The 83,841-nt window shown below is 65.7% G+C and carries 71 protein-coding genes and 1 tRNA gene; 40 read left to right on the top strand and 32 right to left on the bottom strand.

Annotation, left to right across the window (positions count from 1 at the left end; all coding sequences use genetic code 11):
* Positions 1-104: 104 nt before the first annotated feature.
* The 4 genes from B2P87_RS10610 to B2P87_RS10625 form a co-directional block, all read right to left on the bottom strand.
* Positions 105-518 (bottom strand): very short patch repair endonuclease, encoded by a 414-nt coding sequence (locus B2P87_RS10610; RefSeq protein WP_141889919.1) that lies wholly within the window; start codon positions 516-518, stop codon positions 105-107.
* The gene (locus B2P87_RS10615) at positions 503-1,405 is read right to left on the bottom strand and encodes a NaeI family type II restriction endonuclease (protein WP_141889920.1); all 903 of its coding nucleotides are present in this window, start codon (positions 1,403-1,405) and stop codon (positions 503-505) included. Before B2P87_RS10615 ends, B2P87_RS10610 begins: the two co-directional genes overlap by 16 nt.
* A 92-nt stretch (positions 1,406-1,497) precedes the next feature.
* Positions 1,498-2,457 carry a DNA cytosine methyltransferase gene (locus tag B2P87_RS10620; RefSeq protein WP_141889921.1) on the bottom strand — a complete coding sequence of 320 codons (960 nt, stop codon included), beginning with the start codon at positions 2,455-2,457 and terminating at the stop codon, positions 1,498-1,500.
* A gap of 144 nt (positions 2,458-2,601) precedes the next feature.
* Positions 2,602-2,676, bottom strand: a tRNA-Gly gene (locus B2P87_RS10625).
* Between the two features lie 158 nt (positions 2,677-2,834).
* Between B2P87_RS10625 and B2P87_RS10630 the strand changes: the two genes are divergently transcribed.
* Entirely contained in the window at positions 2,835-3,026 is a 192-nt protein-coding gene (locus B2P87_RS10630; protein ID WP_141889922.1) for a hypothetical protein, read from the top strand.
* A gap of 208 nt (positions 3,027-3,234) precedes the next feature.
* Here the strand turns inward: B2P87_RS10630 and B2P87_RS10635 are convergent, their stop codons facing one another.
* On the bottom strand, positions 3,235-6,678 hold the full coding sequence (locus B2P87_RS10635; protein ID WP_141889923.1) for a pyruvate carboxylase: 3,444 nt from the start codon (positions 6,676-6,678) through the stop codon (positions 3,235-3,237).
* A gap of 408 nt (positions 6,679-7,086) precedes the next feature.
* Here B2P87_RS10635 and B2P87_RS10640 point away from each other — a divergent pair, with 408 nt between their 5' ends.
* Positions 7,087-7,524: a BLUF domain-containing protein gene (locus B2P87_RS10640; RefSeq protein WP_208764525.1), complete on the top strand. Its 438-nt coding sequence runs from the start codon at positions 7,087-7,089 to the stop codon at positions 7,522-7,524.
* A gap of 18 nt (positions 7,525-7,542) precedes the next feature.
* Here the strand turns inward: B2P87_RS10640 and B2P87_RS10645 are convergent, their stop codons facing one another.
* Complete coding sequence (locus tag B2P87_RS10645; RefSeq protein ID WP_141889925.1) at positions 7,543-8,694, bottom strand: alpha-hydroxy acid oxidase; 1,152 nt, start codon at positions 8,692-8,694, stop codon at positions 7,543-7,545.
* Positions 8,695-8,767: 73 nt separating this feature from the next.
* On the bottom strand, positions 8,768-10,570 hold the full coding sequence (locus B2P87_RS10650) for a sensor domain-containing diguanylate cyclase (protein WP_141889926.1): 1,803 nt from the start codon (positions 10,568-10,570) through the stop codon (positions 8,768-8,770).
* 208 nt (positions 10,571-10,778) lie between these two features.
* Between B2P87_RS10650 and B2P87_RS10655 the strand changes: the two genes are divergently transcribed.
* Positions 10,779-13,148 (top strand): ATP-dependent helicase, encoded by a 2,370-nt coding sequence (locus B2P87_RS10655; RefSeq protein WP_141889927.1) that lies wholly within the window; start codon positions 10,779-10,781, stop codon positions 13,146-13,148.
* A 432-nt stretch (positions 13,149-13,580) separates the two neighbouring features.
* On the opposite strand, the gene B2P87_RS10660 is transcribed toward B2P87_RS10655, so the two are convergent.
* On the bottom strand, positions 13,581-13,790 hold the full coding sequence (locus B2P87_RS10660) for a DUF1127 domain-containing protein (protein WP_058284417.1): 210 nt from the start codon (positions 13,788-13,790) through the stop codon (positions 13,581-13,583).
* Positions 13,791-14,154: 364 nt separating this feature from the next.
* Between B2P87_RS10660 and B2P87_RS10665 the strand changes: the two genes are divergently transcribed.
* The 8 genes from B2P87_RS10665 to mraY all read left to right on the top strand — a co-directional run bounded on the left by B2P87_RS10665 (position 14,155) and on the right by mraY (position 23,711).
* Entirely contained in the window at positions 14,155-15,219 is a 1,065-nt protein-coding gene (locus B2P87_RS10665; RefSeq protein ID WP_141889928.1) for an Mrp/NBP35 family ATP-binding protein, read from the top strand.
* 855 nt (positions 15,220-16,074) lie between these two features.
* Positions 16,075-16,578: a division/cell wall cluster transcriptional repressor MraZ gene (gene mraZ, locus B2P87_RS10670; protein ID WP_141889929.1), complete on the top strand. Its 504-nt coding sequence runs from the start codon at positions 16,075-16,077 to the stop codon at positions 16,576-16,578.
* Between the two features lie 3 nt (positions 16,579-16,581).
* Entirely contained in the window at positions 16,582-17,574 is a 993-nt protein-coding gene (gene rsmH / locus B2P87_RS10675) for a 16S rRNA (cytosine(1402)-N(4))-methyltransferase RsmH (protein WP_141889930.1), read from the top strand.
* Positions 17,571-17,921 (top strand): cell division protein FtsL, encoded by a 351-nt coding sequence (gene ftsL / locus B2P87_RS10680; protein WP_058284420.1) that lies wholly within the window; start codon positions 17,571-17,573, stop codon positions 17,919-17,921. Before rsmH ends, ftsL begins: the two co-directional genes overlap by 4 nt.
* Positions 17,918-19,702, top strand: coding sequence for a peptidoglycan D,D-transpeptidase FtsI family protein (locus B2P87_RS10685; RefSeq protein ID WP_141889931.1), 1,785 nt, complete (start codon positions 17,918-17,920; stop codon positions 19,700-19,702). Before ftsL ends, B2P87_RS10685 begins: the two co-directional genes overlap by 4 nt.
* 19 nt (positions 19,703-19,721) lie before the next feature.
* Positions 19,722-21,209 carry a UDP-N-acetylmuramoyl-L-alanyl-D-glutamate--2,6-diaminopimelate ligase gene (locus B2P87_RS10690; protein ID WP_141889932.1) on the top strand — a complete coding sequence of 496 codons (1,488 nt, stop codon included), beginning with the start codon at positions 19,722-19,724 and terminating at the stop codon, positions 21,207-21,209.
* Positions 21,206-22,606, top strand: coding sequence for a UDP-N-acetylmuramoyl-tripeptide--D-alanyl-D-alanine ligase (locus B2P87_RS10695; protein ID WP_141889933.1), 1,401 nt, complete (start codon positions 21,206-21,208; stop codon positions 22,604-22,606). The genes B2P87_RS10690 and B2P87_RS10695 overlap by 4 nt, the downstream gene beginning before the upstream one ends.
* A 22-nt stretch (positions 22,607-22,628) precedes the next feature.
* Positions 22,629-23,711 (top strand): phospho-N-acetylmuramoyl-pentapeptide-transferase, encoded by a 1,083-nt coding sequence (gene mraY, locus B2P87_RS10700; RefSeq protein ID WP_058284424.1) that lies wholly within the window; start codon positions 22,629-22,631, stop codon positions 23,709-23,711.
* Positions 23,712-24,525: 814 nt separating this feature from the next.
* On the opposite strand, the gene B2P87_RS10705 is transcribed toward mraY, so the two are convergent.
* Entirely contained in the window at positions 24,526-25,428 is a 903-nt protein-coding gene (locus B2P87_RS10705) for a glutaminase (protein WP_414671959.1), read from the bottom strand.
* A 154-nt stretch (positions 25,429-25,582) separates the two neighbouring features.
* Between B2P87_RS10705 and murD the strand changes: the two genes are divergently transcribed.
* A complete protein-coding gene (murD, locus tag B2P87_RS10710) occupies positions 25,583-26,980 on the top strand; it encodes a UDP-N-acetylmuramoyl-L-alanine--D-glutamate ligase (protein WP_141889935.1) in 1,398 nt (465 codons plus the stop codon).
* Positions 26,981-27,234: 254 nt separating this feature from the next.
* Here the strand turns inward: murD and B2P87_RS10715 are convergent, their stop codons facing one another.
* The 3 genes from B2P87_RS10715 to B2P87_RS10725 all read right to left on the bottom strand — a co-directional run bounded on the left by B2P87_RS10715 (position 27,235) and on the right by B2P87_RS10725 (position 29,226).
* The gene (locus tag B2P87_RS10715; RefSeq protein WP_141889936.1) at positions 27,235-27,678 is read right to left on the bottom strand and encodes a MarR family winged helix-turn-helix transcriptional regulator; all 444 of its coding nucleotides are present in this window, start codon (positions 27,676-27,678) and stop codon (positions 27,235-27,237) included.
* 6 nt (positions 27,679-27,684) lie between these two features.
* Complete coding sequence (locus B2P87_RS10720; RefSeq protein WP_141889937.1) at positions 27,685-27,978, bottom strand: putative quinol monooxygenase; 294 nt, start codon at positions 27,976-27,978, stop codon at positions 27,685-27,687.
* A 66-nt stretch (positions 27,979-28,044) separates the two neighbouring features.
* Positions 28,045-29,226: an NAD(P)/FAD-dependent oxidoreductase gene (locus tag B2P87_RS10725; RefSeq protein WP_141889938.1), complete on the bottom strand. Its 1,182-nt coding sequence runs from the start codon at positions 29,224-29,226 to the stop codon at positions 28,045-28,047.
* Between the two features lie 236 nt (positions 29,227-29,462).
* On the opposite strand from B2P87_RS10725, the gene ftsW reads away from it, so the two are divergent.
* From ftsW to B2P87_RS10800, 15 genes are all read left to right on the top strand, one after another.
* Complete coding sequence (ftsW, locus tag B2P87_RS10730; protein ID WP_058284428.1) at positions 29,463-30,629, top strand: putative lipid II flippase FtsW; 1,167 nt, start codon at positions 29,463-29,465, stop codon at positions 30,627-30,629.
* Positions 30,630-30,655: 26 nt separating this feature from the next.
* Positions 30,656-31,747, top strand: coding sequence for a UDP-N-acetylglucosamine--N-acetylmuramyl-(pentapeptide) pyrophosphoryl-undecaprenol N-acetylglucosamine transferase (locus B2P87_RS10735; protein WP_141889939.1), 1,092 nt, complete (start codon positions 30,656-30,658; stop codon positions 31,745-31,747).
* Positions 31,748-31,752: 5 nt separating this feature from the next.
* Complete coding sequence (gene murC / locus B2P87_RS10740; protein WP_141889940.1) at positions 31,753-33,150, top strand: UDP-N-acetylmuramate--L-alanine ligase; 1,398 nt, start codon at positions 31,753-31,755, stop codon at positions 33,148-33,150.
* Between the two features lie 100 nt (positions 33,151-33,250).
* The gene (locus B2P87_RS10745) at positions 33,251-33,499 is read left to right on the top strand and encodes a DUF2484 family protein (protein WP_141889941.1); all 249 of its coding nucleotides are present in this window, start codon (positions 33,251-33,253) and stop codon (positions 33,497-33,499) included.
* A 136-nt stretch (positions 33,500-33,635) separates the two neighbouring features.
* Positions 33,636-33,947, top strand: a complete 312-nt coding sequence (locus B2P87_RS10750) for a hypothetical protein (RefSeq protein ID WP_141889942.1) — start codon at positions 33,636-33,638, stop codon at positions 33,945-33,947.
* A complete protein-coding gene (murB, locus tag B2P87_RS10755) occupies positions 33,899-34,840 on the top strand; it encodes a UDP-N-acetylmuramate dehydrogenase (RefSeq protein WP_141889943.1) in 942 nt (313 codons plus the stop codon). The genes B2P87_RS10750 and murB overlap by 49 nt, the downstream gene beginning before the upstream one ends.
* A gap of 359 nt (positions 34,841-35,199) precedes the next feature.
* A complete protein-coding gene (locus tag B2P87_RS10760) occupies positions 35,200-36,078 on the top strand; it encodes a D-alanine--D-alanine ligase (RefSeq protein WP_244940823.1) in 879 nt (292 codons plus the stop codon).
* Complete coding sequence (locus B2P87_RS10765) at positions 36,066-36,959, top strand: cell division protein FtsQ/DivIB (RefSeq protein WP_058284435.1); 894 nt, start codon at positions 36,066-36,068, stop codon at positions 36,957-36,959. The genes B2P87_RS10760 and B2P87_RS10765 overlap by 13 nt, the downstream gene beginning before the upstream one ends.
* A 1-nt stretch (position 36,960) precedes the next feature.
* Entirely contained in the window at positions 36,961-38,295 is a 1,335-nt protein-coding gene (ftsA, locus tag B2P87_RS10770; protein WP_058284496.1) for a cell division protein FtsA, read from the top strand.
* Positions 38,296-38,665: 370 nt separating this feature from the next.
* A complete protein-coding gene (gene ftsZ, locus B2P87_RS10775; protein WP_141889945.1) occupies positions 38,666-40,369 on the top strand; it encodes a cell division protein FtsZ in 1,704 nt (567 codons plus the stop codon).
* Between the two features lie 211 nt (positions 40,370-40,580).
* Positions 40,581-41,516, top strand: a complete 936-nt coding sequence (gene lpxC, locus B2P87_RS10780) for a UDP-3-O-acyl-N-acetylglucosamine deacetylase (RefSeq protein ID WP_058284437.1) — start codon at positions 40,581-40,583, stop codon at positions 41,514-41,516.
* Between the two features lie 239 nt (positions 41,517-41,755).
* On the top strand, positions 41,756-42,604 hold the full coding sequence (locus tag B2P87_RS10785; RefSeq protein ID WP_058284438.1) for an outer membrane protein assembly factor BamD: 849 nt from the start codon (positions 41,756-41,758) through the stop codon (positions 42,602-42,604).
* Between the two features lie 27 nt (positions 42,605-42,631).
* A complete protein-coding gene (gene recN, locus B2P87_RS10790) occupies positions 42,632-44,281 on the top strand; it encodes a DNA repair protein RecN (protein ID WP_141889946.1) in 1,650 nt (549 codons plus the stop codon).
* Between the two features lie 91 nt (positions 44,282-44,372).
* On the top strand, positions 44,373-46,055 hold the full coding sequence (locus B2P87_RS10795; protein WP_141889947.1) for a chloride channel protein: 1,683 nt from the start codon (positions 44,373-44,375) through the stop codon (positions 46,053-46,055).
* A gap of 234 nt (positions 46,056-46,289) precedes the next feature.
* Positions 46,290-46,481: a hypothetical protein gene (locus B2P87_RS10800; RefSeq protein ID WP_141889948.1), complete on the top strand. Its 192-nt coding sequence runs from the start codon at positions 46,290-46,292 to the stop codon at positions 46,479-46,481.
* Between the two features lie 271 nt (positions 46,482-46,752).
* Here the strand turns inward: B2P87_RS10800 and B2P87_RS10805 are convergent, their stop codons facing one another.
* The 7 genes from B2P87_RS10805 to B2P87_RS10835 form a co-directional block, all read right to left on the bottom strand.
* Entirely contained in the window at positions 46,753-47,094 is a 342-nt protein-coding gene (locus B2P87_RS10805) for a DUF427 domain-containing protein (protein ID WP_141889949.1), read from the bottom strand.
* Between the two features lie 73 nt (positions 47,095-47,167).
* Positions 47,168-48,958 (bottom strand): aminopeptidase P family protein, encoded by a 1,791-nt coding sequence (locus B2P87_RS10810; RefSeq protein WP_141889950.1) that lies wholly within the window; start codon positions 48,956-48,958, stop codon positions 47,168-47,170.
* A 353-nt stretch (positions 48,959-49,311) separates the two neighbouring features.
* On the bottom strand, positions 49,312-51,189 hold the full coding sequence (cobT, locus tag B2P87_RS10815; RefSeq protein WP_141889951.1) for a cobaltochelatase subunit CobT: 1,878 nt from the start codon (positions 51,187-51,189) through the stop codon (positions 49,312-49,314).
* The gene (locus tag B2P87_RS10820) at positions 51,186-51,887 is read right to left on the bottom strand and encodes an aspartate/glutamate racemase family protein (RefSeq protein WP_141889952.1); all 702 of its coding nucleotides are present in this window, start codon (positions 51,885-51,887) and stop codon (positions 51,186-51,188) included. Before B2P87_RS10820 ends, cobT begins: the two co-directional genes overlap by 4 nt.
* An 18-nt stretch (positions 51,888-51,905) precedes the next feature.
* Positions 51,906-52,892 (bottom strand): cobaltochelatase subunit CobS, encoded by a 987-nt coding sequence (cobS, locus tag B2P87_RS10825; protein ID WP_058284445.1) that lies wholly within the window; start codon positions 52,890-52,892, stop codon positions 51,906-51,908.
* 379 nt (positions 52,893-53,271) lie between these two features.
* A complete protein-coding gene (locus B2P87_RS10830; RefSeq protein WP_141889953.1) occupies positions 53,272-53,640 on the bottom strand; it encodes a hypothetical protein in 369 nt (122 codons plus the stop codon).
* 320 nt (positions 53,641-53,960) lie between these two features.
* Entirely contained in the window at positions 53,961-54,584 is a 624-nt protein-coding gene (locus B2P87_RS10835) for a J domain-containing protein (RefSeq protein WP_141889954.1), read from the bottom strand.
* 107 nt (positions 54,585-54,691) lie between these two features.
* Here B2P87_RS10835 and B2P87_RS10840 point away from each other — a divergent pair, with 107 nt between their 5' ends.
* A complete protein-coding gene (locus B2P87_RS10840; protein WP_008555905.1) occupies positions 54,692-54,946 on the top strand; it encodes a BolA family protein in 255 nt (84 codons plus the stop codon).
* 16 nt (positions 54,947-54,962) lie between these two features.
* Here B2P87_RS10840 and B2P87_RS10845 read toward each other — a convergent pair whose 3' ends face one another.
* The 3 genes from B2P87_RS10845 to gatB all read right to left on the bottom strand — a co-directional run bounded on the left by B2P87_RS10845 (position 54,963) and on the right by gatB (position 58,671).
* Positions 54,963-55,442 (bottom strand): DUF4177 domain-containing protein, encoded by a 480-nt coding sequence (locus B2P87_RS10845; RefSeq protein WP_141889955.1) that lies wholly within the window; start codon positions 55,440-55,442, stop codon positions 54,963-54,965.
* Between the two features lie 169 nt (positions 55,443-55,611).
* A complete protein-coding gene (gene pepT, locus B2P87_RS10850) occupies positions 55,612-56,853 on the bottom strand; it encodes a peptidase T (protein ID WP_141889956.1) in 1,242 nt (413 codons plus the stop codon).
* 306 nt (positions 56,854-57,159) lie between these two features.
* Positions 57,160-58,671, bottom strand: a complete 1,512-nt coding sequence (gatB, locus tag B2P87_RS10855; protein WP_141889957.1) for an Asp-tRNA(Asn)/Glu-tRNA(Gln) amidotransferase subunit GatB — start codon at positions 58,669-58,671, stop codon at positions 57,160-57,162.
* Between the two features lie 336 nt (positions 58,672-59,007).
* Between gatB and B2P87_RS10860 the strand changes: the two genes are divergently transcribed.
* Positions 59,008-61,374: a Tex family protein gene (locus tag B2P87_RS10860; RefSeq protein WP_141889958.1), complete on the top strand. Its 2,367-nt coding sequence runs from the start codon at positions 59,008-59,010 to the stop codon at positions 61,372-61,374.
* A 173-nt stretch (positions 61,375-61,547) separates the two neighbouring features.
* On the opposite strand, the gene B2P87_RS10865 is transcribed toward B2P87_RS10860, so the two are convergent.
* The 3 genes from B2P87_RS10865 to pepN form a co-directional block, all read right to left on the bottom strand.
* A complete protein-coding gene (locus tag B2P87_RS10865) occupies positions 61,548-62,834 on the bottom strand; it encodes a hypothetical protein (protein WP_167510243.1) in 1,287 nt (428 codons plus the stop codon).
* 161 nt (positions 62,835-62,995) lie between these two features.
* The gene (locus tag B2P87_RS10870; RefSeq protein ID WP_141889959.1) at positions 62,996-63,454 is read right to left on the bottom strand and encodes a hypothetical protein; all 459 of its coding nucleotides are present in this window, start codon (positions 63,452-63,454) and stop codon (positions 62,996-62,998) included.
* Positions 63,447-66,011, bottom strand: coding sequence for an aminopeptidase N (gene pepN, locus B2P87_RS10875; protein ID WP_141889960.1), 2,565 nt, complete (start codon positions 66,009-66,011; stop codon positions 63,447-63,449). The genes B2P87_RS10870 and pepN overlap by 8 nt, the downstream gene beginning before the upstream one ends.
* A gap of 125 nt (positions 66,012-66,136) precedes the next feature.
* Between pepN and B2P87_RS10880 the strand changes: the two genes are divergently transcribed.
* The 3 genes from B2P87_RS10880 to B2P87_RS10890 all read left to right on the top strand — a co-directional run bounded on the left by B2P87_RS10880 (position 66,137) and on the right by B2P87_RS10890 (position 69,262).
* Complete coding sequence (locus B2P87_RS10880) at positions 66,137-66,343, top strand: hypothetical protein (protein WP_058284455.1); 207 nt, start codon at positions 66,137-66,139, stop codon at positions 66,341-66,343.
* Between the two features lie 228 nt (positions 66,344-66,571).
* On the top strand, positions 66,572-68,719 hold the full coding sequence (locus B2P87_RS10885) for a malate synthase G (protein WP_141889961.1): 2,148 nt from the start codon (positions 66,572-66,574) through the stop codon (positions 68,717-68,719).
* Positions 68,720-68,833: 114 nt separating this feature from the next.
* Positions 68,834-69,262, top strand: a complete 429-nt coding sequence (locus tag B2P87_RS10890; RefSeq protein ID WP_141889962.1) for a GlcG/HbpS family heme-binding protein — start codon at positions 68,834-68,836, stop codon at positions 69,260-69,262.
* A gap of 110 nt (positions 69,263-69,372) precedes the next feature.
* On the opposite strand, the gene B2P87_RS10895 is transcribed toward B2P87_RS10890, so the two are convergent.
* The gene (locus tag B2P87_RS10895) at positions 69,373-69,855 is read right to left on the bottom strand and encodes a fasciclin domain-containing protein (RefSeq protein WP_141889963.1); all 483 of its coding nucleotides are present in this window, start codon (positions 69,853-69,855) and stop codon (positions 69,373-69,375) included.
* A 163-nt stretch (positions 69,856-70,018) separates the two neighbouring features.
* Here B2P87_RS10895 and B2P87_RS10900 point away from each other — a divergent pair, with 163 nt between their 5' ends.
* The 3 genes from B2P87_RS10900 to B2P87_RS10910 all read left to right on the top strand — a co-directional run bounded on the left by B2P87_RS10900 (position 70,019) and on the right by B2P87_RS10910 (position 72,091).
* The gene (locus tag B2P87_RS10900; protein WP_244940787.1) at positions 70,019-70,639 is read left to right on the top strand and encodes a helix-turn-helix domain-containing protein; all 621 of its coding nucleotides are present in this window, start codon (positions 70,019-70,021) and stop codon (positions 70,637-70,639) included.
* 131 nt (positions 70,640-70,770) lie between these two features.
* Positions 70,771-71,550, top strand: coding sequence for a gamma-glutamyl-gamma-aminobutyrate hydrolase family protein (locus B2P87_RS10905; RefSeq protein ID WP_141889965.1), 780 nt, complete (start codon positions 70,771-70,773; stop codon positions 71,548-71,550).
* Positions 71,551-71,575: 25 nt separating this feature from the next.
* Positions 71,576-72,091, top strand: a complete 516-nt coding sequence (locus B2P87_RS10910; RefSeq protein ID WP_141889966.1) for a GNAT family N-acetyltransferase — start codon at positions 71,576-71,578, stop codon at positions 72,089-72,091.
* Positions 72,092-72,130: 39 nt separating this feature from the next.
* On the opposite strand, the gene B2P87_RS10915 is transcribed toward B2P87_RS10910, so the two are convergent.
* Together B2P87_RS10915 and B2P87_RS10920 are read right to left on the bottom strand one after the other, a co-directional pair.
* Positions 72,131-74,371: a xanthine dehydrogenase family protein molybdopterin-binding subunit gene (locus B2P87_RS10915; RefSeq protein WP_141889967.1), complete on the bottom strand. Its 2,241-nt coding sequence runs from the start codon at positions 74,369-74,371 to the stop codon at positions 72,131-72,133.
* Positions 74,372-74,374: 3 nt separating this feature from the next.
* Positions 74,375-74,839, bottom strand: coding sequence for a (2Fe-2S)-binding protein (locus B2P87_RS10920; RefSeq protein ID WP_141889968.1), 465 nt, complete (start codon positions 74,837-74,839; stop codon positions 74,375-74,377).
* Positions 74,840-74,933: 94 nt separating this feature from the next.
* Between B2P87_RS10920 and B2P87_RS10925 the strand changes: the two genes are divergently transcribed.
* On the top strand, positions 74,934-75,515 hold the full coding sequence (locus B2P87_RS10925; RefSeq protein ID WP_141889969.1) for a TetR/AcrR family transcriptional regulator: 582 nt from the start codon (positions 74,934-74,936) through the stop codon (positions 75,513-75,515).
* Positions 75,516-75,549: 34 nt separating this feature from the next.
* Here the strand turns inward: B2P87_RS10925 and kynA are convergent, their stop codons facing one another.
* From kynA to B2P87_RS10945, 4 genes are all read right to left on the bottom strand, one after another.
* Entirely contained in the window at positions 75,550-76,383 is an 834-nt protein-coding gene (kynA, locus tag B2P87_RS10930; protein ID WP_141889970.1) for a tryptophan 2,3-dioxygenase, read from the bottom strand.
* A gap of 148 nt (positions 76,384-76,531) precedes the next feature.
* Positions 76,532-77,725 carry a kynureninase gene (gene kynU / locus B2P87_RS10935; RefSeq protein WP_141889971.1) on the bottom strand — a complete coding sequence of 398 codons (1,194 nt, stop codon included), beginning with the start codon at positions 77,723-77,725 and terminating at the stop codon, positions 76,532-76,534.
* 80 nt (positions 77,726-77,805) lie between these two features.
* Positions 77,806-78,183, bottom strand: a complete 378-nt coding sequence (locus tag B2P87_RS10940; protein WP_141889972.1) for an MmcQ/YjbR family DNA-binding protein — start codon at positions 78,181-78,183, stop codon at positions 77,806-77,808.
* On the bottom strand, positions 78,183-78,935 hold the full coding sequence (locus tag B2P87_RS10945) for an SDR family NAD(P)-dependent oxidoreductase (RefSeq protein ID WP_141889973.1): 753 nt from the start codon (positions 78,933-78,935) through the stop codon (positions 78,183-78,185). Before B2P87_RS10945 ends, B2P87_RS10940 begins: the two co-directional genes overlap by 1 nt.
* A 144-nt stretch (positions 78,936-79,079) precedes the next feature.
* On the opposite strand from B2P87_RS10945, the gene B2P87_RS10950 reads away from it, so the two are divergent.
* The 4 genes from B2P87_RS10950 to B2P87_RS10965 form a co-directional block, all read left to right on the top strand.
* Positions 79,080-80,030 (top strand): MBL fold metallo-hydrolase, encoded by a 951-nt coding sequence (locus B2P87_RS10950; RefSeq protein WP_141889974.1) that lies wholly within the window; start codon positions 79,080-79,082, stop codon positions 80,028-80,030.
* Between the two features lie 224 nt (positions 80,031-80,254).
* The gene (locus tag B2P87_RS10955; RefSeq protein ID WP_141889975.1) at positions 80,255-80,704 is read left to right on the top strand and encodes a methyltransferase family protein; all 450 of its coding nucleotides are present in this window, start codon (positions 80,255-80,257) and stop codon (positions 80,702-80,704) included.
* Between the two features lie 138 nt (positions 80,705-80,842).
* Positions 80,843-82,414 (top strand): Re/Si-specific NAD(P)(+) transhydrogenase subunit alpha, encoded by a 1,572-nt coding sequence (locus B2P87_RS10960; RefSeq protein ID WP_141889976.1) that lies wholly within the window; start codon positions 80,843-80,845, stop codon positions 82,412-82,414.
* 15 nt (positions 82,415-82,429) lie between these two features.
* Positions 82,430-83,841 (top strand): NAD(P)(+) transhydrogenase (Re/Si-specific) subunit beta (locus B2P87_RS10965; RefSeq protein ID WP_286852460.1); only part of this gene is annotated, 1,412 nt, incomplete at its 3' end.

The raw sequence follows: 83,841 nt of genomic DNA on the forward strand, positions 1-83,841 counted from the left end.
TGAGCTACGCCCGCGCTGCCATTCGGTGAGGCGGTGTTTAGGGATTTCCAAAACGGGCCGCAAGAGGAAATTTGAAAAACAGCGCAAGTATCTGTGGATAAGCGTTATTCTACGGTTCTGAGGAAATCCGCGAGGCGGTTTTTCAGGGCTTCAAGGTCCTTGGTTTCGCATTCCCAGACTGTCAGCACCTGCCAGCCTACCGCCTGCAAGGCCGCCGCGTGCTCCGCGTCGCGTTCGGCATTGCGCAACAGTTTCGGCTCCCAGTAATCGCGGCGGGAGGCGGGAATGCGCCCGTCGCGGCAGTCATGCAGATGCCAGAAGCAGCCATGCACAAAGATCACCTTGCGGCGCGGCCCGAACACCAGGTCGGGCTTGCCGGGCAAGTCCTTGCGGTGCAGCCGGTAGCGGACCCCCATCCCGTGCACCATCCGCCGCACCAGCAGTTCCGGCTTGGTATGCTTGGCGCGGATCTTCGCCATATTGGCGCTGCGACGTTCGGGTGTCAGCTTGTCGGCCATTTCACGGCATGTCCGGATTGTGCGGCCATGCGGGCATGATACTCGTTTTCGATCCGGCAGGAAATGAACTCGCCGCCGGCGCAGGGCGGCAGCTCCAGCGCCTTGATCAGCTGGCTGTCGTATTGGCCCGACAGCAGCAGGATGCCGTCCCGGGCCAGCAGGTCTCGCGTGCCGCGCCCCTTGTCCGAGCGGATCCGGCGCATGAAGTCCTTCTGCTGCGCCACCGCCTCCACCACATCGCGCGGAACCGGGCGGCGCTGGATCAGCCGGAACAGCTGCGCCATGCGCTCATTGCCGGTGTCGCCTGCAAAGATCTGCTGGACTGCGGCCTCATCCGCGGTGCGCCAGAAATTGGCGGGGTAGGGCTGATCCTTGAACAGCCACAGGATATGGCGGAATCCCTCGGCAGAGATGCTGCGCTTGGCGTCCTTGTTCTGGCCGTGGGTCAGGTAGGCGGGCCGGGCGACGATCAGGCCCAGGTAGCAGCGCGCCCGCACCTCATCTGCGGCGACCAGCAGGCAGGCGCAATCAATCGCCTCGGTCGGGATCATCCAGTTGCCGCCCATGGTGTGCTTGATGTCCACATCCTGGCCCAGGATCTCGGTATCCAGCCGCCCCTTGCGCAAGCGCAAGAGTGCCCGCAGCTCGATCTCGACCCGGGTGCCGATATAGGTCTTTTCAGTTTTCTCCAGCTCTTCATACGCGCGCCGCCCGGTCTTGGGCGTCATGATCACATCGTCAATGCACTGGCGCAGCATCTGCGGCACGTCGTGTTCCAGCGCCAGCGCGCCGCCGGCACGGGTGGTTATCTCCTCCGCCAGCGGGGAGAGGGTGCCGAAATCCGGATGGCCGGGACGCACAAGGCTGTCGGGAAGTTTCAGTTTCATCTTGTGTTCCGCCCGGCGGTACGCCGGGCAGCGCCCGTCCCGCCCCCCACGGGGCGGGCGCTGCCCTCAGGTCAATAATTGCTTTGGTGTCTTTACGCCCGCACGGCGTGAAGCTTCGGCTTGGCAATTGCCGCCCTCAGCTCCCGCGCCACCGCCTCGGCCACCGGCGGCGGGAAGGCATTGCCGACCTGGCGGTAGGCATTGGTCTTGGCGCCGGTGAAATGCCATGCGTCCGGGAAGCCCTGAATGCGCGCCACCATCCGCACCGTCAGCCGCGGCATGTCGTTGTGGAACGGGTCCGGCGCCTCATTCGCAATGGTGCGCCCCTCAACCCCCAGAGCGGCCCAGGCGCGCCGCGCGCGGGTCGGACCCAAATCGGGGCCGCCGTGTTTCTTGGAGCCGCCCACAACCGTTGGCGCAATCTCATCGGCCTTGGCGGCCCAGTCATCTGCCCCGCGCCAGCCGCGCTCCTTCATCAGGTCGATCAGGGTCGCGCCCACGGTCGGTGGATTGTGCGGCAGCGGCTCGGGCCAGTTGAACTGGCCGGAAAACTCCTTGCGCAGCGCAACAATCGCCACCCTCGGCCGCAGCTGAGGCACTCCGAAATCGGAGGCATTCAGCAGCCGCCAGTCGGTCTCATACCCCAGCTTCGACAGCTGCTTCTTCAGCTTCTCACGGTAGTCATGGAACACCGCATCCAGAAAGCCGCGCACGTTCTCGATCATCACGGCGCGGGGACGGGTGGCATCTACGATCTCGATCGCATCGTCGAACAGGTTGCGCTCGTCCTTCTCGCCCAGCTGCTTGCCCGCCACCGAAAACGGCGGGCAGGGCAGGCCGCCTGCCAAGAGGTCGATGCCCTTGTAATCGCCCGCAACCTCCTTGAACTTGCGCACGTCCTCTTCCAGCACGTTCCACGCAGGGCGGTTGTGGCGCAGGGTGGCGCAGCAATGCTTGTCGATCTCAACCAGCGCGGTGTGATCAAAGCCCGCCGCCTCGAGACCGAGGGCCTGGCCGCCCGCACCTGCGCATAGTTCTACTGATGTCAGCATTCTGCTCTGCCCGCCCGTTTCTGTTCTTGCTCTGTTCCTATGCGGAATCGTGATTCCGCACAAGGTTTTCTGCACCCGGGCAGACTATGCGGAAATCCTCAAAAGCGAAAGGCCGCCCCGGAGGGCGGCCTGTCCGTTTCCCGATGGAGCGGGCGATGAGATTCGAACTCACGACCCTTACCTTGGCAAGGTAATGCTCTACCCCTGAGCTACGCCCGCGCTGCCATCCGGTGAGCGGTGAAATAGGGGCTCTCCCTGCCGGCTGCAAGAGGAAAATCGGTGCAAGGCGAAAAAAATCCGCCCCGGAAGCGACGGAAGGGCGGGCGATGCGCGTGCCACTTTTCAAACATCCGGCTTTTTCAGGGGAGGTTGAGGCCATGAATTGGAAAGACTGCCTGCGGATCGCCTGCCTGAGCGCGGCGATTGCGATGGGGCTGCTGGTGCATGGGGCGCAGCATACCGCTGCACCGCAGACAGACAGCTGGTCCGGGCAGATCAAAGGGCTGACGCCGGTGCCGGTCGAGACTGTGACCCTGGCGCACCCGCCGGAACAGAGCGCCCGGTCTTAAGGCAAACCGTTTCCCGGCGCGGGAAACGGCCAAAAATCCTGCGAGGATTTTTGGTGCCAAGCATCAGCGCAGCCCCCGTTTTCCGCGCCGGAAAACGGGCCGGAATTCTCGTGGAATTCCGCCTTCCCCGCGCCCCGACCTTGCGAAACTGAAAAGGGCGCCCCGCCATCCGGCAGGACGCCCCCTTTCTTGAAATCAGCCCTGCGGCTTATTCCAGCTCGATCAGCAGATCCTTGGCGTCGATCTGGCCGCCGGCCTGAACATGCACCGCCTTCACCACCGCGTCGCGCTCGGCGTGGATGCCGGTCTCCATCTTCATCGCCTCGATGGTCAGCAGCATATCGCCCTCGTGCACCTGCTGGCCCACCTGTACCGCGACAGAGGCGACAACACCCGGCATCGGCGCGCCGACGTGGTTGGGGTTGCCGGCCTGTGCCTTCGGACGCGCTTCGGTCGAGGCCTTGACCAGACGGTTCGGCACCCGGATCACGCGGGGCTGGCCGTTGAGTTCAAAAAAGACCTTCACCTCGCCCTTCTCGTCGGTCTCGGAGATTGCCTGCAGGCGGATCTCCAGCGTCTTGCCCGGGTCGATCTCGGCGGTGATTTCCTCCCCCGGCTCCATGCCATAGAAGAAGGTGCGGGTCGGCAGGGTGCGCACCGGGCCGTACTGGCGGTGACGGCCCATATAGTCCAGGAACACCTTGGGATACATCAGGTAGCCGTTCAGGTCCTCGTCATCGACGCTGAAACCTTCCAGCTCCTTCGACAGTTCGGCACGAACCGCTTCCAGGTCCACCGGCTCCAGATGCGCGCCCGGGCGTTCGGTGTTCGGCGCTTCGCCTTTCAGCACCTTGCTGACGATGCCTTCCGGGAAGCCGCCCGGAGGCTGGCCCAGGTTGCCGCGCATCATGTCGACAACCGAGTCGGGGAAGGCCACGTCGGTCTTCGGGTCCTCGACCTGTGTGCGGGTCAGGCCCTGGCTCACCATCATCAGCGCCATGTCGCCAACCACCTTGGACGACGGCGTCACCTTCACGATATCGCCGAACATCTGGTTCACGTCCGCATAGGTCTGCGCCACATCGGCCCATTTCTCTTCCAGCCCCAGGCTGCGCGCCTGCGCCTTCAGGTTGGTGAACTGGCCGCCCGGCATCTCGTGCAGGTAGACTTCCGAGGCGGGTGCCTGCAGACCGCTCTCAAACGCCGCATACTGCGCCCGCACCTGCTCCCAGTAGCCGGAGATCTCGCGCACCTTGGCGATGTCTATGCCGGTGTCGCGCTCGGTGTTGCGCAGCGCCTCGACGATGGAGCCCAGGCAGGGCTGTGAAGTGCCGCCGGAGAAGGCGTCCATGGCCGCATCCACCGCATCGACGCCGGCATCCGCCGCCGCCAGGATGGTGGCCCCGGCCACGCCGGAGGTGTCATGGGTGTGGAAGTGGACCGGCAGGCCGACCTCTTCCTTCAGCGCCTTGACCAGCTGGCGGGCGGCGGCGGGCTTCAACAGGCCTGCCATGTCCTTCAGGCCCAGAATGTGGGCGCCGGCCGCTTCCAGCTCCTTCGCCATGCCGACGTAATACTTCAGGTCGTACTTGGCGCGGTTCGGGTCCAGGATATCGCCGGTATAGCAGATGGTGCCTTCGCAGACCTTGCCGCTCTCGACCACCGCATCCATCGCAACGCGCATGTTCTCCACCCAGTTCAGCGAGTCGAAGACGCGGAACACGTCGACGCCGGTCTTCGCCGCCTGGCGCACGAATTCCTGCACCACGTTGTCCGGATAGTTGGTGTAGCCGACGCCGTTGGAGGCGCGCAGCAGCATCTGGGTCATCAGGTTCGGCATCCGTTCGCGCAGGTCGCGCAGGCGCTGCCAGGGGCATTCCTGCAGGAAGCGGTAGGCCACGTCAAAGGTCGCACCGCCCCAGCACTCGACAGAGAACAGCTGGCTCAGGTTCTGCGCATAGGCCGGTGCCACCTTGATCATGTCGATCGAGCGCATCCGGGTCGCCAGCAGCGACTGGTGGCCGTCGCGCATGGTGGTGTCGGTCAGGAGCAGCTGCGGCTGCGCCTTCATCCAGTCGGCCACCGCCTGCGCGCCCTTTTCCTCCAGCAGGTTGCGGGTGCCCTTGGGCAGGCCGCCCGGCTCGACCCGCGGCGCGCGCGGCTCTTTCAGGTCGGAGGCGGGGGCCGGACGGCCTTCGGTTTCCGGATGGCCGTTCACGGTGATGTCCGCGATATAGGTCAGCACCTTGGTGCCGCGGTCGCGGCGCTTCTTGAACTGGAACAGCTCCGGCGTCTCGTCGATGAATTTGGTGGTGTATTCATTCGACAGGAAGGTCGGGTGCTTCAGAAGGTTCTCGACAAAGGCGATGTTGGTGCTGACGCCGCGCACCCGGAACTCGCGCAGCGCGCGGTCCATGCGGGCAATCGCCTTCTCGGGCGTCGGTGCCCAGGCAGTCACCTTGGTCAAAAGCGAGTCGTAATAGCGGGTGATCACGCCGCCCGCATATGCGGTGCCGCCGTCCAGGCGGATGCCCATGCCGGTGGCGGAGCGGTAGGCGGTGATGCGGCCATAGTCCGGGATGAAGTTGTTCAGCGGATCTTCGGTGGTCACACGGGTCTGCAGCGCGTGGCCATTGAGGCGGATATCGTCCTGCGACGCCTTGCCGGTGGCTTCCGCAATGCTCTTGCCCTCAGCGATCAGGATCTGCGCTTGCACGATGTCGATGCCGGTGACCTCTTCGGTCACGGTATGCTCCACCTGCACCCTCGGGTTCACCTCGATGAAGTAGAACTTGCCGTCGTTCATATCCATCAGGAATTCGACGGTGCCCGCGCATTCATAGTTCACATGCTGGCAGATCCTGCGGCCCAGGTCGCAGATCTCGGCGCGCTGCTCTTCGGTCAAATAGGGGGCAGGCGCGCGCTCGACCACTTTCTGGTTGCGGCGCTGGACCGAGCAGTCGCGCTCGTAAAGGTGATAGATGTTGCCGTCCTTGTCGCCCAGGATCTGCACCTCGACGTGGCGGGCGCGGGTGATCATCTTTTCCAGATACCCTTCGCCGTTGCCGAAGGCGGCTTCCGCCTCGCGGCGGCCTTCCAGCACCTTTTCTTCGAGCTCCTTCTCGGCGAGGATCGGGCGCATGCCGCGGCCGCCGCCGCCCCAGGAGGCCTTCAGCATCAGCGGATAGCCGATCTCGGCCGCTTCCTTGCGGATCGCGTCCATGTCGTCGCCCAGCACTTCGGTCGCCGGGATGACCGGCACGCCGGCCTCAATCGCCACCTTGCGGGCCGAGGCCTTGTCGCCCAGGGCGCGCATGGTTTCCGCCTTGGGGCCGATGAAGGTGATGCCGTTGCGGGCGCAGGCGTCCACGAAATCCGGGTTCTCAGACAAGAGGCCGTAGCCGGGGTGAATCGCATCGGCGCCGCATTCCTTGGCGACGCGGATGATCTCGTCGATCGACAGATAGGCCGCAACCGGCCCCATGCCTTCGCCGATCCGGTAGGCTTCGTCCGCCTTGAACCGGTGCAGGCCGAGTTTGTCCTCCTCGGCATAGACGGCGACGGTGCGCTTGCCCATCTCGTTGGCGGCGCGCATCACGCGGATCGCGATCTCGCCACGGTTGGCAATCAGGATCTTTTTGAAGTCGGTCATTTCACCCTCGGGGTCCGTGCAAGTTGGTGCAGTGTTAGGCGGATATTAGCGATCCGCACAACCGTAGTTCTGGGTATTTCCGGCATGATTGCGCTCTCAAGCGGCCTGTTTTTGGATTTTTGTTACATTCCGGATGGCGGTTTGTTGCGCCTTGTAACCGGCCTGGCCCCCGAAGGGGTTTTGCGGGGCGCCGGACCCCGGCGGCCGGCACCGGCCGCTTTCGGTCAGCGTGCTCAACTTCGGGTCAGGAATGCGCCGGTCCGCGCAACCAAAGAGGCCCGGTCCTGACCTTCCGCAACAGCCGCTGCCTGGGGTGTTGCGGTACACTGAAAACAGACTTGGGTTCAAATGCTTGCCCTCAAGATACCAGCCGCGCTCCGGCGCTGGCTGCTGCCAAGGAGAGTGATCATGCACCGTATCATTTACGTCAGCCAGGCCGTGCGCGGCATGTCCAGCAAGGAGCTGGCCGTGATCGTCGGCAAGGCGCAGAAATCCAACGCCGCCGCCGGTGTGACCGGTATGCTGGTCGGCCACATGGGGTGGTTCCTGCAGGTGATCGAAGGCCCGGCGGAGGCGCTGGCTGCGCTGTTTCACCGCATCAGTGCCGACCCGCGCCACGGCAACATCCGGGTGCTGGTCAGCGAGGCGGCCCCGGCCCGGGCGTTCCCGGAGTGGCGGATGGCGTTTTCGGAACCGCACGCGCTGCCTCCGTCCGTGCAAAAGCACGTGTTTGCGCTGCAGAACCTGATCCCGATCAACAGCCCCGACCGCGGCAGCGAAACCGCGGTGCGGCAGGTTGTGCGCGACTTTCTGGCCGCCTTCGAGCGGCTTGAAAAACCCGCCTGAGCGGCACCGCCGGGCGGGTCATCCCGCCGCTGGCGGCCACGGCTTCAGCGCCTTCAGCGCCGCCAGGTCCGGTGTTCCCAGCTGGCTCATGTTCGCCTGCATGTCCTTGGCCAGAATGTCCGTCAGATGCGCCGGGCCGTCCGCGCCAAGTGCGGCCAGCGCATAGTGGCAGGCCCGGCCCAGCATGACGAAATCCGCACCAAGGGCCAGCGCCCGGATGATGTCCAGCCCGCCTTCGATGCCGCTGTCGAAAACCAGCGGAATGCGCACCGCTTCCCGGATCTCCGGCAGCACCTCTATTGCGGCGGGGCAGCCGTCGAACTGGCGGCCGCCGTGGTTGGAGATCCAGACCGCATCGGCGCCGGCCTCTTCCAGCCGCTTGGCATCCTGCGCGCGCAGCACCCCTTTGACGACGAACGGGCCGTCCCAGTTGCGCCGCAGCCAATCCACATAATCCCAGTCGGGCGAGGTCCGCAGCAAATAGCCGACATGGGCGGTCGGCGGCAGGTTTTTCTGCGCACCGGAGATATATCTGTCCAGCGTCCGCATATGCGGCATCCCCTGCCGTGCCATCCCCAGCGCCCAGGCGGGGCGGATGGCGATCTGCGCCAGCAGCCGCGGGGTCAGCCGCGGCGGCTGGGTCAGGCCGGACCGGGTCTGCCGCTCCCGGCGCGAGGCGGCGGGCACGTCCACCGTCAGCACCAGCGTCCTGAACCCCGCATCCCGGGCCCGCGCCAGCAGGTCGGCGCGGATGCCCTCGTCCTTGGGCGGATAAAGCTGGAACCAGGCGTCCTGCCCCAGATGCGGCGCCAGGTCCTCCGGCGACTGGCTGGCCACGGTGGACAGGCAGAACGGAATGCCCGCCGCGGCGGCACTGCGCGCCAGCGCGGCCTCGGCGCCGGGCCAGATCAGCCCGGACATGCCCACCGGCGCGATGCCAAAGGGCAGGGCCTGGGCCATCCCCAGAAAAACGGTGCTCAGGTCCGGCTCCATCGGCCCGTGCAGCACCGAGGGCAGGAAGCGGATCCGGTCCAGCGCCCTGCGGTTGCGGGCGCGGGCCTGCTCAGCGCCGGTGCCGCTGTCCAGATAATCCCACACGAACCGCGGCAGGCGGCGTTTGGCGCGGCGTTTCAAATCGTCAAGGCCGGGGTAGCGCTGATGCAGATCCATCCGCGCATTTGGGGGCCGCAGCGCGCAAATGTCCAGACCCGCCGGGCGGTTGCGCCGCTGCCGGCCGCCGCCGTCAGCCCGCCTTGTTCGAACCTTCAGCGGGCCCGCGCGCAGAGGCCGCCTGTTCCGCCGCGCGCCATTCGGCATCCTGCCCGGCCTCGGCACTTGTTGCGGCCACGCAGACCTGGTTCCGCCCCTTCGCCTTGGCGGCGTAAAGCGCCTCATCCGCGGCCCGCAGCAGGTCCTGCGGCAGCAGCCCGTGCGCCGGGTAATGCGCAACACCGGCGGAAATGGTGATCTGCGGCAGCGTCTTTTCGCCATAACGCACGGTGATCTCCTCCACCGCCTGGCGCAGCAGCTCGGCGCGGGTTAGCGCATCTTCGGGGGGAACGCCCGGCAGAATGAGTGTGAATTCCTCGCCGCCGGGGCGGCAGGCGGCCTCGCTGCCGTCGCAAGCCTTGTCCAGCACCGTGCCGACCGCCCGCAGCACCATGTCGCCCGCGTCATGGCCGTGGTTGTCGTTGAATTTCTTGAAATGGTCCACATCCACCGCAATCACGCTGAGGCGCGCGCAGTTCAGGGCGCTGCTGCTGAGGAACTTGCGCAGGCTTTCGGTCATGTGGCGGCGGTTGAACAGCCCGGTCAGCGGGTCGCGCACCGACTGGTCGTGCAGTTGGTCGCGCATCCGCACATTGGCGATCGCCATGCTGATCTGCTCGGCGCACATCTGCGCCAGCGGCTTGCAGGTGGCAAAATCGCCGGCCCGCGGCGGCATCGCCCGCAGATGCATCAGCCCCACGGTCTCGCCATGGGCCAGGATCGGAAAGCAGAAATAGGGCCGCCCGTCATGCGGCACCGCATGGGCGCAGGTGAACTCCACCTCCGAGGCGCCGAATTCATAGGTGCGGCCGCGGCGCAAGCCCCAGCATTCATCGGGCCGGATATGGTCCTTCAGCGCGCCGCCGTTCCAGCTGGCGCAGCCGGCCAGCACATCGCGGGAGTTGGAGAACACATAGATGCTGCCCTCGGCATCGGGCAGCAGGTGGCTCATGAACTCCGACACCATCTTGAACAGCTCATCCAGCGAGCGGCAGGATTGCAGCCACTCGTTCAGCTCCCCCAGCAGTTTGACTTCGCGCGCCAGCTGCATCTGGCTGGCCATGATCTCCTGATCCTTGGCGGCGCGCTGCTGCATCTGCCGCAGGCTGAACCGGTTGGTCCGGATGACGGTAAGGGAGACGATGCCGATTGCCGCCACCATCACGGCAGACACCAGCGCCAGCGAGATCCGCACCCGGTTCAGGAAGGTCTCGCGGAGCGCGGTGATATCCGCATAAAATTCAACCGCCCCGGCAAACCGGCCGCCCTGCAGCACCGGGGTGTAGATTTCCGCCACATCGCGGGTGGCCGCCATGGCGCCTGTGTCGCGGGTTTCAAACCCGTCGATCTGCGCTACCGGTTTGCTGTCCTGGGCATAATAGACCGCGCCCTTGGCCACGATCTGCTGGAAATAGGGTTCGCGGTTCACCGTGCCGATGTCGGCGGGGCGGGTGGACCACAGCACGCGCCCGTCTGCCTGAAACAGCTTGATCCGGTAGGCTTCGGTGGTTTCCGGCAGCAGCGACAGGTATTCGACATCATGCGCGTCCAGCTCGCCGGACAGGAACGTGCCGCCGCCGTCTTCCAGGTGCAGAAGGATGCGGCGGCGCCAGTCCGTTGCCTGCTTGCGCAGGTCGGCCTCCAGCATCCGGTCGACAACCGGGGCGGGGAGGGCATAAACAGCCCAGGCCGACAGCGCGGCTGCTGCCAGCAGCACCAGAAGCAGCGAATAGGTCTTGAGAAGGGGCAGCAGCTGCCCGGCCGGCTGATTTGCCATTCAGATCACTTGTTACGACACGTTTCACCCCAGGGTTGCATGCAAGCGTTGCGGTTTTGTGAATCCGGCAGCCCTGCGCGGCGGAATGTGCCGCGAACATGTTTCAAATCCGCGCTTTCCCGGGCGGCGGGCCTGCGATCCAGAAACGTGTGAACAGAGTGTGAACGTCCTCTTTCCGCCGCCGCTGAATCACGCTAGGATCACGGCCATGAGCAGTTTCGACGAAATGGACGCCTTTGAGGGCGCATCGCTGTCGGCCCGCGCCATGCAGGCGCGGCCGATGCCGTATCTGGACAGCCTCAACCCCGCCCAGCGGGAGGCGGTTGAATGCCTCGACGGCCCGGTCCTGATGCTGGCGGGCGCGGGCACCGGCAAGACTAAGGCGCTGACCACCCGCATCGTGCACCTTCTCAACACCGGCCGGGCGCGCCCGAAAGAGATTCTGTCGGTGACCTTCACCAACAAGGCCGCCCGCGAAATGAAGGAGCGGGTCGGGGCGATGCTGGGCCAGGCGGTCGAGGGGATGCCCTGGCTCGGCACCTTCCACTCGATCTGCGTCAAGCTGCTGCGCCGCCACGCGGAACTGGCGGGGCTGAAATCGAACTTCACCATTCTCGACACCGATGACCAGATCCGCCTGCTGAAACAGCTGATCCAGGCCGCGGGCATCGACGACAAGCGCTGGCCCGCGCGGATGCTGGCCGGAATCATCGACGACTGGAAGAACCGCGCGCTGACGCCGGACAGGGTGCCTGCCGCCGATGCTGGCGCCTACAACAACCGCGGCACCGAGTTTTATGCCCAGTACCAGACCCGCCTGCGCGAGCTGAACGCGGTCGATTTCGGCGACCTGCTGTTGCACATGGTGACGATCTTCCAGAACCATCCGGACGTGCTGGAGCAGTACCAGCGCTGGTTCCGCTACATCATGGTGGACGAATACCAGGATACCAACGTCGCCCAGTACCTGTGGCTGCGGCTCTTGGCGGGCAAGCACAAGAACGTCTGCTGCGTCGGCGACGACGACCAGTCGATCTATGGCTGGCGCGGTGCCGAGGTTGGCAACATCCTGCGGTTCGAAAAGGATTTTCCCGGCGCCATGGTGGTCCGGCTGGAGCAGAACTACCGCTCCACCGGCCATATCCTTGCCGCCGCCGCGGGCGTCATCCGCGGCAACCAGGGCCGCCTGGGCAAAGAGCTGTGGACCGAGGCCGGCGACGGCGAAAAGGTCCGCCTGATCGGCCATTGGGACGGCGAGGAAGAGGCCCGCTGGATCGGTGAGGAGATTGAGGCGATGCAGCGCGGCACCCGCGGCCAGGCGCCGCTTGGGCTGGACCAGATGGCGATTCTTGTGCGCGCCTCCCACCAGATGCGCGCGTTCGAGGACCGGTTCCTGACCATCGGCCTGCCGTACCGGGTGATCGGCGGCCCGCGCTTCTATGAGCGGATGGAGATCCGCGATGCGATGGCCTATTTCCGCGTCGTGGTGTCTCCGGACGACGACCTGGCGTTCGAGCGCATCGTCAACACCCCCAAGCGCGGCCTCGGCGACAAGGCGCAGCAGACCATTCAGGGCCTCGCCCGCGAAAACGGTGTTTCGCTGGTGGAGGGCGCCCGTCTGGCGGTGGAGGGCGGCCAGATCAAGGGCAAGGGCGGCGGCGCCCTGCGCGAACTGGTCGAGGGCATCGCCCGCTGGGGCCGCATGGCCGGCGATCCCGATCTCACCCATATGGAGCTGGCCGAGATCATCCTGGACGAGTCCGGCTACACCGCCATGTGGCAGAACGACAAAACGCCGGAGGCGCCGGGCCGTCTGGAAAACCTCAAGGAACTGGTGAAGGCGCTGGAGTCGTTTGAGAACCTCCAGGGCTTCCTCGAACACGTCAGCCTGGTGATGGACAACGACAAGCAGGACGCAGACGAGAAGGTCTCGATCATGACCCTGCATGCTGCCAAGGGCCTGGAATTCCCCGCCGTCTTCCTGCCGGGCTGGGAGGACGGGTTGTTTCCCTCGCAGCGCTCGATGGATGAAAGCGGCCTGAAAGGCTTGGAGGAAGAGCGCCGCCTTGCCTATGTCGGCATCACCCGCGCCGAACAGATCTGCACCATCTCCTTCGCCGGCAACCGCCGGGTGTTCGGCCAGTGGCAGTCGCAGCTGCCCTCGCGGTTCATTGACGAACTGCCGGAGGAGCATGTCGAGGTGCTGACCCCGCCGGGCCTTTATGGCGGCGGCTACGGCGCGGCGGCGCCCGGGGCCTCGATGGGGGCAGGGCAGGTGCGCTCGACGATCGAGGAAAAGATGGCGCAGGCGGATGGCTACAACTCCCCCGGCTGGAAACGGATGCAGGCCCGCGCCGGCCAGCGCGGTCTGTCGCAGCCCAAGGAAAGCAAGCACCAGGTGATTGACCTGACCGCCACCTCCAGCTTCACCCTGGGAGAGCGCGTGTTCCACCAGAAATTCGGCTACGGCGCCATCACCGGGATCGAGGGCGACAAGCTGGAAGTGGATTTCGAAAAGGCCGGCACCAAGAAAGTGGTTGCCCGCTTCGTCTCCACCCCGGACGACGTTCCGTTCTGATCAGCGCTCTGGCGCCGGCTGTGCCGGCGGATCGGATCGCGCAGCGATCCGATCCGGGCGCGGGGGCGGCGGGCAGCACAGCTGCCCGCCGCCCCCGCGCCACCCCCATCCTCTGACAAAGACGTGACAGCGGCAGGCCTTTTGCCTGGCTGCAGCCGCTTGCCTGCACCATGACCACAGGAGGCCTGCAAGGCGCAGGCTTTCATGTGATGTTCTGAAAATTGATGTCCTGAAAATCAAGAAACGGCGGCGCCCAGGGAGGAGGAGGGGCACCGCCGTTCTGTCAAACACCGGGGAAAAGGGAGGAGGAGACCCCGGTGATTCAAGCCCGGCTTGTGACCGGTATAGGGTGCGGCGGCATCAGGGAGGAGGAGGATGCCGCCGCGTAGCACAGGCTCTTCAAAGGGAGGAGGAGGAAGAGCCTGATCTCTATCAGTTGTTCTCGTATGCGGCCTGGTAGGCGACGCGCTTGATTTCGCAGCGGCTCAGGCCCAGGTCCGCCAGCTCGCGGCCCGACAGCGCCGACAGCTCATTGACGGTCTGGCGGTACAGGCGGTAGCGGGTGACCTTCACCAGCATCGCGTTCAGGAAGCCTGCCGGGGATGCCACGCTCACTGCGGAGATTTGATGTGCTGCAGCCATGGTTCCGTTCCTTCATCCAGCCGTTTCGTCATCTGCGTCTTGCGCCTCAGTGGCGCCGCTTGAGCCATAATTTAGGGATCTCCCCGGAAGTCGCAATCCCGTGCTTCGTCAATGCTGCTATGCAGCATCTGCATGGGTGACGTATGGGTATGTAACTGGAATATGACAATAATTTCGGCAACGGCTTACGCATCTGTATAATTATGCGGCACCGTGCGGCGGTTTTTGCATGGCGCGCAGCCCCGTCTGTTGACAAGCGCCGCCGCCGGTCCCCGCGGCCCGCGTGCGGCAATCGGGCCCGGCGGGTTTCACGCGCCGCCGCCGCCGCATATATAAGGCGCGAAGAACACGCAGGAGAGCAGTCATGCCGGTCACCCAGGATCAGATTCACGCAGTGCTGGAGCGGCTGGCCCTGCCGGACGGCGGCACGCTGGTGTCGCGCGACATGCTGCGGGCACTACGCATCGAAGGCAACAGGGTCAGCTTCGTGATCGAGGCCCCGAGCCTTGAGATCGCCAAGCTGATGGAGCCGCTGCGCAAGGCGGCCGAGGCGGCGGTGCTCTCGCTTGACGGTGTCGAAGCCGTCTCCGCCGCGCTGACCGCCCACGCCCCGCAGCAGCCTGCGCCCAGCCTCAAGGTCGGCGGCCACCCGAAACCCCAGGCGGAGCCGCTGAAGCCCGCAGGCGTCAAGCGCATCCTGGCCGTTGCCTCCGGCAAAGGCGGGGTGGGGAAGTCCACCATATCGTCGAACCTGGCCGTGGCGCTGGCCCGGCAGGGCCGCAAGGTGGGCCTTCTGGATGCAGATATCTACGGCCCCTCCCAGCCCCGGATGATGGGCGCCGCCGGCCGCCCCGCCAGCCCCGACGGCAAGACCATCGAGCCGCTGCACGCGCATGGGGTCACGCTGATGTCGATCGGCTTCATGCTGGAGGAGGGCAAGGCGGTGGTCTGGCGCGGGCCGATGCTGATGGGCGCGCTGCAGCAGATGCTGGGCCAGGTGAACTGGGGCGAGCTGGACGTGCTGATCGTCGATCTGCCGCCCGGCACCGGCGACGTGCAGCTGACGCTCTGCACCAAGGCGGAGCTGTCCGGCGCCATCGTTGTTTCCACCCCGCAGGACGTGGCGCTGCTGGACGCGCGCAAGGCGCTGGACATGTTCAACACGCTGAAGACCCCGGTGCTGGGGCTGATCGAGAACATGTCCTTCTTCACCTGCCCGGACTGCGGCGGCGAGCATCACATCTTCGGCCACGGCGGCGTCGCGGCTGAGGCCGAGACACTGGGCCTGCCGCTCCTGGGCGCGCTGCCGATTGATCTGGAAACCCGGCTGGCGGGCGACAGCGGCACACCCGTCGCGGCGGGGGAGGGGCCAATGGCCCAGGCTTATGCCCGGATCGCGGAAGGGCTGGTCCGGGGCGGCATGGCCTGAGGCCCCGCGGGCACGCACAAATTCTCTCTAGTATATGATGGCGCCTCGCGCCGGATGGCCCGCCCCCTGTGGCGGGCCTTCTGTTGTTTGCGGCCCGCACATGGGCGCTGATGGGACAGGCTGCCGGTCCTGGGGCCGCATGGGACAGGCCGCCCGGGACAAAGGCGCGTTGGGCGGGCGGGATCCCATGGGATCGCTGGGAATTCACGGGATCTGCGGGAAATCATGGGCGCCATGGGAAATCATGGCCCTTTTCTCCATCCATTTCCTCTTGCCAGCACGAATCACCCCGTGCTGAAACGCTGGCAAAGAGAATTTCTGGTGCAAAGGCGCGGGCTGATTTGCGAACGTTAAGCGAACACCGGCAGAATCTACGAGTTCCTCGCCGGAATCGCGGGAAACTATGGGAAAAAAATTGCAGCCGCAACTCCCCTCTATATGTTGTGTTTGTGCTGGCTTTTCTTACAACAAATTCCGGATTTGGCCCCAAATAGGCCGCGAATCTGGGCCGAATCTTCGGATTCACTGTCAAGAGCTTGGCGGTTTTGGGCAGAAAACAGTTGCAGGGCCATCAATTCCCATAGTATCCCTGTTTCATCGGATGAGACGAGGGACGGGGCGCCAAACGACCCCAAGCCAAAAAACAAAACAAGCAGGTTTCATACAGGCCTTCGCTTTCATCGAACCAAGAGATCCGGCGCGCGAGCGAGCAGACATCCCCCCAGGTGGCGCGCGCAGTCGGACATCCCGCAAAGCGGGCCAAGGCGGCGGGTTGATCAGTGGCAGCAGATCAACCCGCCCCTTTTCATTCTGGGGGACGGATTAACGCGAGGGACGCGCGAAAAGGACGGGAAATTGGGCCGCAGGTTCAGAGGCGAAAGCCACCACAAGGTGGACAGCAAGGGGCGGGTGTCAATCCCCGCCTCCTTTCGCCGTGTCCTGGAGGCCGCCGATCCGAACTGGCAGCCGGGCCAGAACCCCGATCTGGTGATCGTCTACGGCGACCATCGCCGCAACTTCCTGGAATGCTATACTATAGAGGCGATCGAAGAGGTCGACGCCAAGATCGACCAGCTGCCGCGCGGCTCGATGCAGCGCAAGATGCTGCAGCGCATGTTCCACGGCCAGTCCTTCCCGACCAATGTGGATGAGACCGGCCGCCTGGTGCTGCCCGCCAAGCTGCGCCAGAAGATCGATCTGGAGGCCGAGGCCTTTTTCATCGCCGCGGGCGACACCTTCCAGATCTGGAAGCCGGAAACCTATGAGGCCGAGGAACTGGCTCAGGCCGAGAAATGGATGGAAGAGCTGCCCGAGGACTTCGATCCGATGGAATTCCTAGATGGCGCCGGGAGCGCTTAAGACATGACCCAGGACCAGAAAGCTGCCAATGGTCCCCACATCCCCGTTCTTCTGCGCCCGCTGTTGCAGGCGGTGGCGCCTGTCACCGGCCGCTGGCTGGATGGCACCTTCGGGGCCGGCGGCTACACCCGCGGCCTGCTGGACGCCGGGGCGGAGCAGGTGATCGGCGTTGACCGCGACCCGCTGGCCTTTGAACTGGCAAAACCCTGGGCAGGGCAGTACGGCGACCGCCTGATCCTGCAGCAGGGGGTGTTCTCGCGCATGGACGAATACGCCCAGGACCTCGACGGCGTGGTGCTGGACCTTGGCGTCTCCTCGATGCAGCTGGACCTGGCCGAACGCGGCTTCTCCTTCATGAAGGACGGCCCCCTGGACATGCGGATGTCGCAGTCCGGCCCCTCCGCCGCCGACCTGATCGCGGAGCTGACCGAAGCCCAGATCGCCGATATCCTGTTCCACTACGGCGAGGAGCGCGCCAGCCGCCGCATCGCCAAAGCCATCGTCCGCGAGCGCGATATCGAGCCGATCACCACCACCCTGCGCCTTGCGGGCATCATCGAGAGCTGCCTGCCGCGCCCCAAGCCCGGCCAGTCGCACCCCGCGACCCGCAGCTTCCAGGGCCTGCGCATCGCGGTGAACGCCGAATATGAGGAGCTGTTCGAGGGCCTCCTGGCCGCCGAACGCGCGCTGAAGCCCGGCGGGCTGCTGGCGGTCGTGACCTTCCACTCGGTCGAGGACCGCATGGTCAAACGCTTCTTCCAGCACCGCGCAGGCAAGACCGGCCGCGCCAACCGCTATGCGCCGGAGCAGGAGGAAACCCCCGCCCAGTTCGAGCTGGTCACCCGCAAGGCGGTGGGGCCGGACGATCAGGAGCTGGCCGAGAATCCCCGCTCCCGTTCCGCCCGCCTGCGGGTCGGGCGCCGCACCGATGCCGCACCGGGGCCGATCTCGGCCAAGGAGCTTGGAATGCCGCAGCTGAAAGAGACGCGTAAATGAAGACCCTGCTGTATGCCGCAACTTGTCTGGCTGTGTTTGGCCTTGCCTTTTGGGCCTACCGCGAAAATTACGCTACCCAGCAAGTTCTGAAGGAAACCCGCGCCCTGCAGCAGCAGATCGGCGCGGCGCAGGTCCGGCTCAGCGTGCTGAGGGCCGAATGGGCCTATCTGAACCGCCCGCAGCGGCTGCGCGATCTGGCGGATATCAACTTCGACCGCCTTGGCCTCCTGCCGCTGCGCCCGGATCAGTTCGGGCGGGTGGATGAGGTCTCCTACCCGGTGCTGCCGGATCTGGAGATCACCAACGAGGTCGAAGTTTCCGGCCTGAATGTGAGGACGCAGCCATGATCCGCACACCGCTCCGCCCGCTGGCCCGTGTCCTGCACGCCCGCGCAACCGGCGCGAACCCGGACGCGATCGAACGCGAAAACCTCAGCCTGCGCCATCAGGAGATGCAAGTGCAGGCCCGCCAGCGCGCCGAGGGGCGGCTCCTGGTGCTGGGCCTGTTCTTTGTCTGCGCCTTCGGGGCGATCATTGCCCGCATGGCGATGACCGCGGTGTCCGAACCGGCCGAGCCCGTGGCCAGCGTGCCGGGCAGCGCCATCGCCATGCAGCGCGCCGATATCGTCGACCGCGAAGGGCGCCTGCTGGCCACCAATTTCGAAACCCATTCCCTTTATGCCCAGCCGCCGCAGATGATCGACCCCATTGGGGCGGCGGAAAAGCTGGTGGACATCTTCCCCGACCTGGATCGCGAACGACTGATCAAGGATTTCACCGGCAAGCGCAAGTTCCTGTGGGTAAAGAAGAAAATCAGCCCCGAACAACTTCAGGCGGTGCATGACATCGGCGATCCCGGCCTGATGTTCGGCCCGCGCGAAATGCGGCTTTACCCGAACGGCAGCCTGGCCGCGCATGTGCTGGGCGGCGCCGGTTTCGGCAAGGAGGGCGTGAACGCCGCCGAGGTGATCGGCGTTGCCGGCGTGGAGCGCCAGTTCGACGACTACCTGCGCGACCCGGCCAACGCGGGCAAGCCGCTGCAACTGTCGCTGGACCTCACCGTGCAGGCGGCAGCCGAGCAGGTGCTTTACGGCGGCATGAAGCTGATGAACGCCAAGGGCGCCACCTCGATCCTGATGGACACTCATACGGGCGAGGTGATCTCGGTGGTCTCCTTCCCGGACTTCGATCCCAACGACCGGCCGCGCCCGCCGACCTCCGGGTTCGACCCCTCCGACAGCCCGCTGTTCAACCGCGCGGTGCAGGGCGTCTATGAGCTTGGCTCCACCTTCAAGATCTTCACCGCCGCGCAGGCGATGGATCTGGGGCTGGTGGGCGCCGACACAGTGATCGACACCCGCGGGCCGCTGCGCTGGGGCCGCTTCGCGATCCGCGATTTCCGCAACTACGGCAACGAGATGTCGGTGACCAAGATCATCGTCAAATCCTCCAACATCGGCACCGCGCGGCTGGCGCAGCAAATCGGGGTGGAGCGGCAGAAAAGCTTCCTTGAAACGCTGGGGATGCTGGAGCCGACGCCGTTCGAAATCTCCGAGGCCGCAGGCGGTAAGCCGCTGTTGCCCGCCAACTGGTCGGAGCTGTCGGCGATGACCATTTCCTACGGCCACGGCATCTCCACCACGCCGATGCATCTGGCGGCGGGCTATGCCGCGGTGGCCAACGGCGGCCGCTACGTGGCGCCGACGATTCTGAAACGGAACGGCGCGCAGCTGGGCCAGCGGGTGATGAGCGAGGCCTCCGCCGCCGCCGCGCGCAAGATGTTGCGCAAGGTGGTCAGCGAAGGCACCGCATCTTTTGCCGAGGTCGAGGGCTATCAGGTGGGCGGCAAAACCGGCACCGCCGACAAGCCCAAGCCCCGCGGCGGCTATTACGAGGACAAGGTGATCGCCACTTTTGCCTCTATTTTCCCGGCACATGACCCCAAATACGTTCTGATCGTGACGCTGGACGAACCCTCCATCATCGCCCACGGCGAGGAGCGCCGCACAGCCGGCTGGACCGCCACCCCGGTGGCGGCGGAGATGATCGGCCGCGTCGCGCCGCTCTTGGGCCTGCGTCCGCAAGTTGAACCCGCAGAGGTGACTGGTATAACCCTCACCTCGAACTAATCCAGGGTAGAGGGCCGCCATGAGCAGCAGCAGACCAGACCAGCCTCTCAGCCAATTGGGGCTGACCGCCCGCGGCGGCGCCGACCCGCAGATCCGCGGGCTGGCGGTGGACAGCCGCGAGGTGCGCGACGGGTACCTTTTTGCGGCCCTTCCGGGCAGCCAGGTGCATGGCGCCAAATTCATCCCCGCCGCGCTGGAAAAGGGCGCCTCGGCGATCCTGACCGACGCCGCGGGTGCAGGCATCGCCGCCAAGGTGCTGGACGAAAACCACGCCGCCTTGGTGGTGGTCGAAGACCCGCGCCAGACGCTGGCCTATGCCGCCGCCCTGTGGTTCGGCGGCCAGCCGCAGACTGTGGTTGCCGTGACCGGCACCAACGGCAAGACCTCGGTCGCGACCTTCGTGCGCCAGATCTGGACCGAGCTGGGCCATGAGGCCGTCAACATGGGCACCACCGGCATCGAGGGCGCCTGGAGCTATCCGCTGGCCCACACCACGCCGGAACCCATCACGCTGCACCGCGCGCTGGCCGCTGCGGCAGAGGCGGGTGTCACCCATGCGGCGATGGAGGCGTCCTCGCACGGGCTGGACCAGCGCCGCCTGGACGGGGTGCAGCTGGCCGCAGCCGGTTTCACCAATTTCACTCAGGACCACCTGGATTATCACGAGACGTTTGAGGCCTATTTTGCCGCCAAGGCGGGCCTGTTCCGCCGGGTGCTGCCGGACGAGGGTGTCGCCGTCATCAACATGAACGACCCCCGCGGGGCCGAAATGCGCGCCGTGGCCGCCGCCCGCGGCCAGGAGGTGATCAGCGTGGGCCGGGGGCTGGGCGACCTCAGCCTGCTGGGCCTGCGCTATGACGGCACCGGCCAGGACATGCGCTTTGCCTGGCATGACAAGCCGTTTCAGGTGCGCCTCAACCTCATCGGCGGCTTCCAGGCGGAAAACGTGCTGCTGGCTTGCGGGCTGGTGATCGCCGGCGGCGAGGACCCGGAGCGGGTGTTTGAGACCCTGCAGCATCTGACCACCGTGCGCGGCCGGATGCAGCTGGCGGCGGAGCGGGACAATGGCTCTGCCGTGTTTGTCGACTATGCCCACACACCCGACGCGGTCGCCAGCGCCATCAAGGCGCTGCGCCCGCATGTGCTGGGCCGGCTGATCGCCATCGTCGGCGCCGGCGGTGACCGGGACACCAGCAAGCGGCCCCTGATGGGGCAGGCGGCGCATGAGAACGCCGATGTGGTGATCGTCACTGACGACAACCCCCGCAGCGAGGATCCGGCAGTGATCCGCGCCGCAGTGAAGGGCGGCGCGCCGGACTGTATCGAGATCGGCGACCGCGCCGAAGCGATCCTGCGCGGGGCTGACATGCTGGGGCCGGGTGATGCGCTGATCATCTGCGGCAAGGGGCATGAGACCGGCCAGACCGTGGGCGACACGGTGCTGCCCTTTAACGATGTGGAGCAGGCCAGCATTGCCGTAACCGCGCTGGACGGGAGGATGGCATGACGCTCTGGACCGCAAATGAGGCCGCCGCCGCCACCGGCGGGCGGGCGCAGGGAGACTGGGCTGTCTCCGGCCTGTCGATCGACACCCGCACTATCGCGCCCGGCGATATGTTCGTGGCCCTGAAAGCCGCGCGCGACGGCCATGACTTCGTGGCGCAGGCGCTGGAGAAGGGCGCAGGCGCGGCGCTGGTTTCCCGCATCCCGGAGGGCGTTCCAGCGGATGCGCCGCTGCTGATCGTGGATGACGTGCAGGCGGGGCTGGAGGCCTTGGGCAAGGCGTCGCGCGCCCGCACGGACGCCAAGGTCGTGGCCGTCACCGGCTCGGTCGGCAAGACCTCGACCAAGGAGATGCTGGCGCGGATGCTGTTGGATCAGGGCCGCACCCATGCCGCGGTGGCCAGCTACAACAACCACTGGGGCGTGCCGCTGACTTTGGCGCGGATGCCGCGCGATGCCGAATATGCGGTGATCGAGATCGGCATGAACCACCCGGGCGAGATCGCGCCGCTCGCAATACAGGCGCGCCCGCATGTGGCGATGGTGACCACTGTGGCGGCGGTGCATCTGGAGGCGTTTGAAAACGTCGAGGGCATCGCCCGCGAGAAAGCCGCGATCATGGAAGGGCTGGAGCCCGGCGGCGTCGCCGTGCTGAACGCCGATATCGCCGAAGCGCATGTGCTGCGCGATGTGGCCGCTGGCCTGGGCGTCTCAACCCGCTGGTTCGGCGAGAGCGCTTCTGACTACACCCTGCACTCTGCCGGGATCGAAGGCGAGGAGACCGTCGCTCGCGCCACCGCAAACGGACGGGAAGTAGAGCTGCATATTCAATCGCTTGGCGCGCATTTTGCGATGAACGCCTTGGGCGCGCTGGCCTGTGTCGAGGCGCTGGGGGCCGACCCTGCGCGTGCCGTTGAAAGCCTCGCCCTGTGGTCGCCGGTCAAGGGGCGCGGCGTGCGCGAGGCGGTCCGGCTGGCGGGCGGCGAGATCACCCTGCTGGACGACAGCTACAACGCCAACCCGACCTCGATGGCGGCGGCGCTGGCGGTGCTGGCGGCCACGCCGGGGCAGGGCCGCAGGATCGCCTATGTCGGCGACATGAAGGAGCTTGGCCCGCAGGAGGCCGCGCTGCACGCCGGGCTGGCGGATCTGGACGCGGTCAAAGGCATCGACAAAGTCCACTGCATCGGCCCGCTGATGCGGGCGCTGCACGAGGCCCTGCCGGAAGGCAAACGCGGCGGCTGGTATCAGACCAGCGCCGAGGCGGTGCCCGGGCTGGCGGGCGAAATCCAGGGCGGCGATATCGTGCTGGCCAAGGGCTCTTTGAGCATGGCGCTGGCCAAGATCGTTGACGGCATCCGCGAAATGGGTCAATCCGGCCCCAACTCAGAAAACGCTTAAGAAAAACGAGGGAAGGGCCAGGATGCTCTATTGGCTGACCGCTTTGTCGGACGGGGGGGATTTTTACAACCTGTTCCGCTATATCACATTCCGCGCAGGCGGCGCCTTTTTGACCGCGCTGGTCTTCGGCTTCCTGTTCGGCAAACCGCTGATCAACGTGCTGCGCAAGCGGCAGGGCAAGGGCCAGCCGATCCGCAATGACGGGCCGGAGGGGCATTTCTCCAAGGCGGGCACCCCGACCATGGGGGGCTTGCTGATCGTCGGCGCGCTGCTGACCGCGACGCTGATGTGGGCGCGCTGGGATAACCCCTTTGTCTGGCTGGTTCTGTTTGTGACCATGGCCTATGGCCTCATCGGCTTTGCCGATGACTATGCCAAGGTCTCCAAGCAGAACACCAAGGGCGTGCCGGGCAAGGTGCGGCTGCTGCTGGGGGTACTGATCGCGGTGACCGCCTCGCTGTGGGCCGCGGCCTATCACCCGGAGCCGCTGCAGAACCAGCTGGCGCTGCCGGTGTTCAAGGACACGCTGATCAATCTCGGGATCTTCTACGTGCCGTTTTCGATCTGCGTCATCGTCGGTGCGGCCAATGCGGTGAACCTGACAGATGGCCTTGACGGGCTGGCGATCATGCCGTCGATGATTGCGGCCGGCACGCTGGGCGTCATCGCCTATGCGGTGGGGCGCGTCGATTTTACCGAATATCTGGACGTGCATTACGTGCCCGGCACCGGCGAGATCCTGATCTTCACCGCGGCACTGTTCGGTGCGGGCCTCGGCTTCCTGTGGTACAACGCGCCGCCGGCGGCGGTGTTCATGGGCGACACCGGCTCGCTGGCGCTGGGCGGTGCCCTGGGCGCCATCGCGGTCGCCACCAAGCATGAGCTGGTTCTGGCCATTGTCGGCGGCCTGTTCGTGGTTGAGGCGCTGTCGGTGATCATCCAGGTGCTCTACTTCAAGCGCACCGGACGGCGGGTGTTCCTGATGGCGCCGATCCATCACCACTACGAGAAGAAGGGCTGGGCGGAGCCGACCATCGTGATCCGCTTCTGGATCATCTCGCTGATTCTGGCGATGATCGGCCTGGCGACGCTGAAGGTGCGGTAAGGCACGCCGTTGTCCCGCCGCGCCGTATCTCCGGCGGGGCGGTTGGATCTCTTTAAACTCTGGAACCGCTCGGGGCTGCTGCTTCGGGCGGTTTGTCTTTGTGAAGAAGGCGGCGCCGCCGGAGGGGCGGAGCATCGGATGGCCGTTGTCAGCGGCCATGTCCGTCTATCGGCCTTTCGCGGACCCGCCCTGCACCCAATGAGGAGGTGGTCTGAGGGGGCCGGTCTCCTGGTCGTCTCGTTGCAACGGATTGACCGTAGCTCAGCCGGGTGAAGATGCGGTGAGGGCAGCGTGCGGCGGGTACGCAACGCATGCCAAAGAGGTTCCGCCCGGCGGCACGCCGGGCAGCGCCCGGACCGACCCCACGGGGAGGGCGCTTTACGCCCACCCCTCGGTCCGGGCGCTGCCCTTGGTGGCGAACGCGGGGTTTCAACTGCATGCGATTTGATAGATTTCGATGCAGATGAAAATGACGCCCCACTATAAGATGGGCGGGTTGCGCAGGACTTTTTTTGTCGGATTTCTTAGTGGCATCGGAGTACCAGACCCAGTTTTGGGCTGTATCGTCCGCTATGGCCGGCTGCGTGGTTTGGTGCCTGCTGACCAGAGGAAGGGGCGGCAGTTAACCGTGCAGGCCAGGGTCAGGCTTCGGCGGAGACGTCATCAAGACCTTGCCTAACTCCGGCTGCGTTTCCGTTGTCTCTTTGTGGTGTGTGTGGCGAAAATCACGGATGTGCGGAGGGCAGGCGATGATCCCAGTCAAGGATAATGAGCGTGCAGAGGTGGCAAAGCCGGGGCGCTCGGTGCAACCGGATCAGAAAACCGACCAGTCCATCTCGCGGGCCAGCCGCTCCATCGCTTCGGTGCCCAGCTTGGAATTGCCGTTGTGGTCCAGGCCCGGGGACCAGACCGCGACACTGGCCTTGCCGGGCACGATCGCCAGGATTCCGCCGCCGACACCGCTTTTGGCGGGCAGGCCGACGCGGTAGGCAAACTCGCCCGATCCGTCGTAATGGCCGCAGGTCAGCATCAGCGCGTTCAGGCGCCGGACCCGGCCCTGCGACACCAGGCTTGGCCCCTTGTCGGCCCCGATCAGGAAACGCCCCGCCTTGGCCAGCTGCACCGTCGTCATTTCGGTGGCGCATTGGTGAAAATAGGTGCCGAGCGTCTTTTCCGGCGTGTTCTTGAGGTTGCCGAAGGACGCCAGGAAGTTGGCAAGGGCAAAGTTGCGGTGGCCGTGCCGGGTTTCCGAACTGGCCACGGCCTTGTTGATGTGGATGTCGTCGTCACCCGCCGCGGCGCGGATGAAGCCGAGGATTTCCGCCAGCGCCTCCTTCGGCTCGCGGCCCGCCAGCAGCTCATCCGTGGTGACGATGGCGCCTGCGTTGACAAAAGGGTTGCGGGGGCGGCCGCGCTCATGCTCCAGCTGGACGATGGAGTTGAAGGCGGTGCCGGAAGGCTCGCGCCCGACACGGTTCCACAGCTGGTCGCCTGCACGCCCCAGCGCAATGGCGAGGGTGAACACCTTGGTGATGCTTTGCGCCGAAAACCGGGTTTGCGCATCGCCTGCGTGAAACAGCTTGCCATCGGCGGTGGCGACCGCGATGGCAAACTGGTCCGGGTCGACCTGGCCGAGTTCGGGAATATAGCTGGCGACCGCGCCGCGGCCGGCGCGGCTGTGCATCTCTGCGCTGATCCGGTCGAGCAAGGTTTGCATATCCGGTGCCACGCGCCGCGTCCTCCTGTTTCTTCAGGGCGAATTTCGGGCATGGGCCGGGGCTTGTCAATCTGACGGCCCCGGCTGAGGGCACTGGCAAAGCCTGAAGGGATCGGTTAGCGGTTTCTGCACGGATTTCGAGGGAGTGCAGGCGATGATCCCGGTCAAAGGATATGAGGGCGCGAAACTGGCGGTTCTGGGGCTGGGACGGTCCGGCCTGGCCACCGCCCGCGCGGTGCGGGCAGGCGGCGCCGAGGCGCTGTGCTGGGATGACAACCCCGCAGCGCGGGAGGCGGCGGAGGCGGAAGGCTTCACCTGCCGCGATCTGCATAAACCGGGCGCCTTTGACGATGTGGCGGCGCTGATCACCTCGCCCGGCATTCCGCATCTCTACCCCAAGCCCAATCCGGTGATCCGCGCCGCGATGGAGGCGGGCGTGCCGGTGGACAATGACATCGGGCTGTTCTTCCGCTCCTTCGCGGATGCCGACTGGCAGATGCACGACCAGCCGCCGCGGGTGGTGGCGGTCACCGGCTCCAACGGCAAATCCACCACGGTGGCGCTGCTGCACCATATCCTGCAGGAGGCGGGACGCGAGAGCCAGCTGGCGGGCAACATCGGCCGCGGCGTCTTGGACATTGACCCGCCCGGCGAGGGTGGCGTGGTGGTTCTGGAGCTGTCGAGCTACCAGACCGAACTCGCGCGCGCGCTGACCCCGGATGTGGCGGTGTTCACCAACCTGTCGCCGGACCACCTGGACCGGCATGGCGGCATTGGCGGCTATTTCGCCGCTAAGCGGCGGCTGTTCGCCGAAGGCGGGCCGGACCGCGCCGTCATCGGCATCGACGAGGACGAGGGGCTGTTTCTAGCAGGCCAGCTGTCCGAGGGCGCCAGCGACGACCGGGTGATCCGCATTTCCGCCGCGCGCAAGCTGACGGGGCCGGGCTGGCAGGTCTTTGCTCGCAAGGGGTTCCTGTCTGAGTACCGCAAGGGGCGGCAGGCGGCCTCCATCGACCTGCGGGAGATGACCGGCCTGCCGGGCGCGCACAACCACCAGAACGCCTGCGCGGCCTATGCGGCGGCGCGCACACTGGGTCTGGCACCGCGGGTGATCGGCGACGCGATGGCGACTTTCCCGGGTCTGCCGCATCGCAGCCAGACCATCGCTGAGGCGGCGGGCGTGCGCTATGTGAATGACAGCAAGGCCACCAATCTGGACAGTGCCGTGAAGGCCTTGAGTGCGTTCAAGAACATCCGCTGGATCTGCGGCGGCTTGGAGAAGGACGGCGGGCTGGAAGCGCTGAAGGGGCAGACCGGCAATGTGCAAAAGGCCTATGTGATCGGCCGCGAGGCGGCGGGATTTGCTCTGCAGCTGGATGTGGAGGCGGAGGTCTGCACCACGATGGCTGCTGCGGTGGAACGTGCGATGGCTGAGGCGCAGGCGGGCGACACCGTGCTGCTGGCACCGGCGGCGGCGAGTTTCGACCAGTACGACAACTTCGAACAGCGCGGCGAGGATTTCATCGCTGAGGTTAAGAAGCGGCTGGGGTAGGCTGTCAGCGGGGAGGGGGCTTCAGGCTCACCCAAGCGGAATACCCGCTTCGCACCCGCCTTCACTTGTCCTGTGCCTGCCAGAGCTGCCGCGCGCGCCCAAGGGAAATAGCGGTATCCGCCTGCGGCGGAGCCTCCGCGATTTCCCTTGACCCCGCCCATCATCCCTGGCCGCCCGTGCCCAAGCGAAGGCGGCTCCGAAGCGGAAAGCTCCAAACGGTCCGGTGCCGGACGGCCCGTGGCGGCGGCTGAGCGTCAGTCAGGGGCGAGCCCTGCCGTCTCCTCTGACAGGATGCCGAAATAGCCGGGCAGGAGATCATGCAGGCGCTGGCGGCCTTCTGCCGTCAGGAAGACTTCTTTGGAGCGGCCGTCCGTCCGGCTTGCAGCGAGCGTTATCAGGCAGTCCTGCTCCAGCCCCTGCAACGTCCTGCTGAGCACCGGCTTGGAGATATCTATCCGCTGCGCGATGTCATTCGGGGTCAGCGACTGGCGCTGCGGCTCCCGGTCGATCACGATCAGCACCAGGAACCGCAGCTGCGACAGCCCATGGGCGGCGAAATAGCTGTCGAGCCTGCGGATGAGAAGGCTGGCGCGCCGCATCATCACCAGGGCGCCGGTGATGCGCGCAGGGTCCGCGCCGCAGGGGGCGGCGTAAGCGTCGACCATCTGCTGCGACGGGAGATCCTTGAGGAAGAACACCGGCGTTCAGGCCAGCGGCGTCATCTTGTGGATTTCGACCGGTGCCGCCAGCCAGTCTTCGTATTTGGCAAAGATCGGGGCGATGTAGGGGGCGGCGTAATGCTCTGCCAGCGCGCCGTCGCTGGCCCATTCCTCGTCCAGATAAAAACAGGTGCCGTCACGGCCTTCGAGCAGGTTGAACTTGAGGCAGCCCGGCTCGGCGCGTGTCTGGGCGAGAATGCTGAGCAGGCTGTCCCGGACGGCGTCCTGGTGTTCCGGCTTGGGCGTGATCTTGGCGAACAATTGAAAAGGGGCGGTCATGGGAAACTCCATTTAAGTTATCACGATAACTAAATAGCCGGCGGGCGGCTTGGAGTAAAGCTGCGCTTAGCCCTTGGCGGCGATGGCGGTGCCCGCGGCATGGCCTGACGACCAGGCCCATTGGAAGTTGTAGCCGCCGAGCCAGCCGGTCACGTCCACCGCCTCGCCGATGGCGTAGAGGCCGGGGGCGGCTTTGGCCTCCATCGTTTTGGAGGAGAGGCCATCGGTGCTGATGCCGCCCAAAGTGACCTCCGCCGTGCGGTAGCCTTCTGTGCCCGCGGGCAGCAGGCGCCAGTTCTGCAAGGTCTCGCACAGCGCGGCGAGCGCGGCGTCGGACTGGTCGGCCAGACGGCCCTTGAGGCCAAGCTGGGGCGCGAGGAACTCCACCAGTTTTCCGGGCAGGTGGCGGGACAGCTCGGTGGTCAGGTCGCGGCGGCCCCCGGCCTGGCGCTGGTCGCGCAGCAGGTCGTAAAGCGGCGTCCCGGGGATCAGGTTGGCCGTGATCTCCTCCCCCTCGCGCCAGTAGGAGGAGAGCTGCAGCACCGACGGGCCGGAGAGGCCGCGGTGGGTGAACAGCAGCGCTTCGTCAAAAGAGGTGCGGTGGTTGCTGAGGCGTGCAGGCAGGGAGACGCCGGCCAGCGGCTGGAAGCGCCCGTCGGGGAAGGTGAAGGGCACCAGCGCCGGACGGGTGTCCGTGACCTCCAGCCCGAACTGGCGGGCGAGGTCATAGGCGAGGCCTGTGGCGCCCATCTTGGGGATCGACTTGCCGCCGGTGGCCAGCACCAGGTTGCGGCAGGTGACGGTCTGCGCCTTGCCCTCGCGCAGGAGCCGGACCGTGTAGCCCTCCGCGGTCTGCTCCACGGCCTCGACCGAGGTCTGCAGCCACAGGTCCGCGCCGGCCTGCGCCATCTCCTGCGTCAGCATGGCGATGATCTGCTTGGCGGAGCCGTCGCAGAACAGCTGGCCCAGGGTTTTCTCGTGCCAGGCGATGCCGTGGCGGTCCACCAGTGCGATGAAGTCCCACTGGGTGTAGCGGGCCAGCGCCGACTTGCAGAAATGCGGATTGGCGGAGAGGTAGTTCTTCGCCTCCGCGTACATGTTGGTGAAGTTGCAGCGGCCGCCGCCGGAGATGCGGATCTTCTCGCCCGGCGCCTTGGCGTGGTCGATCACCAGGGTGCTGCCGCCGGAATGGCGCGCGCACATCATGCCGGCCGCGCCGGCGCCGAGAATCAGGGTGTTTGTCCGCATGGCGCGCATCGACCACGGAACCGGCGCCGGCGCAAGAGGGAGGTCCCGGCGGCGGCTGTTTGCGCATCGCCGGCGGCAAGCGGGCGGCTTCTTGCCTGTCAAGGCAGGCCTGCGGCGGGGCGGTGGGATTCCGCCGAGGGGCGTTCTTTTTCTGGCGCCAGCGCTCACGAATCGTTACAGTTTAAGGGAGACCCCGAAAAATGGGGCGGAGCGAGGCAATTAGTGGCGGTATTCCCATGACTGAGATGGTCTATGGCGCGGTTCCTGTGCGGGCAGGCGAGCCGATCCTTCCGAAATGGTGGCGGACGCTGGATAAATGGACGATGTCCTGCATCCTGATGCTGTTCGTGATCGGCCTGCTGCTGGGGCTTGCGGCTTCGGTGCCGCTGGCGGAGCGCAACGGCTTCGGTAATTTCCACTATGTGCAGCGGCAGGCGGTGTTCGGCCTGACGGCGCTGGCGGCGATGCTGGTGACTTCGGTGATGTCGCCGGTGCTGGTGCGGCGGCTGGCGGTGGTCGGCTTTGCCGTGGCCTTTGTGGCGCTGGCGTTTCTGCCCATTTTCGGCACCGATTTCGGCAAAGGCGCGGTGCGCTGGTATTCGCTGGGCTTTGCCTCGCTGCAGCCGTCGGAGTTCCTGAAGCCCGGCTTCATCGTGGTCGCCGCCTGGATGATTGCCGCCAGCCAGCAGATCAACGGCCCGCCGGGCACGCTGATGTCCTTCGCGCTGTGCATGATGGTGGTGATGATGCTGGTTCTGCAGCCTGATTTCGGCCAGGCAAGCCTGATCCTGTTCGGCTGGGGCGTGATGTATTTTGTGGCTGGCGCGCCGATGCTGCTGCTGGTGTGCATGGCTGCCGTGGTCGTGATGGGCGGTATCTTTGCCTATAACAGCTCGGAACACTTTGCCCGCCGCATCGACGGCTTCCTGAACCCGGATGTCGATCCCACCACCCAGCTGGGCTATGCCACCAACGCGATCCGCGAGGGCGGTTTATTCGGCGTCGGCGTCGGCGAGGGGCAGGTGAAATGGTCACTGCCCGATGCCCACACCGATTTCATCGTCGCCGTCGCGGCAGAGGAATACGGGCTGGTGCTGGTGGCGGTGCTGATCGCGCTTTATGCGCTGATCGTGGTGCGCTCGCTGTTCCGGCTGATGCGCGAGCGCGATACTTTCATCCGGCTCGCAGGCACCGGCCTCGTGTGCATGTTCGGCGTGCAGGCGATGATCAACATGGGGGTTGCGGTTCGGCTCTTGCCCGCCAAAGGCATGACCTTGCCGTTTGTCAGCTACGGCGGATCCTCGCTGATTGCCACCGGGATCGCAGTGGGTATGCTGCTGGCCTTTACCCGGACGCGCCCGCAGGGCGGGATTGCCGATTACCTGAACGGCCGCGGCCGCTGACGAGATTTGGAAAGAGACCAACTTGGATGGCACAGAAACTGCTATTGATGGCTGCCGGCGGAACCGGCGGCCATATGTTTCCTGCACAGGCGCTGGCCGAGGCGATGCTGGCGCGCGGCTGGCGGGTGAAGCTGTCGACGGATGCGCGCGGCGCGCGCTACACCGCCGCCTTTCCAAGCGCGGTGGAGATTTCCGAGGTGTCCTCTGCCACCTTTGCCCAGGGAGGGCTGCTGGCCAAGGCGCTGGCGGGGCCGAAGATCGCGGCCGGCGTTGTGTCGATGGCCGCGCAAATGCGGCGGGAGCGGCCTGATGCGGTGATCGGGTTCGGCGGCTACCCGTCGATCCCGGCGCTGGGGGCGGCCACGCTGCTGAAGCTGCCGCGGATGATCCATGAGCAGAACGGCGTGCTGGGCCGGGTGAACCAGCTGTTTGCCAAGCGGGTGGCGGGCGTGGCCTGCGGCACCTGGCCGACAGCTTTGCCCGATGGGGTGCCGCATGAACACGCGGGCAACCCGGTGCGGGCCGCGGTGAGGGAGCGGGCCGGTGCCGCCTATATCCCGCCGGGCGACTATCCGATGTCGCTCCTGGTGATGGGCGGCAGCCAGGGCGCGCGGATCCTGAGCGATGTGGTGCCCCCTGCGGTGGCCGCGCTGCCGGAGGAGCTCCGCCGGCACCTGCGCGTCTCGCATCAGGCGCGGGAAGAAGACCTGGAGCGGGTCAATGTGTATTATGCCGAACATGGCATCAACGCTGACGTGCAGACCTTTTTCACCGACGTGCCCGCCCGCATGTCGGAGGCGCAGCTGGTGATCTCGCGTTCGGGGGCGTCTTCGGTCGCCGATATCTCGATCATCGGGCGGCCCTCGATCCTGATCCCCTTTGCCGCCGCGGCAGGCGATCATCAGACCGCAAACGCCCGCGGGCTGGTTGACGCCGATGCCGCCGTGATGATCCCGGAAAGCGCCCTTGATATCCCGGTGCTGGCGGAGCATATGGGCGCAATTCTGAGTAACCCGCGGGCCGCCACGCAGATGGCGGCGGCCGCACTAGACGCCGGGGTTCCCGATGCCACCGAACGCCTGGCGGCCTTGGTGGAACAGCTGGCCGAAGAAGGATAAACGTTATGAACCCTGCAACCAAACTGCCCGGTGACGTCGGCCCGATCCACTTTGTCGGCATCGGGGGCATCGGCATGTCGGGCATCGCCGAGGTGCTGTTGAACCTCGGCTATATGGTGCAGGGGTCGGACCTGAAATCCTCCAAGATCACCAGCCGGCTGCAAGAGCTGGGCGCGCGCATCTTCGTGGGCCAGAAGGCGGAGAACCTGGAGGAGGCCGCGGTTGTGGTGATCTCCTCGGCGATCAAGCCGGGCAATCCGGAGCTGGACGAGGCCCGGCTGCGCGGCCTGCCGGTGGTGCGCCGCGCCGACATGCTGGCCGAGCTGATGCGGCTGAAGTCGAACGTTGCCATTGCCGGCACCCACGGCAAGACCACCACCACCACGATGATGGCGGAACTGATGGTGGCCGGCGGCTTTGATCCGACAATCATCAACGGCGGCATCATTCACGCCTATGGCTCCAACGCGCGGATGGGGCAGGGCGAATGGATGGTGGTCGAGGCGGATGAAAGCGACGGCTCCTTCAACCGGCTGCCCGCGACCATCGCCGTGGTGACCAATATCGACCCGGAGCATATGGAGCACTGGGGCGACTTCGATCGCTTGCGCGACGGGTTTCTGGAGTTTGTCTCCAACATCCCGTTCTACGGCATCGCGGTCTGCTGCACCGACCATGCTGAGGTGCAGGCGCTGGTGGGCCGGATTTCCGACCGCCGGGTGGTGACCTATGGTTTCAACGCGCAGGCCGATGTGCGGGCGGTGAACCTGACCTACAAGGCGGGTGTCGCGCATTTCGACGTGGTGCTGCAGGCCGAGGAGCGGGTGATCGAAGGCTGCACCCTGCCGATGCCGGGAGACCACAATGTCTCCAACGCGCTGTCGGCGGTTGCGGTGGCGCGGCATCTGGGCATGAACAGCACTGAGATCCGCGAGGCGCTGGCGGCCTTCGGCGGCGTCAACCGGCGCTTCACCAAGGTGGGTGAAGTGAACGGCGTCACCATCATCGACGATTACGGCCACCACCCGGTGGAAATCGCCGCGGTGCTGAAGGCGGCGCGCCAGGCCTGCGAGGGGCGGGTCATTGCGGTGCATCAGCCGCACCGCTATTCGCGGCTGTCGAATCTGTTTGAAGATTTCTGCGCCTGCTTCAACGAGGCCGATGTGGTGGCAATCGCCGAGGTCTTTGCCGCGGGCGAAGAGCCGATCGAGGGCGCCAGCCGCGATGACCTGGTGGCGGGCCTGATCCGCCACGGCCACCGCCACGCGCGTGCCCTGCTGAACGAGGAAGACCTGGAGCGCCTGGTGCGCGAGCAGGCCCGTCCCGGCGACATGGTTGTCTGCCTGGGCGCGGGCACCATCAGCACCTGGGCCAACGGCCTGCCTGAAAGGCTGGAACGCTGAGGGGTGCGGCAGCAGACGGGGGCTCTGCCCCCCGCCGCCGGTGGCGGCTCCCCCCGGGATATTTCCGGCCAGAAGAAGCTGGCAGGGTGAGGAACGCGGTGTGACGCTGTCGCTGACCCTTGCTGCCGTCTGGGCGCTGGCCGCCAATATCCTGGCGATGATTCCCAGCCGCGACGGCCATTGGACTCGGGCCTACGTGCTGATTGCGCTGTGGATTCCGCTGCTGGGCTATGTGACCTGGGAGAACGGCCCCTGGTGGGGGCTGGCGCTGCTGCTGGCGGGGATGTCGGTGCTGCGCTGGCCGGTCATTTACCTGGGCCGCTATATCAGGCGCTCGCTGCGGCGCTGACAGGCGCACCCCGGGTGGTGCGCTTAACGAAATTTTTCCAGTCCGCCGGTATTACTGCCTGAGAAATACGACTGCCCTAGGATTATTCGGTTCTGTTTTTGAGTGCCGGCATGTGTCTGCCGGCGGGGAGGCTTGTATGGCCGCTGTGATTGCAATCTGGCTGGCGTTCGGCGCCGCTTGGCTGTTCGGATTTTATATTCTCGCCCGCCACCGGTGGCACCGGCTGGCCAAGGGTCTGGTGCTGGTTTGGGTGGCCATTCTGATCTGGCTGGCGGTCAGCCGGTTTGAGCAGAATCATGAACACGACGTCCGCCAGGTCGTGTTGTCCCTTTATTTCAACGGCCATCTTGTTTACGGACTGTGCGCGTTCATAGGCTGGAAACTGGGGCAGAAAAGACGATGGCGGCGCGTTCTGAAATCATACTTCCGGCGGCTCGCGGGCGGCTGACCCGGCAAAAGCTGCTGGCGGAGCTGACCTGGCTGCGGGTGGGCGGCCCGGCCGACCACCTGTTTCAGCCTGCGGATACTGAGGATCTGGCAGACTTCCTGCGCCAGCTGGACCCGGGCGTGCAGGTGTTCCCGATGGGGGTCGGCTCCAACCTGATCGTGCGCGACGGCGGATTGCGCGCCGTGGTGATCCGGCTGGGCCGCGGCTTTAACGGCATTGAAACAGACGGCGATACCGTAACCGCCGGGGCCGCGGCGCTGGATTCGCATGTGGCGAAAAAAGCGGCGGATGCGGGTATCGACCTCACCTTCCTGCGCACCATTCCCGGCTCGATCGGCGGTGCGGTGCGGATGAACGCGGGCTGCTACGGAAGCTATACCGCGGATGTTTTTGTCTCTGCCACTATCGTGACGCGGGCAGGCGAGATCCGCGAGATCACCGCTGATGAGCTCGGCTTTCAGTACCGCCAGACCGACTTTCCCGAAGGCGCGGTTCTGGTTTCGGCCACACTGCGCGGCCCCAAGGGCGACCCGGCGGAGCTGCACGCGCGGATGGAAGCGCAGCTGCACAAGCGGGATGAGACCCAGCCGGTCAAGGACCGTTCGGCCGGGTCCACCTTCCGCAACCCGGCAGGGTTCTCTTCGACCGGGCAGGCGGATGATGTGCATGACCTGAAGGCCTGGAAAGTGATCGACGACGCCGGTATGCGCGGCGCCCGGCGCGGGGCTGCGCAGATGAGCGAAAAGCATTCCAACTTCCTGATCAACACCGGTGGCGCCACTGCCGCAGATCTGGAAGGCCTGGGCGAAGACGTGCGGAAAAAGGTTTACGAGAATTCCGGCATCAGGCTAGAGTGGGAAATCATGCGGATAGGTGATCCGCTTCCCGAATAGCTTGAAAACCTGAATGCTGACAAAGGCTTCTGTTGCCGCAGCTTGGGGTCACCATGTGGTTCCGGCGGGACCCGGGCAGCGGCAATTGTTAAACGTGGTAAAGGCAGTGTTAACGCGCCGGTAAGGATTTGGGCGTTAGGGTGCCGAAGAGGCGGCAATGGCATGCCGGTTGAAGGGGCTGCAGCCCCGCCAGACACTGGGGCGCGCAGCCCCGCAAGAACCGGCCGGGGGAACCCCGGCACCAAGGTATAAGGCGGGCCCGTTCAGGGCTCCAAGAACCAGGGGCAGAAAAGCCCCGCATATTGAGGCGCTTCGTGGTGAGTAAGTCGAGCAGGGCACTCCCGAAAGTCGCGGTGCTGATGGGCGGACCGTCAGCCGAACGCGAGGTATCGCTGTCCAGCGGCCGTGAATGCGCGGCCGCTTTGCGCGGTGAGGGGTTCGAGGTTGTTGAGGTGGACGCAGGCCGGGATCTGCATGCGCGCCTGGCAGAGGCAAAGCCGGATGTGGTGTTCAACGCGCTGCACGGGCGCTGGGGCGAGGACGGCTGCGTCCAGGGTCTGCTGGAGTGGCTGGGCCTGCCCTACACCCATTCCGGGGTGCTGGCCTCGGCGCTGGCGATGGATAAGCAGCGCTCCAAGGAAGTCTACCGGTCTGCCGGGCTGCCGGTGGTGGACAGCGGGCTTTATGGCAAGGATGAGGTTACGGCCGGCCACGTGATGGCGCCGCCCTATGTGGTGAAGCCCAACAACGAGGGTTCCAGCGTCGGCATCTATATCGTGCATGAGGCCGCCAACGGCCCGCCGCAGCTGTCGGAGGAGATGCCGCAGCAGGTGATGGTGGAAACCTACGCGCCGGGGCGCGAGCTGACCACCACCGTGATCGGGGACCGGGCGCTGACGGTGACCGATATCCTGACCGACGGCTGGTATGACTATGATGCCAAGTACAAGCCGGGCGGCTCGCGCCATGTGCTGCCTGCGGACCTGCCGCGGGAAATCCACGACCTGTGCCTGGAATATGCGCTGAAGGCGCATGAGGCTTTGGGCTGCCGCGGTGTCAGCCGCACCGATTTCCGCTGGGATGAGACCCGCGGCGCCAGCGGCCTGGTGCTGTTGGAGACCAACACCCAGCCCGGCATGACGCCGACCTCGCTGGTGCCGGAGCAGGCGGCTTTCTGCGGCATGACCTTTGGCCAGCTTTGCGCCTGGATGGTGGAGGATGCCTCATGCAATCGCTGAAGGGGCGGTTCCGCCGCAGCGCAGAAGGGCGGGCGGACCCGGCGCCGTCGCGGCTGAAGTACCGGCTGCAGCGCTGGATGCTGACGCCGGGTATCCGCTTCGGGCTGCGCTTCGGAGTGCCGCTGTGCCTGGTCCTGGCGGCCGGCAGCGCCTATCTGGCGGATGAGGGGCGCCGCGACACGCTGCAGGGGCTGGTCAACGATGCCCGCGCCGCCATTCAGGAGCGGCCCGAGTTCATGGTCAAGGTGATGGCGGTGGACGGGGCAGGCACCAGCGTGGCCCAGGATATCCGTGAGGTGGTGCCGCTGGATTTCCCGGTCAGCTCCTTCGATCTGGATCTGGAGCAGATCCGCGATGTGATCACCGGGCTGGATCCGGTGAAATCCGCAAGTGTCAGGATCCGCCCGGGCGGCATCCTGCAGGTGGATGTCGAGGAGCGCCAGCCGGCGCTGATCTGGCGCAGCCGCGAGGGGCTGGCGCTGCTGGATGAAACCGGCACCCATGTCGCCGAGCTGGGCCGCCGCAGCCTGCATCCCGATTTGCCGCTGATCGCGGGCAAGGGGGCGGCCGGGCACGCGGCGCAGGCGCTGCGGTTGTTCGCGGCGGCAAAACCCCTGGGGCCGCGGCTGCGCGGCCTGGTACGTATCGGCGAACGGCGCTGGGACTTGGTGCTGGACCGCAAGCAGCGCATTATGCTGCCAGCGGAAAATCCGGTGCGCGCTTTGGAGCGGGTGCTGGCGGTGAGTGAAGTTCAGGATTTGCTGGAGCGCGATGTGGCAGCGGTGGATATGCGTCTGGCTGGGCGCCCGACCATCCGCATGTCCGAAAACGCAGTGGAAAACTGGTGGCGCATCCGGCAGTTGAATGGGGGCGGGCAGTAACATGACAGATCTCTATCAGTCGCAGCGGGCAATGCGGCAGATGCGCCGTCAGGCGATGCAGCGCGGCGTGGTTGCGATTCTGGACGTGGGCAGCTCCAAGATCGCCTGCCTGGTGCTGCGGTTCGACGGCACCGGCCGCCTCAGCGAGGACGGCTCGATCGGGGCGCTGGCCGGGCAGTCGGGCTTCCGGGTGATCGGCGCCGCCACCACGCGGTCGCGCGGGGTGCAGTTCGGCGAGATCACCGCCATGCAGGAGACCGAGCGCGCCATCCGCACCGCCGTGCAGGCAGCGCAGAAGATGGCCGAAGTGCGGGTCGACCACGTGATCGCCTGTTTCTCCGGCGCCAATCCGCGCTCTTACGGGCTGGACGCGGCGCTGGATCTTGAGGGCCAAGTGGTGTCGGAGCATGAGGTCGCCCAGGTGCTGGCCGCCTGCGAGGTGCCGGAATACGGCGCGGGCCGCGAAGTGCTGCATGCGCAACCGGTGAATTTCGCGCTCGACAACCGCTCCGGCCTGGCCGATCCGCGCGGCCAGATGGGGCAGACCCTGGCGGTCGACATGCACATGCTGACGGTCGATGCCATCGCGGTGCAGAACCTGGTGCGCTGCATTCAGCGCTGCGATCTGGAGCTGGCGGGGATTGCCTCGTCGGCCTATGTGTCCGGCTTTTCGGCGCTGGTCGAGGATGAGCAGGAGCTGGGCGCGGCCTGTATCGACATGGGCGGCGGCTCCACCTCGATCTCGATCTTCATGAAGAAGCACATGATCTATGCCGACGCAGTGCGTCTGGGCGGCGATCACATCACCAGCGACATCTCGATGGGGCTGGGGGTGCCGCTGTCCAATGCGGAGCGGATCAAGACCTTTTGCGGCGGCGTCCATGCCACCGGTGCCGACGACCGCGACATGATCGACATCGGCGGCGATACCGGCGACTGGGAGCATGACCGCCGCACCGTCAGCCGGGCGGAGCTGATCGGCATCATGCGCCCCCGCGTCGAGGAGATCCTGGAAGAAGTGCGGGCGCGGCTGGATGCGGCCGGGTTCGAATACCTGTCCAGCCAGCAGATCGTGCTGACCGGCGGCTCCAGCCAGATCATGGGGCTGGACGGGCTGGCGAGCCGCATCCTGGGCCAGCAAGTGCGCCTGGGCCGGCCCTTGCGGGTGCACGGCCTGCCGCAATCGGCAACCGGGCCTGGCTTTGCCTCTGCTGTGGGCTTGTGCCTGTTTGCGGCCCATCCGCAGGATGAATGGTGGGACTTCGACATGCCCGCCAGCCGCCATCCGGCCGGCACCCTGGGCCGCGCCGTGCGCTGGTTCCGCGAAAACTGGTAATCCGAACTCAATTCCACCGTCATGGTCAAAGAGGGCGTGACAGCGCCGGAGGGACCCGTTAAGTTGTGCTTAACGTCCGCGAAAAGCGGCGAGTCAGCAGGCCGGGCAGTGGCCAGCCAGATACCAGTCAGACCTTCTCCCGCACTCGGCGATGTGCGGGTGCTGCTGCTGTGTTGTGTGTGGCTTGTGCTTAAACCGCAATATCTGCTAGGGACGGCGAAATACCGCGATTTGGTCTTAGAATGAGACCTTATTTTGTGGCACAAAGTGCTTTTTGGGATGACGAAACATCCCCTCCGCGGTAAGATTATGGTGAATAGGACAGGAATAAGCCCTTTGCGGGAGGGCGGGTAACACAGGCGGTAAGAGCATGACGTTGAATCTTTCGATGCCCGGGCAGGAAGAGTTGAAGCCGAAGATCACGGTATTTGGTGTCGGCGGGGCCGGCGGCAACGCCGTCAACAACATGATCGAGAAAGAATTGGACGGCGTTGAATTCGTCGTGGCCAATACCGACGCGCAGGCGCTGCAGCAGAGCGCGGCCAAGGCCCGCATCCAGCTGGGTGTGAAAGTGACCGAAGGTCTGGGTGCAGGCGCCCGCCCGCAGGTCGGCTCTGCCGCCGCTGAGGAAAGCATCGAGCAGATCGTCGACCACCTGGCCGGCGCGCATATGTGCTTCATCACCGCGGGCATGGGCGGCGGCACCGGCACCGGTGCGGCGCCGATTATCGCGCAGGCCGCGCGGGAACTGGGTGTGCTGACCGTCGGCGTCGTGACCAAGCCGTTCCAGTTCGAGGGCCTGAAGCGGATGCGCCAGGCTGAGGCCGGCGTCGAGAGCCTGCAGAAGGTGGTCGACACGCTGATCATCATCCCGAACCAGAACCTGTTCCGCCTCGCCAACGAGAAGACCACCTTCACCGAGGCGTTCTCGATGGCGGATGACGTGCTGTACCAGGGCGTCAAGGGCGTGACCGACCTGATGGTCCGTCCGGGCCTGATCAACCTCGACTTTGCCGACGTCCGCGCGGTGATGGACGAGATGGGCAAGGCGATGATGGGCACCGGCGAGGGCGAAGGCGAAGACCGCGCCGTGCAGGCCGCCGAGAAGGCGATCGCCAACCCGCTGCTGGACGAGATCAGCCTCAAGGGCGCCAAGGGCGTGCTGATCAACATCACCGGCAGCCACGACCTGACCCTGTTCGAACTGGACGAGGCCGCCAACCGCATCCGCGAGGAAGTGGATCCGGATGCCAACATCATCGTCGGCTCTACCCTGGACACCGGCATGGAAGGCCGGATGCGGGTCTCCGTCGTTGCCACCGGCATCGACGCCACCGACGTGAACACCGATATGCCGGTGCCGCGCCGCCCGATGTCGGCACCGCTGCGCCAGACCGTTACCGTCGAGGAAACCCGCGCCGCGCCGCTGGAACTGCAAACCCCGGTTGAAGCGCCGCGGGCCGCGGAGCCCGCGCCGGCGCCGCAAGCCGCAGAGGCCGCCGCCACCCTGGAAGAGCCGTCGCTGTTTGAAGAGCTGAACGTGCAGCAGGCCGCCGCGCAAGAGCAGTCCGACGACGTTTTCGAAGAGCCGGAGCAAATGGGCGACGACGGCCTGCCGCCGCCGGCCTATCGGCCGCAGGTGCCGGAATTCCGCCCGCAGGCGGATACCGCCACCCAGCAGCCCGACGTCTTTGTCGCGCCCAAGGCACCCGCACCGGGCACCCCGTCGCCGCAGGCGCTGGAGCGGCTGCAGGCGGCTGCCCAGCGGGTTCAGCAGCCGCACGCCCAGCAGCCGCGCCAGGTGGCGCCGGTTTCGCCGGCACCGCAGCAGCAGCACCAGCACCAGCAGCAGCCCGAGGGGCAGCGCCGCTTTGGCCTCAATTCGCTGATCCACCGGATGACCGGAACGGCCGAAGCTCCGGCAGCGAAGCATCAGCCGCAGGCCGTGCGCCAGCAGCCCGCGATGCAGGCGCCGGCCCCCTCGGCGCAGCCGCAGCAGGCCCAGGCACATCAGCCCGATCCCGACCAGGAACGCATCGAAATCCCCGCTTTCCTGCGCCGCCAGGCAAACTGACGCATCACTTATCACGCTGAAGAAAGCCGCCTTGGGGCGGCTTTCTTTGTTTTTTATCAAGGGTTTGGGCGGATCTGAGCGGTGTTTTGCCTATCTGTTACAGCCATGTTTCAAACCGTTACAAAGATTGAGTTGTAGGATTTTTTCCAAAACCTTAACTCTCTTTCGCAACACGGCCCGTGAGGCCGGACATGGTGAAAAGAGGCACAACGTGCAGAATACGCTCAAGGCATCGGTGGCATTTGAAGGGGTCGGCCTGCATTCCGGTAAGCCCGCCCGCATGGTCCTGAACCCGGCTCCGGCGGGGCATGGGATCGTGTTCAAACGCACCGACATTGCATTGGGCAACACCGTGGTTCCGGCGCGCTGGGACCTGGTGGAGCGCAGCCCGCTCTGCACCCGGCTGGTCAACACCTCCGGCGTCAGCGTTTCCACCGTTGAGCATGTCATGGCGGCCCTGGCCGGCTGCGGCGTGCATAATGCGCTGATCGAGATCGACGGCCCGGAAGTGCCGATCGTGGATGGCTCCTCAGCGCCGTTTGTGCGCGGCATCATGAAGTATGGTGTGCAGCGCCAGGGCGTCCCGGCGACCGCTTTTGAGGTGCTGAAGCCGGTGACTGTCGAAAAGGACGGCGCCCGCGCCACCCTGCTGCCGTCGGACCGGCTGACCATCGAATTCCACATCGACTTTGCCGAGGCCGGCATTGGCCGCCAGAGCAAGGTTCTGGACATGCGCAACGGCAGCTTTGCGCGCGAGCTGTGCGACAGCCGCACCTTCTGCCGCCAGGCGGATGTCGAATCCATGCAGGCCAACGGTCTGGCCCTGGGCGGTGTGCCGGGCGAGAACGCGGTTGTGTTTGACGGGGACCGTGTCGAGAGCGGCGCGGGCCTGCGCCACTCGGATGAGCCTGTACGCCACAAGATGCTGGACGCCCTGGGCGATCTGGCACTGGCCGGGGGGCCGATCTTGGGGCGCTACGTTGGCGAGCGCGCGGGGCACGCGCTGACCAACACCTTGCTACGCGCTCTGTTTGCGGAGCCCGGCGCGGTCCGGGCCGTCGCCTGCGATGCGGCGATGACCGCACGGCTTCCCGGGCAGGGGCTGATCTGGTCGGAAATCCCGTCGGAACAACGCCGCGTGGCATAAGGCAGAAAACCAGGAACGAGCGGACAACTGGCCCGGGACCCCCTTGTCCCGGGTCTTTTCCTGCGGCCGGAAGGGCGGCGCCGGGGGCGTGCCTTCCCGTACAGCCTTGACCGCAGGCCGCTTTCTCTGCCAAGTGAGCGCGGAAGTGGCGAAAGGCGTTTTGCGCGCCATTCGAATGTGCTAGAGACGGCATAACCGGGGCGGACACCCGTAAGTCAATGACGGTGAGGTTAGGCACTATGAACGGCATCAGGGCAGGAGCCAGAACCCTCGGCGCGGTCGTTCTGATGGCGGCGCTAGCGGCCTGCGGCGGCGACGGCGGCGCGGTCAAGCGCGGCGACTCGGTCGAGGCCTATTCCCCCGATCAGATCTATGAACGCGGCGAGTTCGAGCTGGCCAACCGGCGGCCCAAGGATGCGGTTTATTATTTCGCCGAGATCGAGCGCCTGTACCCCTATTCCGAATGGGCGAAACAGGCGGTGATCATGCAGGCCTTTGCCTATCACTCCACCCGGGATTACGAGAACAGCCGCGCCGCCGCGCAGCGGTTCATCGACTTTTACCCGGCGGACGAGGATGCGGCCTATGCCCAGTACCTGCTGGCGCTGAGCTATTACGACCAGATCGACGAAGTGGGCCGCGACCAGGGTCTGACCTTCCAGGCGCTGCAGGCGCTGCGCACGGTGATCGAGGTTTATCCGGACAGCCAGTATGCCACCTCGGCAATCCTGAAATTCGACCTGGCCTTCGACCATCTGGCGGGCAAGGAAATGGAGATCGGGCGCTACTACCTGCGCCGCGGCCACTATACCTCTGCGATCAACCGCTTCCGGGTGGTGGTGGAGGAGTTCCAGACCACCAGCCACACGCCGGAGGCGCTGCACCGGCTGGTCGAGGCCTATCTGTCGCTGGGCCTGACCGCTGAGGCGCAGACCGCCGCGGCGATCCTGGGGCACAACTTCCAGTCAACCGAATGGTATGAGGACAGCTTCAGGCTGCTGACCGCGCAAGGGCTCAAGCCCAAGGACCGCGGCAACAACTGGCTGAGCCAGATCTACCGGCAGACGGTGAAAGGGCAGTGGCTGTAACGGCTGCTGCGGTAATGGGGCGGGGCAATGCTGCGCGCGCTTGATATCCGGGATATCCTGATCATTGACCACCTGGAGCTGAACTTTCAGCCCGGGCTCAATGTGCTGACCGGCGAGACCGGGGCAGGCAAATCCATCCTTTTGGACAGCCTGGGCTTTGTGCTGGGCTGGCGCGGCCGCGCCGAGCTGGTGCGCCAGGGGGCCAGGCAGGGCGAGGTGCTGGCGGAGTTTGAGCTGGCTGACGATCATCCGGCCCATGCGATCCTGGAAGAAGCCGGGCTGCCGGGCGGCGACAGCCTGATCCTGCGCCGGGTGAACACCGCCGACGGGCGCAAGACCGCCTGGGTCAACGACCGCCGCTGCTCGGGCGAGGTGCTGCGGGCGCTGTCGGAAACCCTGGTGGAGCTGCATGGCCAGCATGACGACCGCGGCCTGCTGAACCCGCGCGGCCATATGGCGCTGCTGGATCAGTATGCGGGCACCCAGCAACTTCTGGCCTCGGTGCGGGCGGCCTGGGCTGCGGCGGCCAAGGCGCGCAAGACGGTGGCGGCCACCCGTGCCGCACTGGACGCCGTGCGGGCCGAGGAAGAGTTCCTGCGCCATGCGGTTGCGGAGCTGGACAAGCTGGATCCGCAGCCGGGCGAGGACGAAACACTGGATGTCCGCCGCCGTCAGATGCAGGCGGCTGAGCGCATCCGCGGCGATATAGCCCGCGCCCATGCGCTTCTCAGCGAGGGCGCCGAGGCCGCCATGGGCGAGGCGCAGCGCTGGCTGGAGGGCGTCTCTGGCCGGGAAGACGATACCGGCCTGGACGAGCCGCTGGCGGCGCTGAGCCGCGCGATGATCGAGCTGGGCGATGCCCAGGACGGGGTCGAGCGGGTTCTGGACAACCTGGACTTCAACCCGGGCGAGCTGGAAGACTGCGAGGAGCGGCTGTTCGCGATCCGCGCGCTGGCACGCAAGCACGGGGTGCAGGCGGATGAGCTGGGAGACTACGCCGAAACCCTGCGGTCCAAGCTGGCGGCGCTGGACGCGGGCGATCAGAACCTGGCCGACCAGGAAGCCGCGCTGAAGGCAGCGGAAGATGCCTATGCGCAAGCCGCCAAGCAGCTGGGCGCCGTGCGCCGGCAGGGGGCGGCGGCGCTGGACAAGGCGGTGATGGCGGAGCTGGCCCCGCTGAAGATGGAGCGGGCGGTGTTTGAGACCCGCATCACCACGGCAGAGCCGGGGCCGGATGGCACCGACGCGGTGGCCTTTACCGTTGCCACCAACCCCGGCGCGCCCGCGGGGCCGCTGAACAAGATCGCCTCGGGCGGGGAGCTGAGCCGCTTCCTGCTGGCGCTCAAGGTCTGCCTGCGCGGTGAGGACGCCAGCAAGACGCTGATCTTCGACGAGATCGACCGAGGTGTCGGCGGCGCGACGGCGGATGCCGTGGGGCGCCGCCTGCGCAGCCTGGCCAGCGCGGGCCAGGTGCTGGTGGTGACCCACTCGCCGCAGGTGGCAGCCCTTGGCGGCCATCACTGGCAGGTGCGCAAGCAGGTGGTCGATGGCATGACATTGTCACAGGTGGTGCCGCTGGATGGCACCGAGCGTGTGGATGAGCTTGCCCGGATGGTGTCCGGTGATACCATCACCAACGAGGCCCGCGCTGCAGCCCGCGCATTGCTGGCCGGATAACCCGCCGCAAAACCTGGCCGGGTGAGGGTTCTTTAACTGGCGTCATGGCAGTTGTAGGCCATTGATAACAAAAAAGACCCGCTGACAGGTTATGGTGCAAGAAATACTTTCGTCCCTTTCCGCAATCTCCCTGCAATGGCTGGCCGGCCTGAAAGACATCTGGCGGGTGCTGCGCCATCGCGGCCCCAGCCAGTTTCAGTTCTGGCTGATCGCGCTGCTGATCGGCATTGCCGCGGGCTTTGCCGCGCTGTTCTTCCGCAAGGGGATCGCGGCGCTGCAGGCCTGGGTCTATGGCGCGCCCGATGTGGATTATCTGCACAGTTTTGCGCAGGGTCTGCCGTGGTATGTGCTGGTGACGATTGCGGCGGGCGGCGGGCTGGTGGTCGGCCTGATCCTCGACCGCTTCACCCCGGACGGGCGGGTGCGCTCGGTCGCCGATGTGATCGAGGGCGCGGCGCTGCACGACGGGCGCGTCGAGCACAAGGAGGGGCTGGCCTCGGCGCTGGCCTCCTTCATCACCCTGTCGACCGGCGGCTCCTCGGGGCGCGAAGGGCCTGTCGTGCATATGGCGGGGGTGATCTCCAGCTGGGTCAGCAACCGGATCAATGCTGATGGTATCACCGGGCGCGACCTGTTGGGCTGTGCGGTGGCGGCGGCGGTGTCTGCCAGCTTCAACGCGCCGATTGCCGGCGCCCTGTTCGCGCTGGAGGTGGTGCTGCGCCACTTCGCGGTCAACGCCTTTGCGCCGATCGTCATCGCCTCGGTTGCGGGCACCGTGATCAACCGGCTGGAATACGGCGATGTCACCGAATTCACCCTGGTCACACCCGGCGCGCTGCAGTTTTACGTGGAGCTGCCGGCCTTCCTGATTCTGGGACTGATCTGCGGCCTTGTGGCGGTGGTTGAGATGCGGGCGATCTTCTTTGCCGACAAGGTGGGCAGCAAGGTGCAGGCGCGCCTGTGCCTGCCGCGCTGGCTGCGCCCGGCGGTCTCGGGTGCCATGCTGGGGGGGATTGCGGTCTGGTATCCGCACATCATCGGTGTCGGCTATGAGACCACGGTGCTGGCGCTGACCGGCGGGCTGCTGCTGGGGGAGGCGGTGATTTTCACCGTGGTCAAGACCGCCGCCGTGGCGATCACCATGGGCGGGCGCATGGGTGGCGGGGTGTTTTCGCCGTCGCTGATGATTGGCGCGCTCACCGGGCTGGCCTTTGGCCTGATTGCGACCTCGGTGCTGCCGGACGTGTCGGGCACCCATACGCTTTACGCCTTTGCCGGCATGGGGGCGGTGGCCGCCGCGGTGCTGGGCGCGCCGATTTCCACCACGCTGATCGTGTTCGAGCTGACCGGCGACTGGCAGATCGGCCTGGCTGTGATGGTCTCTGTCTCGATGTCCACCGCGCTGGCGTCGCGGCTGGTGGACCGGTCCTTCTTCCTGACCCAGCTGGAGCGGCGCGATATCCACTGCGCGGCCGGCCCGCAGGCCTATCTGCTGGCGCTGATCCGCGCGGGTGCCGTGATGCGGCCGATGGGCGACAGCCGCTGCGCCAGCCTGGAGGACTGCCAGAAGCTGGCGGAGGAAGGGCTATGCATCCGCGCCTCCGCCTCGCTGGAGGCCGCGATGCCGGTGTTCGACCGCGCCGACGTGCCCTATCTCCCTGTGATGATGGCGGAAAACGGCACCGAGGAGATTATCGGCGCGCTTTACCACGTGGATGCGCTGAAGGCTTATAACCGCGCCCTTGCCGCCACGGCTGCCGAGGAACATAGGTAAGACGCACGAAAGACCAGCCAGCGCCTGCGGACCCGGGGTTTCACTTGCAGGGCAGGGCGCTGCGCCCTGTGGTCCGGAATGCGCCAGGGGGAAATTGGCCCGGATCTTCCCCGCATCTGTGAGAAATCCGCTACAGGTAAATAGAAAGTTAAGATTTGCATTGCCCAGCGGCTGAGCCTTCTACAACACTGCAACCATAACATAGCAAGACTTACTCACTTCGGTAGGAAACTCATGCGCAAATTCGAAATCGGCCCGCAAGAGGCTGGTGCGAAAAATAAGGCGAGCGAGCGGGAAAATGAACGGGCGGCCCTGGAGGCGGTGATCAACTATGCGATCCAGTGTGCCCGGGAAACGGATATCCTTGGCGCAGGCGATGCGCTGGAGGAAGCCAGGCTGAATCTGAGCCGCGCCATTCTCACCTAGCCCTTATCTTTCGCAACCCCGCCGTATCGGCCTCCGCCCCCAGGGGGCAGAGGCGCTGCTGTGCTGCTGCGGCAGCCGTTGGCTTGCCGCAGGGCGCGCCGCACCAGGCTCCGCCGCCTCCGCACCGCTATCTAACCCCTGGCGGAGCGCCGGCACCAAAACACCGGCGCCAGGGCGCCGGTGCGAGCCGGATTGCAATCTGCATCCTGAAACCTGAAACAGGAACCGCACGCTGGCGGCGGCGCAGGGCCGCCGCAGCCGGGCAGGCGGGTCAGACCTGTTCGACCTTGACGGAGTCGCTCAGCACAAACGCTAGATGGCCCTTGATCTCTGCTGCATCCTCCTTGGGGTTCTCATAGCTCCAGGCCGCGTTTTCGGTGACCGAGGATTTGTTGGCGATCGAGAAGTAGCTGGCCTCGCCCTTGTGCTCGCACCGGGTGGTTTTGCTGGTGCGGTCCAGGAACGCCATGGCAATGTCGTCGCGCGGGAAATAGATGACCGGATCCAGACCGCCCTCCGACAGCTCCAGCGCATTGGAAGTTTCGCCCAATACGGCGCCGCCGGAACGGACGACCCAGGTGCCTTCGGCCTTACGGATACGGATATTTGTCATGCGTGATTTCCCACTTTCTTCATTCGTGTCATCTTTTGTTCAGTCTATGTAACAGCCGGGTGTCAGACCCGGGTCACAAAGGCGCGGTTGCGGCATCAAGCCACGCCTGCGCGGCGGGGCTGAGCTGCGGTCCGATCTTTGCTGCAACCTCCCGGTGATAGCTGTCGAGCCAGTCTTTCTCGTCCGCTGTCAGCAGGGAGGCATCCACCAGCCGCCGGTCTACCGGGGCAAAGGTGAGCGTGCGCCAGCACAGCATGTCGCGCTCCGGGTCGCTGGTGTCAAGGGCCGGGGCCTGCTCAGCCACCAGAAGGTTCTCGATGCGGATGCCAAAGGCGCCTTCGCGGTAGTATCCCGGCTCGTTGGACAGGATCATGCCCGGTTCCAGCGGCACATGGCTGGTGCGGGCCAGCCGCTGCGGCCCTTCGTGGACGCTCAGATAGGCGCCGACGCCGTGGCCGAGGCCGTGGTTGAAGTCCTGCCCGGCCAGCCACAGCGGCATCCGCCCGATGCACTCGATATCGCGGCCCGCCAGCCCCTTGGGCCAGCGCAGCCGGGACATCGCGATCATGCCCTGCAGCACGCGGGTATAGGCGGCGCGCTCTTCCCCGCCGGGGGTGCCGATGGCAATGGTGCGGGTGATGTCGGTGGTACCGTCCAGATACTGGCCGCCGCTGTCCAGCACCAGGAGGTGGCCGTCCTCCAGCCGGGTGTTGGTCTCTTCGGTCACGCGGTAGTGCATGACGGCGCCGTTTTCGCCGGTGCCTGCGATGGTTTCAAAGCTGATGTCGCGCAGGGCGGGGTCCTCGCGGCGCAAGCTTTCCAGCTTCTTCACCACGTCAATCTCGGTGAGGGTGCCGGGCGCCTGCGCGTCGAGCCAGGCCAGCATCTCCACAATCGCGGCGCCGTCGCGCAGGTGGGCTGCGGCGCTGCCTGCGATCTCGGCGGCGTTCTTGCGCGCCTTGGGCAGGGCGCAGGGGTCGCCCGCCGCCACCAGCCGCTCGCCAAGCGCATCGGCCACGATCTGCGGCAGGGTGCCGGTGTCTGCGGCGGCAGAGCCGTTGAGGGAGGACGCGGCCTTGAGGAAGTCTTCAGGCGGATGCACGGTGACGGAGCTGTCGAAATGGCCCTGCAAGCCGTCCAGCTTCTCTGCCGCCATGAACAGGTCCACCCGCGCGTCGCTGTGCAGGATGGCAAACCCATGCGCCACCGGGTTGCGCGCCACATCGCTGCCGCGGATGTTCAACAGCCACATGATGCTGTCGGGCAGGGTGATCACTGCCGCCGCCTGGCCGGCCGCGCGCAGGTCCTTGGCGAGGCGCGCGCATTTGTCTGCGCTGCTTTTGCCTGCATAATCCAACGGGTGCGCGGCCACCGGGTTCATCGGCGGCGCGGGCTGGTCCTGCCATATCCGGTCCACCAGGTTTTCGCTTTGCGCCAGGGTGATGCCGCTGCCCTTCAGCGCTTTCGTGAGGGATGTGATCTGCCCGGCCGCATGCAGCCAGGGGTCGAAACCGACCTTGCCGCCATTGGGGAGCTGTTCCTTCAGCCAGTCCGCCAGCTGCACCTCGGGCCAGGGCACGGGGGTGTAGTCCGCCGCCACCTGGCGTTTCACCTGGGTGCGGTAGCGCCCGTCGATGAAGACGCCGGCACTGTCCTGCAGCACGGCGCAAAACCCGGCCGAGCCGGTGAAACCGGTGAGCCAGCTGAGGCGCTCATCATGGGGCGCCACATATTCGCCCTGATGGGCATCGGCGCGGGGCACCAGAAAGCCGTCCAGGCCTTCCGCCGCCAGTTCCTTGCGCAGGGCGGCCAGCCGGGGCGGGCCCTGTTCCGGGCGGGCGGTCACATCGAAGGTCTGATACATCGGCGTCTCTCCAGCTGAAGGGCAGGGCGGCACGCGGCAGGGGATCCCGGCCGCCGTGATAGGGAAAAGGCGCGGCCAGGGCGCGCGCCTTTGTTGTCCCAGATCACCTCTGTGCTGGCAAGGGCAGCGGCGGCGGGAAACCACCGGATCTGACGGAACAGGACCGGCGGCGGCTCCCGCCCGGCCATGAGGGCATCCAGAATGCCCTTTGGCCCGTTGGGCCAAGCGCCGGATGCCAGCGGCATCCGGCGCCGCCGCGCGCGTCAGCGCGCGGCCGTGCCCAAGGCTGAGGACGGCATCTTTGATGCAGACCGACGGCGCGGGAGTGCCCCCTCGCCGGTTGCGCTGCGAGGTCAGCTGGCGCGCTTGATGCCCATCACCCGGGCGCGGGCGCGCGGGTCGCTGTCGAACAGGGCGGCCAATTGCTCGGTCATCGCACCGGCCAGCTGCTCCACATCGGTGATCGTCACCGCGCGCTCGTAATAGCGGGTCACGTCGTGGCCGATGCCGATCGCCAGCAGCTCCACCTGTTTTTTCTTCTCCACCATGGCAATCACGTCGCGCAGGTGTTTCTCCAAGTAGTTCGCCGGGTTCACCGACAGCGTCGAATCGTCAACCGGGGCACCGTCGGAGATCACCATCAGGATCTTGCGCGCTTCGGGCCGGTGCATCATCCGCCGGTGCGCCCATTCCAGCGCCTCGCCGTCGATGTTTTCCTTCAAGAGGCCCTCTTTCATCATCAGGCCGAGATTGGTGCGGGTGCGGCGCATCGGGGCATCCGCACCCTTGTAGATGATGTGGCGCAGGTCGTTGAGGCGTCCGGGCTGCTGCGGCCGGCCCTCGTTCAGCCAGGCCTCTCGGGCCAGGCCGCCCTTCCAGGCGCGGGTGGTGAAGCCGAGGATCTCGACCTTCACGTTGCAGCGCTCCAGCGTCCGGGCCAGCACGTCAGCGCAGATCGCGGCGATGGAGATCGGGCGGCCGCGCATCGAGCCGGAGTTGTCCAGGAGGAGCGTCACCACGGTGTCGCGGAATTCGGTGTCCTTTTCGACTTTGAACGAAAGCGGCGTCGTCGGGTTGGCGACCACGCGGGCGAGGCGGCCCGCGTCCAGGATGCCTTCCTCGCGGTCGAACTCCCAAGAGCGGTTCTGCTGCGCCTGCAGGCGGCGCTGCAGCTTGTTGGCCAGCCGGCTCACCGCGCCCTTCAAGGGCTCCAGCTGCTGGTCGAGATAGGCGCGCAGGCGCTCCAGCTCGGCCGGTTCTGCCAGATCCTCAGCGTTGATTTCCTCGTCATGGGCGTCCTGGAACACCTTGTAGTCTGGATCGGCCTCGGAGACCGGCGGCGGGGCAGGCGGCTCCAGCGGCGCCTCGCCGTCGGGCATCTCGGTGTCCTCGGCCAGTTCCTCGTCGGCCATCTCGTCCATCGAGACCTGGGCCTGGCTCTCGTCCTGCTGCTGCTCCTGGCTCTGCTCGGGGGACGCGTCGGCCTGCTCCTCGTCGGAGTCATCCTGGCCGGTGCTGTCCGGATCCTGCTGCTCCTCGGCGTTCTCCTCGGCCTCGTCGCCCGCGTCGTCGTCCATATCGTCCGGGTCATCGCCGAGCTGGTCGCCATAGCCGAGGTCAGAGATCACCTGCCGCGCCAGTTTCGCAAAGGCAGCCTGATCCGCGATGGTCTCGTCCAGGTTCTCCAGCGTGCCGCCGGCTTGGGATTCGATGAACCCGCGCCACAGCTCCATGATGTTGGCAGCGCCTTCGGGCAGCGGACGGCCGGTGGCCAGATGCCGGATCAGATAGCCGGCAGAGGCGGCCAGCGGTGCCTCGGAGGAGGATTTCATCTGGTCATAGCCGCGCCGGATCGATTCGTTGCGGATCTTGACGTCGATGTTCGACGCGGTGCCGGGCATATGCCGCGCGCCCATCGCCTCGCAGCGGGCGGTTTCCATTGCCTCATAGAGATCGCGGGCCATTTCGCCCTGCGGCACGTATTTCGCGTGGGTGGCGTCGTCGTGGAACTTGTGGCGCAGCGCCAGTGCATCCGCGGTGCCGCGGGCCAGCAGCACCTCCTCGCGGCTCATCCGGCGGGAGACCTGCGGCAGCCGCATCGAGTCGCCCGACAGCCCCGAGGGGTCGACCGTGTAGGTGACGGTCAGCTCCGGGTCGTTGGCCATGACCTTGGTGGCCTCAGTCAGCGCCTTCTTGAACGGATCGGCGGGGTTGTCGTTGGGCTTTTTCATTTCGTCATCGCCACTTCATCAAGGCTGCAGCGTCCGGCCGCGAGATCGGCCAGGACCGACACATGCACATCCAGCGCGTCAATTACGGTATAACCTGGGTCCTGATTGTCAAAGGCCAGGTTCAGGTCGGTGCCCGCCAGGACAATTGCCTCCGCACCCAATTCGTCAACCATCCGCCGCCCGGCATCGAGCATCTGGCTCCGCTGGCCGGCGGTGCAGCTGCCGGAGACCGCCATGTCCTGGTAGGTCTGCCCCAGGGTGTCGATCTCTTCGTCCAGCGCTACGGCGCTGGTCTGGTGCAGCTGGCCGTAAACACGGGTCCGCATCACCACGCGGGTGCCCAGCAGGCCAACCCGGCGGATCCCTTGCGCCGCGAAATAGTCATCCAGCGGTGCAACGCCCGAAATCACCGGCAGGGACGAGAGCGCATTCATCTCTTCAACGCAGTAATGCGCCCCCAGCGAGGTCAGCGCCACGCAATCGCAGCCGGCGCCTTTCAGGCTGTCGATCTGGCGGGCAAAGATCTCTGCCTGCAGGGCACGTTCATCGGCCAGGTTGTTGCGGATCAGGGTCTGTATGTCACCGTGGCTGATGGTGAGATCCAGCTTGCCGCCCAGCCGGTCCACCGCAGCGGTCAGCCGCTGGTAGTAGACGATGGTGGCCGCAACGCCGATCCCGCCAATCAAGCCAATGTGCATACGGTTCGTCCTGTCTGCTTACCCCAGGCTCACGCTTGCGGCGCTTTCCGGCAGCTCTTCGTCAAAGCAGCGCTGGTAGAACTCGGCCACGGTCTGGCGCTCCAGCTCGTCGCATTTGTTCAGGAACGACAGGCGGAAGGCATAGCCCACGTCGCGGAAGATCTCGGCGTTCTGGGCCCAGTTGATCACCGTCCTCGGCGACATCACGGTGCTGAGGTCGCCGTTCATGAAGGCGGTGCGGGTCAGGTCGGCAACGGTTACCATCTGGCTGATCGTCTTGCGGCCCTTCTCGGTGTTGTAATGCGGCGCCTTGGACAGAACGATGGCGCTTTCGGCGTCATGGCTTAGGTAGTTCAGCGTCGAGACCAGCGACCAGCGGTCCATCTGGGCCTGGTTGATCTGCTGGGTGCCGTGGTACAGCCCGGTGGTGTCGCCCAGGCCAACGGTGTTGGCGGTGGCAAACAGGCGGAAGAACGGGTTCGGGGTGATGATCTCGTTCTGGTCCAGGAGCGTCAGCTTGCCGTCATGCTCCAGAACGCGCTGGATCACGAACATCACGTCGGCGCGGCCCGCGTCGTATTCGTCGAACACGATGGCAACCGGGTTGCGCAGCGCCCAGGGCAGGATGCCCTCGTGGAATTCAGTGACCTGCTTGCCGTCGCGCAGCTTGATCGCGTCCTTGCCGATCAGGTCGATCCGGGAGATATGGCTGTCGAGGTTCACACGCACCGAGGGCCAGTTGAGGCGGGCGGCGACCTGTTCGATGTGGGTCGATTTGCCGGTGCCGTGGTAGCCCTGGATCATCACCCGGCGGTTGTGGCTGAAGCCCGCCAGAATGGCCAGCGTGGTTTCCGGGTCGAACTTGTAGGTCGGGTCCAGCGCCGGCACCCGGTCGGAGCCGTCGGCAAAGCCCTTGACCGTCATATCCGTGTCGATCCCGAACACATCGCGCACCGAAATTGCTTCGGTCGGTTTCGCATTCATGTCCACAAAGCCGTCGGTCATCCCAGTCGATCCTTATCTCGCTTCCCTGCCATCAGGGTCCAATCCGCGGGATTGGTGCCCGATCTGGCGCGCGAGGGCAAGGGGAACTATGGCAGGAAGCCAGCTGACGCCGCGATTGCAGCGGAACTGGACGGACGGTTGAGGCGGCCTCACGCACAGCGCCCCCGGCCGGGCAGCAGGGGGCGCGTTTTGCCGGCGACCGCGACGCTTGGGGGGATAGGCTGCGGCCGGCACATCTTTGCCTAACCGGTGACGGCGGGCCGGGTCAAAGAAATAAAAAGTCTATCATTAGCTTTCGGCAAAAGACCGCCCATCGCCTGCGGCGCCGGGCGGCCTGCGCTGCCGGCGTCAGCGGGCCCGGGACAGGATCCGGGCGGGATCAGGCAGCCAGGGGCTGCTGGGGCAGCTCCAGACCGGTCAGAAGGCCGATCTCGCGGCGCAGGCTGCCGCCCAGATGCTCCGGCTTGGCATAAGCCAGGCAGATCTTGTCGAAAGCGCGAAAACGGATCGGCACCGCCCCTGCGGCTTTCGCCGCCGTAAACAGACCGCTCGACCGGGCCGCGCTGGCGGTGGCCTGGGTCACCGCTTCGGGGCCTTCCAGAATGATCTGCAGCGTGCCGCCGCAGCGGATCATCATGCCGGTGGCCCCGCCCTTTTGCATCGCCGGGCGGTTCTGGCTGATGAACCGGGCGATCTGCTGATGGGTGGTGCCGGGGGCGAGCTTGGCGGTGATGACGAGGCGGTGCATGGGCGGTCTCCTGTAAATTGGCGGCAGCTGTGAGGGCCGGGTGCGCTGAGGTTTCGATAAATTCAATCTAAACGAGAGAACCGGAATTTGCGCGCCAGCAAAGGTATAGAATTGCCGCCCGGCAGGCGGCAGAAGCGCGCCCGCCTATCCTTTGGGATACCCGCCTGGACCTTGTAGGGGGGACGAGGGCTGCACCGGGCGCTGGACACCGGCCCCAGGACAATCTGCCTCAGGAGGATCTCGCCTGGGAGGATCTCTCCCAGGACAAAGTAAAAGAGCGGCCCCAAGGCCGCCCTTTGCGCATCACTGCTTTGCCGGGCTTACTTGAAGCTGCGGCTGTCCTTGATCTGATCCCAGGCCCACATGACCTCCTGCAGCTGCTCCTCCTGGCTGCGGTCGCCGCCGTTGATGTCCGGGTGCAGCACCTTGATCAGCTTCTTGTAGGCCTTGCGGATATCGGCCTTGGTCCAGTCGTCCCTGGCCTCCAGGATCTCGATGGCACGGCGCTCGGTGGGCGGCAGGCGGCGGCCCGTCTTGGCGCCGCGGCCCGGGTTCTGGGTGGCATTGGCACCCAGAACCTGATGCGGGTCCTCGATGCCCAGCCGCGCCCACGCGCGGGCCTCAGGGTCGCCCATCGGCTTGGTCTGGCGCTCCCAGACCTTGTCCTTGGAGCGCTGCGCATTCAGCTCCGCTTCGGTGGTGCCCTCAAAGAAGTTCCACTTGTTGTTGTACTCGCGCACGTGCTCCTGGCAGAACCAGAAGTAGTCATCCAGCACGTCGGGCGCCTTGGGCGCGCGGAACTTGCCGGCTTCCTCGCAGCCATCCTTGTCGCAGACGCGTACGGAGGTCTCCGACGCACCGGTAGCGGCCCGCCGCCCGCGCGGGTTCTTCTTCTTGGCAGAGCGGATGGACATATCGAAGCCAAAGGGATCGGATTTGGTCATGGGGCGCACCTTCTAGACGCTTCTGTTCGACTCGGAGGCAGCAGTTTAGTCTAAGGGGCGCCAGATTGAAGGGGGCGCGCCGAAAAATTTATGGGGATGAGCGGAAAATGAACGTGAAGCAGGAAATGGAAGCGGCCTTGCAGGCGGCCTTTGCACCGAGCGCGCTGGAGGTGGTCAACGAAAGCCACAAGCACGCGGGCCATGCGGGCGATGACGGCTCCGGAGAGAGCCATTTTGCGGTGCGGATCCGGTCGGAGGCGTTCGGCGGCATGAGCCGGGTGGCCCAGCACCGCGCCGTTCACAAGGCGCTGGGCGGGATCGTGCCGCGCATCCACGCGCTGGCGCTGGATACCGGCGTCTGATCCCGAAGGGGGAGGATCAGTCCTCCCCGTCGCCCTTCTGCGCGGCCCGGTTCTTCAGTGCGGCGGTCACGCCGGACACCGGGCTGAGCTCTTCGACGCCGTCATCGGCCTGCATCCTGGCGGCTCCGGCGCCCGGAACCGGCGTGGCGCCGCCGGGAGCTTCGGGGTCGCCTGCGGTGGCAGTCAGCGGCGGTTCGCTGTGGCGGAACTCCACGGTGGTGGCGGCCTGGGCCGGAGCCTGCGCGGTTTCCGGCTGCTCCGCAGCAAGCACGCGGCGGAACACCAGGACGTTGCGCCAGTTCGTGGTGGAGCCGGTCAGCCCGGAGCGCTCCTCGCTCGGCAGCAGCTCCGCGCGCTGAAACTCCCAGCCCTCGGCCGCCATCTCGTTCAGCAGGATCTCGATCGAATTGGCAAAGCGCGCCTCGGGTGTCTTCACCCCCTTCGCCTTGGTGCCCTTGGCAGGGGCGGGCACCACCTTGTACTCAAATGCTTGCATGAACGTCTCCTGTTTCGGCCTGCAGCTTTAGCGGAAAGGCGGGAGCGGTCAAGGGCCGGAGCGGCTGCGAAGGCCCGGCGCTTCGCCGTTCTCCGGCGCGGAAAACGGCCCGGAAATCACATGCTTTCCGAGCCGGAGTTTTCGCAAAATTCCGGGTCCGTCTGCCGGTTCAGCCCTCCGCCGCGGCCATCTGCACCAGCGTCAGGCAGACTTCGGTGGCCTTGGCCATGTCCTGCACCGAGATCCATTCCAGCGGCCCGTGCACGTTCTGCATGCCGGTGAAGATGTTGGGCGTGGGCACCCCCAGTTCGGTCAGCCGCGAGCCGTCGGTGCCGCCGCGGATCGGGGTGGTGATAGGGGGGATCCCATGCGCGCGGCACGCGGCCAGTGCCAGCTCCACCGGGGTCATGTCGTTTTCCAGCCAGTAGCGCATGTTGCGGTACTGCGGGTAAATCTCGCAAGTGATCTCCGCCCGCGGTTCCGTGGCCTGCACCGCCTCGCAGACCTTGCGCAGCAGATCGCCCTTGGCCGCCAGCCCGTCCAGTTCAAAGTCGCGCAGGATCAGCTTGATTTCCATCTCAGAGGAGCCGCCGTTCATATCGGTGATATGGATGAACCCTTCGCGCCCGTCCGTGGTTTCCGGCGTCATCGTGGCCTGCGGCAGCGTCTGCACGATCTTTGCCGCCAGATGCGCGGCGTTCACCAGCTTTTCCTTGGCCCAGCCGGGGTGGATCGAGACGCCCTTGATGCGCACCACCGCGCGGTCGGCAGAGAAGCTCTCATAGACGATCTCGCCCGCGTCGCCGCCGTCCAGCGTATAGGCGAAGGCCACGCCCAGATCCTTGGGCAGCTGCTCGCCCACACCGCGCCCGATCTCCTCGTCCGGGGTGAAGGCGAGGCGGATATGCGGGTGTTTGATGTCCGGATTGGCCAGCAGATGCCGGGCCAGCGTCATCACGATGGCCACGCCCGCCTTGTCATCCGCGCCCAGGAGGGTGAGGCCCGAGGCGGTGATCAGGTCGTCGCCCTGTTTGGAAGCAAGGTAGGCGGATTTTTCCGGCGACAGCACCAGCGCGGGGTTGTCGGGGAAAGTGACGTCAGAGCCATCGTAGCTCTTGATCACCCGCGGCTTCACACCGCTCGCGTTGAACTGCGGGGCGGTGTCGACATGGGCAAGGAAGCCAATCGCCGGCCCCGGTGCGGTGGCGGGAACGGTCGCCAGAACCACGCCGTAGTCTGTCAGCTGCACATCCTGCGCGCCGATCTCCTGCAGCTCCGCCACCAGCAGGTTCAGCATATCGAACTGGATTTCGGTGCTGGGGGTCGCGGCTGAGGTCTCGTCGCTCTGGCTGTCGATGGCGGCGTAGCGGACCAGACGGTCCTCGAGTTCCTGGTCGAAAATGCGGGTCATGGGGCCTCCGGGATTTTGGCAGGAGGAAACCCGCTGGCGCGGGGAAGGTCAAGCGGCGGCACATTTGACGGGGGAGTGAGGCGGTTTGAGACAGCGCGAAGGGCAGCGCCTGACCGCGGGTGGGGGCGAAGCCCCCGCCCATGGGGGCGGTCGGGGGCTGCCCGGCGTGCCGCCAGGAGGAAGATTAGAAAGGACAGCACCCGGTGCATAGGGGGTGCACAAGGGGTGCACGCATGGCACCCCCGATAACGGCAAGAAGAAGGGCGCCGCGAGGGGCGCCCTTTAAAATTCCGTTTCCTGCCGGGCTCAGCCGCCCAGTTTCTTGGCGACCAGCTCGTTCACCGCCTTGGGGTTGGCCTTGCCGCCGGTGGCTTTCATCACCTGGCCGACAAACCAGCCTGCCAGTTTCGGGTTCACCTTGGCCTTCTCCACCTGCGCCGGGTTGGCGGCGATAATCTCGTCCAGGGCGGTCTCGATAGCGCCGGTATCCGTCACCTGCTTCATGCCGCGTTCCTCGACGATCTGCGCCGGGTCGCCGCCCTCGGAATAGACGATCTCGAACAGGTCCTTGGCGATCTTGCCGGAGATTGCGTCCGAGGCGATCAGGTCGATGATGCCGCCCAGCTGTGCAGGCGAAACCGGGGATTCGGTGATCGTGTGGTCTTCTTTCTTCAGACGGCCGAACAGCTCGTTGATGACCCAGTTGGCAGCCAGCTTGCCGCTGCGGCCCTTGGCGGTTTCCTCGAAGAAGGCGGCCGATTCCACATCTGCGGTCAGCACCGAAGCGTCATAGTCGGAGAGGCCGAAGTCGTTGATGAAACGCGCTTTCTTCTCGTCCGGCAGTTCCGGCAGACTGGCGGCGATTCCGTCCACCCAGTCCTGCTCGATTTCCAGCGGCAGCAGGTCCGGGTCGGGGAAATAGCGGTAGTCATGCGCCTCTTCCTTGGAGCGCATGGAGCGGGTCTCGCCCTTGTCCGGGTCATACAGGCGGGTTTCCTGCATGATCTCGCCGCCGCTTTCCAGAATTGCGATCTGGCGGCGCGCCTCGACCTCGATGGCCTGCTGGATGAAGCGCATGGAGTTCATGTTCTTGATCTCGCAGCGGGTGCCGAGGTGGCTGAAGTCCTGGGTTTCCTGGTACTTCTCGTACTGGCCGGGCAGGCAGACCGAGACGTTCACGTCGGCGCGCAGGTTGCCGTTCTGCATGTTGCCGTCGCAGGTGCCGAGATACTGCATGATCTGGCGCAGCTTGGCGATATAGGCCGCCGCTTCTTCCGGGCCGCGGATGTCGGGGCGGGAGACGATCTCCATCAGGCAGACGCCGGTCCGGTTCAGGTCGACGAAGGACATGTTGGGATCCATGTCGTGGATCGACTTGCCCGCGTCCTGCTCCATGTGGATGCGTTCGATCCGCACGGTGCGCGCGGTGCCGTCGCCCAGTTCCACCAGCACTTCGCCTTCGCCCACGATGGGGTGATACAGCTGCGAAATCTGGTAGCCCTGCGGCAGGTCGGGATAGAAGTAGTTCTTGCGGTCAAAGGCCGACCACAGGTTGATATCGGCCTTCAGGCCCAGGCCGGTGCGCACCGCCTGCTCGACGCAGTACTCGTTGATTACCGGCAGCATGCCGGGCATCGCCGCGTCCACAAAGGCTACGTTGGAGTTCGGCTCGGCACCGAACTTGGTGGAGGCGCCGGAGAACAGCTTGGCATTTGAGCTGACCTGGGCATGCACCTCCATGCCGATGACCAGTTCCCAGTCATGCTTGGCGCCCGCGATCACTTTGGGCTTGGGGAGTTCATATGTCAGGTCGAGCATGGTTTTCCGCCGTATCCGAATGTCAGTTGCAGTGACATGGTGCGATATTTCATCGCCACAATATCATTTTCAGTTGCACAGCGTTCTAGGCCCGGCGGCGCGCAGGGGCAAGAGGGCAGGTGGCGCGGATAACTCTGAGCGGTGCCGATACTTCTTGTTTTGCACGGGCTGCAAGCCCGGGCAGCGCCCGTCCGTCCCCATGGGCGGGCGTTTTGCTTCCGCCCGCGGACGGGCGCTGCCGTTCGCAATGGTTCGCCTGTGCCTGATTCAGCCTCTTGGCGGGGTGCATCAGGAGGGCTAGAACTGGCAGCCCGAACAGACTTTCAGGAGGCCGCCTTGGACACATCCGCCCGCATCAGCCAGACCATTGCCACGGAAATCGGCGCCGCTGCCAAGCAGGTGAGCGCTGCGGTGGCGCTGCTGGATGAAGGCGCCACCGTGCCCTTCGTCGCGCGCTACCGCAAGGAGGCGACGGGCGGGCTGGATGACACCCAGCTGCGCACCCTGGCGGAGCGTCTGGACTACCTGCGCGAGCTGGAAAAGCGTCGGGCGGCCATCCTCGAGTCGATCAAAGGTCAGGACAAGCTGACCGACGATCTGGCTGCGTCGATTGCCAAGGCGGAGACCAAGGCGCAGCTGGAGGATATCTATCTGCCTTACAAGCCCAAGCGGCGCACCAAGGCGATGATCGCCCGGGAAAACGGGCTGGAGCCGCTGGCGGATGCCATTCTGGACAATCGCAGCGCCGATCCCGAGAAACTGGCCGAAGGATATTTGACCGAGGCGGTGGCCACGGTGAAGGACGCGCTGAACGGCGCGCGGGATATCCTGACCGAGCGGCTGATCGAGAATGCGACCCTTTTGGGCAGGCTGCGGGAGTTCCTGCAGAAGGAGGCGGTGCTGTCTGCCAAGGTGGTCGAGGGCAAGGAGCAGAAGGGCGCCAAGTTCTCTGATTACTTCGACCATTCCGAGCGCTGGGCGGATGTGCCCTCGCACCGGGCGCTGGCGATGCTGCGCGGCTCCAACGAAGGCGTGCTGACGCTGGACGTGGGGCCGGAGCCGGAAGAGGGCGTGGCGCGCGCAGAGGCGATGGTGGCGGCCGTGCTGGGCGCGGGCGGCAACGGGCCGGGCGACGTGTGGCTGCGCAAGGTGGCTGGCTGGTGCTGGCGGGTGAAGCTGTCGCTCTCGATGATGCTGGAGCTGATGGGCGACCTGCGGGCCCGCGCGCAGGAAGATGCCATTCAGGTCTTTGCCCGCAACCTCAAGGACCTGCTGTTCGCAGCTCCGGCCGGTGCGCGGCCGACCCTCGGGCTGGACCCGGGCATTCGCACCGGCGTCAAGGCGGCGGTGGTTGATGCGACGGGCAAACTGGTGGCCACAGAGACCCTGTACCCGTTCCAGCCGAAGAACGATCTGCACGGCGCGCAGGTGTCGATCGTGAAACTGATCGCCGAACACGGCGTCGAGCTGATCGCCATCGGCAACGGCACCGCCAGCCGCGAGACCGAGCGGATGGTGGCGGAGGTGCTGCAACACCTGCCGGCCAAGATCAAGGCGCCGACCAAGGTGGTGGTGAGCGAGGCCGGCGCCTCGGTCTATTCCGCGTCTGAGCTGGCGGCGCGGGAGTTTCCGGATCTGGACGTATCCCTGCGCGGGGCCGTGTCGATTGCGCGCCGCCTGCAGGACCCGCTGGCGGAGCTGGTGAAAATCGAACCCAAGAGCATCGGCGTCGGCCAGTACCAGCACGATGTGGACCAGCACAAACTGTCGAAATCGCTGGAGGCGGTGATCGAGGATGTGGTGAACGCGGTGGGAGTGGACCTCAACATGGCCTCGGCGCCGCTCTTGTCCCATGTCTCGGGCCTTGGCCCTGGCCTGGCGGAGGCGATTGTGGCGCATCGGGATGTGAACGGGGCGTTTGCCTCGCGCAAGGAACTGCTGAAAGTGGCGCGGCTGGGTCCCAAGGCATTTGAGCAATGCGCGGGCTTCCTGCGCATCCGCGACGGAAAAGAGCCGCTGGATGCGTCCTCTGTGCACCCCGAAAGCTATGATGTGGCGCGCAAGATCGTGGCCGCCTGCGGGCGCGATATCCGCCAGATCATGGGGGACGGCGCGGCGCTGAGGCCCTTGCGGGCCGAGGATTTCGTGGGCGGTGGCGTCGGTCTGCCCACCGTGCGCGACATTTTCCAGGAGCTGGAAAAGCCGGGCCGCGACCCGCGCCCGTCCTTCGTGACGGCGTCCTTCAAGGACGGGGTGGAAGAGATCACCGACCTGAAACCCGGCATGGTCCTGGAGGGCACGGTGACCAATGTCGCGGCCTTTGGGGCGTTTGTGGACATCGGGGTGCATCAGGACGGGCTGGTGCATGTCAGCCAGTTGGCCGACCGGTTTGTGAAAGACCCGCATGAGGTGGTGAAGACCGGTCAGGTGGTCAAGGTCACCGTCACCGAGGTGGACGTGCCGCGCAAGCGGATCGGGCTGACCATGAAGAAGGACGGCGGCGCCTCTGCCAAGGAGGACCGCAATGCCCGCAGCCCGGCCAAAGGCGCAGGCCCGGGCCGCGGCGGCAAGCCTGGCAGCCCTCAGGGCGGCAAGGGCAAGATGTCTGCTGGCCCCAGGGGCGGCCAGGGCAAGGAGCAGGGCTCAGGCCAAAGTACAGGCGCGCTGGGCGCGGCCCTGATGGACGCCTTCAAGAAGAAATGACGAAACGGGGCTTCGGCCCCAATTCGATGAGGACAGGCCCGGGCTGGCCGTGTTCGCCGCAATGGTGCGATGAGCGCCCGCCCGGGCGGACGCGTGCCCGCCGCTGGCGCGACGGGCAGTGGCTGCCGCTGACGGCTAGTTTTTTTGGGGATGTGAAAGCTGCGGCCGCCGGATCAAGCGGGGCTGAACTCCAGCCCTTGTTCGGTAAAGGCAACCTTCTGGCCTCCTTCGATCTCCTCGCGGAACTGGGTGGCGATGGCCTGCAGCGCGCCAGCATGGCCGCGGGCGGCAAAGCGGCTGAGCGAGGTGATGCGGGCGCTGTTGTCGAAGCCTTCGGCGGCATGGGCCCAGACCAGCGGGTGCAGCTCCTTCAGGTGGTCGCGGATCAGCCAGCCGGCGGCGGCGGCGATCTTGAGGCGCGGCACATCGGCCTGAATATTGCGGCCCAAGTCCTTGCGCAGCGCAACCGTGCAATAGGCCGCCAGCAGGTTGATCATCTCCTGCGACGGGTCGGCCTGCACGATATCCCTGAGACCGTCGAGGAAAAACCGGGTGTCGACCCGGGCGCAGGCCTGATCGTCGATGGCGATGGCGTCGAAATAGACCCAGGTGTAGCCGCCTGCGCCCCAGGTCTGCGCGGTGCGCGCGGCGGTGCGGCGGGCCTCAAGCTCCAGCGCCGCATAAGAGCCGGACCAGCGCGGCAGCATCTGGGTGCCCAGCGTGCGCATGTGGCGGTGGTTGGCGGGGGCCAGGTCGATCAGCGCGGCAAAGGCATCCGCCACCGGCAGGGTGCCGCTGCTGCTGCGGGCAAACAGGGCGCATTGCGCTGCCTGGAGGAAGGGGCTGTCCCCGCTGTCCCCCTCAATAGGTTCCAGCAACGCCGCGGCGCGGTCGAAATGCGCGGCACAGCGGCGCTGGCTGGCAGCCGGGGCGGCGGGGGCGTTGCCGGGGCCGCGCCAGGCCCAGCCGATATCGATATGGGCCAGCGCCACCAGCGCCGTCAGATAGGGGTCGTGGCGGTGCTCGGCCCGCAGCGCTTCAAACGCCATCAGCCCGCGGATCAGGCTGCGGTTGCCGGTATCCTTCTGTTCAGAGAGGGCATGTTCGGTCGCGTTGACCACATCGGCGCGCGCGCCATAGGCGATAAGATCGGCCAGCGGCAGGCCGCAGCGGGCGGTGGCGCGGCTCTGGTCGGCCTCCCGGATTTCGAGCGAGAGGTCCTCCCAGCGTTCCTGGCGTGCCAGAAACTGGCCGCGGTTCTGGGCTTGCAGGCAGTCGGGATCGCCCTGGGCGCTGCGGATCGGGATGGACAGGCTGTCCGCCAGGCTCCGGTTCAGAAGCGTGTCGGAGGGGGCTGGGACTGGGACGGGCCGGATGCGGGCGGCAGGCCGGGTTTTGCGGGGCAGCAGACCTGAAATCCGGGACAGAAGTTCCCGTGCCTGCCGAGACTGTGTGATCATTTGTGCTTCCTGACGAGTGGCAGCTTATCGTTGCTGACAGTGTCGTCTGGCAATGGGGCGCAAAGATGGCGGCACTGAGGAACTTGACGTACTTCAGCGGTTTATTGCGCATCGCTGTCTGCAATTCGGGATTGTTTTCCCGGAGGTTTAACACAAGGCCTTCAGAACGCCGTAAAATGGTGCCGTTCGGTGCGCAATCCGCGCATTTGGAAGGCCGGGTCAGCCTCGGCGTGGGGCGGTGTCGCCTCCTGCGGCAGCCGGATCCGCTTGCCGCTGCGCAGGATCAGCGTGGCCCGCACCGAGAAGTCCCAGCGGGTGTCAAAACGCACCCGGTCGATCTCGCTCAGATCCGCTTCGCCAGTCAGGCCGCCGCTGAACCATTCGACCCTGTTCCGGGAAATCCTGAGACCTGCCAGCGGGTTGCGGATCAGGTCCACCACGGCGGGCAGAGCGGGCAGGGCCAGCAGGGCCACCAGCCACAGCGCCGCGTCCAGCACCAGCCACAGCACCACAAGCGCGGCCAGCCAGCCGCCTGTTGCCAGCATGGCGGTCTTTGACCGGCCCCGGCGGGAGAAGCTGTAGTCCTCCGCCGGGGCTGGCGTGTCGGGAGTGTCAGGCATCCAGGATCCGGGTGACCATCTCCGTGGTGTCGCGGCTCAGGCCGTCTGTGCCGGCAATCCGGGTCAGCTGGGCACGGATCAGCGACTGGCGGCCCGCGTCATAGCGCTTCCAGGTTTGGAAGGCGGCGCACATGCGGGCGGTGGTCTGCGGGTTCAGCTTGTCCAGCGCGATCAGGTTGTCCGCCAGCAGCTGATAGCCCTCGCCGCTGGCGTGGTGGAAGCCTGCGTGGTGGCCCGCCAGCGCGCCGAACACAGCGCGGAAGCGGTTGGGGTTCTTCATGCTGAACAGCGGATGCCTGGTGAGAGCCGCGGCGGTGGCGGCGGTTTTTTCTGGCGCGGCGCAGGCGATTTGCAGGGCAAACCATTTGTCCATCACCAGCCGGTCGTCCTGCCACTGGTTGAAGAAGGCCTGGCTTTGCGCCTCGCCATTCTCGGCCTTCAGCAGCGCGCCCAGGGCGGCGTACTGCTGGGTCATGTTGTCCGCGGCCTGATACTGGCGCGCGGCCTGTTCGCCGCCGTCCAGCCGGGTCAGCAGCGACAGGATGCGGCCATTGAGGGCCCGCTTGCCCGCACCCTCGGCGTCCGGCGCATAGGGGCCGTCGACCGTGGTGGCGGCATACAGCCGGGGCAGGCTGGTATCCAGCTGCTGCGCCAGGGTCTGGGTAAAGGTTTCTGCCGCGTCATAGATCTTCTGCGGGTCCGGGGTGTGGCCGCGGTCAAAGAGGGTCTGCGCAATATCCGACTGGCTGGGCGGCGTCAGCACCAGGGCGCGGAAGGCCGGGTCCTGTTCGTCGTCGCGCACCAGTTTCTCCAGCGCATCCAGATAGGCCGCATCGGGGGCGGCGCCGTCCAGCACCATCGCGACGCGGACCTCCTTGGCCAGCGCGTTGCCGGCCTCCCACCGGTTGAAGGGATCGGTATCATGGGCCAGCAAGAAGGCGCGTTCGGCGTTGGTGGTCTCGCGCTCCAGGATCACCGGGGCGGAGAATTCCCGCAGGATCGACGGCACAGGTTTGGAGGCGAGGCCTTGATAGGTGAAGCTTTGCTTGGCTTCCGTCAGCTCCAGCACTTCGGTGCCGCGCACTTCGTCGCCGTTGGGCGACAACAGGCCCACCGCCACCGGGATCACCCGCGGCGCCTTGTCCGGCTGGCCCGGGGTGGGCGGGGTCGATTGCTCGAACGTCAGGGTGTAGGTGCCATCGGCGTAATCCTCGGAGACTTTCAGGCGCGGGGTGCCCGCCTGACTGTACCACAGCTTGAACTGGCTGAGGCCGCGCCCGGTGGCATCCTCGAACACCTTCAGCCAGTCCTCGATCGTGCAGGCCTGGCCGTCGTGGCGCTCGAAATAGAGCTTCAGCGCCTTGTAATAGTTCTCATCGCCCACCAGCCGCTTCAGCATACCGATCACCTCGGCGCCCTTTTCATAGACGGTGGCGGTGTAGAAGTTGTTGATTTCCTGGAATTGTTCCGGGCGCGGCGGATGGGCGAGGGGGCCGTTGTCCTCCGGAAACTGGCGGGCGCGCAGCGCAATCACATCCTCAATCCGCTTCACCGGCTCCGAGCGCATGTCGGCGGTGAACTGGGCGTCGCGGAACACCGTCAGCCCTTCCTTCAGGCACAGCTGGAACCAGTCGCGGCAGGTGATGCGGTTGCCGGTCCAGTTGTGGAAATACTCATGGGCGATGATCGCCTCGATCCGTTCGAAATTGGCATCCGTGGACGTCTCGGGCGAGGCCAGAACGCAGGAGGAGTTGAAGATGTTCAGCCCCTTGTTCTCCATCGCGCCCATGTTGAAATCATCGACCGCCACGATGTTGAACAGGTCGAGGTCATATTCGAGGCCATAGACGTCCTCGTCCCATTTCATCGACTTCTTCAGCGCCTCCATGCCGAAGGCGCATTTGTGCTCGTCGCCCGGGCGGACCCAGATATTCAGCTCCACCTCCTTGCCCGATTTTGTGGTGAAGCTGCCGGGGTGGTTCACCAGATCGCCCGCCACCAGCGCAAACAGATAGGCTGGTTTCGGCCAGGGGTCATGCCATTCGGCCCAGCCCTCGCCCTGGCCCATGGGGTTGCCGTTCGACAGCATCACCGGCTCGTCGCCCTCGATCCGGACGGTGAAGGTAGACATTACGTCGGGGCGGTCCGGGTAATAGGTGATCTTGCGGAAGCCCTCGGCCTCGCACTGGGTGCAATACATGCGGTTCGACATGTAAAGCCCCTCCAGCGCGGTGTTGCCAGCCGGGTTGATCTCCACCTCGGCCTCCCAGGTGAAGGGGGCGCCGGGCACCTCGCATGTGAGGCCGCCCTCGACCAGCTCTGGCGTCACTTCCTGGCCGTCGATCTTGGCTGAGATCATCTTAAGCTCCTCACCGTGCAGGAAAAACGTCCTGTCCGCCGCATCCGGTTTGGGCGCGAAGCGGATCCGGCTGATAACGCGGGTGGTTTCCGGCGCCAGGCGGAAAGTCAGGTGAACGCTTTCTGCGCCATACCCGAACGGCGTGTAATCCTTCAGGTAAAAGGTCTTGGGGGCGGTGGCGGGGCTTGCATCTTTCACGGCGGAACCTCGTGTTTTATGGAACCGGAGCGGGGGCCGGCACGTAGTTACCATAGTCGTAGGCAACACCGGGCGGAGCGGCAAGCCGTCCTGCGCCTCAATTTGTATTGGAGAGGAGTTCAGCCATGTCCGCACCGGATACCAACGTCGACCGTCAGACAGAAAAGCACAAACCGTCGCTGCTGGGGATCGGCGCCGTGGTGGTGTTTGCGCTGGTTGCGCTGGGGCTGTTCCTGCTGATGGTCTTTGACCGCGGCGGCGAGCAGGACAAGGTGGAAGCGCCGGCTTCCGCCGCCGAGGTTCAGGCCGTGATCGACGGGACCGCCGACTGACCGGCGGACCGGCAAAGCATGTTTCCGGGGCGTGCAGGGCAACCTGTGCGCCCTTGTGCCGTTTGGGGACGCGCGATGCCGCTGCATTTTCGGAAATCCTATTGGCACTTTCTTGAAAATCAAGAAATTGCGTTTGGTTTCACCGGGAGGCTGTTTTGTTGCTGATCGGAAACTTCTGCCCTAACTAGGTAACAGCATACAGTGGTGTACCGCCGGAAGGAGCAAGTCATGAGCCGGGTCGAGAAACAGGGAATTCAGGTTGCGCCAGAACTGGCGGATTTCATTGAGAAACAGGCGCTGCCCGGCACCGGTGTCGAGGCCGAGGCGTTCTGGAAAGGCCTGGCGGAGCTGGTCAACGGCTTCGGGCCGGAAAACCGAGCGCTGCTGGCCAAGCGCGAGGACATCCAGGCCAGGATCGACGCCTGGCACATCGCCAACCGGGAAAAGCCGCATGATCACGAAGCCTACAAGGCGTTCCTTGCGGAGATCGGCTACCTGCTGCCGGAGGGCGGCGATTTCGAGATCGAAACGCAGAATGTCGACCCCGAGATCGCATCGGTGCCCGGACCGCAGCTGGTGGTGCCGATCACCAATGCCCGCTATGCGCTGAACGCGGCGAACGCGCGCTGGGGCAGCCTGTATGATGCCTTCTATGGCACCGATGCCATGGGCACGCCTGCCCCCAAGGGCGGTTATGACAAGGGCCGCGGCGCACGGGTCGTTACGCGGGCGCGAGTGTTCCTGGATGAGGCCTTTCCGATTGACGGCGCCAGCCACGGCGATGTCCGCCGCTATTACGTGCAGGACGGCCAGTTGCTGATCGACGATCTCCCGTTGTCGCAGCCGGAGAAATTCGCAGGCTACCGCGGCAACCCCAAGGCGCCGGAATCCGTACTGCTGCGCAACAATGGCTTGCATGTGGAGCTGGTCTTTGATCGCGCCCATGCGATTGGCGCGCGCGATCAGGCGGGCCTTGCAGATGTGCGGCTGGAAAGCGCGATGTCGGCGATCATGGACTGCGAGGACTCGGTTGCCTGTGTCGATGCCGAGGACAAAGTGCTGGCCTATTCCAACTGGCTGGGCCTGATGAAGGGCGATCTGGAGACCAACCTGGAAAAGGGCGGCAAGATCATCACCCGCCGCCTGAACCCGGACTTCGGCTTCACCGCGCCGGATGGCTCCGCCAAGACCGTGAAGGGCCGCGCCCTTCTGTGGGTCCGCAACGTCGGCCATCTGATGACCAACCCGGCGGTGCTGGATAGGGACGGCAACGAGGCTTTCGAGGGGCTGCTGGATGCGCTGATCACCGTGCTGATCGCCAAGCACGACCTGAAACGCGAGGGCGGCAACTCCGCTCTGGGCTCGGTCTATGTGGTCAAGCCCAAGATGCACGGGCCGGAGGAAGTGGGTTTCACCAACCGGATCTTCGATAAGGTCGAGGACATTCTGGGCCTGCCGCGCCACACCGTGAAAATCGGTATCATGGATGAGGAGCGCCGCACCTCGGTGAACCTCAAGGAATGCATCCGCGCCGCCAGGCACCGGGTGGCTTTCATCAACACCGGTTTTCTGGACCGCACCGGCGATGAGATCCACACCTCGATGGAGGCGGGGCCGTTCTCCCGCAAGGATTTCATCAAGCGCAAGGGCTGGATCGGGGCCTATGAGAACCTGAACGTGGATATCGGCCTGGAATGCGGTCTGTCCGGAAAGGCGCAGATCGGCAAGGGCATGTGGGCGATGCCCGACATGATGGCGGCGATGCTGGAGCAGAAGATCGAGCATCCGAAATCCGGCGCCAGCTGCGCCTGGGTGCCGAGCCCGACCGCCGCCACGCTGCACGCGCTGCACTACCACAAGGTCGATGTGTTCGCGGTGCAGGAAAAGCTGAAGGCCGGCGGACGCCGCGCCCATGTGGACGGCATCCTGGAAATCCCGCTGGCCACCTACCGCAAGTGGACGCCCGAGCAGATCGCCCGCGAGGTGGACAACAATGCGCAAGGGATCCTGGGCTATGTGGTGCGCTGGATCGACCAGGGCGTCGGCTGCTCCAAAGTGCCGGATATCAACAACGTCGGCCTGATGGAGGACCGCGCCACCTGCCGGATTTCCGCCCAGCATATCGCCAACTGGCTGCATCACGGCGTGGTCAGCGAGGACGAGGTGATGGGCAGCTTGCGCAAGATGGCCAAGGTGGTGGACGAGCAGAACCGCGGCGACAACAGTTACCGCCCGATGGCGCCGGGCTTTGACACCATCGCCTTCCAGGCGGCCTGCGATCTGGTGTTCAAGGGCCGGGTACAGCCCTCGGGCTATACCGAGCCGGTGCTGCACGCCCGCCGTCTGGAGCTGAAGGCCCAGGAATCTTCGGCCTGATTGCGTCAAACTGACCCCGGGAAACAGTTTCCCGGAAATAACGGGTAGTCAAAGGGGGCCTTTTGGCCTCCTTTTTCCTTTCGTAACGTAACGTCAGCGGGAGGAAGGCCACACATGGCAGGGATTTCATTGGATCAGGCACGCACCATCATCCGGGCGGCGCTGGACAGCGGGCACGGGCGCAACTTGAAACCGCTGTCGGTGGTGGTGCTGGATGCCGGCGGCCACGTGCAGGCGTTCGAGCGCGAGGACGGTGCCGCGCCGGGCCGGTTTGCAATTGCCCACGGCAAGGCCTACGGCGCGGTGATGCTGGGCATGGCGGGCACCGCGCAGATGGCGCGGGCCGAAAGCCAGGCCTATTTCATGGCAGCGGTGAATGGGGTCTATGGCGGTCAGGTCGTGCCAGTGCCGGGCGGCGTGCTGGTCAGGGATGGCACTGGTGACGTGATCGGGGCGGTTGGCGTGACCGGCGACACCTCTGACAATGACGCGGCCGCTGCAATTGCCGGGATCGAATCCGCGGGGCTGCACGGCGAAATCTGAAATCAGCTCCCTCCCGCCGGGGCTGGAGGGAAGCTCGCTCAGGAGGCGGGAGGGAGCCCTGCTCCTGAAGCGGGAGGGGGGTCCGGCTTCAGGGCAGACGGCGCGCGCGCTTAGGGCAGCATGACGGCGTCGATCACATGAATGACGCCATTGGACGCTTCGATGTCCGCAGATGTGACCGTGGCGTCATTGATCTTGACCCCGCCGTCCATCGACACGGTGATCTCTTTGCCCATCACGGTTTCCGCGGTCATGCCGTCGCTCAGGTCCGACGACATCACCTTGCCCGGCACCACGTGGTAGGTGAGGATCTCTGTCAGCTGCGCGCGGTTTTCCGGCTTCAGCAGGGTTTCGACCGTGCCCTCCGGCAACGCCGCAAAGGCCTCATCGGTTGGTGCAAACACCGTGAAAGGTCCGTCGCCTTGCAGGGTGCCGACCAGATCGGCGGCGGTCAGTGCGGCGGTCAGGGTTTCGAACTGGCCGGCGGCGGTTGCGGTCGCGACGATATCCTTGGATCCGGCGGCAGCGTCCGAGGGCACCGACAGTCCGACGGCGATGGCAAGCGCAGTCAGGGGGAGGCGGTCAAAGAACATGGGGTTTCCTTTCTGTCAGGTGCCAGAGGAAGAGGGCAGGGCGGGCTGGCAGGGATAGCTTGACATGCAAAAAATTTGCATGAGATACACGTTTGTGTGAGGTGCATTATTTTTGCACCTGGGTAAAATGTTCCGCAGAGGTATTGCCCCGGAGGTCAAAACCATGAGCAAGCCCATGCTGTCCGAGACGCTGCAGGAAGGTTTGGAAGCCTACAGAATCGGCCCCAAGCTGCGCAGTCTGCGCCAGGGTAAGGACATGGGGCTGGCGCAGCTGGGCGAACACACCGGCCTGTCGGCGGCGATGCTGTCGCGGATCGAACGCGGGCAGGTGTTTCCGACTTTGGCGACCCTGCTGCGCGTCGCGATGGTGTTCGGGGTCGGGCTGGATCACTTCTTCGGCCCGGGTGAGGACGCGCCAATGCTGGAAGTGGTGCGGCAGCGGGACCGGCTGAAACTGGGCGACAAGACCAGCGGGCCGCTGTCCTACCTGTTCGAAAGCCTGGATTTCCCGGTGACCAAAAGCCGGTTCCAGTCCTATCTTGCGGAGTTTTCCGGCAACGGCGCCGAAAGCGCCCCCCACGCGCATCCGGGCGCGGAAATGATCTATGTGATCGAAGGACGGCTGGAGCTGGGCATTCACGGCCGCACCGAGGTGCTGGACAAGGGCGATGCGGTCTATTTCGACGCAGGCTTCGCCCACAGCTACCGCGCGGTGCCGGGGCAGCGGTGCCGCGCCGTGGTGGTGGTGTCGCGGGACGGCGCGCCGGACAGCCCGGCGGGCTGAACCGGGGCCGCTGACCGGCTGCTGACGCTGGGTTGTGCAGCTGTGAACACTGTGTTGATCTGCGCCGCCTGTTGAACCCTCGCAGTGTCAGGGCTAGGTTTTCTTTCAGAGCATGAATTTACGAGTGGATTATGACGCGACCCAAGGTTGGCATTATCGGCAACTCCTACCTGATCAACGATCAGTACCCCGTGCATGCGGGCGGCACGATGAATTCCGAGGCAATTGCCGAGGTTGCTGGCTGCATGCCGCTGATGATCCCCTCAGACCCGCGCTTTGTCACCGTTGAGGAGCTGCTGCACACGTTCGACGGCTTTCTGCTCACCGGCGGGCGGCCGAATGTGCACCCGCACGAATACGGCGAAGCAGAGACCGAGGCGCATGGCGCCTTTGACCGGGCGCGCGATGCTATCACCCTGCCGCTGATCCGCGCCTGTGCGGAGCGCGGCCAGCCGTTCCTGGGCATCTGTCGCGGCTTTCAGGAGGTTAACGTGGCGATGGGCGGCTCGCTGCACCCCGAGATCCGCGATCTGCCGGGCCGGATGAACCACCGGATGCCGCCGGACGGCACGCTGGAAGAGAAATTTGCCCTGCGCCACAGCGTCCGGTTCAGCGCGGGCGGTGTGTTCCACCGTCTGTTCGGCGCCGAGGAAGTGATGACCAACACCCTGCACGGCCAAGGCATCAAGCGCCCGGGCGCGCGGGTGGTGGTGGACGGGCAGGCCCCCGACGGCACCCCCGAGGCGATCTTTATCAAGGACGCGCCAGGTTTTACCCTGTCGGTGCAATGGCATCCGGAATGGGATGCCGCGAGCGATCCGGTGTCGCGCCCGCTGTTTGAGGCGTTCGGGGCCGCAGTGCGGACCTGGGCGGACGGCGGGGCACAGACCGGTTTTCAGAAATCTGCATAGATGCGTTTGGTTAAAAGGTTTGAGTATGAAAGGTGATGCGGAAGAGGGCGCGCCCCGCAGCGGGGGCCGCTACAAAATCCGGCAGTTCAGGGCAGACGATGCGGAGGACCTGGCGGAGGTGTTCCGCTCTGCGGTGCACGGCATCGCAAGCCGCTTCTACACGCCGGAGCAGATCAACGCCTGGTGCCCCGGCGCACCGCCGGCCGCGGCCATCGGGCAGAAGCTGTCGGACGGGCGGGCGGCCTGGGTGGCGGTGGATGAGGAGGGCGCGCCGGCGGCCTTCATCGACCTGGAAACCGATGGCCATATCGACATGCTGTTCTGCCACCCCCGCGCGGCCGGGCAGGGCGCCGCAGCGGCGCTTTACGGGCGGCTGGAGACGGCGGCGCTGCGCCAGGGGCTCAAGCTGCTTTATGTCGAGGCCAGCGAAGCCGCGCGCGGCTTTTTCGAGCGGCAGGGCTTTGCCGTGGACCGCCGCCGCGAGTTTGAGCGCAGTGGTGTGAAACTCCACAACTACCGGATGGCCAAGATCCTGGGCTGAGCTGGCCGCGCGGCCAGCGGGGGCTGGCTGCGGCTGCGTTCAGGCCAGCAGATCGAAGTCCCGCGCCAGCGGCAGCCGCCGCGCCCGCTTGCCGGTGAGGTCGAACAGCGCGTTTGCCAGGGCCGGGGCCGCGGGCGGCGTGCCGGGCTCGCCCGCGCCGCCGATATGCGGCTGCTCCTCCAGAATGCGCACCTCCACCTCAGGCATCGTATGCATGCGGATGGCGTCGTAATCGGGGAAATTCACCTGCTCCGCAGCGCCATCGGCAAAGGTGATTTCTCCGAACATCGCTGCCGACAGCCCATAGGCCATGCCGCCAAACATCTGCGCCTCCAGGTTCCGCGGGTCCAGCGCAACCCCAAGGTCAGCGGCGATCCAGGCTTTGCGGAGCCGGATCAGCCCGTCGTCCTCTGCGACTTCGATAACCTGCGCCACCGGAGTGCCGAAGCTATAGGTCATGGCAACACCGCGGCCCACGCCCTCCGGCGTCGTGCCGGTCCAGCCGGACATCTCCCGGACCGACTCCAGCACCTTGGCGGCGGGGGCCCATTCCTCGCGCGCCAGTTCAAGGCGGAACGCCAGCGGGTCGGCGCCCGCCGCATGGGCCAGCTCGTCCACAAAGCTCTCCATGAAAAAGCCGTTGATCGACGCGCCGACGGAACGCCAGAAACCCACCGGGATTTGCAGGTCCGCTGCATAGCCGCGGATGCGGTAATTCGGGATAGCGTAGGGCTGGTTGAAGGCGCCGTCGGTCAGGGCGGCGTCCGGGCCGCTGGGCGGCAGGCCGATCCAGCGCTTCATCGCCTGCGCGGTCGGCGACTGGCCGGCAATCTGCCCGTCCAGCAGCAGCGCCTTGCCGTCCTTCACCGCACCGCGGAACCGCGCCACTGAGGCCGGGCGGTAGAAATCATGGGTCATGTCCTCCTCGCGGCTCCAGGTCAGCTGCACCGGGGTGCCCGGCATCTGCCCGGCCAGGCGCGCGGCATAGACGGCAAAGTCGGCCTCGCCCCGGCGCCCGAAGCCGCCGCCCATCAGGGTGGTGTTCACCTCCACCTGCTCCGGTGCGATCCCCAGTGCCTTGGCGCAGTGATCCCGCACCAGCATCGGCCCCTGGCTGCCGCACCAGATCTGCAGGCGGGAGCCATCGAACAGCGCAGTGGCGTTGAGCGGCTCCATGGTGGCATGCGCCAGATAGGGCGCCTCGTAGTCCGCCGTTACCTCCTGCGCGCCGTCCGGCAGGGTCTCGGCGTCGCCGTCATCGCGCAGAGTGGAGTTCGGCCTGGCCTCAAACGCCGCGCGGATTGCGGCGGAGATGTCTTCCTGGCTGGCCGGGATGGGGGCTGCCCCCCAGTCGAATTCGATCGCTTCCAGTGCCTGGATCGCCAGCCAAGTGTTGCGGCCGACAGCGGCAACCGCATCGCCAAGATCCGCGACCCGTTCGATGCCCGGCATTCGCAGGGCAGTGGCGGCGTCAAAGCCCTTCATCGCGCCGCCCAGATGCGGGTTCGCCTTGAGGGCCGCGAACTTCATGCCGGGCAGGCGCACATCAATGCCGAACTGCGCGGTGCCGGTGGCCTTGCCCGCCATGTCCACCCGCGGCTGGGACGTGCCCAGCAGCCGCCATTCGCTGCGCGGGCGCAGGGGCGCGTCCACCGGCTCCAGCCGGGCCGCATCTGCTGCCAGCTCGGTATAGGCGATCTCCGCGCCATCCGGCGCGACCACGGTGCCGTCCTTGGTGCTAAGCTGGCCGCGGCTGACGCCCAGGCGCTGGGCTGCGGCCTCCTTCAGCGTCTCGCGGGCTGAGGCACCGGCCAGCCGCATCCGCTCAAACCCGTCTTTCATCGAGGTCGAGCCGCCGGTCACCTGCAGATCCAGCAGCTTGCCCGCCTGGCCCAGCAGTTCGCCCAGAGAGTGCATGAACCTGGACTTGTCATAGCCGGTGCTCGGCAGCGCCTCGCTCATCAGGGCAGAGTTGTAATAGGCCTTGGCGGCGGGGCCGTGCAGCACCTCCACCTGCTCCAGCGTCACGTCCAGCTCCTCGGCGATCAGCGCGGCCCAGGTTGTATGCACGCCCTGGCCCATCTCGGCGCGCGGGGCGATCAGGGTGATCTTCCGGTCCGAGATCATCACAAACGGGTTGAACGCCACTTCCCCGTCGCCCGGTTGCAGCGGGTTCGGGGCAGGGCGGCTGACGTAATAGGCGCCAAAGGCAACCCCGCCAACGATGGCGGCGGACCCGATCAGGAAGGAGCGGCGGGCGATTTTCTTGAAGCTGGCCATCGGTTACGCCTCCTGCATCTTCTGGGCGGCGGCGTGAATGGCGGCGCGGATCCGCGGGTAGGTGCCGCAGCGGCACAGGTTGCCTTGCATCGCCTCGTCAATTTCCGCATCTGAGGGGGCCGGGTTTTCCGCCAACAGGCTGGCCGCCTGCATGATCTGGCCGGACTGGCAATAACCGCATTGCGCCACCTGATGCTCCACCCAGGCCTGCTGGATCGCGGCCATGGCATCCGGGGTGCCAAGGCCCTCGATCGTGGTCACCTCGCCCCAGACATCCGACAACGCCACCTGGCAGGAGCGCACGGCCTCGCCGCCGATATGCACGGTGCAGGCGCCGCAGGCGGCCACGCCGCAGCCGAACTTGGTGCCGGTGAGGCCGACCTCATCGCGCAGCACCCACAGCAGGGGGACATCATCAGGCAGGTCCACCTGATGGGATTTTCCGTTGATGCGAAGCGTGGTGGACATGGCCTGTCTTCCTCTGCTGGGATGCTGACAAATGTAATCGAAAGTGTCAGAATGTCAATTGACATTTTTTGCAATTTCTGTCAGAGGCTGAACCATGAACATGGCAGGCATTGATCCAAAACAGCAGGCAATCCTTGAGGCCGCCTGGGCGGCCTTCTCCGCCTATGGGTTCCGCAAGACCTCGATGGACGACATTGCCAAGGGGGCAGGCATGTCGCGCCCTGCCCTCTATCTGCATTTCAAAAACAAGGAAGCGATCTTCCGGGCGCTTGTGGCCGTGTATTACGGCAATGCGGCAGAGAACGTCCGGGCCGGGCTGGCCTCGCATGGCACCCTGTCCGACCGTCTGCTGGCCGCCTTTCAGGGGCAGGGCGGCGAAGCGATCGAGTCGATGATGGCCTCGCCGCACGGGATGGAGCTGTTCGAGGTCACCAAGAGCGTCGCGGGTGAGGAGATCGAAGCGGGCGAGGCGGCTTTGTGCGGGCTTTACGCCGCCTGGCTGCAGCAGCAGGCAGAGGCCGGGCAGGCGGCGCTGCCCGGGGATGCCGGCGTGATCGCCCGGACGGTGTGCGCGTCCCTCAAAGGCATCAAGCAAACCGCCGGCGATTTTGCCGCCTATCAGGCCGGGGTGCGCCAGCTGGCGGCCCTCGTCGGGGCCGGGCTGACGCCGCGCTGAAGGGGCGGGCCGGACGCGCCTGACCGCGCGTTCCTTACAGTTCGGTGCGCAGGTGCCAGAGCTCGGGGAACAGCTCCACTTCCAGCATCCGTTTCAGATAGCTGACGCCGCCGGTGCCGCCGGTGCCGCGCTTGAAGCCGATGACGCGCTCCACCGTGGTCACGTGGTTGAAGCGCCAGCGGCGGAAGTAGTCCTCGAAATCCACCAGCTTCTCGGCCAGCTCATACAGCTCCCAATGGGTTTCGGTGTCGCGGTAGACTTCGGTCCAGGCGGCCTGCACGGCCTCATGCGGCACATAGGCTTCGGACACATCCCGGTTCAGCACTTCGTCCGGCAACGGGAAACGTTGCGACAGAGCTTTCAAAGCCACGTCGTAGAGCGACGGCTGTGCCAGCTCGGCTTCCAGCAGGGCCAGGATGTCCGGACGGTGGGAGTGCGGGCGCAGCATCGCCTTGTTGCGGTTGCCCAGCATGAATTCGATCTGCCGGTACTGGTGCGACTGAAAGCCGGAGCTTTGGCCCAGCTCATCCCGGAACGCTGTGTAATCCGAGGGCGTCATGGTGCGCAGAACGTCCCAGGCGGAGTTCAGCTGCTCAAAGATGCGCGCCACGCGGGCCAGCATCTTGAATGCATGGTGCGCCTTGCCGGCCAGCAGCTGTTCGCGGGCGGCGGTCAGTTCGTGAATGGCCAGCCGCATCCACAGCTCAGAGGTCTGGTGCTGGATGATGAACAGCATCTCGTCATGGGTATCGGTCCATGTCTTTTGCGCATTCAGCAGCATGTCGAGCGACAGGTAATCGCCATAGGACATGCGCCCGTCAAAGGACATCTGGGCGCCGTCGTCGGCGGGATCATAGGGTTGGGTCATCGTAGCGTTCCTTTTCCTTAGGGCAGTATATGTCAGGGAAAGGAATGCGTCCTCCGGTTCAGGGTGCCGCACTGGGCCAGGCGGCGCCACAGCGCGACCCAGCCCGCCGGGCGGCAAAGCGGCAGGTGATATGAGCGGGTGCGGCGCATCAGGTGACCGCGTGGCGGACCATGTATTCCGGGCGGTCCCACGAAGCGTTTGCCATCACATCGGCGATGATCTCCACCGCTGCGCGCACGTCGCCCTCGTCGATGTAGAGCGGGGTAAAGCCGAAGCGCATGATGTCCGGCGCCCGGAAGTCGCCGATCACGCCGCGGGCAATCAGCGCCTGCATCGCGGCATAGCCCTCGTCGAATTTGAACGACACCTGGCTGCCGCGGAACGCCGGATCGCGGGGCGAGGCCAGTTCAAGCTGCGGGCAGGTCCGTTCCACCCCGGCGATGAACAGATCGCACAGTTCGATGGACTTGGCGCGCACGCTGTCCATGTCCGCCTTGTCCCAGATGTCCATCGCCGCCTCCAGCGCGGTCAGCTGCAGGATCGGCGGGGTGCCGACCCGCATCCGGTCGATGCCGCTGCCGGGCCGGTAGTCGAGGTCAAAAGCAAAGGGGGCTTCATGTCCCAGCCAGCCCGACAGGGCGGGGCGGGCGGTCTCTGCGTGACGCGGCGAGACATAGATGAAGGCCGGCGCGCCGGGGCCGCCATTGAGGTATTTGTAGGTGCAGCCGACCGCGAAATCCGCGCGGCACCCGGCCAGATCCACCGGAATGGCACCTGCCGAATGGGCCAGATCCCAGACCGTCAGCACGCCATGGGCATGGGCCTTTTCGGTCAGCGCCTTCATGTCGTGCTTGCGGCCGGTGCGGTAATCCACCTCGGTGATCATCAGCACCGCGATTTCCTCGGTGATAGCATCCTCGACCGCCTCCGGGTCGACCACCCGCAGCTCATAGTCCGGCCCCAGCGATTTCAGCAGCCCGCTGGCCATGTAGAGGTCGGTTGGAAAGTTGCCATTGTCCGACAGCACCACCTTGCGGCCCGGATTCAGCTCCAGCGCTGAGGCAACCGCCTGGTAGACCTTGATCGACAGCGTGTCGCCCATCACCACATGGCCCGGCTCCGCCCCGATCAGCCGCCCGATCCGGTCCCCCAGCGCCTTGGGCTTGTCCATCCAGCCGGCCTTGTTCCAGCCGGTGATCAGCATCTGCCCCCATTCGTCCTGCATCATCGCACCGACGCGCTCCTTTGCAGCGCGCGGCAGCGGACCCAGCGAGTTCCCGTCCAGATAAATCACGCCCTCAGGCAGGTCGAACATCGCCTTGGTTGCGGCAAAATCGGTCATCGGGGCCTCGCGTGCAGTGGGTATTTTAAGCTTGAAGCTTTCCGCGAGTGCTACCGCATCCGCGCCTTTCTGTCCAGTGCCTAGGGCTTGGCCGGCTGCGGGTCCGGGATACCCAGCTCGGCGCGCTTCTTTTTGGACAGATTCGCAGTGACCATCTGATAGGACAGGGTGATCTGTTCCTCAAGCTCCGCGGCGGTGAGGCCATTGTCGTCAAATTGCTGCAGCCATTTCATTCCGCGCGAGGCCAGATAGGGCGCCGGGCGGATGCCGGGGCGCTCCTGCAGCACTTCAAAGGCAATATCGCCGGCTTTGAAGGTGAAGGCATCCCTGCCGTCAGCCCAGCCGCAGACCGCAAACAGCTTGCCGCCCGCCTTCCAGACGTCCGAATTGCCCCATTGCACTACGTGCTCCGCCGCCGGAAAGGTGGCGCAGAAGACGTTGAAAGCCTCCCGGTCCATCAGGTCTGCCCGCCTGCGATTTCAATGCACTGCCCGTTCACCGACCCCGACCCGGGCCCGCACAGCCACAGCGCAGCGGCTGCGACCTCGCTGGGCTCGATCAGCCGCTTGTGGCGGTTGGCGTTCACCATCACGTCCATCGCCTCCACCGCGCTGATGCCTGCGCGCTGCGAGATCGCGGTAACATTGCGCTCGACAATCGGGGTGTCGACATAGCCGGGGCACAGCGCGTTGAAGGTGAACGGCGTCCCCAGGTAGTCCTCGCTCAGCGCCCGGGTCAGCCCGATCATCCCGTGTTTGCTGGCAGAGTAGCAGGCAGCCCCCTTCAGCCCCCGCAGCCCGGCGATGGAGGACACGGTGATCACCCGACCCCAGTCGGTCTGCCGCATCGACTTGAAACACTCCCGGATCGTCAGAAAGGCACCGTCCAGGTTGGTCGCCATCATGTTGCGCCAAAACTCCATCGAGGTCTTGTGCAGCGCAGCACCCTCCGCAACGCCTGCATTGGCCACGCAGATCTGTACCGGCCCGCGCGCGGCCACCGCGGCGTCCACCTTGGCCGCGACGTCCTCCTCTATGCGCACATCCATCGCCATCGGATGCAGGCCCTGCGTCGCAACCTCCTCCAGAACCTCGTGCCTGCGCCCGGTGATGGTGACTTGCGCGCCCTCAGCGGCCAGAGCCTGTGCAATCGCCAGCCCGATCCCGGTGCCGCCGCCCGTGACCAGCGCGTGTTTGCCTTCCAGTGTCATATTCCCGGACCTCCCTGTTTGCAGGCAGCCTAACCGGGCTGGTGCCTCTGGCAACCCCGCCGTGCCGTCAGGACGCACACGCAGGGCGTTTACAGTCATATTCACATGTGTGAATGTCGCTTCAGACCTTCAGGGAGATTTCCGATGAAAGCCATTGCCGCCCTCAGCGCCGCCTTGCTGATGCCCCTTGCCGCCCATGCCAGCGAGGACATTGCCGACCAGTACCCGCAGTCCGAGCTTTACTCCAAACCGGTGGAGGTCATCCCGCATGTCTTCTCCGCCATCGGCGCCACCGCGCCGCCGACCTATGAAAACGCAGGCCATAACAACAACCTCTCCTTCATCGTGACCTCCGAAGGCGTGGTGGTGATAAATGCCGGTGCCTCTGATGCGCTCGCTAAGGCGCTGCACGACGAAATCAAGCAGGTGACGGATCAGCCGGTGGTGCTGGTGATCAACGAAAACGGGCAGGGCCATGCCATGCTCGGCAACGGCTACTGGCGGGATCAGGGGGTGGATGTGCTGGCCCATGCCGAGGCGATTGCCGAGACGCAGGAAAACAGCGACCTGATCCTGCAGCGGATGCGCGGCTACAACAAGGACCGGGCCGGGGAGACGCGGGTGGAACACGCCAACCTGTCGTTCGAGGACCGCTATGACCTCTCCCTGGGCGGGGTGGAGATGCAGGTGCTGCACCTGGGGCCGGCGCATGACCCGGGCGACATTCAGGTCTGGATCCCCGCGTGGGATCTGCTGATTGCCGGCGACATCGCCTTTCACGAACGCATGCTGCCCATCTTTCCGCACACTTGCACCAAATGCTGGATCGAAACCTGGCAGGACAAGCTGAAGCCGCTTGACCCCGCCTATGTGATCCCGGGCCACGGCCACCCGACCAATTTGCCGCAGGTGCGCCGTTACACGCTCGACTACCTGACGGATCTGCGGGCCAAGGTCGGCGCCCACATCGAGGCGGGCGGAGACCTCGCCAGCGCTTACTATGTTGACCAGGAGCAGTGGAAGTCCCTCGATACCTTCGAAGAGCTGGCGACCAAGAACGCGGGCCGGGTTTTTGAGGAAATGGAGTGGGAGTGAGCCGGCCCCGCTGCGGTACACAAAAATATACTTAGGCAAACCGGTGAATTTGTGCAGGATCATGCCGCAAGCCGGAACGGATTCGTCGTTTCTGCGGCACGAGGGGCATTTTGTCCTTTTCTAACAGTCCCGGCCGAACCGGTCTGGACGGCCAGGACGGATAAGGGAAAACTGCCCGCGATGTGCATGAATTCCGGACATATTCTGCAAGGAGGCGGGGCCTGATGCGGTGGCTGGATGTGCCGCCTGTGTGGCTTGCGGGCGGTGTGCTGATCGCATGGCTGCAAGCGCGGCTTTTTTCGCTCGGACTCTCTTTCGGCGGCGCCTGGGCAGAGTTTCTGGGCGGCGTCCTCCTGGGCGGCGGCCTGTTGCTGGCTTTGCTCGCCATCACCGAGATGCGGCGGCAAAAGACCACGGTCCTGCCGCACCAGACGCCCAGCCGCCTGGTGCAGTCGGGCATTTTCAGCCGCAGCCGCAACCCGATCTACCTGGGCGATGTGCTGATCCTGGCGGGTCTCATCCTCTGGTTCGACGCGGTGCTGTCGCTGCCGCTGATCCCGGTTTTCCTCTGGCTGCTGGAGAAACGCTTTGTCATCCCGGAAGAGGACAGGATGCGCCGGACGTTCCGCGCCGACTGGGCCCGGTACGAGCGGAAAGTGCGCCGCTGGATCTGACCGGAACGCGGCGTTGCGGCATGACTTTGCGGCAACGCAGCAAAATCCTTGCGCAATAATCTTGCGCATTGTAGAGAAAATCATTGTGATCCGTACCCAGAGGATGCTGGCACGGGCAGGACGAGGGGGACCGACAAGGTGAAAATAGGAACACCAAAAGAAACTTATGCGGGTGAAAACCGCGTTGCGATGACGCCGGAGTCTGCGGTTCAGCTGCAGAAGCTGGGCTATGACTGCGCGATCGAGACGGGGGCCGGGGCGGCGGCGGGGTTTTCCGATGCCGCTTATGAAGCCGCCGGGGTCGAGATCCTCAAGACACCGGCCGCGCTGTGGAAGGCCGCCGATATCATCGCCAAGGTGCGCCAGCCGGATGCCGCCGAGCTGAAGCGGCTGGCCAAGGGCAAGACGCTGATCTCCTTCTTCAATCCGGCCGGAAACGAAGACGGCATGGCGCTCGCCAAGGCCAAGGGCGCCAATGTGATCGCCATGGAAATGGTGCCGCGAATCTCCCGCGCGCAGAAGATGGATGCGCTCAGCTCCATGGCCAATATCGCGGGCTACCGCGCGGTGATCGAGGCAGGCAACAACTTCGGCCGCTTCTTCACCGGCCAGATCACCGCCGCAGGCAAGGTGCCGCCCGCCAAGGTGCTGGTGGTCGGCGCCGGTGTGGCAGGGCTTGCCGCCATCGGCACCTCCACCTCGCTTGGCGCGGTGACCTATGCCTTCGACGTGCGGCCCGAAGTGGCCGAGCAGGTGGAATCGATGGGCGCCGAGTTCGTCTATCTCGACTTCGAGGAGGACCAGCAGGACGGCGCCGCCACCGGCGGCTATGCGGCTGTTTCTTCTCCGGAATTCCGCGAAGCGCAACTGGCTAAGTTCCGCGAGCTGGCGCCGGAGATGGACATCGTCATCACCACCGCGCTGATCCCGAACCGCGACGCGCCCAAGCTGTGGCTTGCCGACATGGTCGCGGCGATGAAGCCCGGATCGGTCATCGTCGACCTGGCCGCCGAGCGCGGCGGCAATGTGGAAGGCACCGTGAAGGACGAGAAGGTGGTGACGGACAACGGCGTCACCATCATCGGCTACACCGACTTCCCCAGCCGGATGGCGGCGCAGGCCTCCAGCCTTTATGCCACCAACATCCGCCACATGATGACGGACCTCACGCCGGACAAGGACGGCCAGGTCAACCACAACATGGAGGACGACGTGATCCGCGGCGCCACCGTGGCGTTTGAGGGCGAGATCACCTTCCCGCCGCCGCCGCCCAAGGTGCAGGCGATTGCGGCCAAGCCCAAGGAGACGGTGCCGGAGCTGACGCCGGAGGAAAAACGCGCCAAGGAGGTTGCGGCCTTCAAGGCGCAGACCAGGAGCCAGGTCACGCTGCTGGCCGGGGGCGGTGCGCTCCTGTTGCTGGTGGGCCTGTTTGCGCCGGTCAGCTTCATGCAGCATTTCATCGTCTTTGCGCTGGCCTGTTTCGTGGGCTTCCAGGTGATCTGGGGCGTCGCGCACTCGTTGCACACGCCGCTGATGGCGGTCACCAACGCGATCTCCTCGATCATCATCCTGGGCGCCTTGATGCAGATCGGCTCCGGCTCGTTCCTGGTGATCCTGCTCGCCGCGCTCAGCGTCTTCATGGCCGGGATCAACATCTTCGGCGGCTTCCTCGTCACCCGGCGCATGCTTGCCATGTTCCAGAAATCTTAAAGAAGGGCCGAGTTCATGGATTACGGTTTCACCACCGCCGCCTATGTCGTTGCGGCTGTTCTGTTCATCCTCAGCCTCGGCGGGCTGTCCAACCAGGAAAGCGCCAAACGCGCGGTCTGGTACGGCATCGCGGGTATGGGTCTGGCGGTTTTTGCCACCCTGATCGGCCCCGGCTCGGGCCTGTGGCTGCTGTCGCTGCTGCTGATCGCGGGCGGCGGCATCATCGGCACCTATGTCGCCAAGAAGGTGCAGATGACCGAGATGCCGCAGCTGGTTGCCGCGATGCACTCGCTGGTCGGCCTGGCCGCGGTCTTTGTCGGCTTCATCGCGCATTTCGAAATCGGAAATGTGGCGGCGGCCGCCAGCACCGAGGACCTCGGCACCTTCGCCAAGCTCATTGCCAAGAAAACCCCGGCGGAGATCGCCTTCCTGCGGGTTGAACTCTTCCTCGGCATCTTCATCGGCGCCATCACCTTCACCGGGTCTGTCATTGCCTTCGGCAAGCTGGCGGGCAAGGTGACCTCGGCGGCCACCAAGCTGCCGGGCGGCCACATGCTGAACGCCGGCGCCGCGGGCCTCTCCTTGCTCTGCCTGATCTGGTACTTCAACACCGGCGGCTTCCTGCCCCTCGTGCTGATGACGCTGGCGGCGCTGTTCATCGGCTACCACCTGATCATGGGCATCGGCGGCGCCGACATGCCGGTGGTGGTGTCGATGCTGAACAGCTACTCCGGCTGGGCCGCGGCCGCCATCGGCTTCAGCTTGGGCAATGACCTCCTGATCGTGGTCGGCGCGCTGGTGGGCTCTTCCGGTGCGATCCTCAGCTACATCATGTGCAAGGCGATGAACCGCTCCTTTGTCAGCGTGATCCTGGGCGGCTTCGGCGGCACCTCCGGTCCGGCGATGGAGATCGACGGCGAGCAGATCGCCATCGACGCCGACGGCGTGGCGGCGGCGCTGGAGGAGGCCGACAGCGTGGTGATCATCCCCGGCTACGGCATGGCGGTGGCGCAGGCGCAGCAGAACGTCGCCGAACTGACCCGCCGCCTGCGGGCCAAGGGCAAGAACGTGCGCTTTGCGATCCACCCGGTCGCAGGCCGCCTGCCGGGCCACATGAACGTGCTCTTGGCCGAAGCGAAAGTGCCTTACGACATCGTGCTGGAAATGGACGAGATCAACGAGGATTTCCCGGACACGGATGTGGCCATCGTGATCGGCTCCAACGACATCGTGAACCCGGCGGCGCAGGAGGACCCCAACTCCCCCATCGCGGGCATGCCGGTGCTGGAATGCTGGAAGGCGAAACAGGTGTTTGTCTCCAAACGCGGCCAGGGCACGGGGTACTCGGGCATCGAGAACCCGCTGTTCTTCAAGGAAAACACCCGCATGTTCTATGGCGATGCAAAGCAGAGCCTCGATACGCTGCT

The organism is Leisingera sp. UBA4491 (assembly GCF_002388965.1).
Classification (GTDB): Bacteria; Pseudomonadota; Alphaproteobacteria; order Rhodobacterales; family Rhodobacteraceae; genus Leisingera; species Leisingera aquaemixtae.

Coding starts and splice junctions, on each gene's coding strand:
- B2P87_RS10610 (WP_141889919.1), bottom strand. CDS start 518: ATGGCCGACAAGCTGACACCCGAACGTCGCAGCGCCAATATGGCGAAG.
- B2P87_RS10615 (WP_141889920.1), bottom strand. CDS start 1,405: ATGAAACTGAAACTTCCCGACAGCCTTGTGCGTCCCGGCCATCCGGAT.
- B2P87_RS10620 (WP_141889921.1), bottom strand. CDS start 2,457: ATGCTGACATCAGTAGAACTATGCGCAGGTGCGGGCGGCCAGGCCCTC.
- B2P87_RS10630 (WP_141889922.1), top strand. CDS start 2,835: ATGAATTGGAAAGACTGCCTGCGGATCGCCTGCCTGAGCGCGGCGATT.
- B2P87_RS10635 (WP_141889923.1), bottom strand. CDS start 6,678: ATGACCGACTTCAAAAAGATCCTGATTGCCAACCGTGGCGAGATCGCG.
- B2P87_RS10640 (WP_208764525.1), top strand. CDS start 7,087: ATGCACCGTATCATTTACGTCAGCCAGGCCGTGCGCGGCATGTCCAGC.
- B2P87_RS10645 (WP_141889925.1), bottom strand. CDS start 8,694: ATGGATCTGCATCAGCGCTACCCCGGCCTTGACGATTTGAAACGCCGC.
- B2P87_RS10650 (WP_141889926.1), bottom strand. CDS start 10,570: ATGGCAAATCAGCCGGCCGGGCAGCTGCTGCCCCTTCTCAAGACCTAT.
- B2P87_RS10655 (WP_141889927.1), top strand. CDS start 10,779: ATGAGCAGTTTCGACGAAATGGACGCCTTTGAGGGCGCATCGCTGTCG.
- B2P87_RS10660 (WP_058284417.1), bottom strand. CDS start 13,790: ATGGCTGCAGCACATCAAATCTCCGCAGTGAGCGTGGCATCCCCGGCA.
- B2P87_RS10665 (WP_141889928.1), top strand. CDS start 14,155: ATGCCGGTCACCCAGGATCAGATTCACGCAGTGCTGGAGCGGCTGGCC.
- rsmH (WP_141889930.1), top strand. CDS start 16,582: ATGACCCAGGACCAGAAAGCTGCCAATGGTCCCCACATCCCCGTTCTT.
- ftsL (WP_058284420.1), top strand. CDS start 17,571: ATGAAGACCCTGCTGTATGCCGCAACTTGTCTGGCTGTGTTTGGCCTT.
- B2P87_RS10685 (WP_141889931.1), top strand. CDS start 17,918: ATGATCCGCACACCGCTCCGCCCGCTGGCCCGTGTCCTGCACGCCCGC.
- B2P87_RS10690 (WP_141889932.1), top strand. CDS start 19,722: ATGAGCAGCAGCAGACCAGACCAGCCTCTCAGCCAATTGGGGCTGACC.
- B2P87_RS10695 (WP_141889933.1), top strand. CDS start 21,206: ATGACGCTCTGGACCGCAAATGAGGCCGCCGCCGCCACCGGCGGGCGG.
- mraY (WP_058284424.1), top strand. CDS start 22,629: ATGCTCTATTGGCTGACCGCTTTGTCGGACGGGGGGGATTTTTACAAC.
- B2P87_RS10705 (WP_414671959.1), bottom strand. CDS start 25,428: ATGCAAACCTTGCTCGACCGGATCAGCGCAGAGATGCACAGCCGCGCC.
- murD (WP_141889935.1), top strand. CDS start 25,583: ATGATCCCGGTCAAAGGATATGAGGGCGCGAAACTGGCGGTTCTGGGG.
- B2P87_RS10720 (WP_141889937.1), bottom strand. CDS start 27,978: ATGACCGCCCCTTTTCAATTGTTCGCCAAGATCACGCCCAAGCCGGAA.
- B2P87_RS10725 (WP_141889938.1), bottom strand. CDS start 29,226: ATGCGGACAAACACCCTGATTCTCGGCGCCGGCGCGGCCGGCATGATG.
- ftsW (WP_058284428.1), top strand. CDS start 29,463: ATGACTGAGATGGTCTATGGCGCGGTTCCTGTGCGGGCAGGCGAGCCG.
- B2P87_RS10735 (WP_141889939.1), top strand. CDS start 30,656: ATGGCACAGAAACTGCTATTGATGGCTGCCGGCGGAACCGGCGGCCAT.
- murC (WP_141889940.1), top strand. CDS start 31,753: ATGAACCCTGCAACCAAACTGCCCGGTGACGTCGGCCCGATCCACTTT.
- B2P87_RS10750 (WP_141889942.1), top strand. CDS start 33,636: ATGGCCGCTGTGATTGCAATCTGGCTGGCGTTCGGCGCCGCTTGGCTG.
- murB (WP_141889943.1), top strand. CDS start 33,899: ATGGCGGCGCGTTCTGAAATCATACTTCCGGCGGCTCGCGGGCGGCTG.
- B2P87_RS10760 (WP_244940823.1), top strand. CDS start 35,200: ATGGGCGGACCGTCAGCCGAACGCGAGGTATCGCTGTCCAGCGGCCGT.
- B2P87_RS10765 (WP_058284435.1), top strand. CDS start 36,066: ATGCAATCGCTGAAGGGGCGGTTCCGCCGCAGCGCAGAAGGGCGGGCG.
- ftsA (WP_058284496.1), top strand. CDS start 36,961: ATGACAGATCTCTATCAGTCGCAGCGGGCAATGCGGCAGATGCGCCGT.
- ftsZ (WP_141889945.1), top strand. CDS start 38,666: ATGACGTTGAATCTTTCGATGCCCGGGCAGGAAGAGTTGAAGCCGAAG.
- B2P87_RS10785 (WP_058284438.1), top strand. CDS start 41,756: ATGAACGGCATCAGGGCAGGAGCCAGAACCCTCGGCGCGGTCGTTCTG.
- recN (WP_141889946.1), top strand. CDS start 42,632: ATGCTGCGCGCGCTTGATATCCGGGATATCCTGATCATTGACCACCTG.
- B2P87_RS10795 (WP_141889947.1), top strand. CDS start 44,373: ATGGTGCAAGAAATACTTTCGTCCCTTTCCGCAATCTCCCTGCAATGG.
- B2P87_RS10800 (WP_141889948.1), top strand. CDS start 46,290: ATGCGCAAATTCGAAATCGGCCCGCAAGAGGCTGGTGCGAAAAATAAG.
- B2P87_RS10805 (WP_141889949.1), bottom strand. CDS start 47,094: ATGACAAATATCCGTATCCGTAAGGCCGAAGGCACCTGGGTCGTCCGT.
- B2P87_RS10810 (WP_141889950.1), bottom strand. CDS start 48,958: ATGTATCAGACCTTCGATGTGACCGCCCGCCCGGAACAGGGCCCGCCC.
- cobT (WP_141889951.1), bottom strand. CDS start 51,189: ATGAAAAAGCCCAACGACAACCCCGCCGATCCGTTCAAGAAGGCGCTG.
- B2P87_RS10820 (WP_141889952.1), bottom strand. CDS start 51,887: ATGCACATTGGCTTGATTGGCGGGATCGGCGTTGCGGCCACCATCGTC.
- cobS (WP_058284445.1), bottom strand. CDS start 52,892: ATGACCGACGGCTTTGTGGACATGAATGCGAAACCGACCGAAGCAATT.
- B2P87_RS10830 (WP_141889953.1), bottom strand. CDS start 53,640: ATGCACCGCCTCGTCATCACCGCCAAGCTCGCCCCCGGCACCACCCAT.
- B2P87_RS10835 (WP_141889954.1), bottom strand. CDS start 54,584: ATGACCAAATCCGATCCCTTTGGCTTCGATATGTCCATCCGCTCTGCC.
- B2P87_RS10840 (WP_008555905.1), top strand. CDS start 54,692: ATGAACGTGAAGCAGGAAATGGAAGCGGCCTTGCAGGCGGCCTTTGCA.
- B2P87_RS10845 (WP_141889955.1), bottom strand. CDS start 55,442: ATGCAAGCATTTGAGTACAAGGTGGTGCCCGCCCCTGCCAAGGGCACC.
- pepT (WP_141889956.1), bottom strand. CDS start 56,853: ATGACCCGCATTTTCGACCAGGAACTCGAGGACCGTCTGGTCCGCTAC.
- gatB (WP_141889957.1), bottom strand. CDS start 58,671: ATGCTCGACCTGACATATGAACTCCCCAAGCCCAAAGTGATCGCGGGC.
- B2P87_RS10865 (WP_167510243.1), bottom strand. CDS start 62,834: ATGATCACACAGTCTCGGCAGGCACGGGAACTTCTGTCCCGGATTTCA.
- B2P87_RS10870 (WP_141889959.1), bottom strand. CDS start 63,454: ATGCCTGACACTCCCGACACGCCAGCCCCGGCGGAGGACTACAGCTTC.
- B2P87_RS10880 (WP_058284455.1), top strand. CDS start 66,137: ATGTCCGCACCGGATACCAACGTCGACCGTCAGACAGAAAAGCACAAA.
- B2P87_RS10885 (WP_141889961.1), top strand. CDS start 66,572: ATGAGCCGGGTCGAGAAACAGGGAATTCAGGTTGCGCCAGAACTGGCG.
- B2P87_RS10890 (WP_141889962.1), top strand. CDS start 68,834: ATGGCAGGGATTTCATTGGATCAGGCACGCACCATCATCCGGGCGGCG.
- B2P87_RS10895 (WP_141889963.1), bottom strand. CDS start 69,855: ATGTTCTTTGACCGCCTCCCCCTGACTGCGCTTGCCATCGCCGTCGGA.
- B2P87_RS10900 (WP_244940787.1), top strand. CDS start 70,019: ATGAGCAAGCCCATGCTGTCCGAGACGCTGCAGGAAGGTTTGGAAGCC.
- B2P87_RS10905 (WP_141889965.1), top strand. CDS start 70,771: ATGACGCGACCCAAGGTTGGCATTATCGGCAACTCCTACCTGATCAAC.
- B2P87_RS10910 (WP_141889966.1), top strand. CDS start 71,576: ATGAAAGGTGATGCGGAAGAGGGCGCGCCCCGCAGCGGGGGCCGCTAC.
- B2P87_RS10915 (WP_141889967.1), bottom strand. CDS start 74,371: ATGGCCAGCTTCAAGAAAATCGCCCGCCGCTCCTTCCTGATCGGGTCC.
- B2P87_RS10920 (WP_141889968.1), bottom strand. CDS start 74,839: ATGTCCACCACGCTTCGCATCAACGGAAAATCCCATCAGGTGGACCTG.
- B2P87_RS10925 (WP_141889969.1), top strand. CDS start 74,934: ATGAACATGGCAGGCATTGATCCAAAACAGCAGGCAATCCTTGAGGCC.
- kynA (WP_141889970.1), bottom strand. CDS start 76,383: ATGACCCAACCCTATGATCCCGCCGACGACGGCGCCCAGATGTCCTTT.
- kynU (WP_141889971.1), bottom strand. CDS start 77,725: ATGACCGATTTTGCCGCAACCAAGGCGATGTTCGACCTGCCTGAGGGC.
- B2P87_RS10940 (WP_141889972.1), bottom strand. CDS start 78,183: ATGGACCGGGAGGCTTTCAACGTCTTCTGCGCCACCTTTCCGGCGGCG.
- B2P87_RS10945 (WP_141889973.1), bottom strand. CDS start 78,935: ATGACACTGGAAGGCAAACACGCGCTGGTCACGGGCGGCGGCACCGGG.
- B2P87_RS10950 (WP_141889974.1), top strand. CDS start 79,080: ATGAAAGCCATTGCCGCCCTCAGCGCCGCCTTGCTGATGCCCCTTGCC.
- B2P87_RS10955 (WP_141889975.1), top strand. CDS start 80,255: ATGCGGTGGCTGGATGTGCCGCCTGTGTGGCTTGCGGGCGGTGTGCTG.